Origin of the sequence: [Pantoea] beijingensis (assembly GCF_022647505.1) — a bacterium.
GTDB classification, from domain to species: domain Bacteria; phylum Pseudomonadota; class Gammaproteobacteria; order Enterobacterales; family Enterobacteriaceae; genus Erwinia; species Erwinia beijingensis.
In genome coordinates, this window is sequence record NZ_CP071409.1 from 3,571,529 (window position 1) to 3,686,871 (window position 115,343).

The 115,343-nt window shown below is 49.9% G+C and carries 109 protein-coding genes, 1 tRNA gene and 3 pseudogenes (2 of these 113 running past the window's edge); 67 read left to right on the forward strand and 46 right to left on the reverse strand.

Translation table 11 applies throughout. The annotated features are described in order from the left end of the window. On the forward strand, nucleotides 1–2,836 hold the 3' portion of the coding sequence (mscM, locus tag J1C60_RS16165) for a miniconductance mechanosensitive channel MscM (protein ID WP_182611454.1). 533 nt of this gene lie to the left of the window's left edge; 2,836 of the gene's 3,369 nt are visible here — the last part of the coding sequence; its start codon lies off the left edge, out of view; its stop codon occupies nucleotides 2,834–2,836. A 162-nt stretch (nucleotides 2,837–2,998) separates the two neighbouring features. Here the strand turns inward: mscM and epmA are convergent, their stop codons facing one another. Beyond that, entirely contained in the window at nucleotides 2,999–3,976 is a 978-nt protein-coding gene (gene epmA / locus J1C60_RS16170) for an elongation factor P--(R)-beta-lysine ligase (RefSeq protein ID WP_128176151.1), read from the reverse strand. Between the two features lie 306 nt (nucleotides 3,977–4,282). Here epmA and frdA point away from each other — a divergent pair, with 306 nt between their 5' ends. The 4 genes from frdA to frdD all read left to right on the forward strand — a co-directional run bounded on the left by frdA (nucleotide 4,283) and on the right by frdD (nucleotide 7,648). Next, nucleotides 4,283–6,073 (forward strand): fumarate reductase (quinol) flavoprotein subunit, encoded by a 1,791-nt coding sequence (gene frdA, locus J1C60_RS16175; RefSeq protein WP_128176149.1) that lies wholly within the window; start codon nucleotides 4,283–4,285, stop codon nucleotides 6,071–6,073. Further along, nucleotides 6,066–6,800 carry a succinate dehydrogenase/fumarate reductase iron-sulfur subunit gene (locus J1C60_RS16180; protein WP_128176147.1) on the forward strand — a complete coding sequence of 245 codons (735 nt, stop codon included), beginning with the start codon at nucleotides 6,066–6,068 and terminating at the stop codon, nucleotides 6,798–6,800. The genes frdA and J1C60_RS16180 overlap by 8 nt, the downstream gene beginning before the upstream one ends. 85 nt (nucleotides 6,801–6,885) lie before the next feature. Beyond that, complete coding sequence (gene frdC, locus J1C60_RS16185) at nucleotides 6,886–7,281, forward strand: fumarate reductase subunit FrdC (protein ID WP_128176145.1); 396 nt, start codon at nucleotides 6,886–6,888, stop codon at nucleotides 7,279–7,281. 10 nt (nucleotides 7,282–7,291) lie between these two features. After that, nucleotides 7,292–7,648 carry a fumarate reductase subunit FrdD gene (gene frdD / locus J1C60_RS16190; RefSeq protein WP_128176143.1) on the forward strand — a complete coding sequence of 119 codons (357 nt, stop codon included), beginning with the start codon at nucleotides 7,292–7,294 and terminating at the stop codon, nucleotides 7,646–7,648. Between the two features lie 53 nt (nucleotides 7,649–7,701). Here frdD and J1C60_RS16195 read toward each other — a convergent pair whose 3' ends face one another. From J1C60_RS16195 to efp, 3 genes are all read right to left on the reverse strand, one after another. Beyond that, nucleotides 7,702–7,836: an entericidin A/B family lipoprotein gene (locus tag J1C60_RS16195; protein WP_128176141.1), complete on the reverse strand. Its 135-nt coding sequence runs from the start codon at nucleotides 7,834–7,836 to the stop codon at nucleotides 7,702–7,704. A 109-nt stretch (nucleotides 7,837–7,945) separates the two neighbouring features. Further along, nucleotides 7,946–8,077, reverse strand: a complete 132-nt coding sequence (locus J1C60_RS16200) for an entericidin A/B family lipoprotein (protein WP_128176139.1) — start codon at nucleotides 8,075–8,077, stop codon at nucleotides 7,946–7,948. Nucleotides 8,078–8,158: 81 nt separating this feature from the next. Beyond that, complete coding sequence (efp, locus tag J1C60_RS16205) at nucleotides 8,159–8,725, reverse strand: elongation factor P (RefSeq protein ID WP_128176138.1); 567 nt, start codon at nucleotides 8,723–8,725, stop codon at nucleotides 8,159–8,161. A 40-nt stretch (nucleotides 8,726–8,765) separates the two neighbouring features. Here efp and epmB point away from each other — a divergent pair, with 40 nt between their 5' ends. Continuing rightward, a complete protein-coding gene (gene epmB, locus J1C60_RS16210) occupies nucleotides 8,766–9,794 on the forward strand; it encodes an EF-P beta-lysylation protein EpmB (RefSeq protein ID WP_128176136.1) in 1,029 nt (342 codons plus the stop codon). Between the two features lie 115 nt (nucleotides 9,795–9,909). Here epmB and cptA read toward each other — a convergent pair whose 3' ends face one another. The 6 genes from cptA to J1C60_RS16240 all read right to left on the reverse strand — a co-directional run bounded on the left by cptA (nucleotide 9,910) and on the right by J1C60_RS16240 (nucleotide 15,407). Next, nucleotides 9,910–11,625: a phosphoethanolamine transferase CptA gene (gene cptA, locus J1C60_RS16215; RefSeq protein ID WP_128176134.1), complete on the reverse strand. Its 1,716-nt coding sequence runs from the start codon at nucleotides 11,623–11,625 to the stop codon at nucleotides 9,910–9,912. 341 nt (nucleotides 11,626–11,966) lie between these two features. Then, complete coding sequence (locus J1C60_RS16220; protein ID WP_128176132.1) at nucleotides 11,967–12,314, reverse strand: DUF4156 domain-containing protein; 348 nt, start codon at nucleotides 12,312–12,314, stop codon at nucleotides 11,967–11,969. Nucleotides 12,315–12,644: 330 nt separating this feature from the next. Next, nucleotides 12,645–14,291 (reverse strand): chaperonin GroEL, encoded by a 1,647-nt coding sequence (gene groL, locus J1C60_RS16225; protein WP_128176130.1) that lies wholly within the window; start codon nucleotides 14,289–14,291, stop codon nucleotides 12,645–12,647. A gap of 46 nt (nucleotides 14,292–14,337) precedes the next feature. Continuing rightward, nucleotides 14,338–14,631, reverse strand: a complete 294-nt coding sequence (locus J1C60_RS16230) for a co-chaperone GroES (protein ID WP_128176128.1) — start codon at nucleotides 14,629–14,631, stop codon at nucleotides 14,338–14,340. 27 nt (nucleotides 14,632–14,658) lie between these two features. Next, complete coding sequence (locus J1C60_RS16235) at nucleotides 14,659–14,946, reverse strand: hypothetical protein (protein ID WP_128176126.1); 288 nt, start codon at nucleotides 14,944–14,946, stop codon at nucleotides 14,659–14,661. Next, a complete protein-coding gene (locus tag J1C60_RS16240) occupies nucleotides 14,946–15,407 on the reverse strand; it encodes an FxsA family protein (RefSeq protein ID WP_128176124.1) in 462 nt (153 codons plus the stop codon). Before J1C60_RS16240 ends, J1C60_RS16235 begins: the two co-directional genes overlap by 1 nt. A gap of 481 nt (nucleotides 15,408–15,888) precedes the next feature. Here J1C60_RS16240 and aspA point away from each other — a divergent pair, with 481 nt between their 5' ends. From aspA to J1C60_RS16280, 8 genes are all read left to right on the forward strand, one after another. Further along, on the forward strand, nucleotides 15,889–17,325 hold the full coding sequence (aspA, locus tag J1C60_RS16245; protein WP_128176122.1) for an aspartate ammonia-lyase: 1,437 nt from the start codon (nucleotides 15,889–15,891) through the stop codon (nucleotides 17,323–17,325). Between the two features lie 120 nt (nucleotides 17,326–17,445). Continuing rightward, nucleotides 17,446–18,747 (forward strand): anaerobic C4-dicarboxylate transporter, encoded by a 1,302-nt coding sequence (locus J1C60_RS16250; RefSeq protein WP_128176120.1) that lies wholly within the window; start codon nucleotides 17,446–17,448, stop codon nucleotides 18,745–18,747. A gap of 108 nt (nucleotides 18,748–18,855) precedes the next feature. Then, complete coding sequence (gene cutA / locus J1C60_RS16255; protein WP_128176118.1) at nucleotides 18,856–19,179, forward strand: divalent cation tolerance protein CutA; 324 nt, start codon at nucleotides 18,856–18,858, stop codon at nucleotides 19,177–19,179. Continuing rightward, on the forward strand, nucleotides 19,155–20,858 hold the full coding sequence (locus tag J1C60_RS16260; protein WP_128176116.1) for a protein-disulfide reductase DsbD: 1,704 nt from the start codon (nucleotides 19,155–19,157) through the stop codon (nucleotides 20,856–20,858). The genes cutA and J1C60_RS16260 overlap by 25 nt, the downstream gene beginning before the upstream one ends. A 64-nt stretch (nucleotides 20,859–20,922) precedes the next feature. Then, a complete protein-coding gene (gene dicD / locus J1C60_RS16265; protein WP_128176114.1) occupies nucleotides 20,923–21,501 on the forward strand; it encodes a division control transcriptional repressor DicD in 579 nt (192 codons plus the stop codon). 313 nt (nucleotides 21,502–21,814) lie between these two features. Continuing rightward, entirely contained in the window at nucleotides 21,815–22,876 is a 1,062-nt protein-coding gene (locus tag J1C60_RS16270) for a methyltransferase (RefSeq protein WP_128176112.1), read from the forward strand. Nucleotides 22,877–23,042: 166 nt separating this feature from the next. Next, nucleotides 23,043–23,118, forward strand: a tRNA-Phe gene (locus J1C60_RS16275). A 160-nt stretch (nucleotides 23,119–23,278) separates the two neighbouring features. After that, nucleotides 23,279–24,541 carry a tyrosine-type recombinase/integrase gene (locus J1C60_RS16280; protein WP_128176110.1) on the forward strand — a complete coding sequence of 421 codons (1,263 nt, stop codon included), beginning with the start codon at nucleotides 23,279–23,281 and terminating at the stop codon, nucleotides 24,539–24,541. 508 nt (nucleotides 24,542–25,049) lie between these two features. Here the strand turns inward: J1C60_RS16280 and J1C60_RS16285 are convergent. The 5 genes from J1C60_RS16285 to J1C60_RS16305 form a co-directional block, all read right to left on the reverse strand. Next, nucleotides 25,050–26,201: an ABC transporter ATP-binding protein gene (locus J1C60_RS16285; RefSeq protein ID WP_128176108.1), complete on the reverse strand. Its 1,152-nt coding sequence runs from the start codon at nucleotides 26,199–26,201 to the stop codon at nucleotides 25,050–25,052. A gap of 24 nt (nucleotides 26,202–26,225) precedes the next feature. Further along, nucleotides 26,226–27,053: a carbohydrate ABC transporter permease gene (locus tag J1C60_RS16290; RefSeq protein ID WP_128176106.1), complete on the reverse strand. Its 828-nt coding sequence runs from the start codon at nucleotides 27,051–27,053 to the stop codon at nucleotides 26,226–26,228. Beyond that, complete coding sequence (locus J1C60_RS16295; RefSeq protein ID WP_128176104.1) at nucleotides 27,046–27,906, reverse strand: carbohydrate ABC transporter permease; 861 nt, start codon at nucleotides 27,904–27,906, stop codon at nucleotides 27,046–27,048. The genes J1C60_RS16290 and J1C60_RS16295 overlap by 8 nt, the downstream gene beginning before the upstream one ends. 68 nt (nucleotides 27,907–27,974) lie before the next feature. Then, nucleotides 27,975–29,243 carry an ABC transporter substrate-binding protein gene (locus tag J1C60_RS16300; RefSeq protein WP_128176102.1) on the reverse strand — a complete coding sequence of 423 codons (1,269 nt, stop codon included), beginning with the start codon at nucleotides 29,241–29,243 and terminating at the stop codon, nucleotides 27,975–27,977. Between the two features lie 28 nt (nucleotides 29,244–29,271). Then, complete coding sequence (locus J1C60_RS16305) at nucleotides 29,272–30,285, reverse strand: Gfo/Idh/MocA family protein (protein WP_128176100.1); 1,014 nt, start codon at nucleotides 30,283–30,285, stop codon at nucleotides 29,272–29,274. A gap of 335 nt (nucleotides 30,286–30,620) precedes the next feature. On the opposite strand from J1C60_RS16305, the gene J1C60_RS16310 reads away from it, so the two are divergent. After that, the gene (locus tag J1C60_RS16310; protein WP_128176098.1) at nucleotides 30,621–31,319 is read left to right on the forward strand and encodes an N-acetylmannosamine-6-phosphate 2-epimerase; all 699 of its coding nucleotides are present in this window, start codon (nucleotides 30,621–30,623) and stop codon (nucleotides 31,317–31,319) included. After that, nucleotides 31,316–32,185, forward strand: a complete 870-nt coding sequence (locus J1C60_RS16315; RefSeq protein WP_128176096.1) for an N-acetylmannosamine kinase — start codon at nucleotides 31,316–31,318, stop codon at nucleotides 32,183–32,185. Before J1C60_RS16310 ends, J1C60_RS16315 begins: the two co-directional genes overlap by 4 nt. 6 nt (nucleotides 32,186–32,191) lie before the next feature. Here J1C60_RS16315 and J1C60_RS16320 read toward each other — a convergent pair whose 3' ends face one another. Further along, nucleotides 32,192–32,974, reverse strand: a complete 783-nt coding sequence (locus J1C60_RS16320; protein WP_128176094.1) for a GntR family transcriptional regulator — start codon at nucleotides 32,972–32,974, stop codon at nucleotides 32,192–32,194. Nucleotides 32,975–33,138: 164 nt separating this feature from the next. Continuing rightward, nucleotides 33,139–33,966 (reverse strand): MurR/RpiR family transcriptional regulator, encoded by an 828-nt coding sequence (locus J1C60_RS16325; RefSeq protein ID WP_128176240.1) that lies wholly within the window; start codon nucleotides 33,964–33,966, stop codon nucleotides 33,139–33,141. Nucleotides 33,967–34,137: 171 nt separating this feature from the next. On the opposite strand from J1C60_RS16325, the gene J1C60_RS16330 reads away from it, so the two are divergent. The 23 genes from J1C60_RS16330 (at nucleotide 34,138) to mobC (ending at nucleotide 53,861) form a co-directional block, all read left to right on the forward strand. Continuing rightward, nucleotides 34,138–35,694, forward strand: coding sequence for a maltose/glucose-specific PTS transporter subunit IIC (locus J1C60_RS16330; protein WP_128176092.1), 1,557 nt, complete (start codon nucleotides 34,138–34,140; stop codon nucleotides 35,692–35,694). Continuing rightward, nucleotides 35,691–36,392, forward strand: a complete 702-nt coding sequence (locus J1C60_RS16335) for an N-acetylmannosamine-6-phosphate 2-epimerase (RefSeq protein WP_128176090.1) — start codon at nucleotides 35,691–35,693, stop codon at nucleotides 36,390–36,392. The genes J1C60_RS16330 and J1C60_RS16335 overlap by 4 nt, the downstream gene beginning before the upstream one ends. A 341-nt stretch (nucleotides 36,393–36,733) precedes the next feature. After that, nucleotides 36,734–37,660, forward strand: coding sequence for a hypothetical protein (locus J1C60_RS16340; protein WP_128176088.1), 927 nt, complete (start codon nucleotides 36,734–36,736; stop codon nucleotides 37,658–37,660). Between the two features lie 137 nt (nucleotides 37,661–37,797). Further along, the gene (locus J1C60_RS16345) at nucleotides 37,798–37,983 is read left to right on the forward strand and encodes an AlpA family transcriptional regulator (RefSeq protein WP_128176086.1); all 186 of its coding nucleotides are present in this window, start codon (nucleotides 37,798–37,800) and stop codon (nucleotides 37,981–37,983) included. A 101-nt stretch (nucleotides 37,984–38,084) separates the two neighbouring features. Further along, nucleotides 38,085–38,669 (forward strand): DUF2857 domain-containing protein, encoded by a 585-nt coding sequence (locus J1C60_RS16350; protein ID WP_128176084.1) that lies wholly within the window; start codon nucleotides 38,085–38,087, stop codon nucleotides 38,667–38,669. Continuing rightward, complete coding sequence (locus J1C60_RS16355) at nucleotides 38,659–38,868, forward strand: TraR/DksA family transcriptional regulator (protein ID WP_128176082.1); 210 nt, start codon at nucleotides 38,659–38,661, stop codon at nucleotides 38,866–38,868. The genes J1C60_RS16350 and J1C60_RS16355 overlap by 11 nt, the downstream gene beginning before the upstream one ends. A 420-nt stretch (nucleotides 38,869–39,288) precedes the next feature. Continuing rightward, nucleotides 39,289–39,522: a hypothetical protein gene (locus J1C60_RS16360; RefSeq protein ID WP_128176080.1), complete on the forward strand. Its 234-nt coding sequence runs from the start codon at nucleotides 39,289–39,291 to the stop codon at nucleotides 39,520–39,522. 73 nt (nucleotides 39,523–39,595) lie between these two features. Further along, on the forward strand, nucleotides 39,596–40,306 hold the full coding sequence (locus J1C60_RS16365) for a lytic transglycosylase domain-containing protein (RefSeq protein WP_128176078.1): 711 nt from the start codon (nucleotides 39,596–39,598) through the stop codon (nucleotides 40,304–40,306). Continuing rightward, complete coding sequence (locus J1C60_RS16370; RefSeq protein WP_128176076.1) at nucleotides 40,306–40,599, forward strand: TrbC/VirB2 family protein; 294 nt, start codon at nucleotides 40,306–40,308, stop codon at nucleotides 40,597–40,599. The genes J1C60_RS16365 and J1C60_RS16370 overlap by 1 nt, the downstream gene beginning before the upstream one ends. Before the next feature lie 10 nt (nucleotides 40,600–40,609). Further along, nucleotides 40,610–43,354, forward strand: coding sequence for a VirB4 family type IV secretion/conjugal transfer ATPase (locus tag J1C60_RS16375; RefSeq protein ID WP_128176074.1), 2,745 nt, complete (start codon nucleotides 40,610–40,612; stop codon nucleotides 43,352–43,354). 20 nt (nucleotides 43,355–43,374) lie between these two features. Further along, a complete protein-coding gene (locus J1C60_RS16380; RefSeq protein WP_128176239.1) occupies nucleotides 43,375–44,079 on the forward strand; it encodes a TrbJ/VirB5 family protein in 705 nt (234 codons plus the stop codon). 11 nt (nucleotides 44,080–44,090) lie between these two features. Continuing rightward, a complete protein-coding gene (locus tag J1C60_RS16385) occupies nucleotides 44,091–44,318 on the forward strand; it encodes an EexN family lipoprotein (protein WP_128176073.1) in 228 nt (75 codons plus the stop codon). A gap of 10 nt (nucleotides 44,319–44,328) precedes the next feature. Next, entirely contained in the window at nucleotides 44,329–45,393 is a 1,065-nt protein-coding gene (locus J1C60_RS16390; RefSeq protein ID WP_128176071.1) for a TrbL/VirB6 family protein, read from the forward strand. 89 nt (nucleotides 45,394–45,482) lie between these two features. Next, the gene (locus J1C60_RS16395; protein ID WP_164877271.1) at nucleotides 45,483–45,620 is read left to right on the forward strand and encodes a hypothetical protein; all 138 of its coding nucleotides are present in this window, start codon (nucleotides 45,483–45,485) and stop codon (nucleotides 45,618–45,620) included. Further along, nucleotides 45,613–46,296, forward strand: a complete 684-nt coding sequence (locus J1C60_RS16400) for a VirB8 family type IV secretion system protein (protein ID WP_128176069.1) — start codon at nucleotides 45,613–45,615, stop codon at nucleotides 46,294–46,296. The genes J1C60_RS16395 and J1C60_RS16400 overlap by 8 nt, the downstream gene beginning before the upstream one ends. After that, on the forward strand, nucleotides 46,296–47,201 hold the full coding sequence (gene virB9 / locus J1C60_RS16405) for a P-type conjugative transfer protein VirB9 (RefSeq protein WP_128176067.1): 906 nt from the start codon (nucleotides 46,296–46,298) through the stop codon (nucleotides 47,199–47,201). The genes J1C60_RS16400 and virB9 overlap by 1 nt, the downstream gene beginning before the upstream one ends. A 19-nt stretch (nucleotides 47,202–47,220) precedes the next feature. Beyond that, nucleotides 47,221–48,474 (forward strand): VirB10/TraB/TrbI family type IV secretion system protein, encoded by a 1,254-nt coding sequence (gene virB10, locus J1C60_RS16410; RefSeq protein ID WP_128176065.1) that lies wholly within the window; start codon nucleotides 47,221–47,223, stop codon nucleotides 48,472–48,474. After that, the gene (gene virB11 / locus J1C60_RS16415; protein ID WP_128176063.1) at nucleotides 48,464–49,489 is read left to right on the forward strand and encodes a P-type DNA transfer ATPase VirB11; all 1,026 of its coding nucleotides are present in this window, start codon (nucleotides 48,464–48,466) and stop codon (nucleotides 49,487–49,489) included. The genes virB10 and virB11 overlap by 11 nt, the downstream gene beginning before the upstream one ends. Further along, nucleotides 49,486–49,884, forward strand: coding sequence for a cag pathogenicity island Cag12 family protein (locus J1C60_RS16420; protein WP_128176061.1), 399 nt, complete (start codon nucleotides 49,486–49,488; stop codon nucleotides 49,882–49,884). The genes virB11 and J1C60_RS16420 overlap by 4 nt, the downstream gene beginning before the upstream one ends. 44 nt (nucleotides 49,885–49,928) lie before the next feature. After that, on the forward strand, nucleotides 49,929–50,231 hold the full coding sequence (locus tag J1C60_RS16425) for a TrbM/KikA/MpfK family conjugal transfer protein (RefSeq protein ID WP_128176059.1): 303 nt from the start codon (nucleotides 49,929–49,931) through the stop codon (nucleotides 50,229–50,231). Between the two features lie 49 nt (nucleotides 50,232–50,280). Further along, nucleotides 50,281–50,586, forward strand: a complete 306-nt coding sequence (locus J1C60_RS16430) for a dpoa decarboxylase (RefSeq protein ID WP_128176057.1) — start codon at nucleotides 50,281–50,283, stop codon at nucleotides 50,584–50,586. A 777-nt stretch (nucleotides 50,587–51,363) separates the two neighbouring features. Then, nucleotides 51,364–53,100 carry a type IV secretory system conjugative DNA transfer family protein gene (locus J1C60_RS16435; RefSeq protein ID WP_128176055.1) on the forward strand — a complete coding sequence of 579 codons (1,737 nt, stop codon included), beginning with the start codon at nucleotides 51,364–51,366 and terminating at the stop codon, nucleotides 53,098–53,100. Between the two features lie 8 nt (nucleotides 53,101–53,108). Further along, entirely contained in the window at nucleotides 53,109–53,861 is a 753-nt protein-coding gene (gene mobC, locus J1C60_RS16440; RefSeq protein WP_128176053.1) for a MobC family replication-relaxation protein, read from the forward strand. On the opposite strand, the gene J1C60_RS16445 is transcribed toward mobC, so the two are convergent. From J1C60_RS16445 to J1C60_RS16455, 3 genes are all read right to left on the reverse strand, one after another. Beyond that, complete coding sequence (locus J1C60_RS16445; RefSeq protein WP_128176051.1) at nucleotides 53,858–54,172, reverse strand: CcdB family protein; 315 nt, start codon at nucleotides 54,170–54,172, stop codon at nucleotides 53,858–53,860. The genes mobC and J1C60_RS16445 overlap by 4 nt on opposite strands. Before the next feature lie 2 nt (nucleotides 54,173–54,174). After that, nucleotides 54,175–54,411, reverse strand: a complete 237-nt coding sequence (locus J1C60_RS16450) for a type II toxin-antitoxin system CcdA family antitoxin (protein ID WP_128176049.1) — start codon at nucleotides 54,409–54,411, stop codon at nucleotides 54,175–54,177. A gap of 312 nt (nucleotides 54,412–54,723) precedes the next feature. Next, nucleotides 54,724–55,677, reverse strand: coding sequence for an ArdC family protein (locus J1C60_RS16455; RefSeq protein ID WP_128176047.1), 954 nt, complete (start codon nucleotides 55,675–55,677; stop codon nucleotides 54,724–54,726). A 491-nt stretch (nucleotides 55,678–56,168) separates the two neighbouring features. On the opposite strand from J1C60_RS16455, the gene J1C60_RS16460 reads away from it, so the two are divergent. After that, complete coding sequence (locus tag J1C60_RS16460; protein WP_128176045.1) at nucleotides 56,169–57,047, forward strand: hypothetical protein; 879 nt, start codon at nucleotides 56,169–56,171, stop codon at nucleotides 57,045–57,047. Here J1C60_RS16460 and J1C60_RS16465 read toward each other — a convergent pair. The 5 genes and pseudogenes from J1C60_RS16465 to J1C60_RS16480 form a co-directional block, all read right to left on the reverse strand. After that, on the reverse strand, nucleotides 57,034–59,565 hold the full coding sequence (locus J1C60_RS16465; protein WP_128176044.1) for a DEAD/DEAH box helicase: 2,532 nt from the start codon (nucleotides 59,563–59,565) through the stop codon (nucleotides 57,034–57,036). The two genes, J1C60_RS16460 and J1C60_RS16465, sit on opposite strands and share 14 nt — an antisense overlap. Further along, a complete protein-coding gene (locus J1C60_RS16470) occupies nucleotides 59,562–60,461 on the reverse strand; it encodes a HamA C-terminal domain-containing protein (protein WP_164877270.1) in 900 nt (299 codons plus the stop codon). Before J1C60_RS16470 ends, J1C60_RS16465 begins: the two co-directional genes overlap by 4 nt. A 397-nt stretch (nucleotides 60,462–60,858) precedes the next feature. Next, nucleotides 60,859–60,969, reverse strand: a pseudogene (locus J1C60_RS18745) (GNAT family N-acetyltransferase); the annotation flags it as partial. Nucleotides 60,970–61,178: 209 nt separating this feature from the next. Beyond that, on the reverse strand, nucleotides 61,179–62,978 hold the full coding sequence (locus tag J1C60_RS16475) for a UvrD-helicase domain-containing protein (protein ID WP_128176040.1): 1,800 nt from the start codon (nucleotides 62,976–62,978) through the stop codon (nucleotides 61,179–61,181). 2 nt (nucleotides 62,979–62,980) lie between these two features. Next, nucleotides 62,981–65,119, reverse strand: coding sequence for an ATP-dependent nuclease (locus tag J1C60_RS16480; protein WP_128176038.1), 2,139 nt, complete (start codon nucleotides 65,117–65,119; stop codon nucleotides 62,981–62,983). A 1,433-nt stretch (nucleotides 65,120–66,552) separates the two neighbouring features. Between J1C60_RS16480 and J1C60_RS16485 the strand changes: the two genes are divergently transcribed. Beyond that, nucleotides 66,553–68,223, forward strand: a complete 1,671-nt coding sequence (locus J1C60_RS16485; RefSeq protein WP_242080465.1) for an S-type pyocin domain-containing protein — start codon at nucleotides 66,553–66,555, stop codon at nucleotides 68,221–68,223. Further along, complete coding sequence (locus J1C60_RS16490) at nucleotides 68,223–68,690, forward strand: DUF6392 family protein (protein WP_047358704.1); 468 nt, start codon at nucleotides 68,223–68,225, stop codon at nucleotides 68,688–68,690. The genes J1C60_RS16485 and J1C60_RS16490 overlap by 1 nt, the downstream gene beginning before the upstream one ends. Before the next feature lie 185 nt (nucleotides 68,691–68,875). Here J1C60_RS16490 and J1C60_RS16495 read toward each other — a convergent pair. The 4 genes and pseudogenes from J1C60_RS16495 to J1C60_RS16510 form a co-directional block, all read right to left on the reverse strand. Beyond that, a protein-coding gene (locus J1C60_RS16495) for an IS3-like element IS911 family transposase (protein ID WP_128177241.1) occupies nucleotides 68,876–70,044 on the reverse strand; the annotation gives its coding sequence in 2 pieces (ribosomal slippage) (nucleotides 68,876–69,795 and nucleotides 69,795–70,044; 1,170 coding nt in all). 70 nt (nucleotides 70,045–70,114) lie between these two features. After that, nucleotides 70,115–70,436: pseudogene (locus J1C60_RS16500) on the reverse strand (transposase); the annotation flags it as partial. Between the two features lie 283 nt (nucleotides 70,437–70,719). Continuing rightward, on the reverse strand, nucleotides 70,720–71,046 hold the full coding sequence (locus J1C60_RS16505; protein WP_128175593.1) for an NIPSNAP family protein: 327 nt from the start codon (nucleotides 71,044–71,046) through the stop codon (nucleotides 70,720–70,722). A 72-nt stretch (nucleotides 71,047–71,118) separates the two neighbouring features. Beyond that, on the reverse strand, nucleotides 71,119–72,114 hold the full coding sequence (locus J1C60_RS16510) for an aldo/keto reductase (protein ID WP_128175595.1): 996 nt from the start codon (nucleotides 72,112–72,114) through the stop codon (nucleotides 71,119–71,121). Nucleotides 72,115–72,932: 818 nt separating this feature from the next. Between J1C60_RS16510 and J1C60_RS16515 the strand changes: the two genes are divergently transcribed. Beyond that, nucleotides 72,933–73,400 (forward strand): hypothetical protein, encoded by a 468-nt coding sequence (locus tag J1C60_RS16515; protein ID WP_128175597.1) that lies wholly within the window; start codon nucleotides 72,933–72,935, stop codon nucleotides 73,398–73,400. Between the two features lie 276 nt (nucleotides 73,401–73,676). Here the strand turns inward: J1C60_RS16515 and J1C60_RS16520 are convergent, their stop codons facing one another. The 4 genes from J1C60_RS16520 to J1C60_RS16535 all read right to left on the reverse strand — a co-directional run bounded on the left by J1C60_RS16520 (nucleotide 73,677) and on the right by J1C60_RS16535 (nucleotide 76,477). After that, nucleotides 73,677–74,411 carry an SDR family NAD(P)-dependent oxidoreductase gene (locus tag J1C60_RS16520; protein WP_128175599.1) on the reverse strand — a complete coding sequence of 245 codons (735 nt, stop codon included), beginning with the start codon at nucleotides 74,409–74,411 and terminating at the stop codon, nucleotides 73,677–73,679. Between the two features lie 83 nt (nucleotides 74,412–74,494). Next, nucleotides 74,495–75,550 (reverse strand): aldo/keto reductase, encoded by a 1,056-nt coding sequence (locus J1C60_RS16525; RefSeq protein ID WP_128175601.1) that lies wholly within the window; start codon nucleotides 75,548–75,550, stop codon nucleotides 74,495–74,497. A gap of 62 nt (nucleotides 75,551–75,612) precedes the next feature. Beyond that, a complete protein-coding gene (locus tag J1C60_RS16530; RefSeq protein ID WP_128175603.1) occupies nucleotides 75,613–75,873 on the reverse strand; it encodes a DUF6506 family protein in 261 nt (86 codons plus the stop codon). Nucleotides 75,874–75,898: 25 nt separating this feature from the next. Continuing rightward, the gene (locus J1C60_RS16535) at nucleotides 75,899–76,477 is read right to left on the reverse strand and encodes a flavin reductase family protein (RefSeq protein ID WP_229655762.1); all 579 of its coding nucleotides are present in this window, start codon (nucleotides 76,475–76,477) and stop codon (nucleotides 75,899–75,901) included. A 718-nt stretch (nucleotides 76,478–77,195) separates the two neighbouring features. Here J1C60_RS16535 and J1C60_RS16540 point away from each other — a divergent pair. Further along, nucleotides 77,196–77,495 (forward strand): Gfo/Idh/MocA family oxidoreductase, encoded by a 300-nt coding sequence (locus tag J1C60_RS16540; RefSeq protein ID WP_235859149.1) that lies wholly within the window; start codon nucleotides 77,196–77,198, stop codon nucleotides 77,493–77,495. 231 nt (nucleotides 77,496–77,726) lie between these two features. Here the strand turns inward: J1C60_RS16540 and J1C60_RS16545 are convergent. After that, a pseudogene (locus J1C60_RS16545) lies at nucleotides 77,727–78,647 on the reverse strand (IS5 family transposase). Between the two features lie 372 nt (nucleotides 78,648–79,019). Here J1C60_RS16545 and J1C60_RS16550 point away from each other — a divergent pair. Together J1C60_RS16550 and J1C60_RS16555 are read left to right on the forward strand one after the other, a co-directional pair. Continuing rightward, nucleotides 79,020–80,261, forward strand: coding sequence for an amidohydrolase (locus J1C60_RS16550; protein ID WP_128175604.1), 1,242 nt, complete (start codon nucleotides 79,020–79,022; stop codon nucleotides 80,259–80,261). A gap of 127 nt (nucleotides 80,262–80,388) precedes the next feature. Continuing rightward, nucleotides 80,389–81,006 carry a trimeric intracellular cation channel family protein gene (locus tag J1C60_RS16555; protein ID WP_128175606.1) on the forward strand — a complete coding sequence of 206 codons (618 nt, stop codon included), beginning with the start codon at nucleotides 80,389–80,391 and terminating at the stop codon, nucleotides 81,004–81,006. Between the two features lie 32 nt (nucleotides 81,007–81,038). On the opposite strand, the gene J1C60_RS16560 is transcribed toward J1C60_RS16555, so the two are convergent. The 3 genes from J1C60_RS16560 to J1C60_RS16570 form a co-directional block, all read right to left on the reverse strand. Then, nucleotides 81,039–81,542: a chromate transporter gene (locus J1C60_RS16560; protein ID WP_128175608.1), complete on the reverse strand. Its 504-nt coding sequence runs from the start codon at nucleotides 81,540–81,542 to the stop codon at nucleotides 81,039–81,041. A gap of 6 nt (nucleotides 81,543–81,548) precedes the next feature. Next, complete coding sequence (locus J1C60_RS16565; RefSeq protein WP_164877263.1) at nucleotides 81,549–82,103, reverse strand: chromate transporter; 555 nt, start codon at nucleotides 82,101–82,103, stop codon at nucleotides 81,549–81,551. A gap of 93 nt (nucleotides 82,104–82,196) precedes the next feature. Further along, entirely contained in the window at nucleotides 82,197–82,592 is a 396-nt protein-coding gene (locus J1C60_RS16570; protein WP_128175612.1) for a VOC family protein, read from the reverse strand. A gap of 181 nt (nucleotides 82,593–82,773) precedes the next feature. Between J1C60_RS16570 and J1C60_RS16575 the strand changes: the two genes are divergently transcribed. The 5 genes from J1C60_RS16575 to J1C60_RS16595 all read left to right on the forward strand — a co-directional run bounded on the left by J1C60_RS16575 (nucleotide 82,774) and on the right by J1C60_RS16595 (nucleotide 88,348). Further along, on the forward strand, nucleotides 82,774–83,556 hold the full coding sequence (locus J1C60_RS16575) for an IclR family transcriptional regulator (RefSeq protein WP_128175614.1): 783 nt from the start codon (nucleotides 82,774–82,776) through the stop codon (nucleotides 83,554–83,556). Nucleotides 83,557–83,839: 283 nt separating this feature from the next. Further along, entirely contained in the window at nucleotides 83,840–84,364 is a 525-nt protein-coding gene (locus J1C60_RS16580) for a tripartite tricarboxylate transporter TctB family protein (protein WP_164877264.1), read from the forward strand. A gap of 30 nt (nucleotides 84,365–84,394) precedes the next feature. Continuing rightward, nucleotides 84,395–85,906, forward strand: coding sequence for a tripartite tricarboxylate transporter permease (locus J1C60_RS16585; RefSeq protein ID WP_128175617.1), 1,512 nt, complete (start codon nucleotides 84,395–84,397; stop codon nucleotides 85,904–85,906). 50 nt (nucleotides 85,907–85,956) lie between these two features. Continuing rightward, a complete protein-coding gene (locus J1C60_RS16590; protein ID WP_128175619.1) occupies nucleotides 85,957–86,958 on the forward strand; it encodes a Bug family tripartite tricarboxylate transporter substrate binding protein in 1,002 nt (333 codons plus the stop codon). Between the two features lies 1 nt (nucleotide 86,959). Beyond that, entirely contained in the window at nucleotides 86,960–88,348 is a 1,389-nt protein-coding gene (locus J1C60_RS16595) for an MmgE/PrpD family protein (RefSeq protein ID WP_128175621.1), read from the forward strand. 121 nt (nucleotides 88,349–88,469) lie between these two features. On the opposite strand, the gene J1C60_RS16600 is transcribed toward J1C60_RS16595, so the two are convergent. The 3 genes from J1C60_RS16600 to J1C60_RS16610 form a co-directional block, all read right to left on the reverse strand. Further along, the gene (locus J1C60_RS16600) at nucleotides 88,470–89,168 is read right to left on the reverse strand and encodes a cyclase family protein (RefSeq protein WP_164877265.1); all 699 of its coding nucleotides are present in this window, start codon (nucleotides 89,166–89,168) and stop codon (nucleotides 88,470–88,472) included. Nucleotides 89,169–89,185: 17 nt separating this feature from the next. Then, on the reverse strand, nucleotides 89,186–90,505 hold the full coding sequence (locus J1C60_RS16605; protein WP_206612499.1) for an MFS transporter: 1,320 nt from the start codon (nucleotides 90,503–90,505) through the stop codon (nucleotides 89,186–89,188). Nucleotides 90,506–91,152: 647 nt separating this feature from the next. Then, nucleotides 91,153–91,557, reverse strand: a complete 405-nt coding sequence (locus J1C60_RS16610) for a winged helix-turn-helix transcriptional regulator (RefSeq protein ID WP_128175625.1) — start codon at nucleotides 91,555–91,557, stop codon at nucleotides 91,153–91,155. Between the two features lie 115 nt (nucleotides 91,558–91,672). On the opposite strand from J1C60_RS16610, the gene namA reads away from it, so the two are divergent. Further along, nucleotides 91,673–92,752: an NADPH dehydrogenase NamA gene (namA, locus tag J1C60_RS16615; protein ID WP_128175627.1), complete on the forward strand. Its 1,080-nt coding sequence runs from the start codon at nucleotides 91,673–91,675 to the stop codon at nucleotides 92,750–92,752. 150 nt (nucleotides 92,753–92,902) lie between these two features. Here the strand turns inward: namA and J1C60_RS16620 are convergent, their stop codons facing one another. Then, nucleotides 92,903–93,664 carry a FadR/GntR family transcriptional regulator gene (locus J1C60_RS16620; protein ID WP_128175629.1) on the reverse strand — a complete coding sequence of 254 codons (762 nt, stop codon included), beginning with the start codon at nucleotides 93,662–93,664 and terminating at the stop codon, nucleotides 92,903–92,905. A gap of 229 nt (nucleotides 93,665–93,893) precedes the next feature. Here J1C60_RS16620 and J1C60_RS16625 point away from each other — a divergent pair, with 229 nt between their 5' ends. The 5 genes from J1C60_RS16625 to J1C60_RS16645 all read left to right on the forward strand — a co-directional run bounded on the left by J1C60_RS16625 (nucleotide 93,894) and on the right by J1C60_RS16645 (nucleotide 98,895). Continuing rightward, nucleotides 93,894–94,634, forward strand: a complete 741-nt coding sequence (locus J1C60_RS16625; protein ID WP_128175631.1) for an SDR family oxidoreductase — start codon at nucleotides 93,894–93,896, stop codon at nucleotides 94,632–94,634. 41 nt (nucleotides 94,635–94,675) lie between these two features. Further along, nucleotides 94,676–95,518 carry a fumarylacetoacetate hydrolase family protein gene (locus tag J1C60_RS16630; protein ID WP_128175633.1) on the forward strand — a complete coding sequence of 281 codons (843 nt, stop codon included), beginning with the start codon at nucleotides 94,676–94,678 and terminating at the stop codon, nucleotides 95,516–95,518. Between the two features lie 50 nt (nucleotides 95,519–95,568). After that, nucleotides 95,569–96,858 carry an L-fuconate dehydratase gene (locus J1C60_RS16635; RefSeq protein ID WP_128175635.1) on the forward strand — a complete coding sequence of 430 codons (1,290 nt, stop codon included), beginning with the start codon at nucleotides 95,569–95,571 and terminating at the stop codon, nucleotides 96,856–96,858. Between the two features lie 260 nt (nucleotides 96,859–97,118). Then, nucleotides 97,119–98,108: a fatty acid desaturase gene (locus tag J1C60_RS16640; protein ID WP_128175637.1), complete on the forward strand. Its 990-nt coding sequence runs from the start codon at nucleotides 97,119–97,121 to the stop codon at nucleotides 98,106–98,108. After that, a complete protein-coding gene (locus J1C60_RS16645) occupies nucleotides 98,098–98,895 on the forward strand; it encodes a phosphate/phosphite/phosphonate ABC transporter substrate-binding protein (protein ID WP_128175639.1) in 798 nt (265 codons plus the stop codon). Before J1C60_RS16640 ends, J1C60_RS16645 begins: the two co-directional genes overlap by 11 nt. Nucleotides 98,896–99,033: 138 nt before the next feature. Here J1C60_RS16645 and J1C60_RS16650 read toward each other — a convergent pair whose 3' ends face one another. Both J1C60_RS16650 and J1C60_RS16655 read right to left on the reverse strand, forming a co-directional pair. Beyond that, nucleotides 99,034–99,768 (reverse strand): acid phosphatase, encoded by a 735-nt coding sequence (locus tag J1C60_RS16650; protein WP_164877266.1) that lies wholly within the window; start codon nucleotides 99,766–99,768, stop codon nucleotides 99,034–99,036. A 228-nt stretch (nucleotides 99,769–99,996) separates the two neighbouring features. After that, entirely contained in the window at nucleotides 99,997–100,773 is a 777-nt protein-coding gene (locus J1C60_RS16655) for an ABC transporter substrate-binding protein (RefSeq protein WP_128175640.1), read from the reverse strand. A gap of 398 nt (nucleotides 100,774–101,171) precedes the next feature. Between J1C60_RS16655 and J1C60_RS16660 the strand changes: the two genes are divergently transcribed. The 5 genes from J1C60_RS16660 to J1C60_RS16680 all read left to right on the forward strand — a co-directional run bounded on the left by J1C60_RS16660 (nucleotide 101,172) and on the right by J1C60_RS16680 (nucleotide 108,289). Beyond that, entirely contained in the window at nucleotides 101,172–102,041 is an 870-nt protein-coding gene (locus J1C60_RS16660) for a nucleoside-specific channel-forming protein Tsx (protein ID WP_128175642.1), read from the forward strand. A gap of 459 nt (nucleotides 102,042–102,500) precedes the next feature. Further along, entirely contained in the window at nucleotides 102,501–103,685 is a 1,185-nt protein-coding gene (locus tag J1C60_RS16665) for an ABC transporter substrate-binding protein (RefSeq protein ID WP_128175644.1), read from the forward strand. A gap of 46 nt (nucleotides 103,686–103,731) precedes the next feature. Continuing rightward, nucleotides 103,732–104,595: a branched-chain amino acid ABC transporter permease gene (locus J1C60_RS16670; RefSeq protein WP_128175646.1), complete on the forward strand. Its 864-nt coding sequence runs from the start codon at nucleotides 103,732–103,734 to the stop codon at nucleotides 104,593–104,595. After that, nucleotides 104,592–107,072 (forward strand): branched-chain amino acid ABC transporter ATP-binding protein/permease, encoded by a 2,481-nt coding sequence (locus J1C60_RS16675; protein WP_229655764.1) that lies wholly within the window; start codon nucleotides 104,592–104,594, stop codon nucleotides 107,070–107,072. The genes J1C60_RS16670 and J1C60_RS16675 overlap by 4 nt, the downstream gene beginning before the upstream one ends. Continuing rightward, the gene (locus J1C60_RS16680) at nucleotides 107,069–108,289 is read left to right on the forward strand and encodes an amidohydrolase family protein (RefSeq protein ID WP_128175648.1); all 1,221 of its coding nucleotides are present in this window, start codon (nucleotides 107,069–107,071) and stop codon (nucleotides 108,287–108,289) included. The genes J1C60_RS16675 and J1C60_RS16680 overlap by 4 nt, the downstream gene beginning before the upstream one ends. Here J1C60_RS16680 and J1C60_RS16685 read toward each other — a convergent pair. Then, nucleotides 108,286–108,978: a GntR family transcriptional regulator gene (locus J1C60_RS16685; protein WP_128175650.1), complete on the reverse strand. Its 693-nt coding sequence runs from the start codon at nucleotides 108,976–108,978 to the stop codon at nucleotides 108,286–108,288. The two genes, J1C60_RS16680 and J1C60_RS16685, sit on opposite strands and share 4 nt — an antisense overlap. 432 nt (nucleotides 108,979–109,410) lie before the next feature. On the opposite strand from J1C60_RS16685, the gene J1C60_RS16690 reads away from it, so the two are divergent. Then, nucleotides 109,411–110,823 carry an MFS transporter gene (locus J1C60_RS16690; protein WP_128175652.1) on the forward strand — a complete coding sequence of 471 codons (1,413 nt, stop codon included), beginning with the start codon at nucleotides 109,411–109,413 and terminating at the stop codon, nucleotides 110,821–110,823. A 41-nt stretch (nucleotides 110,824–110,864) separates the two neighbouring features. On the opposite strand, the gene J1C60_RS16695 is transcribed toward J1C60_RS16690, so the two are convergent. Further along, the gene (locus J1C60_RS16695) at nucleotides 110,865–111,503 is read right to left on the reverse strand and encodes an RpiB/LacA/LacB family sugar-phosphate isomerase (RefSeq protein WP_128175781.1); all 639 of its coding nucleotides are present in this window, start codon (nucleotides 111,501–111,503) and stop codon (nucleotides 110,865–110,867) included. A 326-nt stretch (nucleotides 111,504–111,829) separates the two neighbouring features. Here J1C60_RS16695 and J1C60_RS16700 point away from each other — a divergent pair, with 326 nt between their 5' ends. The 4 genes from J1C60_RS16700 (at nucleotide 111,830) to J1C60_RS16715 (ending at nucleotide 114,426) form a co-directional block, all read left to right on the forward strand. Next, nucleotides 111,830–112,159 (forward strand): cupin domain-containing protein, encoded by a 330-nt coding sequence (locus J1C60_RS16700; RefSeq protein ID WP_128175654.1) that lies wholly within the window; start codon nucleotides 111,830–111,832, stop codon nucleotides 112,157–112,159. A gap of 99 nt (nucleotides 112,160–112,258) precedes the next feature. Next, complete coding sequence (gene sbmA / locus J1C60_RS16705; protein WP_128175656.1) at nucleotides 112,259–113,482, forward strand: peptide antibiotic transporter SbmA; 1,224 nt, start codon at nucleotides 112,259–112,261, stop codon at nucleotides 113,480–113,482. 167 nt (nucleotides 113,483–113,649) lie between these two features. Beyond that, complete coding sequence (locus J1C60_RS16710) at nucleotides 113,650–113,880, forward strand: hypothetical protein (protein ID WP_128175658.1); 231 nt, start codon at nucleotides 113,650–113,652, stop codon at nucleotides 113,878–113,880. A gap of 12 nt (nucleotides 113,881–113,892) precedes the next feature. Beyond that, nucleotides 113,893–114,426, forward strand: a complete 534-nt coding sequence (locus tag J1C60_RS16715; RefSeq protein ID WP_128175660.1) for a DNA-binding protein — start codon at nucleotides 113,893–113,895, stop codon at nucleotides 114,424–114,426. 81 nt (nucleotides 114,427–114,507) lie between these two features. Here J1C60_RS16715 and J1C60_RS16720 read toward each other — a convergent pair whose 3' ends face one another. Next, nucleotides 114,508–115,343, reverse strand: partial view of an ABC transporter ATP-binding protein gene (locus J1C60_RS16720; protein WP_128175662.1) — the 3' portion only. 259 nt of this gene lie beyond the right edge of the window; the window shows 836 of its 1,095 coding nt (coding positions 260–1,095); its start codon lies beyond the right edge, outside the window — the gene reads right to left on this strand; its stop codon occupies nucleotides 114,508–114,510.

Consider the following 115,343-nt stretch of genomic DNA (forward strand, 5'->3'; position numbering starts at 1 on the left):
GCAGCCCTCCCCAGCTTCTCCACTGGCACAGGCGCAACTTTATGCCCGCCAGACAGAATCCGCCGCGCACAAGGCTCGGATTGATGAACTGGGGCTGGCGCAGCTATCAGCTAATAACCGTCAGGAACTGGCGCGCATGCGTGCCGAGCTGCATCAGAAAAAAGCAGAACAACTTGACGCATATTTGCAGGCGCTACGTAATCAGCTTAATAGCCAACGCCAGCGTGAAGCCGAGCTGGCGCTGGAACGCACAGAACAGTTAGCTGAAAACAGCAGCGATCTTCCCGAAGAGATAACGGCGCAGTTTCACGTTAATCGCGAGCTGTCAGCCGCACTCAATCAGCAAGCGCAGCATATGGATTTAGTCGCTTCACAGCAGCGCCAGGCGACAAACCAAACCATCCAGGTGCGCCAGGCATTGAGCACTATTCGCGAGCAATCTCAGTGGCTGGGCGCATCTAATCTACTCGGTGAAGCCCTGCGTGCTCAGGTCGCTCGTCTGCCTGAAATGCCAAAATCGCAGCAGCTTGATAATGATATGGGGCAGCTTCGCGTCCAGCGGCTGCATTACGAAGATCTGCTCGAACGGCAACAGCAGCTCCGCCAGTTGCGTCAAGCCAATGGCGAAGAACTCACCAGTAATCAAAAGCGTATTCTTGATGCCCAACTCCGCACACAGCGCGAATTACTGGGATCGCTGGTTGCCGGGAGTGACACCTTAATCCTTGAAGTAACCAAGCTGAAAGTGGCAAATAGTCAGTTGGAAGATGCTTTAAAGGAGATCAAAGAGGCGACGCATCGTTACCTGTTCTGGAGCGCTGATGTTAACCCCATTAATTTGAGCTATCCGCTTGACCTGGCTCGCGACCTGAATCGTCTGCTATCGCTGGACAGTTTAAGCCAGGTTGGTGGTGCCTTTGTCATGATGTTTACCAGCAAAGAAACCCTGCTCCCAATTATTGGTGCACTATTGTTGGTCGGTTTCAGCATCAGCTCCCGACGCCACTACAGTGCCTTTCTTGATCGCGCGTCAAGCCGCGTGGGGAAAGTGACCCAGGATCATTTTAGCCTGACGCTGCGTACCGTATTTTGGTCAATTCTGGTGGCCTTGCCACTGCCGGTATTGTGGGCCGCGCTGGGCTATGGTTTACAGCATGCCTGGCCTTATCCCATCGCGGTGGCCATCGGCGCGGGAGTCACGGCAACGTTGCCCGTACTGTGGGCCTTTATGATCAGTGCTTCCTTTGCCCGTCCACAGGGATTGTTTGTCGTACATTTTCGCTGGCCACAGCAACGGGTTGCCCGCGCGAAGCGTTACTATTCGTTGTCGATTGGCTTTATTGTGCCGCTGATTATGCTGCTTATTGCCTTTGATAACCTGGAAGATCGTCAATTTTCCGCATCGCTGGGACGGCTTTGCTTTATTTTTATCTGTGGTGCGCTGAGTCTGGTGACTGTAAGCCTGAAGCGCGCCGGTTTGCCGCTTTATCTCGATAAAGAGGGGAACGGCGATAACATTATTAATAAGATCCTGTGGAACCTGATGATCTGTATTCCACTGATCGCCGCGCTGGCTTCGGCTACGGGCTATCTGGCAACCGCCCAGGCGCTGCTGGCGCGTTTAGAAACGTCCGTCGCTATCTGGTTCCTGCTACTGATTATTTACCACATCATTCGCCGATGGATGCTTATTCAGCGCCGTCGTATTGCATTCGATCGCGCACGACAACGCCGTGCCGAAATGCTGGCCCATCGCGCGCGCAATGAAGAAGAAGTAACCTATAACGCAGATGGTGTAGAAATTGATGAACCGGTTATCGATCTTGATGCCATCAGTGCGCAATCCCTACGCCTGGTTCGCTCGCTGCTGACGCTCATAGCGCTAGTGTCGGTCATTGTTCTGTGGTCAGAAATCCATTCGGCGTTTAGCTTCCTCGAAAATATTACGCTTTGGGATGCCAGCACCACCGTGCAAGGCGTGGAAAGCATCCAGCCAATTACCCTCGGCTCGCTGCTGATCGCTATTTTGGTGATTATTATTACCACTCAACTGGTGCGCAATATGCCTGCCTTGCTCGAACTGGCATTGCTGCAGCACCTGAGCCTGACGCCTGGCACTGGTTACGCTATCACCACGCTGACCAAATATGTCTTATTACTGGTTGGCGGGCTGGTCGGTTTTTCCATGATTGGTATTGAGTGGTCGAAATTACAATGGCTGGTTGCTGCGCTGGGCGTAGGATTAGGATTCGGCCTGCAGGAGATTTTTGCTAACTTTATTTCAGGCTTGATTATCCTGTTTGAAAAACCGATTCGTATTGGCGATACCGTGACTATTCGCGATCTGACCGGCAGCATTACACGCATTAATACCCGGGCCACCACTATCACTGACTGGGATCGCAAAGAGATTATCGTGCCCAATAAAGCCTTTATTACCGAGCAGTTCGTTAACTGGTCACTTTCGGATTCGGTCACCCGTGTAGTTCTGACCATTCCGGCCCCCGCCTCGGCGAATAGCGAAGAGGTCAGTAATATTTTGTTGCAGGCCGCCGAGCGCTGCACCTACGTGCTGGACACACCGCAGCCAGAGTCCTTCCTTGTCGATTTGCAGCAGGGTATTCAACTGTTCGAGTTACGTATTCACGCCGCAGAGATGGGCCATCGTATGCCGTTGCGTAATGAACTACACCAGCTGATTTTGCATGGTTTTCGTGAGCACGGCATCGAGATGCCTTTCCCACCTTTCCAGGTGCGGATGGATACCCTCGGACGTAAGACGCCTACCAGTAACGATAATCCGGCGTCCAGAATTTTTAAGTCCGGTGGGTTATAACTGGCCCCGTTAGACCACTGGCAACGCCTGCATGAACCAGTGAAGGTTACTGGTCGGTGGGAGGCGTTGCAAATACGCGGATAACATGGCCGTAAAAATCAGGGGGCGACATCGAAAATGTCGCCCCCTGACGATCAATGCACGACCAAACAAACTGATGAATTAACAGCGATCCACAGAAAACGCGATGACCTCACTGAGCCGCTCAGCATTTAACGCCAGCATGATCAGCCGATCAACACCCAGCGCCACGCCGGAGCAGGCTGGCATACCGTGTGTTAACGCATCAAGCAGATAAGTATCGATCGGTTGCTGCGGTAAACCACGCGCCACACGACGGCGATTATCCTGTTCAAAACGCTGACGCTGCTCTCGACTATCGGTGAGTTCACAGAAACCGTTTGCCAGTTCAATACCTTTAAAATAGACCTCAAAGCGTTCCGCCACCCGATGGTCCTCAGTGCTGATCTCAGCAAGTGCAGCCTGTGTCGCCGGGAAATGGTAGACAAAGGTAGGTTTATCGATACCGATATTAGGTTCCACGCCCAGCATAAACAGCAGTTGTAACAGCGTATCGCGATCCTCTTCTGCATTCGCTAAATTACCTGCCCCCAACTTATCAGCCACTTCACGCAGTTGCGTTTTATCGGCCGACAGCGGATCCACTTCCAGATAACGGATAAACGCCTGCTGATAAGAGAGCGATTCAGACGTTTCACACTCCAGCGTCTGCTGAAGAAGATCGTCGACCTCATTCATCAGGCGATACATATCATAATGTGGGCGATACCATTCCAGCATCGTGAACTCGGGATTATGGTGTCTCCCGGCCTCTTCATTACGAAAACTACGGCACAGCTGGTAAATAGGCCCACTTCCAGCGGCCAGCAGCCGCTTCATATGATATTCCGGGCTGGTCATCAAATAGAGATCGCGTCCCTCTGCCGCACCGGGTCCGACAAAGCGCGTCTGAAACGGAAATAAATGAATATCGGTCACCGTTGCCTGACTCATCGCCGGCGTCTCTACTTCAAGTACGCCACGATCGGCAAAGAAACGTCTTATTTCAGCCATAATCGCTGCACGTTTCAACAAGTTAGCGATGGGGGCGCTCGGCTGCCAGCTTGCCGTATCGCTCATAGTTGTTACTCCTCAGTCAGACAAGGAATGAAGTCTACCTGCAACGTGATGAGCAGACAAATTTCTGCTCATGCTCACCCACTTTAATGCTTTTATTACGCGACGTTGTCATTGCTGTGGACAAAAAAATGCGGTCTGACCCGCAATCCTCCCCTGATTTTCCCGCCTAAATACCCGAACACATCAAAATTTCATCCTTTTTCCGGCCTTATACTGAACCACCTCTAAAGAGGTAGATCCTCACACTAAAAAAGAAAATTTTTAGTCTACACCTCCAATTACCATGACCAGTAGAGGGAGAAAGCCGTGCACATTTTTAATGCCGATTTGGTGATTGTCGGGGCTGGTGGCGCGGGGCTGCGCGCAGCCATCGCCGCAGCCGTTGCCAATCCTCAGCTCAACATTGCGCTGGTTTCAAAAGTCTATCCAATGCGCAGTCATACCGTAGCAGCAGAAGGCGGTGCTGCTGCCGTCACGCAACAACAGGACAGCTACGACTCGCATTTCCACGATACCGTTGCCGGCGGCGACTGGTTGTGCGAACAGGATATTGTCGATTACTTTGTTGAGCATTGTCCCCGGGAGATGACGCAATTAGATCTGTGGGGATGCCCATGGAGCCGCAAGGCCGATGGGGCGATTAACGTCCGTCGCTTCGGTGGCATGAAAATTGAACGGACTTGGTTTGCCGCCGATAAAACCGGCTTCCACATGCTACACACCCTATTCCAGACCTCCCTGAAATATCCAAAAATTAAACGGTTTGATGAACATTTTGTTCTTGATCTGCTGGTCGATGAAGGTCAGGCACGCGGCCTAATCGCGATGAACATGATGGAAGGCACGCTGGTACAAATCCGCGCAAATGCGGTAGTACTGGCAACCGGTGGCGCCGGGCGTGTTTATCGCTATAACACTAACGGCGGGATTGTTACCGGTGATGGCATGGGGATGGCGTTCCGCCATGGCGTTCCACTTCGAGATATGGAGTTCGTACAGTATCACCCAACGGGCCTGCCCGGTTCAGGTATCCTGATGACGGAAGGCTGCCGCGGTGAAGGAGGAATCCTGGTCAATAAAGAGGGCTACCGCTACCTGCAAGATTACGGCATGGGCCCGGAAACCCCGCTCGGCGAACCACGCAATAAATATATGGAACTCGGCCCACGTGACAAAGTTTCCCAGGCATTCTGGCATGAGTGGCAAAAAGGGCGCACGATTTCCACGCCCCGCGGTGAAGTGGTTTACCTCGACCTACGCCACTTAGGCGAAAAGAAATTGCGTGAACGCTTGCCGTTTATCTGTGAGCTAAGTAAGGCTTACGTCGGTGTTGATCCTCTCACCGCACCGATCCCGGTACGTCCAACCGCGCATTACACCATGGGCGGTATTGAAACCAACAACCAATGTGAAACGCGTATTGCGGGTCTGTTTGCCGTCGGCGAATGCTCCTCCGTTGGGCTACACGGCGCTAACCGTCTTGGTTCAAATTCGCTGGCAGAGCTAGTGGTATTTGGCAGACTGGCTGGTGAACAGGCCGCTGCACGAGCACAAATGGCTTCGCCGTCAAATGACGCTGCACTGAACGCGCAAAGTAAAGATATTGAGAAACGCTTACAGGCGCTGGTGAACCAGCAGGGAAGTGAAAACCTGGCGATATTGCGCGATGAAATGGGGATGTCGATGGAGGAAGGCTGTGGCATTTATCGCACGACAACGCTGATGCAAAACACCATAGACAAGCTCGCCGAGCTTAAAGAGCGTTTTAAACGGGTCCGTATCAACGACAGCTCCAGCGTATTTAATACAGAACTGCTCTACAACATTGAGCTGGGGCACGGGCTGGATGTCGCGGAGTGCATGGCATACTCTGCCTTTAACCGCAGAGAATCACGCGGTGCACATCAACGGCTGGATACAGGCTGTACCGAGCGTGACGATCAAAACTTCCTCAAGCACACCCTGACTTTTTATCGGGCCGAAGGCGCCCCGCATGTGACCTACGATGAGGTAAAAATCACCCGTTTACCGCCCGCTAAACGCGTTTATGGCGCAGAATCCGAGCACACAGCGGAAAAGGAGCAGCAGCATGACTGAGTTGAGCACGCTGAAAATAGAGGTTCAGCGTTACAATCCGGAAAAAGATGCAGCACCGTACGGTGAAAGGTATGAAGTGCCTTACGACGCGCAAACCTCATTGCTGGATGCGTTGGGCTACATCAAAGACAACCTGGCATTCGATCTCTCCTGGCGCTGGTCATGCCGTATGGCGATCTGCGGTTCCTGCGGGATGATGATCAACGGTGTCCCCAAGCTGGCCTGTAAAACATTTTTACGCGACTACCCAAATGGTATGAGCATTGCGCCGCTGGCTAATTTCCCCGTGGAGCGGGATTTAATCGTTGATATGACGCACTTTATTGAAAATCTCGCCGCGATTAAACCTTATATCATCGGAAATAATCGCCAGCCCGATGACGGTCCCAACCAACAAACCCCCTCTCAAATGGCGAAATATCATCAATTCTCGGGATGTATTAACTGCGGACTTTGCTATGCCGCCTGCCCGCAATTTGGTCTCAATCCTGAGTTTATCGGACCAGCCGCCATTACGCTGGCACACCGCTATAACCTTGATAATCGCGATCGTGGTAAAGCTCAGCGCATGCCGCTACTGAATGGCGAGAATGGCGTTTGGCGCTGTACTTTTGTTGGCTACTGCTCGGAAGTTTGCCCTAAACATGTCGATCCTGCCGCCGCTATCCAGCAGGGAAAAATAGAAAGTAGCAAAGATTTCATTATCGCGATGCTTTCCCCCCGCTAGTCGAATTTGTTCGTATTTCGCTTAGCGGGAGAATTAGCAGAACCCTCTATTTTGCGCAGTACGACATCGCAAGAAGGATGAAAAGATGAGTACCAAACGTAAACCTTATTTGCATAGCATGACCCCCGGTTGGTGGCAAAAACTGGGGTTTTATCGTTTTTATATGCTGCGCGAAGCGACCGCAGTCCCTTCGCTGTGGTTTAGCATTGAGTTGCTGGTCGGCCTGTTTGCGCTTAAGCACGGTGAGCAGAGCTGGTTGGGATTTGTCGGTTTTTTACAGCATCCCATCGTACTTGCAGTGAACTTTATCGCCCTGTTGGCCGCGTTATTACACAGCAAGACCTGGTTTGAACTGGCGCCTAAAGCAGTCAACCTGGTGATAAATGGCGAAAAGACAGGCGATAAAACAGTCGTGGATGCACTGTGGAGCGTCACGATTGTGGTTTCAATCGCGATCCTTTTTATTGCGCTTTTTGTATAGGAGAAGACAGATGAAACAACAACCTCGACGCTCCAACGAGCCAATTTTTTGGGGATTATTTGGCGCGGGTGGGATGTGGTCGGCTATGATTTCGCCGGTAATGATATTGCTGGTTGGAATACTATTGCCGCTTGGCATCTGGCCTGAAACCGCTCTTGATTTCAATCGTATTCTGGCCTTTGCTCACTCATGGGCAGGGCGACTGTTTATCCTGCTGGTCATCGTATTACCCCTATGGTGCAGCCTGCACCGTATACATCACAGTACGCATGATCTGCAGCTTCATATCCCCGCTGGAAAAGGGGTTTTTTATGGTTTGGCTGCCATATTGAGTTTAGTTACGCTGATGGGGATAGTAACAATGTAGCTTTGGCTGAAAGGTATCTCCGGTACGGAGGAAACCCCGTACCGGTTAAACTTTTAGTTCGTGCTGTTCTGAATAGCCTGACCACCAGCCTCAACATCCTCGCCAACACCCCGGGTGGTATTGCAGGCAGACAGGAGTGTAGAGAGGATTAGCACTGAAAAGATCGCAACAATACTTTTCTTTAACATGGCATTTCCTTTTAAGTAGAAGTAAAAGTACAGCGTTTTAAGCATAGCCGCTATTCAGCTAACCGTAGGGTGAACGCTGCTAAAAGGAAACTTTTCGGAGTAAGGGAAATTAATTCGCCGCGCGGGAAATGGCGCCACCAAGATGCTGAACATCTTGACCAAAGCCATGGAAGGTATTGCAGGCGCTAAGCGCGGAGGTCATCAGCAACGCGATGGCGACTCGTTTCGCAAGCTTAATCATCGTCCGGATCTCACATTAAAAGAAAAGCGACCTGACTCAATTATGCTAATCGAGCCAGGTTAAGCCCGCCCTCAGGCAAGCTTATTTGACGCGTGACACATATTCCGCTGAGCGGGTATCAACTTTAATCACTTCACCAATCTGCACGAACAATGGCACTTTAACCACTGCACCAGTGCTCAGTGTTGCTGGCTTACCACCGGTACCTGCAGTATCGCCTTTCAGGCCTGGATCGGTATCAACGATTTCCAACTCTACAAAGTTCGGTGGTAATACCTGAATTGGGCGACCATCCCATAGGGTGACGATACATTCAGCGTTATCCAGCAGCCATTTTGCCGCATCACCTACCGTTTTTGCATCAACCTGATGTTGTTCAAATGTTTCAGGATGCATGAAGTGGAAAAACTCACCGTCGTTATAAAGATAGTTCAGGTTAGTATCTACAACATCCGCACCTTCAGCAGAGTCGGTCGATTTGAAGGTTTTCTCAACACGGCTGCCGGTCAGCAGACGACGCATTTTTACGCGTGCAAATGCCTGGCCTTTGCCTGGTTTAACGAACTCGCTGGATTCGATAGCGTAGGGTTCGTTTTCGAACATGATTTTAAGACCGGGACGGAAATCGTTGCTAGAATAAGTCGCCATAAAGGCCCTCTAATATTAATACTGGTACTTAGCCAAAAAAATGGCACACATTGTAACCCTAAATACATCGTTCAGAGAAGATTGGTTACAGCAACTTGCTGATGTAATCACTGAACCGAATGAATTACTGAAACTTTTAGCACTCGACACGCATCAGGAACTGACTGAAGGCGGCGACGCGCGTCGACTTTTTGCTCTGCGCGTGCCCCGTGCATTCGTCAACAGAATGAAAAAAGGCGATCCGCACGATCCGCTACTGCTGCAGGTGCTCACATCACAGCAAGAATTTATCGACGCCCCGGGTTACAGCACCGACCCACTTGATGAACAAAGTAGCGTCGTTCCGGGGCTGCTACATAAATACACTAATCGGGCCCTATTGCTGGTCAAAGGCGGCTGTGCGGTAAATTGCCGCTACTGTTTCCGGCGCCATTTCCCCTATCAGGATAACCAGGGCAATAAACGCAACTGGCAGGCAGCGCTGGATTATATCCGACTACATCCCGAACTGGACGAAATCATTTTTTCCGGTGGCGATCCATTAATGGCGAAAGATCACGAACTGGACTGGCTTATCGGTCAGTTAGAGACTATTTCCCATTTAAAGCGCCTGCGGATACACAGCAGACTACCGGTGGTGATCCCTGCCCGCATTACCGATGCTTTATGCCAGCGCCTGGCACAATCGCCGCTGCAGGTTCTTATGGTGACGCATATTAACCATGCGCGTGAGATTGACGATGATCTGCGTCACGCGATGCAGCGATTAAAACAATCAGGCGTCACGCTGTTGAACCAAAGCGTGCTGCTGCGTGGTGTAAATGATAACGCCGCGACGCTGGCAGCCTTGAGTAATGCACTGTTTGATGCAGGCATCCTTCCCTACTATCTGCATGTGCTGGATAAAGTACAGGGTGCAGCGCACTTCTACGTCTCTGATGAGCAGGCACGCACCCTCGTGCGCGAGCTGTTGGCACAGGTGTCCGGTTACATGGTCCCCAGGCTGGCACGTGAAATCGGTGGAGAGCCCAGTAAAACGCCGCTGGATTTGCAGCTACGACAAGAATAGTCAGCACGGCACCATCAGACGGTAACCCCGGCCATAAGAACGACGTGGTCGAGGTTACACACTAACGAGCAGCCAACAAATCTGTCGCTTAAAGGATAACGGATATCACGGCAAGTTAGTTGCCCACCTGTGGATAAGGTAACTCATCAAAGCTGTGTAGCCCTCCCCGCTTATGCGGGTCGCCAATCCAGCGCGTCTCCGGCATAAATTGTGCATTGACCAGACTTTGCTGCGGTTTGTAGAGATCATACCGTAATCCCGCTAAATCAGACCAAGTCTGTATAAGATGTGCGCTGCTGTATTTTCTGTCCAGCATGGTTGAATAGTCTCGTGGATGATCTGCCGCCCAGCGCGGTGATGTCCACAGAATAAAAGGGATAGTATACATAGCGCGCGTAGGAGAATTTTCGTTGCGTCCCTGACGATCGTGAGGAGGTGTTTGGAATACCTCTTCACCATGGTCGGAGAGATAGAGCAGAAAGCCATTAGGATCGGTGGCTGAAAAGGTTTTAATCAGACGACTGAGCACATAATCATTAAAGCGGACCGCATTGTCATAATCATTACTTTCAGCAATCTGCTTCGCTGTTAATCCCGCAGGTAACCCCTGTGCATTGGTAAAATATTTATCACTGTTCGGGTAACGATAGCGATATTTAATGTGCGTTCCCAATAAATGCACCACGATAAATTTCCTGGTCGCAGGATCGGCTAGCACCTTTTGGAATGGGGACAGAACATGACTATCATAGCTTGGGGAATCCTGTGAGCGCTCCTGATTCAAATAAAACTGCTGGTCCGTTTGTCTGGAGAAAACCGTCAGCATGGTGTTGCGTTCGGTAATGGTTTGCTGATTAGTAATCCAGAACGTTTTATATCCAGCCTGTTTCATCAGGTTCAACATAGACGGTGCCGTCAAATAGCGATCGGGATCGTGCTCATCGCCAAAGGTCAGCGCCTGCTGCAGAATTTCAATAGTATAAGGGCGCGAGGTGACCACATGCTGGAATACACTGAGGTTCGCATCTGATTTTTTTAGCGCCATCAGATTTGGGTTGGTCTCCCGTCCATAACCATAAAGGCTCATACGGCTGCGTGTCGTTGATTCACCAATTACCAACACTAAGGTTCTGGGCGCATTTCCGCTGTCGTCCGTCAAATTGCTCAAAGGCGGCAATCGGTTGTTCTTCATCAGCAAAGCATCCATTTCCGTCAGTTGCTGTTGATAAAGCACATAGCTAAATATCAATTGCCAGGGCGCGGCAGGCACCATCCGTGAAATAAGATGATTACCTGCATTTGCCCAGCCCGAGCCACGTAAAACAGATTGTCCAACGGGAAAGAGCAACACAATCAGCACGATAACTGAACCCGTTAGCTGATTCAGAGGACTGAACGACAACGGTTTAATCCGGGTCCATAAGAACAACGCAATCAAGGTGTAAATCAGCAGCACTGCCGCCATCGTTGCTGAAAAATACTCGGTGAAGAACTCTCGTGCTTCATTGCTGTTGCTCTCAAAAAGAATAAACAACACGCTTTCAGAAAACTGTTGGTTATAGATCAGGTAATACCCCAACGCCCCCAGCGATCCTGCCCACAAAATTAGGCCTGTAACAGCCGCAATCACCCGACTGTAACGCGGCAACAGAAACACGGGGATTAACCACAGAAAGCTGTACAGAATGGAGTCACGCAGGCCGCTCATATCCGGGCGTCCTTTGATTAACAAATAAAGCTGAAATGATGTAGAAAAAAATTGGAAAAAAAGGACCAGCCAGAACAGGTTAGCGAATTTTCCCTGTTTCGCGGAATGCAGATTAATGGTCATTGTTATTCACAGTTCCCTCAGAAAATAGCCGCAGCAGATGCGCCACGGATTAACAGCGATGAGATCTACCGTTTTTTTCTTAAGAAAACCTTATTTCAGCCTGACATTACTGCGGGGATACCGCTTATCAATCCGAAAAAACGTTATGACGGGAAGGAAAATGTTGGGGAAACGTACGCGTGAGATTCGGCAGATGGGGGAAATCAGAGGAGGAAAGCGATAATCCCTTCCCTTACTAATGAAATGACCTTCTAACATCAGGTGAACCGGTAGTACGGCCACCTGATGTTAAAGCGGCTATCGAATAATCTCAAATACGAGGTTATCCGTATAACGTGAGCTTATGAGCATTTATAAACCTGGCCGCTCATTTTACTGTCCAGAGGAGCAAAGCTGGACCAGATGTTCTGCGTTGGACTGGTGGCACCATAAATCACGTTACCCCCCATTTCTGCCGCACGGTTGCGTAAATCATTTGCTGCACCACGCAATGAGCTCCCTTCGCCACCAGAGCCACTCAGCCAGTTACTCTGTGAACCTGTGATATTCCCCAATAGCTGGCAATTATTACCTGGCTGCTGGTCGGTGAAGGTGACGCTTTGACCTGCCGTACTCAGTTGCTTAGTACTGCTACATCCTGCCAGTAGCATCGCCGCGACTGAGAGACCCAGAAAGACGTTAATCCGCATTGTGTTCCCCATTTATTATCATCAGATTCCGGCAAAAGCGTACCAGAAAATCTTCGTTTTTCTTAGCTATCCCTTGCCACTATACCCTAAATAATTCGTATCGCCTGGAAGCGCCTGATTTTGGTGCAGGGCACCGGCAAACTTTCAAGCCCCCGGTAACTTAACTGCGGTAAGTGACCGGAATAACGGAGTGTAACCAATACACCTGCAACTTTAAGTATGGCGGAAATATACCCAAAATATCCGCGCCACTACTTATACTATTTTCGCTACAAAAAGAAAAACCCCCTGTCATCACTGACAGGGGGTTTGCATGAAGAGGGGGGAGGATTACATCATTCCGCCCATGCCGCCCATTCCACCCATGCCGCCGCCAGCACCTAAATCAGGCGCATCAGCTTTTGGCATATCGGTCACCATGCATTCGGTCGTGATCATCAGTCCTGCAACAGAAGCAGCGTACTGCAGCGCAGAACGGGTCACTTTAGTTGGGTCCAGGATACCGAAGTTGATCATGTCGCCATACTCTTCAGTCTGCGCGTTGTAACCGTAGTTACCTTCGCCAGCCTTAACGTTGTTAGCAACAACAGATGGTTCTTCACCCGCGTTAGAGACGATTTGACGCAGCGGCGCTTCCATAGCACGCAGGGCAACTTTGATACCCACATTCTGATCTTCGTTCTGGCCACGCAGTTCACCCAGTTTAGACGCTACGCGCACCAGCGCCACGCCACCACCAGCAACCACACCTTCTTCTACCGCAGCACGAGTTGCGTGCAGAGCATCTTCAACGCGGGCTTTTTTCTCTTTCATTTCAACTTCAGTTGCGGCACCCACTTTCAGTACGGCTACGCCGCCTGCCAGTTTTGCTACGCGCTCCTGCAGTTTCTCTTTATCGTAATCAGAGGTCGCTTCTTCGATCTGCTGACGGATCTGAGTGACACGGCCAGAAATGCTGGTTTCTTCACCCACGCCATCGATGATGGTGGTGGTGTCTTTGTTGATCACAACGCGTTTAGCCTGGCCCATATCTTCCAGGGTCGCTTTTTCCAGCTCCATACCAATCTCTTCAGAGATTACGGTACCGCCAGTCAGAGTAGCGATATCCTGCAGCATGGCTTTACGACGGTCACCAAAGCCTGGGGCTTTGACCGCAGCAACTTTAACGATGCCACGCATGGTGTTCACCACCAGCGTTGCCAGCGCTTCACCTTCAACATCTTCAGCGATGATCAGCAGAGGCTTACCGGCTTTCGCTACGGCTTCAAGCACTGGCAGCATTTCACGGATGTTGGAGATCTTTTTGTCAGCCAGCAGAATGAATGGGCTTTCCAGTTCTACAGCGCCAGTTTCTGGTTTATTGATGAAGTAAGGGGACAGATAACCGCGGTCAAACTGCATACCTTCAACAACGTCCAGCTCGTCCTGCAGGCCGGTGCCTTCTTCAACAGTGATAACGCCTTCTTTACCCACTTTTTCCATCGCCTGGGCGATCAGGGTACCAACGGTTTCGTCAGAGTTAGCAGAAATAGTCCCAACCTGAGCAATAGCCTTAGAATCTGAACAAGGGACAGACAGTTTTTTCAGCTCTTCAACCGCGGCGATAACCGCTTTGTCGATGCCGCGCTTCAGGTCCATTGGGTTCATACCAGCGGCAACGGCTTTCAGTCCTTCGTTAACGATAGACTGAGCCAGAACCGTAGCGGTGGTGGTACCGTCACCTGCTGCGTCGTTCGCTTTAGAGGCAACTTCTTTCACCATCTGTGCGCCCATGTTTTCGAACTTGTCTTCCAGTTCGATTTCACGCGCAACAGAAACGCCATCTTTAGTGATGGTCGGTGCACCAAAAGATTTATCCAGAACCACATTACGGCCTTTCGGGCCCAGGGTAACTTTTACTGCATCTGCCAGTACGTTTACGCCACGCAGCATTTTTACGCGTGCGTCATTACCGAATTTTACGTCTTTAGCTGCCATTTGAAATTTCCCTTAAATTCGTTTCGTTCAGTGAATAGCGCGTAAATTACGCTTCAACAATTGCCAGAATGTCGCTTTCAGAGATGATCAGCACTTCTTCATTGTCGATTTTTTCAGTTTTCGCGCCGTAGCCTTCGTTGAAAATAACAACATCGCCTACTTTCACGTCCAGCGGCTTCACATCACCACTTTCCAGGATGCGGCCATTGCCGACAGCCAGTACTTCCGCGCGGGTGGATTTGGCCGCAGCAGAGCCGGTCAGAACGATGCCGCCAGCAGATTTGGATTCAACTTCTTTACGTTTGACGATAACACGATCGTGCAACGGACGAATTTTCATGTGATAGCTCTCCTTTGAGAAGTCCAATCAGTCTTTGGGGTTGAATGCCAGACGCTGTTGGCGACTGGCCTCGTGACCAGAGAGATAGGGCCGCTTCCTCTCCCTTTCAAGGGTAAAAAAATATTTTTTTTCGATCGCGTAACATTTAGCCAGCGCGGGTACGGTAATCCTGATATCACCTGCGGGTTGCAGATGAATTATCACGTTATGACGTTTCGTCAGTGGCTGAAGCGCGCAAAGGTAGGCGGTAAGCGAAAAATGACGGGAAAAAAACGGGCGGAAGCTCTTCCACCCATTTTTATATGCTGGCGACATTAACGATCCTGACGATCGTCGTGGTGTTCAATACGATCGCGATCTTTACGCTCAAACTCACCGTCAAACGTCTGTCCGCTGTCGGGGCCAGCACCAGGGCCACGCCAGACACGCAGGTGTGGCATTAATTTAAGCGTTAAATGCTTCTGTACCGGCGGCAGTAATAACAGCAAACCAATAAAGTCGGTGAAAAAACCCGGCAGTAAAAGCAGGAATCCCGCCAGGATCAACGACACGCTTTTAATCATTTCAGCTGCAGGGCTCTCCCCCTTCGCCAGCTTCTGCTGCATCAGCATGAAATTTTTCACGCCCTGATTTTTTACTAGCGATACGCCAATGCAGGAGGTAAAGATCACCAGCAGCATAGTCAGCAAAACACCCAGTACATGTGCAACCTGGATAAATAGTGAAATTTCGATCCAGGCTAATAAAAAGAACACTAAAAACGGTAACCAGCGCACCGTATTCTCCTATCTGTAAGGCTACCCCGCATCATGCAGGGTGGCAGAAAATGACGATCGTCTATCCTGTTTGCCACTTATGGAAGTATAGAGATCGTAATAGAAGAGATGGGCATCCACCGCACCTTTTTCAACCGACCATTCTTAAATTCCCTTATGGCAACATATTTGCGATTATGATCACATATTGTTAACACCGCTCCGTTAAGAAATTCCGGTAAAGTGATCTATGTTCAGGCTTTTGCGGTGTAACAACATATGATCGTGCTCGTCTTACTGAACACGGATAAAATGTCGGTTCTGAAAGGCGATGACAAAATAATCACAAGATGAGTGATGGTATAGATTACAGCCGTAGTAAAAGTGAGGGAGCACCTCCGGTAAACCAGTTAACGTCTGCTGTCAGAGCAGAACCGTGCGGTTAATGTCGCTGCGGCTGTAAAAAAGTTAGATAACCGGTAGTAACAACAAGAAGGTTCCCATGGCAAATAACATTCGTATCGAAGAAGACCTGCTAGGTATGCGCGAAGTCCCGGCTGATGCCTATTATGGTGTTCATACTCTACGTGCGATTGAGAATTTCTATATCAGTAACAGCAAAATCAGCGATATTCCTGAGTTTGTACGCGGCATGGTAATGGTGAAAAAAGCCGCAGCGCTCGCGAACAAAGAGCTGCAAACCATTCCACGCAATGTTGCTAACGCCATTATTCAAGCCTGTGATGAAGTGCTGAATAACGGCAAATGCATGGATCAATTTCCAGTTGATGTCTACCAGGGCGGTGCGGGTACCTCGGTTAATATGAATACCAACGAAGTACTGGCAAATATTGGTCTGGAACTGATGGGGCACCAGAAAGGTGAGTATCAGTATCTTAATCCTAACGATCATGTGAACAAGTGTCAGTCGACCAATGACGCCTACCCCACTGGCTTTCGTATCGCGGTCTATAGCTCCATCCTGAAACTGCTGGACGCGATCAGCCAGTTGAGCGAAGGTTTTCAACGCAAATCAGTGGAGTTCGAAAATATCCTGAAAATGGGTCGGACTCAGCTGCAGGATGCGGTACCAATGTCGTTGGGACAAGAGTTCCACGCTTTTAACGTGCTGCTGAATGAAGAGATAAAAAGTATTCTGCGTACTGCTGAGCTGCTGTTGGAAGTTAACCTTGGTGCAACCGCTATCGGTACGCGCCTTAATACGCCTGACGGTTATCAGCAATTAGCAGTGCAACGGCTGGCAGAAGTCAGTAACCTGCCCTGCGTGCCAGCTGAAGATTTGATCGAAGCCACCTCAGACTGCGGTGCCTATGTTATGGTGCACTCTTCTTTGAAACGGTTGGCGGTTAAGCTGTCGAAAATCTGCAACGACCTGCGTTTACTGTCTTCTGGCCCGCGTGCCGGGCTGAATGAAATTAACCTGCCCGAGCTGCAGGCAGGCTCGTCGATTATGCCCGCCAAGGTCAATCCAGTCATACCCGAGGTCGTCAATCAAGTTTGTTTCAAAGTCATCGGCAACGACAGTACGGTGACAATGGCATCTGAAGCGGGTCAGCTACAGCTTAACGTGATGGAGCCGGTCATTGGCCAGGCACTGTTTGAGTCTATCCACATTTTGACCAACGCCTGCTACAATCTGCTGGAAAAATGCATTAACGGCATCACGGCGAATAAAGCCGTATGTGAAGCGTATGTCTTTAATTCAATCGGCATTGTGACTTACCTGAATCCCTACATTGGCCACCATAACGGTGACATTGTCGGTAAAATTTGTGCCGAAACAGGAAAAAGCGTGCGTGAGGTCGTACTGGAGCGCGGCTTACTGACTGAAGCCGAGCTGGATGACATTTTCTCAATACAAAACCTGATGCATCCAACGTATAAAGCTAAACGTTATACTGATGAAAATGAACAATAAATCACAAATAACCTAGCCCATTGAAAGGCACGTCAGCTCTCAAAGCGACGTGCCTTTTTCGTTGTTGCTGCATACAACTTATTAACGGTTGCTTATCAAAAAAATACTAAGGAGCACACTATGATCACAGTTGAGTTGATCATTGTCCTGCTGGCCATTTATCTGGGTGCACGGCTGGGTGGGATCGGTATTGGTTTTGCTGGTGGTTTTGGCGTGCTCGTGCTAACGCTGGGAGCACAAATTAGTCCGGGCGCCATTCCGTTCGACGTGATCGAAATCATTATGGGCGTGATTGCTGCCATCGCTGCAATGCAGGTTGCCGGAGGTATGGATTATCTGGTTAACCTCGCAGAACGTCTGCTGCGTAAGCATCCACGCTACATTACGTTTCTCGCCCCGCTGGTCACCTATTTTATGACGCTATTGGCCGGCACCGGACACACCGCTTTTTCCACTCTCCCGGTAATAGCCGAAGTGGCGAAAGAGCAAGGCGTGCGTCCTTCACGGCCGCTCTCTATCGCCGTTGTTGCCTCACAGATTGCCATTACCGCTTCGCCCATTTCGGCTGCGGTGGTATTCCTTGCTGGTATTCTGGAACCAAAGGGCGTCAGCTATCTGGCACTACTGGCCGTTTCTATTCCTTCCACCATGGCCGCTATTTTTGTTGCCGCACTCATCACCAATTTTCTGGGCAAAGAGCTGAAAGACGATGCTATCTACCAGGCGCGTTTAAGCAAAGGTGAAGTGCTGCTGCGTGGAACGACCGTCTTCGAGGAAAAACCGGGTGCAAAACGTTCAGTGCTACTTTTTCTGATCGGCATTATCGCCGTAGTACTGTATGCCACCGCCATTAGCGATACCGTTGGTCTGATTACACATCCCCTGCTGCCCCGCAATGAAGCGATTGTGGTATTTATGCTGACCATCGCCATGTTGATTTGCTTTAGTTGTAACGTTGATACTGGCGAGATTCTCTCAGCCAGTACCTTTAAATCCGGAATGAGTGCCTGCGTATGCGTAATGGGCGTTGCATGGCTGGGCGACACCTTTGTGAAAGCACATATCAGCGATATTCAAACCGTTGCAGGACAGCTTTTACAGGATTTCCCGTGGATGCTGGCGGTGATCCTGTTCTTTGCCTCCACGCTACTGTACTCGCAAGCCGCCACAACTAAGGCTTTGATGCCTGCCGCGTTGCTGTTAGGCGTATCCCCGGTAACCGCTGTTGCCTCCTTTGCTGCGGTTTCCGCTCTGTTTGTATTGCCAACTTATCCTACGCTATTGGCCGCAGTCGAAATGGATGACACGGGTTCAACGCGTATCGGTAAATTCGTTTTCAACCATTCATTTCTGATACCGGGCACCATTTCCATCGTGCTATCAGTCGCATTTGGCTTTCTCCTGGGCAATATTATTTTGTAGTTTTACGCCCCCCTTTACGGCGGTGAGATCACCGCCCATTTATGCCCGGTAAAAGCCTGCGGCTTAACAGCATGCTATAGTCTGCACTTATCGGATAAGGAGAGCATAATGCACCAATCTACCGCCGTGGTGGTACTTTGTACCGCGCCAGATGAAAACTGCGCGCAGCGGCTTGCTCATGAAGCGCTGGCCACTAAACTCGCCGCCTGTGTGACATTACTGCCAGGCGCTACCTCGTTATACTATTGGGAAGGGAAACTCGAACAGGCATCTGAAATTCAGATGCTGCTAAAAAGCGACCAGTCACACCAGCACGCGCTCATCGACCTGCTTAAAGCAGCGCATCCTTATGAAACACCTGAACTTTTGGTCCTACCGATCCAACATGGAGAGAGTGATTACCTGTCATGGCTCAACGCATCGCTACGCTAATTTTCCTTCTGCTGGGCGTTCTGTTCAGCCCCCTGGCAAGTGCTTCACCGTTTGACCAACATGCAAGCGGCCAGTTTGTGCCCGTGAATCAGGCTTTTGCCTTCGATTTCAATCAACAGGATAACAAATTGACGCTGAACTGGCAGGTTAAACCTGGCTACTACTTATATCGCCAACAGATTAAGATTGAGCCACACAGCGCGAAACTGGCCGCCTTTACGCTACCGGACGGCCAACCACATGAGGATGAATTTTATGGCAAAACCGTCATCTTTCCTACGGATCTGGCTCTGCCCTTAACCCTCCTGCAGGCCGATGCCGACGCCAGTATTCGGGTAACGTATCAGGGTTGTGCATCCGCGGGGTTCTGCTACCCGCCGGAAACTCGCGATATCCCGCTCAGCGCAGTTACCGCTACGCCCTCTCCCGAGCCTGCGTCCGCAGAGATCATCGCATCCCCCGTCAGCCATCTGCCCTTCTCACCATTTTGGGCCTTACTGATTGGGATTGGAGTGGCTTTCACTCCCTGCGTTCTGCCAATGTATCCCCTGATTTCCGGCATTATTCTTGGCGGTAATCGTCGCTTATCAATGGCTCGTTTATTCACGCTGGCGATGATTTACGTGCAGGGTATGGCGCTGACCTATACGCTGATGGGGATCGTCGTGGCTGCAGCAGGCTTGCGCTTTCAGGCGGCGTTGCAACACCCTTATGTTCTTATCGGCCTGTCGATCCTGTTTATTTTGCTGGCGCTCTCGATGTTCGGCTTGTTCACGCTGCAGCTTCCTGCATCGCTACAAACACGTCTGACGCTGTGGAGCAACCGCCAACAGAGCGGCTCGCTGACCGGCGTATTCCTTATGGGTGCGCTGGCAGGTTTAATCTGCTCCCCCTGTACCACTGCACCGCTCAGTGCGATTCTGCTCTATATTGCACAAAGCGGTAATATGCTGGCCGGAGGCGGTACGCTATATCTCTATGCCCTCGGCATGGGGCTCCCATTGATCGCCGTTACAATGTTCGGCAATAAACTTCTGCCGAAAAGCGGCCCGTGGATGCAGACAGTTAAAGAAGGATTCGGTTTTGTTATCCTGGCCCTGCCGGTGTTTCTGCTGGAGCGGGTGATTGGCGATCTATGGGGATTACGCCTCTGGAGTTTGTTAGGCGTCGTGTTTTTCGGCTGGGCCTTTATTATCAGCCTTCGCGCACCAAAAGGATTGCGGATAGTCCAGATTGTTCTGTTCCTGGCAGCCTTGATCAGCGTACGCCCTCTCCAGGACTGGGCCTTTGCACCTCATAATAACGTTACCAGCGTAGCGCATCTTAATTTTACGCCAGTTGCTGATGCGCAACAGCTTGACCAGGCATTGCATAACAGCAACGGTAAAGTGAGTATGCTCGATCTCTACGCAGACTGGTGCGTAGCCTGTAAAGAGTTTGAGAAGTATACCTTTAGCGACGGACAGGTTCAGGATGCACTGACAAATGTTCAACTGCTGCAAGCAAACGTCACCGCAAACAGTAAAACGGATAGTGCCTTACTCACCCATTTGCGGGTATTGGGTTTACCGACCATTCTGTTTTTTGATGCGCAGGGCAATGAGATCCCGAACTCACGCATCACCGGATTGATGAACGCCGAAGCCTTTCTGACACATTTGCAGAAATTGCCGCGGTAACCGACACTAGGTTGCATCCTTCTGCCATCTCGTCGGAAAGAGACGTATTCAAGAGGAGAGTCACTTGCAACGTGAACAAGTACTTGAGCATGCACTAAACGTGCTTGAGAAAAATGGAATAGCAGCGACGACGTCGCTGGAAATGCTGGCAGGCACCGCTAATATGTCGCTTGAGAAGATTCAGCGCTTCTGGCCCGATCGTGATGCGTTGCTGTATGACGCGTTACGGTTTCACGGGCAGCAAATCGATACCTGGCGACGCCAGTTGCTGCTGGATGAAACACTCAGTGTGGAACAAAAGTTACTCGCACGCTATCAGGCTCTGGCCGAATCCGTCGGCAATGGCCGCTTCCCGGGCTGTTTGTTTATCGCGGCCTGCAGCTTTTATCCGCAGACGGATAATCCAATTCATCAACTCGCCGAACAGCAGAAACTCGCGTCCTGGCAATATACTCGCGATCTGCTGGACGAGCTGGAAACCGACAACCCGACGATGGTTGCCGATCAGATGGAACTTATCCTCGAAGGATGCCTGAGTAAGCTGCTGGTCAAACGCAACGTGCAGGATGTAGCCACGGCGCAACGTTTAGCGGAAGACGTGCTGCGGTTTGCTCTTTGCCGTAGAAATGGCGCACTCAGTTGAGTCAGCGTGATATGCAAAACCCCGCGATAACGCGGGGTTAACAAACTATAAGTAAACGCTATTATCTGCTGGTGAATGTCTAATATAGCTTGTTGTCAGAATTAGCTGGCACGATAATTAACTGTCTATTTTATAATCCATTTTTCATCAATTATCGCCGTCATTTTTCTACCAGGATCTTTAATCCTGCAAGGATAAGCAGATAACACGGCGTTGTTGATTGGAGCGTCAACCAAAACGAGATGACTTCGTTTAGACCCTGCAACGCGCTTTATTCCCCCATTACTTCTGCATTATTTCAGGCTTATTGTGTATGAACGATACCTTAATTAAACACGCTGCTACGAATAGCAAGCAGCCGTTCACTGACCCGATGAATTCAACACCGCGTAACCAATTGTTGTCAATGCTGGGAATGCAATCTCTACTGGTACATTCCATTACCGCTGCTGCACGCTTAAAGCTGGCGGATATCATTGGGGAACAAACGTTAGATCTAAACACGCTGGCACAGCAGAGTGAGTGCCGCCCGGAAGCACTTCGCCGCCTGTTACGAGCCCTTTCAAGTTGTGGACTGTTTTTCGAAACCGTCGAGGGTTATAGCAATACGCCGTTAAGTGCAATGCTAAAAACTGACCTGCCAGACTCGCTAAACGGTTGGGCAAGCTTCATGGGGGCGGAGCAGATGAATCGCTGCTTTGAGCAGCTTGATGTTGCTTTGAAGCATGATGGGCCGGTATTCGACAAAATTTATGGCCAGCCATTTTTTAGCTATCTGGCACAGGATGAAAAAACGAGAAAAACATTTGCCAGCGCCATGACATCATATTCTGCTTCCGGCATTGAGGATGCACTGGCAGCATTCGACTTCAGTCATGCAGGAAAACTGTTTGATATTGGTAGCGGGCTGGGAACATTTTTATCAGGCATACTGGACGCTAACCCGCAGCTTGAGGGCACTATTTTTGATCTGCCTGAGGTGATTGCCGAAGTTGAACAACAGGCTACCCCGCGCAATCCGCGTTTATCTTGCCAGAGTGGAAATTTCTTCACGCATATTCCAGGGGGCAGCGATACCTATATTCTGCGTCATATTCTGCACGATTGGTCTGATGAACAAGCATTACAGATCCTGCGTCACTGCCGCAAGGCGATGCACAATGACGGACAACTCTTGATTTTTGAACATCTGCTCACCAGTACTAACCAACCTGATTACGCTAAATTTCTCGATTTGGTGATGTTAACCTTTTTGAATGGGCGTGAACGCAGCGAGCTGGAGTATCGGCAACTACTTGCACAAGCCGATCTGCACATCGAACGCGTAGTAAAAACCCCAGGCTTCCATACTTTATTGGTGGTAAAGCCGTTGTAATTGAGCAATGAATAGGCGGCAGGCCAATTTGATTATTGGCCTGCCTGCACAACTATCCCAAAATCGGGCGTCTGACTTAAAATCTGCCGTAAAGTTGAGCAAACGCGCCTTTTTTCCTTAAATTTCGTTGACGCCGTAACGCCTTTACGGTTTAATGCGCCTCGTTGCCCGGATAGCTCAGTCGGTAGAGCAGGGGATTGAAAATCCCCGTGTCCTTGGTTCGATTCCGAGTCCGGGCACCACTATTCTTTTTTTATGCCTTCCTATGAATTCCTGTAATGTTGTAATTCAACAGGTTGGGGTGAAAACTCTTTCTGATACGTTTTGATTTATCCCTTCGTATCTGGAAAATTTGGGGTCAGATTGCGGGTCATTCAGTTCGACAACTGGAGTGACCCTCACATGTTAACTGACAGCAAAATCCGCTCAGCAAAATCTCTCGAAAAATCATACAAGCTAACTGATGCTCTTGGCCTTTATCTGCTGATATCGCCCGGTGGTTCGCGCCTGTGGTATTACCGTTACCGCTTCAATGGGAAAGAATCTCGTCTTGCCTTTGGTGCTTATCCAGAAGTCTCTCTGGCTGAAGCCCGTGAAAAACGTGATGCAGGACGTAAGTTGCTTGCCTCAGGTATCTGCCCTTCCTCTCCTCGTGAATCTGCGAAAAAAACCACAGCTCAGAACAGAACATTCAACCATATCGCCAGGGCATGGCACTCCGGTAGCCGGAGTCTCTGGTCGCAGGGCCATGCGGATAAAATCATGACTTGCCTGCAACGCTATGCGTTCTCTGATGAGATTGGTGTAATGGACATTGCTACAATTGAAACCCGTCATCTGGCACAATTGGTTAAATCCATTGACGACAAGGGTGTCCATGACGTTGCCGGGAGAATGAAACAGTATCTGACCAAAATTTTGCGTTACGCAGTACAGCAGGGATTGATCAAATACAATCCAGCGATTGATCTGAACGGCATTGTGAACCCAAGGATTACACGACATCTCCCTGCATTGCCACTGCGACACCTACCTGAACTGCTGGAAAATATCGGTCACTACAAAGGGCATCTTTTGACACGCCTCGCGCTGGAGATAAATCTGCACGTCTTCCTGAGATCCAGCGAGCTACGCCTTGCCCGATGGGATGAATTCAATCTTAAAGCCCGCATCTGGGCTGTCCCCGCGAAACGTATGGCCGTTGAAGGCGTAAGATTCTCAGAACGAGGTGCAAAAATGAAAGATGAGCATCTGGTACCACTATCACGACAGGCTATCGCCCTGCTGAAACAAATTAAAGCACTGACCGGAGATTCGGTATTTGTTTTCCCGAGCGTGCGCTCTCCAGCTAAACCTATGAGCGAAAATACCATCAACAAAGCACTGCGAACTATTGGCTACGATACCCGGACAGAGGTATGCGGTCACGGATTCAGGACGATGGCCTGTAGCGCCCTTAACGAAAGTGGTCTGTGGTCAGAAGATGCGATTGAGCGGCAGATGAGCCACAAAGAACGCAATGGAGTTCGGGCTGCCTATATCCATAAAGCTCAACATCTGGAAGCCCGGATGGAAATGATGCAATGGTGGTCTGATTACCTTGAAATAAATCGTGAGGGCTTCACCCCGCCGTATTTGTATGCAAGGCAATATAGAATTGCCTGACCGTCAGGCTCATAGTACAGGCCCGGGGACTTACAATCCCCAGGCCTGTACAGCAATTCGCCTTACCTGACGCCGTAAATACGATTACCTGCCAACATTAAGGCGCATGCCGCTATCGGTATCAAACAAATGAACGTTATCCACCTCAGGAGTGACATAAATTATCTCTCCCGGCAGGGCTGAAATTCTTTCCCGGAAAACACAAACCAAATCCTGATTTAATTCAGCAATAGCTTCAGTCCTTACACCCGGACCACGAACGACCACCTGCGTCTCAGACCCCATAGGCTCTATCACACTAGGCAAGCTTAGCCGGTGCACCGCCGTAACCATGGTGGAAACAGCCCCAATAGAACGCTAGTTGGGCCTGTTTCCCTTATAGCTGCATATGAGTGAAAATATTTCCAATCCTGTGCCTTATGAAAACATGGAATTATTCAAATTTAATAACCAATATAAATGCCGGGTACAGGCCCGGCATTTATTTCGAGAAAATTTTATTTAACTCTTATACAGTCGCAAACTGCTTCTGTACTGCCGATGCAGTACGCCGGAAGGCGACACCTTTATTATCAAACAAATGCGCATGCTGAGCAGGTATCATAAGTCCCACATCATCCCCCAACGCCAGTTCCAGCTCCTCGGAGTGTCGCACCAGCATCGGTTCAAAACCCTCTACGGCGACATAGAAGTAAGCAGCCTCACCCAGATGTTCAATATGCTGAATTTTACCGATTAAATGAGCCTCAGCCTTGTTGCAAAGCCGCAGATGTTCAGGGCGGATGCCCACCTTAACCCTTTCACCTGAATGAGCCACAGAAGTATTCACTTGCACCTCGATTTTGGCTCCAGTATGCCCCTGCCCCAACCGGACCTGTGAATCTTGCGTACCGTTCTTCACCAGTTCGCCCGGCAGGAAATTCATCTTCGGTGAACCGATAAATCCGGCCACAAATTCATTCACCGGATGGTGATATAACTCCAGCGGATGACCGACCTGCGCTATCGAACCTTCATTCAGCATGGCCGCACCGCTGTTCAACAGCACAATCTTATCCGCCAGCGTCATGGCTTCGACCTGATCGTGAGTCACATAGATCATAGTGTTGCCAAGCTGATGATGCAGTTTGGCAATTTCCACACGCGTTGCGACGCGCAGTGAAGCATCAAGGTTAGACAACGGTTCATCGAACAGGAAAACATCGGGCGCGCGAACGATAGCCCGCCCGATGGCCACACGCTGGCGCTGACCACCGGAAAGCGCCTTCGGCAGACGCTGTAACAGCGGCTCAAGTTGCAGAATTTTCGCCGCATTCATAACGCGGCGTTCAATTTCAGCCGGTTCGGTTTTCGCCAGCTTCAGATTAAATGCCATGTTGTCATAAATAGTCATGTGCGGATAAAGCGCATAGCTCTGAAACACCATCGCCACGCCGCGATCGGCTGGAGCCAGATGATTCACCACCCTATTACCAATCGAGATCTCTCCTGAAGTGATGGTTTCCAGCCCGGCGATCATACGCAACAGCGTCGATTTCCCACATCCCGATGGCCCGATAAACACACAAAACTCACCATTTTTGATTTCCAGATCGACCTTGTTAATGACCTGCGTGTCATGGAAGCGCTTAAATACATTGCTCAGACGTATACCAGACATAATTTACAATTCCTCTCTTCTGAGCTACTTAACGCCGCCCATAGTTAAACCGCGTACCAAATGTTTTTGTACCAGCAGACCGAGTACCAGCATCGGCAACATCACCAGCGTTCCTGCTGCCGTCAGCGGCCCCCACTCCGTCCCCTGAAAGGTCAGGAATGAAGTGATCGCGACCGGTAACGTCTGTGTGGAGTCACCGGAGAGCGTCAGGACAATCTGGAATTCATTCCAGATAAAGAACAGCGTCAGGACACCCGACGCCGCCAGCCCGGTCCGCGCCAGCGGCAGCATAACGCTCAGGAATACACGCCACTCGCTGGCGCCGTCGACGCGGGCAGCCTCACGGATCTCAGGTGGAATATCGTCAAAAAAGGTAGCGATCATCAGTATGGTGAAAGGCACATTCGCCACGGTGTACACCAGAATCAGCACCAGATAGCTGTCGGTCATTCCCAGTTTGGTTATCAGGTAATAGACCGGTATTACCAGCATGATCACTGGCGCATAGCGCAAACTCATAATGAACTGCTTAGCCTGCCCCTTTCGTTCGATGAAGAACACCAGGCCGTAGGCAAACAGCGATCCCAACACCAGACACAGAAACGTCGAGACCAGCGAGATCAGCAGGCTGTTGCCAAACGCGCGAATAAAGTCGCCGTTGCTCAATACCTGCCTGTAGTTATCAAGAATCGGCGTAAACCACAGTTTTGGCGGCATGGCAAAGGCGTCGATATAGGTTTTAAACGACATCGTCACCAGCCAGTAAATCGGCAACAGGAAGAACGCCAGAATCACGGCCAGCACGAGGTAAAATCCGGTTCTCCGGCAGATAAACTTCAAGGAATCACTCATCTTTCATCACCTTTTTACTGGCAAATGACAGGACCGCGATCACCAGCAGCGTATTGATAATGGCAATCACCACCGCCGCGCTAATACGGAAATCCTGGAATCCGGTGAGATAGGCATACATGTTGGTCGTTTCCGTTGCGAGCGCCGGGCCCCCGCGGGTCATCACGTAGATAAGGTCGAAAGATTTGAAGGCGTCGATCATGCGCAGAAACAACGCCATCAGGATGATCGGTTTCATCATCGGCAACTTAATAAACGCCAGCAGACGCCAGCCGCGAGCACCATCCAGCTCTGCCGCCTCCAGAGGCTCATTTGGCAGCGCATCCAGACCTGCGGAGACCAGCAGAATAATGAACGGCGTCCACTGCCAGATATCTGCGAGGATGAGCGATGCCATTGCTGTGCTTGTATTGCCTAGCCAGTCAATCGGTGCGATGCCGAAAAAACCGGCCAGCCAGTTGAACAAACCGGCGTTAGGATCGTAGAAGATACGCCAGATAAGCCCCGCCACGATGGGGGTGACAATCATCGGCAACAGTAACAGCGCGCGTACCAGCTTTCGGCCGACAAAGTCGCGGCTGATGAACAGCGCGATGGCGCTGCCAAGCACCAGCTCAGCTACCGTGGAGCCCGCGACATACACCAGCGTGTGCCACAGAGAGAGCCACATGCGTGGTTCTTTCAGCACCTCGATAAAGTTCGCCAGGCCGATAAAATCAAACGGCGGTGGCGACATCAGATCGATATCATAGACGGATAAATAGATGGCGTAACCCAGCGTGTAGAACGAAACCAGCAGCAATACAACCAGTAACGGCAGAGTAAACGCCTGCTGCGTGAGTTTTGCTTTCATAGTTTTACCTGGACCTGCGTAAGGAATTCACTTCAGCCGGTGCGCACGAACGCACCGGCTGAAAATGGTTAACGGGACAACGCTTTATCGTTACGGGTGTTGGCTGCCTTCAGCGCGCTTTCAACTGACTGCGTACCGGCCAGCGCTTCGGACAGGGCGATGCCTGTAATGTTGATGATCTGCGTGGACTGCGGAACGGTCGGCAGGTACTTCGCATTACCATTCTTCAGAGCCGCCAGCATGCCATCTTTGAAAGCACCGTAGCGCCGGGTGAAAGCATCGCTGTTAATGGCGCTTAGCGAGCTCACACCTGCGTTCGGGTTCAGTTCCACCGACTTCACCTGTGTCTGCTTGTTGGTCGCCCAGCTGATAAACTTCCAGGCGGCATCCTGGTTCTTGCTGTCACTGGAGATATACAGGCCATGTACCTGAAGTGCACCGCTGTTACCCGGATGATCGCCAGGCTGGGCAGGTACCGGCGCGTAGCCCACCTTGCCGACAACAGAGGACTGTTTCGGATCTTCGTTAAAACCGCCGTTGACGGTTGAGTCGATAGTCATGGCCGCTTTGCCCTGCTGGAATACCAGACGGTTTTCCTGCCAGCCAAAGTTAGCCGCGCCAATCGGGCCGTAATTTTTCAGGACATTGACAAAAGCTTTGGTCGCCTCAATCGCCTGAGGTGATGAGATGGCAGATTTGCCGTTACTGTCGATCCATTGACCGCCGTAGCCCCAGAGGAATGCAGCCCACGCAAAGGTATTCTGAATTCCCTGAGCTCCGCGCAGGGTGATACCGGCTACCTGACCGTTGGTTTTTTCTTTGATGGTCTTCGCCGCAGCCGTCAGATCATCAAAGGTTTTCGGTACTGCAATACCGTACTGCGCAAAGAGATCTTTGCGGTACATCAGGAAGGTACTTTCGCCGTAAACCGGCAGCCCGTAGTAACCCTCTTTATACCGCAGCGTCCCGGCATAGCTCGGAACGAAATCCGCACTGTCATAAAATGCGGTATCACTCTTCATCCACTTATCGACGGGAACAATGTAGCCTGCCGAGGCATAACCGACAGCATGAACCCAGTCGTCCATGACGACGTCATAACGTCCGCTGTGCGAGGAGAAGGCCAGCAGGGCTTTGGAGGTCAGATCGCTGTAGGGCACAATCTCAGCCTGGACCTTAATACCGGTCTCTTTTTCAAACTCCGGTAATAATGCTTTTATGGAATCGCTGGTACTGTGGCCTTCCAGCAGGACACGAATGGTTTCCTGCGCGCTGGCGTGACCCGCCAGCAGCAAGGTGCTGATAATACCTGCGATAGCGATTTTCTTTATGCTCATCTCATCACCTGGTTATTCAGTCAGAATGTCAGACCCGGACGATTTCTCCGGTACGGGCAGAGTCCATAATGGCAAGGGTAATGCGCAGGGCTTCGTTAGCCTCTTCGCCGGTTGCCACACTGGTCGATCCGCTGCGAACATCGGCCAGGAATGCCATCAGTTCCTCGCGCAGATCGCCTTTGATCTCCCCCTGACTCAGCGGCCAGTGCTGGGTGTCGATATAGCGGTTCATGTTTTCAGAGGCGTGATACAGACCGGACTCCCCACATTCAATTTCAATCAGCCCCTTGGTCGAAAGAATCGTCATTTTGGCGTCAAGCAGCGTGCGTGAACCCGCTGGCAGCGCCCACGAGCTTTCCAGATTCACCACGGTGCCATCGTCGAAGCGGATGATGGCGAAGACTGAATCCTCTGTACCCAGATGACCCAGCAGTTTGTTAGTGGTCTGCGCATAAACACTTACCGGGCTGGTGTGCTTCAGCAGCCAGAGGATCATATCGACGTCGTGAACGGTGACGTGCAGCGGCAACGGCAGGCTGCCGCCGTAACGGGCCGGGCCTTCAATCGCAGGACTGTTGCGCCGGGCGGTGATATGGCTCACTTCTCCTGCACTGCCGGTCGCCAGGATTTCCTGGGCACGGGAGTAGCGCGGATCGAAGCGCAGCAAGAAGCCAATCCCCAGCTTCACACCGGCGTCACGCGCTGCCCGGATGATGGCTTCGCCATCTTCCATTGTGGCTGCGATCGGTTTTTCGAGAAAAATATGGGCCCCCACTTTAGCCGCCGCCAGCGCGGGGGCAAGATGGAAGTCATCTTTGGTGCAGATACTTACGATGGCCGGTTTTTCCTGCTCCAGCATCTGGTTGAAATCTTCATAGCAGTTCAACTGTGGGATCCACTCCTTCAGCGCTTCGCTGCGGGATAAGTCCGGATCGGCCACGCCAACCACCTCTACGCCGTACATCTGCTGCCAGATTCTGGCATGCATTGCCCCCATGAAACCTGCGCCGATGACGCACACTTTAATCACGCTGTCTGTCATTTCACTTTCCTCAGTACCGGGTTTGAAAAATTGTGTAACGCTTCCTGCAACCTGTTCGGTAATTCAATTAACATGCCAGAACAATGCCAGATTAATACCAAGCATTTAAAATCCTTTAAAATCAATGCAATTAACATTTTCAGGTGCATTATTGCAACATATTTAACCTGTTATACTGCCTCCTTTTTAGTCTTGTCCAGCACATTTATGGTGCTTCCGATCAAACTTAGAGCACCATCACGGTGCGTGAAGTATTATATTAAAATACCAATTTACACATCTGGTATTATTATGATTATCTATTTGGCAATGACAAAACCAACAGGAGTGAAAAAATGGCGATTGACATAAATCGACTCAAAGATCGGCTGGTTGTATCTTGCCAGCCGGTAACCGATGGGCCGATGGACCGCACAGATATCGTGGTCGCGATGGCGCGCAGTGCGGAACGGGCCGGAGCCGGCGCGGTGCGCATTGAAGGAGTGGATAATGTCCGTCAGGTTTCCAGACACCTGGATATTCCCGTTATCGGGATTGTTAAGCGCGATCTGGACGATTCGCCAGTGCGCATCACCCCCTTCCTGAACGATGTATCAGCCCTGATTGCTGCCGGAGCCAGTATCATTGCGATTGACGCTACGGCGCGTCCCCGTCCGGTAGCCGTTGCAGAACTTTACCGGCTTGCCCGTCAGTCCGGCGTGCTGGTAATGGCCGATTGCTCAACGTTAGCGGAGGGTATCGCAGCCGCAGAGCTGGGATTCGATTTGATTGGCACGACGCTCTCCGGTTACACCGCCGGGACCTCGGATCAGCCAATGGAACATCCGGATCTCGAACTTATTGCGCAACTGGCCGGGCGTGGTTATCGTGTTATGGCCGAAGGCCGTACCCGGACTCCCGCTCATGCGGCGGCGGCGCTTCAGGCCGGAGCCTTTGCGGTAACAGTGGGTTCGGCTATCACGCGTGTTGAACATATTACTGAGTGGTACAACAGCGCCCTCGCCGCGGTTGTTAACGGGAGAACGTCAGCATGATCCTGGCTCTGGATATTGGTGGCACCAAGCTTTCCGCAGCCTGGATCGAGGGTCAACGCTGCATTGACCGTCGGCAGGTCGCCATGCGCCACGATGAAACGGGGTTTCTTACCGCACTTCGTGAAGTCACGCAGTCGGATTATCCGATCGAACGCGTCGCGGTAGCGGCTACGGGTTACCTGCGGGAGGGATGTGTCTGGTCGGTGAATCAGAACACGATCCCGTTCTGGAAAGGCTTTCCCCTCGGACTGGTGTTAGAGCAGCAGTTTAACTGTCCGGTTATCATGCTGAATGATGCGCAGGCCGCAGCGTGGGGAGAGTTTCTGCCACGCCGCGAGCAACGCGCTAACCTGCTATTTATCACGCTTTCTACCGGTGTCGGCGGAGGGCTGATTTGTGACGGGAAACTGCGTATTGGTCCGCACGGACTCTCCGGGCATATCGGCCATGCGACGGTGAACATCGCACCAATGGACCCGAAATCAGGCACCTGCGGTTGCGGCCGTACCGGTTGTCTGGAACACGTTGCGTCCGGTACCGCGCTGGCGCGACAGGCCTCGGCACTCTTCGGACGCCCTTTAAACAGCCGCCAGCTTTTTGCGCTGGCCGGTACAAACCCGCAGGCCGACGCCATTCTTAATAACGCCGCCAGAGCGGTCGCCCAGGCGATAGCCGATACGCTGATGGTTGTCGATATTGAAGAGGTGGTGATTGGGGGAAGCGTGGGTCTGGCAGATGGTATGCTTGCCCGAGTGCAAAAGGCGCTGCAGGAGCTTCCTGAGCTGTTTAAGCTGCCGGTAACTCCCGCACTGGGAGGCGGCGATGCTGGGTTACTGGGTGTTGCTGACTGGGCACAACACCAGTAACAATCGTTACATACCCGTCGAGATGTCGCGCTGGAGCTCAACAAGAAAATCGTAACTGTCGCCTCGATACCAGGTATGGGTATATTCAATCGGGCGACCATCCTCAAGGTAGCAGTGACGCTCAACGTGCAGCGCCGGACTATGTACTGGCATATCCAGCAACTGGCTGTGATCGCGATTTAGCGGCTCAGCCCGAATGCGCTGTAACGCACGTGCCGGCATGAAACCGTGTAGCTGGAGCACGGCATACAATGAATCGCTCAGTTCATCCATATCAGGAATAAACATCTGCGGCACCACCGCGATTTCCACTGCCATCGGCCGGTCGTCGACGGTACGCAGGCGCTTAAGCCGCCATACCAGAGCTCCGGGAGACAGATTCAGGGCAATAATCTCGGAGGGAGAAGCGTACGTAAGCTCCTTCTCCAGCCAGCGGCCACCGGGCTGATAACCGCGTGAAATCATATCTTCACTAAAGCTGGTCAGCGATGAGAGTGGTTTTTCTACCCTTCCGGCAACGGTGCTGCGTGCCCCACGTCGCTGCACGATGACCTGTGCGTTTGCCAGCTCACTTAATGCGCGCCGTACCGTGACTCTGGATAAGTTCAGTTGCTCTGAAAGTTCACGTTCACTGGGGATGGCATAACCCGCTTTGAGCTCACCACGGCTGATCATGTCACGAAACCCTCTCTCCAGGCGCAGATAAAGTGGTCCGGCCCCACGATTCGCATCGTCACAATACGTTTTCAGTGTCTCAATGAATTTTCGTTCCACGCCTTTACCATCCATTCCCCATACATACCAGAAGATTACCTGATGTTACCAGTCCGGCATAGCGCTGATGATACTCTTTTATCCAACTGGTATCATCTGGTATGGCTGTAGGCCACAATGACAGGCAATCATACAATGAATGATTTACTCTATCAGGTCAGGCATTGCACTAATGAGCTTCAAATAAGCATTGGCAGGGTTGCACTGGCCGTCTGCTGACTTGCTGTAATGTACCGGTTGTCGTGCGTAATGAGTTCCCCGACCAAAACCTCGACCAGCAGCATCGCACCAACCTTGGCGCTCAGCGATCCCGCACTCAGTGGCCCTTCTGGTCTGGCAGCAACCAGCAGCATATCAGCCAGATCACCCAGTGGACTACGCAGTGTATTACTCAGCATCAGCACGCGTGCTTTGCGTTTTTTGGCAAGCCTGACCACATGCAACAGGTCTTTAGTCGAGCCGGAGCTGGAAATAGCAATAACCAGATCCCCCTCTCTGAGCGTGGATGCGTTCATCGCGGCACGGTGCATATCGTTAAACATCAGGGCGGCTTTGCCCAACCGGAGTAATCTGTAGTGCAGATAGTCCCCGGTGATGGCACTGGCCGCCACGCCATAAATTTGTACTGATGTCGCTTCATGCAAGGTAGTTCCTGCCTGTCGTAGTACCTCACGATTGATAAATTTACCGGTATCTCTCAGTGCCTGCACGGACTCTTCAACCAGCTCGCCAATACTGTCCCCCCCGACCGGGGCATCTGGCTGATTCTGTTGAATGTCCAGGGCCATCGCCATTTTAAACTCGGTATACCCTTTACAACCTAAGTGACGGCACAGTCGGGTCACGCTCGCTTCACTGGTTTCACTCTCTCTCGCCAGTTCAGTGATGGTCAGATACAGCACTTTCTGGGGCCCGGAGAGAATAAAATCCCCGAGTCTTTGCAGTGTCGGACTATAGCCCGGCAGGCCTTGCCGCAAATGCAGCAAGATATTCTCATTTTCCATCATCAGACCCATATCTATTCTCTCGACTCACGGCATAGTGTGGCGGAAAGCCCCCCGACAACGCCAGCAGATTCGCTAAGATGTGAGATCTGTCAAAAAGTTGATGTTAATTTTCACCACTTAAAATATATTGTGGTAATAATTTTCACCAATACTATTTACTGAGGAAAAAAAATGTCACTTTTCAGCGGTACCTCTTCGGGGGGCTGGTTCGAGAAAGCACAGCGTTTCGGGAAATCCTTTATGCTCCCCATTGCCGTCCTGCCTGCGGCCGGGTTGTTACTTGGTATTGGTGGTGCACTTTCAAACCCAAATACTATTAAGGCATACCCTTTCCTTGACGTTGCCTGGCTACAGGGCGTCTTTACTATTATGGCGAGCGCGGGATCGGTGGTCTTTGCCAATCTCGCCGTGCTGTTCGCAGTCGGGGTGGCAGTCGGGCTGGCAAAAAGTGATAAAGGTACCGCCGGTCTCGCTTCTCTGCTGGCCTATCTGGTGATGAATGCCACTATTAATGCATTACTTAAACTGACCGGAGTGCTGGCAGCGGCTAACCTGAGTTCAGTGGGTCAGGGTATGGCGCTGGGCATTCAGACGCTGGAGACAGGGGTGTTTGGTGGCGTGGTGATTGGACTTGTCACCTCGCTGCTGCATAACAGATATAACAAAATCGCGTTGCCACAGTTTCTGGGTTTCTTCGGAGGGTCACGCTTCGTACCGATTATCAGTTCACTGATCGCCATTCTGGTTGGTGCTGCGATGACTATCATCTGGCCTCATTTCCAGAAACTGATTTTCGGTCTGGGTAGTCTTGTTGATGCAACCGGCTACTTTGGCACCTTCATCTATGGTTTTGTACTGCGTATGATAGGTCCGTTCGGCCTGCATCATATTTTCTATCTGCCATTCTGGACGACGGCTCTGGGCGGTAGCGAAATAGTCAACGGACAGTTGGTTGAAGGCACACAACGCATCTTCTTCGCTCAACTTGCCGATCCCAATACGCACCAGTTCTATGTCGGTACCTCGCGTTTTATGTCCGGGCGTTTCATTACCATGATGTTCGGCCTAGTTGGTGCATGCCTTGCGATGTACCACACCGCCAAACCTGAGAACCGTAAACTCGTGGCCGGTCTGTTGTTGTCTGCGGCACTCACCTCGTTCCTGACGGGTATCACTGAGCCTATTGAGTTCTCTTTCCTGTTCGTTGCGCCGGTGCTGTACGTCATCCATGCGGTGTTTGACGGTCTGGCGTTCATGATTGCACATATTCTGCATATCACTATCGGCCAAACATTCTCAGGCGGGCTTATCGATTTCATCCTGTTTGGCGTGTTGCAGGGAGAGGATAAAACTAACTGGTTATACGTTCCTCTGGTTGGTATTCCATGGTTCTTCCTGTACTACATCACTTTCCGCGTTGTCATAACCCGCTTCAATTTTAAAACCCCTGGTCGTGAAGAAGCCGGTGTTGAAAGCGCACAGATTCAGTCAGGCGAACGTCCACAGCAGGTTATTACCGCACTCGGGGGTAAAGAGAACATCGCTGAGCTGGACTGCTGCGCTACCCGCTTGCGTATTACGCTTGTTGACGGGAGCAAAGTAGATGAAGTGTTACTGAAAGGTACGGGGGCACGGGCAGTCATCGTACGTGGCAACGGCGTACAGGTCATTTATGGACCTCACGTTACTATTATAAAAAATGAAGTTGAGGAGTTACTCGCACTATGAAGTCATCCATGCTGTCGCTGATTCAGGGAAAACTCATCGTCTCCTGTCAGGCGTTGGAAAATGAACCGTTGCATAGCCCATTTATCATGTCAAGAATGGCCGTTGCTGCCGTTAAGGGCGGGGCTGCCGCTATCAGGGCAAACAGCCTGCTTGACGTACAGAAAATTATGGACACGGTTGACTTACCCGTTATCGCGATCCTCAAGCGGGACTATCCTGGAAGTGATGTTTTTATTACCGCTACACTTAAAGAAGTCGATGAATTAATGATCGCAAACCCTCAGATGATTGCCATGGATGCAACCAGCCATACGCGACCTGGTGAATTGCAATTACCGGAGCTGGTAGCCACGATTCGCGAACGCTATCCGGACCTTTTACTGATGGCTGACATTGCCACGGTCGAAGAGGCATTTCACGCATCGGAACTCGGATTTGACTGTATTGGTACAACACTGCACGGATATACATCTGAAAGTAAGGGACTGAGTCTGGCAGACAATGATTACCAGTTTCTTCGCGATGTGCTGTCCAATGTTGACGTACCCGTAATCGCTGAAGGAAACGTTGAGACACCAGAGATGGCCGCACACTGTCTGAGGCTAGGCGCTCATGCGGTTGTGGTTGGCGGAGCGATCACACGTCCGCAACAAATCACACGCCGCTTCGTAAACGCCATGGCTACGCCGCCAGCGTAACCATGGCGGTGATTGGCTCAATCGTCCCCCTCGGTTGAGTCAATCACACCCCTCTATAAACCGAGTTTCATATAATAATTTTGATGGCAATAAATAACATTTTAGAATGCCTTTCACAAATAAGGAACCTTATCTCTTTCTAATAATTATTATTTCAGAAATGACTATTACTATGTTGATGGTTTGTTTTCAATAACGCCCCCCAATAAATAAAAAATGTAATCACATAATAAAAACCCTTCAAATCACTTAAAGATTGAAGAATCAAGACCTCACCAGCTTAAATCTGCACATTTATTTCTTTTACAGAAAACATCCATTATGCAGAAGGTGATAATATCATGAAGGAAAATAACATACCCTTAGACTCAAAGAACATAATGCCGGAATGGATTACCATAAAGGAGGCCATAAAAATAACCAATAAACTGATAAAGACCAGCCTTACCGAAAGCGATATTTATCGTCATGCCATGTGTGGGCACATTCGTCTCTCTATATATTTCCAGTCTCAAGTTATATTGCAAAAAATAAAGACAAGAAATCATAAAATAAAGTTCAGGCCGATAGAAACCTCAGTTACCCAACGACTTTGTCTGCTTGAAAGAAATTGTTTCATGAGTGGACGAAATCTAATTATCAGTACAGAAGGCAACTATATTTACCCAGTGCAAAAAATAATTGACACTTCTCTGGCTGGGTACGAATATATTCTGATACAGAATATGTTAGCGAAATCGCTGAGAATCCCATTACCCGTGGCAGGAATGAATAACATCAATTACGGTATCACCGTCACCATATCAGGGGAGTTATTCAAAGTATTTGAACGAATTTCATGGAATGAAAGAATAAAACAACAAACTTCGTTACTTCCTGAAAATATCATTCCAGATATTAATGAACATAATGTAGAACAGAAAATGAATAAATGCAGGCGAAAAGGATACTTCCCTATCCATGCTTTACCACCGGATGCCTGCTTTGTCATTCGGTATAGTGAGCTTGAAAAGCTAATCAATATGTCATTTGATATCCCGACACCTGAAGCCTCTTCAACACGTATATCAACCCCCCTGTCCCGCCTGTTCTGGCTTGCCTGTAAACATAATGACGCTATTAGCCCGTTAATCGAAAAGCCTTATAAGCTCTTGTCTATTTTCGAGCAATGGGCATCAGCTGACGGTATTACCGACCGTCTGAGCGGAGACACACTGAAAACAGCACTGAATCGGGGCTCCCCCTCCCCCACTTCGTCATCAAATTAGAAAATAGCCGTCACACCTGAAAACCCGTATTACGAGTAATAAAATCCGTAATACGGGATCATCAACTTTATCTTTTCCTTCCACCGTGTTTTTTATCTTCTCCGGGTATTCCCCTTTTTCTGCCACCGGAGAACACGATGACATCACATCAGTTATTACGCCTGAAACAGGTTGAAGAAAAAACCGGTCTGAAACGCTCCCAAATCTACCTGTATATGAAAACTGGCACCTTTCCCCACTCCATAAAAATTGGCCCCGCCAGCGTAGCCTGGCTCGAATCTGAAATTGATGAATGGATCAACCTTAAATTAGAAAACCGCTAAAAACATTTAAGGAAAATGATGATGAAACATAATCATGGTATCTCTTTTTCAATTCGCGCATTTTGCTTCCCATATGGAAGTCAATATGGAGGGATGACAGCATGATCCCGTCATTGAATTACGCCGTATTGACTGACGTCCTCCACGCGCTGAAAGAAGGCAATTTTCATTACTGTGAAACCCTGGGGTTCACGTTCGACGAAATGCATGCCCTCAATCAGTTATCCCTTGATGAACTGTTTGCAGTCAGCCGGGCATCGGTGCAGGTTATGGCCGTTACCGTGCACCATGACGCTCTGCACCAGTTCCTGACATTGTCCCGTCAGGAGCTGGCTCGCCAGCAGCAAATCAACCGGGCCATCACGCTGGGCGGGTCAATTGCTTTACTGAACCATTACTTTGGTCTCACCTCCAATGAGGTCTGCATCCGCCGCCGGTTACTGGGGATATGTGTTCCTCATGGTCGAACCCCCGTTCCGGGAGAAACCGCCGATGCAGAGATCTGGCGGCAGTGGCAACAACATCGCCCGATCAATATCGACTCACCTGACGCACTGAACGCAATGATGCAGGTAACCGAAACCCTGTCCTGTGGTGAAGAGCGCCCCTCGCTTACCGCCGTCTGGAAAAGCATCACCCAGTGTGAAAAGGAAGCTTCAGACAGGAGGTCATCACATGCCGGATGAGATAGACCGCGACCAGGAATTTAATGTGCAGCGCCTGGAAGAGATGATTGAACAGAGCCGGTTCAGATCTGCACCCACACCTTCCTTGTTCTACTGTCGATTCTGCGGTAAGCCTATTCCCGAGAAACGGCGTCAGACACTGCCGGGTGTGACAACCTGCACAACGTGCCAGACCACGCTTGAACACCGACAGCGCTGAAAATATGGCGTTGCACGTGCGGAGAGATTATTTTCTCCGCACGTCTTTTATTATCCGCATGAATCACTATACCTGTTTTTTTAACAGGTTAAATACAGAATGAAACTGACACAACGTTATTCAATCTTCCAGAGTAAATGAATATTCACCGTGTTTTCTCTCTTATTTCCCGTTTGATTTCCCCGTTCCCTTCCTCATTCATAAAGCGCAATCTGACCACGTTATCGTTCACTGGCAAACATTATGGATGTTTATTCGTCCGGGCCAGGTATCGCTCTTTAAAAACAGGGTTCGGGCTGTCACATAACCATAATTCAGGGTGCCGCTGAATATTCTCGCTGACCCGTTAAAACCGGAATGCAGGATCGGGATGTGATCGAAAACTAGTATTATCAACAATTTTAACTAAAGGGGTAAATTATGAGAAAACCCGATTATTACGCGTATATTACCCAGGAAAGTCAGCCGGACGCCCAGGGCGGGAAAAACACATTCTGGACAAAAGTCGGTGTGGCCTTTGCCCACCACGGAAAACCCGGCCTGAATATTGTCCTGACGCCCGGTATTGCCGTCTCCGGCAAACTGGTCCTGCTTGAACCCCGCGATGAAAACAGTCTGCCACAGAGTACAGACACCACCGAAGCCGCGCAGTAACTCCCTTAATTCTGACTTCGCAGCATGCAGGGTCTGCTGACTTTGCATACTGCCTGTTCTTCCTGAGGCCATCATGCTTTCCACCACTGCCTTTCTGGCGGCGGCCATGCAGTGCGCCGCCAGCATTCATCCGTCCACGGCATTTGATGTGGCACGGGTGGAATCCGGTTTTAACCCTTATGCCATCGCCGAGATTGTCCCGAAGACCGGAAAGTCCTCCGGCGGTAAGCCCGTTATTTCTCATCTACCCGCCAGTCGGGGAGAAGCTGAGCGCATTATCCGCCGCCTTGCGGTACAGGATCGCCGGTACTCTGTCGGGCTGATGCAAATCACCAGCACCAATTTCCGTCACTACGATGTGACGGCCTTTGACCTGCTTGATCCCTGCTTAAATCTGTCCGTTTTTGAACGCATTCTCAGAGACTGTTACCAACGTGGTGGCACCCTCAAGCGGGCGCTTAGCTGCTATTACTCCGGCAATTTCCGTACAGGACAACAACCGGAAACGGCTTTTTCCGGGACCAACTATGTACAGCGGATAGGTTACGCTTCGGCGTCCTCCCGTTATGCAGTACCCGGCACTCGCGAGGATAGCGCCACGACCCCGCCGCCGCTGAAAGCCATTCCCGCTGATGCCCCATCCCGCCCTCGCGTGATCTGGCCGGGGACCGTCGTCCGTGGCATCCCCGCGAAACTCCGTCAGGAAAAAAACGCTACCGCACAGATCTCCGCGCCGTCAGTGCGCCGGAGTCTCTCCCTGTTAACCCGTGAGGAGGAAAAATAATGACACTTTTCCGCAAGCTAAAGGCGGCGGCCAGCCCCGTTTCTGCCTGTGTGTTGACGGCTTTTTCTGCCATCCCGGCACTGGCCGACGGTTTTGAACGGGCAAATACCGTAATGGAAAAAGTCTCCACCGGCCTTCATGGTCTGGCGGCCATCACCATCACTGTGGCCGTGATCTGGGTGGGTTACAAGACACTCTGGAAAGGCGAAAGCCTGTCCCAGTGCGCCTACATCATCATCGGCGGGATCCTGATTGGCGGGGGCAGTGAAATCGGCGCACTGCTGATGAGCTGAGAGGTTATCGATGGCAATGCTGCTTAAGGCAATGAAACGTCCGGCGGCACTGTGGGGGGTGCCAATGGTGCCCCTGCTGGGTGTCACGGGGTTCACCATCATCGTCGCTGTCTGGACTACCGTCGCTTTTCTTGCACTGCTCCCGGTTGAATTTCTGGTGATGAAGTCGCTCACCCGGAATGAACCCATGCGGTTCAGCCTGATTGCCGTCTGGCTCAGGGCAAGAGGAAAACCGGCAGCAAACCGTCTGTTTGGCGCAACAGCCTTTATGCCCGTTGAGCATGAGGCCGTTGATATCACGGAGTTTCTCAACGCCATGAAACTGAATCAGTGTGCCTCGCTCAGAAAGTACATTCCGTATTCATCGCATATTCATCAGCATGTTGTCCGCTCACCACACAGTGATCTCTACTGCACCTGGGAACTGACGGGAACCCCTTTCGATTGCGAGTCAGAAGAAACGCTCAGTATTGACTGCAATCAGTTGCATGGGCTTATCCGCTCATTCGAGGGGATGCCGGTCACCTTTTATATCCATAACGTGCGGGAGCCGTTTACGGACTCACTGCATAAGGCATCCGGCAACCCTTATGCCGATGAAATCAGCCGTCTGTATTATGCCTCGCTGGCGGCTGACCCGTTCCGCCGTAACCGCCTGTTTCTGACTGTCTGTTACCGTCCGTTTGTCAGCCTGGAAAAGGCCGGACGCAAACGCATGAAAGACGGTCAGAAACTGAAAGAACTTGACGGTGCACTGCGGGAAATGCTGGAAATTAAAGGCTCGCTCGATACCGCACTGTCCCGCTACGCCGCATGTCCTCTTGGCACTTTTACTGAAGGTCACGCGTTATTCTCCTCCCAGTTATCCTTTTATGAGTACCTGCTGACGCACCACTGGCGCAAGATACGCGTCACCCGAACCCCTGCGTATTCGGCGATGGGGTCGGCGGCACTGTTCTTTTCCGGGGAGTCCGGGCAGATAAACCACACCAGCGGTACACGGTATTTCCGGGGGCTGGAGGTGAAGGAGTTCCCGGAGGAAACAGCGACAGGAATGATGGACTCGCTGCTGTACGCCCCCTGCGACTATGTGATCACCCAGTCTTACACCTGTATGTCGCGCGAAGAAGCCCGCAAGGCCATAAAACGTACCCGACGTCTGTTAATGAGTTCGGATGATGATGCAGTGTCACAGCGACTGGATCTGGATGTGGCGCTTGACCTGCTGACATCAGGGAAAATCGCTTATGGTAAACACCATTTCTCCATCATGGTGTTTTCCCGCTCGCTGGACAGTCTGGTGGCCGATACCAGTGAAATCAGCAATGCCCTGAACAACCTCGGCATTACACCGGTTCCCGCTGAGCTTTCTCTTTCAGCCGCGTATATGGCACAACTGCCCGGCAACTATCACCTGCGGCCCCGCAAGGGAGAACTGAGCAGCCTGAATTTTGTGGAGCTGGCCGCGCTTCATAATTTCTACCCTGGCAAGCGCACTAATGCCCCCTGGGGGGATGCAATGGCGTTACTGCGCACGCCCTCAGGCGATGGTTACTACCTGAACCTGCACAACACGCTGGCCGACAAGGACGAATTCAATGAGAAGAACCCGGCCAGCACCTGCATTCTCGGCACCAACGGTTCGGGAAAAACCATGCTGATGACATTCCTTGAAAACATGCAGCAGAAATATGGTCGCGCGGACAGTTTTTCACCCGATGCTAAAACCAAACGGCTGACAACCGTTTATCTGGACAAGGACCGGGGCGCGGAAATGAATATCCGGGCGCTGGGCGGTCGTTACTACCGTATCACGCATGGTGACCCTACGGGGTGGAACCCGTTTTCGCTACCGCCAACGAAACGCAATATCAGTTTCATCAGGCAACTGATGAAACTGCTGTGTACACGTAACGGCGCGACCATCACGCCCCGCGATGAACACCGACTGAACGATGCCGTGCAGGCTGTGATGAGTGATGAACCACAGTACCGCATTCATGGAATCACCCGCCTGCTTGAGAATCTGCCGGAGCCTGCGACCCGGGAGGCGCAGGAGAACGGTCTCAGCATTCGCCTGTCGCAATGGGCGCAGAGCGGTGAGTTCGGCTGGGTGTTTGATAACGCATCAGACACCTTCGATATCAGCCACTGCGATAACTTTGGCATTGATGGCACAGAGTTTCTGGACGATGCGAATGTGTGTGCACCGATCTCGTTTTACCTGCTGTACCGTATTACCAGCCTGCTCGACGGGCGGCGACTGGTCATTTTTCTGGACGAGTTCTGGAAGTGGCTACGAGACCCCGTCTTTAAGGATTTTGCCTATAACAGACTGAAAACCATCCGTAAACTCAACGGGATGCTGGTTGTGGGTACGCAATCCCCTGCTGAAATCATCAGGGATGAGATTGCACCCGCCGTGATTGAGCAGTGCGGCACGCAGATCCTGGCCGCCAACCCCAGTGCCGACCGGTCACACTATGTTGACGGGATGAAGTTTGAGCCGGAGGTGTTCGATGTGGTGAAAGGTCTGGACCCTCAGGCCCGCCAGTATGTGGTGGTCAAAAATCAGTTCAGACGCGGCGACACAAAACGCTTTGCCGCACGCGTAACACTCGACCTCTCCGGTATCGGCAGATACAGCCGTGTTATGAGCGGTAGCGCGGACAACCTCGAAATCTTCGATTCCCTGTACCGGGAAGGGATGCAGCCGCATGAATGGCTGGATTCCTACCTGGCTCAGGCACTCTGATAACCCAAAGGAGACCCATGATGAAAAGGTGTTTTCATGCCCTGATTTTCACATGCGTGATTGCCAGCCCGCTGGCGCACGCCGGTATCCCCGTACTGGTAGATGCCGACCCGCTGCGGGAAATCGAATGGCTGAAAGAAGCGCAGCGCTGGATGCAAACAGCACAACATTACCAGAGCCAGATTCAGGCATATAAAGACCAGCTGGCGACGGCCACTGGCGTCAGGGATATTGCTGATTTCGTTGATCAGGCGAAAAGTCTGAAATCGGATCTGGAAAAACTTCGCAAGCCGGGCCAGACACTCAATGACCTGCTTCTCTCCGGCGGCACCGCCGGGCAGTTCGATACGCTGTATACAAAGTACCGGGTTTTCGATACCTGCAACGCGGAACAGTCGGGAAGTTATGCCGATACCTGCAAACAACTGGTCATCAATAAGGCGATTCAGTTTGAGCAGACCAACGATATTCAGGAGCAGGTCAGTCAGACGCTGGGCGAGATCAATACCCTCTCGAACCGCATCGCACTTGCTAAAGATTCAAAAGAATCTCAGGACCTTGCCAACAGTATTCAGCTAAAATCAGTGATGTTGAACACGCTCACTGATCAGTGGGAAATGAGCGTGAAGGCAGCGGAAAAGCGCGAAAAAGTACTTGAGGATGAGCGTGTTAAACAGTGGAATCAGCAACAGTTAAATGCGCCAACCCCTGATTTAAACAGCTAAAGGAGTCTCACATGCGTTTATTAACTCTTTCTTTCCTGTCCTTATTATTCATCATAATTAGCGGCTGCAAAGAAGAAGCCAAAACAACCCAGTGGTACAGGGATCATCCCGATGAGCTAAAAGTCGTTTATGAAAAATGCCAGAAAACCGGTGATGCGTCCGAAAACTGTAAGAACGCCAATGAAGCCCATTATCAGATTCAGCAGTTAAATGCCCCCACTCCCGACCTGAATTCATAGTGAGGTTAATATGCCCGGTGGTGTATTTCTGGGTGTTGAAAAACACCTGATAGGAGGAGTCACCGACGCCACAAAGGGACTGATGATGTCATATTCCTCCATGATGGTGGGGCTGGCGGCAACGTCAGCCACGCTCTACATCATGTGGCGCGGATACCAGACACTGGCTGGCAAGTTATCCACGCCAGCGGAAGATGTGATGTGGGACATCATGAGGATGGCGATCATCCTGTCCTTTGTGGCGAACGTCAGCGGCTATCTTGATGGCGCTATCGATGCCATTAATGGTTTAAAGGAGGGGTTTTCTGGCAGCGATAATATCTGGCAGCTACTCGATACCTTATGGGATAAAGCGAAGGTATTAGGAAAAACATTACACGACATGGATAACTCAACATATATAAAAGATGAGGGGATGACCGCTCAGTTTTACGTCTGGCTCGGAATATTCGTTTTAATGATCGTCACTGCCTTTGTTTCAATGATCGCGGAGATAATGATCTTATTACTGAGTATTACTGCGCCTATATTTATTTTTTGTCTGATGTATGGTTTTTTACGGCCCATGTTTAATAACTGGCTGCAAAATATATTTGCAACAATATTAACTGTTCTTTTTTCAGCATTATCACTGAGAATCGTCATAAATTACTTAAACTCTCGATTAGATATTGCAACGAAGGTCGCCGCTACTGCAAATATTGTGGAGTTAGGCGCACAGGTCTGCCTTGCTGGTATCTGTGCCGCGATACTGGTCTACCTCTCCGCAAAACTGGCCGGAGCGCTGGCAGGTGCCGGAGCGACAGTATCCATGCAGGGGCTGGCAGCGGTGGGTATCGGCGCGGCAGTGTTTGGTGCCGGGAAACTGGCAGCAGGAGCCGGGCAGCAGACAACCCGCACCATTCAGGACAATATTCAGGGCTGGAGGGGTGCGAACGCGGGTAAGCCCGGCAGCGGTCCCGGATACAGTGCGGCTAAAGCACGTCAATACGCGATTGAGCAGATGATCGCCAGAAACGAAGCCCGGAAACTGGCACAATCAGGAGAAGCAGCCGTTCAGAAATTCTATCATTAAGCCCGTAATTCCCTCTCGAAATATCCCGTTCCACCCGGTGAAAACATAACCCTGTTTTCATTCCACTGATCTCACAGAGGACACACCCCATGAAACGCTTGATTGCGCTGGCTGTGCTGTGCGCGCTTTCCGGCTGCGCCCGGTCCACTTATCCCCCGGCATTTAGCGGACAGGGAGAGCCTGTGAATACCCCTCAGGTTATGGCGGAGTTAAACAATCATGAGTGAACAGACCATCATTACGGATTCCTGCACTTTTGAGCAACAGATGATTGAGCGGGACAAACGCGCCACGAAAGCCGGGTTTATGGTTGGCGGCGCGGGCCTGCTCATCGCCGTACTGGCGCTTACCGTCGTGGTGCTGATGTTGCCGCTGAAACAAACGGTCATTGAACTGTACACCGTGGATAATCATACCGGGCGGGTGGAGCACGTCACCCGCGCATCAAAGACCAGCCTGACGGCGGAGGACGCTTATCAGAAGGCGATGACCGCCAGCTACGTCAGACTGCGTGAGCGGTATGTTTACCCCTCCCTGCAAGACGATTACGCCACGGTCCAGATTTACAACAGCCCGCAGGTCAACGATGACTATCTGGCGCTGTACACCGGTAAAGACGCCCCGGACAAGGTGTATCAGAACGGGGCTCATAACGTGCAAATCGACATCCTGTCAAACCAGCTCACCGGGGGCACAGACCCCGACAAAGTCGCCACCCTCCGTTACAAAAAGACTGTCCGCCGCCTCGCTGACAACAGCACCCGCACCGAATACTGGGATGCCCGCCTGACATTCCACTCCGACCCCGGCAGGGAGATGAGCGATACGGAGCGAGAGATTAACCCGTTCGGTTTTATCGTGACCAGCTGGCAGGCAGACCGTGAAATCCGGGGAGGTGAATAATGAAAAGCATCACCCTTATCGTGCTGGCGCTGATGATGTGTGCCACGGCATGGAGCGCGGTCATCCCGCAGGCGAGCCGCTATGATGCCCGCGTTCAGCAGGTTGTCTATAACCCGCTGAACGTCACCGTCGTCAGTACCCGGCCCGGTTTCATGACCACGCTGGTGTTTGACAACGACGAAGCGGTTATCAGCGCCAGACCCGGTTTTGAGGAGGCGTGGGAAGCTACACCGGACGCCAACCGGGTGAATATCCGCCCGGTGGCGCTCGTTCAGGGCGCGCCCGGCGCGGACGGTAATACAACGCAGGTGGTCATCCCGCCCAACAGCCGGGACTGGCATACCAACCTGCTGGTCGTCACCACCCGGCGACTGTACAACGTCGAACTGAACGTCATCGATGATAAATCACCGCAGCAGCCCGCTTTCCAGGTGAGTTACCGTTATCCGGATGAGGCGCAGGAGAAGGCCAGCCGCGAGACAGCGGCCAAAGTGCTGGAGCGGGAGCAAAAACAGCAGCAGGCCGACATTCAGCAGACCCTGAATACTGCGCAGACACCGCGCAACTGGGACTACCTCAAATATCCGGGGCGCGACAGCGCCCGGATTGTTCCGGATTTTGCGTATGACGATGGTCGCTTTACGTTCGTAGGTTTCTCCCCGGCCAAATCCATCCCCTCTGTAACGAAAGCGCTGAACGGCCAGGAGCATGTGGTTAACAGCAGTATCCGCAGAAAAGGCGACTTCACCGTACTGGTCATTCAGGAGGTCACGCCCCGTCTGGTCCTGCGTTCCGGTAACGCCGTAGTCGGCCTGGAAAATCGTGGATTTGGCAGGGTCCAGGCCGCTGATGGCGCCACGGTTTCTCCACAGGTTGAACGGGTGGAAAAAACCGCAACCCACTGACAACTGAGGAGTCATGCAGATGAACGACGAACACCCGCATCCTGAACCTGATGAATCCCGGTCCTCCCCGGCGCAGCCGGATGACGATATTGCCGCGCTGGAGCGCGAAGCCCGTGCAAGGCGGGAAGCAGATCTTCTCACCGCGCAGGAGGATGAAGCGAACGATCCGGTACAACCCGCCGTCAACAAACTGAAAAAGCGCAGGCGCGGGAAAGCCACCGCGTTTCTGGCGCTCGCCGCCGTTGCGCTGATTGCGCTGGCATGGGTGGGCAACTGGGTATACCGCAATCTTCTCTGGCAGCCCGGTGAAGAAAAGCGGCAGGATGTCGCGCCACAGCCGAACCGGACCGATTATCGGCAGCGTACCGATCTGGGGACGCACGATACCGGAGCCGAAGCGCCGGAACAGGTGGACAACAGCCCGCGCAGTAAGATAGTCACCGGGCCGGAGATGCCGCAGGAACTGGATAAAGCCCGTTTTCTGGTACGACGGGATGGCTCAGCCGCAGCCGCCCGAAACCCGGTCCGGACCCGGCAGCAGGAAATGACGCAGGTATCCTCTGCCGGGCAGTCGTCAGGGACGCCATCCACTGGCTCCGGGCAGCAGCCAGATACCCCGTCTCTACCGCCGGAACTGTCCCCGGCAGTGGTCCGGCGTATTCCTTATAACCCGGATCTGTACGTGCCGGAAAACACTGCCATTCCCTGTTCACTAGATTACCGGTTTGTCTCGGATCGGGCGGGGAAAATCCGCTGCACGATCGCCGAAGATATCTGGAGCGCCAGCGGTAATACGAAGCTGATTGAAAAAGGGACCACCGCCACCGGTATTTACCAGACTGGCGCAGACACAGGGATGGCACACGGACAGGGACGCGCCTTCCTCATCATCACGAAGCTGCGTACCCGCCAGCCCCCTTATCTTGATATTCCGCTGGTCGATACCCACGCTGCCGGAGAACTGGGCGAGGCAGGAGTTGATGGCTGGATCGACACACACTTCCGGGAGCGATTCGGGGGCGCGTTACTGGTCGGCATGATCCCCGATATTGGCGCATGGGCATCCAACAGCGCCGGTCAGAAAGATCGTAACACGGACTATACCGAGAACAGCCGTCAGGCGATGGCGGATATGGCGCGGACCACACTGGAAAACAGCATCAATATCCCGCCTACCCTCGACAAAAATCAGGGGGAGATCATCAACCTGATCACCGGACAGGATATTGATTTCTCCGGCATCTATACGCTGAGGATGAAAAATGACCACTAAAAATATCTCCCTGGACCGCTATAAACAGCGGTTTTTTGGTGATTTTCTGGTTCTTCCCGGCCTGACAGAGATCGCCGTTAATCGCCCGGGTGAGCTTTTCACCAAAATTAACGGTGTCTGGGAACAGCACGCCGTTCCGCTGGATTATGAGGGCTGTTACAACTTCGCCAGATGCCTGGCAAAGCATCACGGCGACAATATCGAAGATATCAAGCCAGGGCTGTCGGCCACACTGGAATCCGGCGAACGCTGTCAGGTCATCGTGCCCCCGGCCTGCGAGCGTGACACGGTGTCTGTCACGCTACGTAAACCTTCACAGGTACAAATCCCGCATCAGGACTATATTGACGCCGGGTTTTATAACCGGGTGACAGGTACAGAAAAAACGCAGACGCACGATGAAGAATTACTGGGCTTATATCACGCAAAAGATATTCCGCACTTTATGGAGAAGTGCGTGGAGTACGGTAAAACCCTCGCGGTGGCCGGGGAAACCAGTACCGGGAAAACCACTTATATGAAGATGTTGATAGGTTATATTCCCCGCAACCTGCGTATCACGACCATTGAAGATAACCCGGAAATCACCTTCTTTGTTCATAAAAACTACGTTCACCTTTTTTATCCGTCGGAATCGGCAGATGAAAAAGGGTCAATTGTGACGCCCGCCAGCCTGTTGCGCTGGAATTACCGCATGAACCCCGACCGCATACTTTTAACCGAAGTGCGCGGTGGTGAAGCCTGGGATTTTCTTAAAATCACCGGCTCCGGTCATGAAGGCAGCATGACCTCCATTCATGCCGGTTCGGCAATGGAAGCGGTGGACGGGTTTATTACCCGCTGTTATGAAAATCCGCAATGCGCCCGACTCCCTTACACCTTTATGTTACGCAAGGTACTGGACAGTCTGGACGTTATCGTGAGTATCGGCCTGGACGGTAATATACGCCGGATGAATGATATTTATTTCCGGCCACTGCACCGCAGCACCTTTTTTGAGGAGATGAAAGCATGATGAAGGTTATCAATATACTGTTATTTTCACTGGTGCTTTCCGGCTGTTCTTCACCCCCGCCACCGGTTCCTGTTGAATGGGATAAACCGGGCCAGTCAGTCAATACCGGTTTGCCGCAATGGCGTGACAACACGGTTATTGTTCCTTCGCCAGTCGTTAACAACAAATGGTTATTATCCATTCACGCCCGGAATTTTAACGACACGTTCTGGACGCCTACCGTATTTTATGCCATCACCCACTCAACACGTATTATTGTTGCCACACCATCAGGCACAGATTACTTTAATGCCAGAAACTGGCTGCGCCAGCATGGCGCAAAAGGCGTTATTGCATATCAGCCTGACTCTGGTTGCCTGACATGTAGCGACACCCGCATTTATTTCTCACATTAAATACTCTGCCCCTCTGAAATTCACCTTACTGTAAGGATTTCATCATGAAATATTTCGCTTTTGTGGTGGCAGTGCTGTGCATTGTCGCCGGGACGCCTGTTTATTCTTTCGCTGCCGACCCGTGCGAAGTGGTGCTTTGTATGTACGGTAAAGCAACCGGAAACAGTGGAGGGCGCGAATGCCATTCTGCTGAACGAGCCTTCTTTAATATCGTCAAAAAGAATAAACACGGATTTTTACCCAATCATACGCTCAATGCCAGAAAAGCTTTCCTGGGGGAATGTACCAGCGCTGATCCGGAAGCAGTGAGTAAAATTCTGTCCAGATTTGGCAGGGTCAGGGAGTAGCACTATATTGGCCGTTATCTTAATACACTTCCCGTATGGAGAAATAAAAGTGGATAAAGAAGACCTGTTTATTTCCAACATCCATTCAATGCATCAGGACAGAATATCGGGCACGTGTATCTATGATTCTCTGTCGAAAGAAGCCTGTCGGGGATGCGGGCTTTATTATGAGATATATGAAAGCCGGTTTATCGGTTTATTGCGGCATCATCTCTCACAGTTTAATGAACAGGACGCAAGCAAGCTCAGGCGATATGCCGAAAGTCAGGGAACGAAGGTCGATGATAAAACATACCATGAGGCATTAAACGCTGAACGTGCATGCCGGACGGAAATAACCCGCGAACAAATGTGAATCACAGACATTAATAATGTATCGAACGACGCCACAGACTGACAGACGGCGGGTTTAAGGCTCGCTTATTTCTGGCTTCAATTTCGGAGAAATTGTTAAGCCGTGAAATAAGCGAGTGGAGCACGGACAGAAAATTCAATTCCGGAGGAATTGTTAATTTTCAGGCACCGCGCCCACCTGCGAACATTCGCCCAAAGCGAATTGAGCAGGCCAGGGGGAGCCGCAAAAATTTTGTCGCCCCGGCGAGCAAAAAGGCACGCCCACGTGCCGGTTTTTGTGGGGGGCCTGCCCCGCACACCGTCAAGCCAGGTAATATTTCCCGCCCCAGCGGGGAATATTGCCGATCAGGCGCGACCAACCCCTTTAAAGCAGCGTTCCCGTTTTTTCGAGCCTGCGAGAAAAAACAGGCGAAACGCGCGTCTTAAAGGGGTTGGTCGCGCGTAGCGTGCGACGGTGTGCCGCCGTTGACTCTGGGGGTTTTGGCACGGCGTCCAGCCGCGACATTACCCCCATGTGACAGGCAGTAAGGGCGTCCAGCCCGAACGAAATGACACACGTCGTTGCCCGTCATTCGGGCGTTTCAGGGGACGGACGACCACCGGTCGGCTGTTTTCTGAAAGCGCGGATAACGGGCATGAGCGCCGGAGGCGTTCAGTGCTTTTTGTCCTTTTATGGGCGTCACCGGTGGGCGTCGCCTAGGGGCGTGGGGAGTCACGTCCATCGGTGACGCCCATGTAGTGCGCCCGTCACACCGAAATCAGACCGGAGATCACTGCAATGGGAACTCATCTGATGCAAAGGCTGAATGCCTTTTCGGATGCCTTTTCTGTTTTTTTGCTCTGGCTGCAACACAACCCGGTACTATTATCCATATTCGCCGGGCTGACGCTGCCCTTTATTTTTCATCTGCCACGTGAGGAAAGAAAAAACGCCCCCTTCTGGTTAAAATCGGTGGCGTGCGTGTCCATCTTCTTTTTTCTGTCCGGCACGCTGTCACCGCTGACCATTCAGGGGCTGAGTTTTTTCTTTACGGTACTCGATACTCACATTCTGCTCAGATTATCACTCTGGATACTGACCGCCGTATTTACGCTGGCTGGTCTGGCATTTCACATTACCGCCCGACGGTTACTGGCCGGAGAAATTGACAGTTTAAAACACCGGATGATTAAAAAAAGCAAACTGGAAAGGAATGTCAGAACGGATGTTCGTGACGTCAGGGATATGTTACCTGACAGTATTGCGTATAATCCGCTGGATTATATTGACCTGAATAAAGGTATTTTCATCGGGCTGGATAAAGACGATCAGCCGCAATATATTACCCGCGAAGAATTTCAGACGCAGCACGCCGACCTTATCGGCACTACCGGCTCCGGTAAAGGCGTAAGCGCCTGTGTCCTGCTTTATCAGGCAATACTGTCAGGCGAAGGGATCTTTGTCGAAGATCCGAAAAATGACGAGTGGGCCCCGCATGTATTACGTGAAGCCTGCCAGAAAGCGGGAAAACAATTTTTTCTTATTAACCTGAATGACCTTAATTTTCAGATTGATTTACTGGCTGATATTTCTCATGAACAACTGGAAGAGTTGTTTAATGCCGGTTTCAGCCTGGGTAAAAAAGGCGAAGGCGCTGACTTTTATCGTATTGCCGACCGACGGGCAGCCAGGAATACAGCAGCCATTTATGAAAAGGGCATGACGTTACGAGATTTATTCAACACCGATTTTGTGAAATCCCTCAGTGAAGATGTACCTGCTTTTTATGGCGAGCTGGAGGAGATAGCTTTAGTTAATTCCATCAACGCCCGCAACGGGTTTTCATTAAAGACCATTTTTGATGAGGGCGGCTGCTGTTACATCGTCGGCTCGATGCGTAACCAGAAAATCATCTCGGCGCAACGCATGATTTTAACCCGCCTGATTCAGATAGCCGAAACGCGCGATCGGATAAAAGGGAAGCCCCGGCCTGTCGCTATTTTCCTGGATGAACTTAAATATCACCTTTCCCGCCCGGCGCTTGAAGGACTTGGCGCGGCAAGGGATAAAGGTGTGCATATCATCATGGCGCATCAGTCGGTGAAAGATTTATATGACTGTCCGGCGGATCTGGAGGGTGATGCCGTTGCCGGTTCGGTGATTGAGAACTGCAAGTTTATGCTGGTTTATCGTCTTCGTGATCCGGACACCGCCGACTGGGTGGCAAGGATGACCGGCTCTATTCTGGTAGACGATGAAATGAGGAAAGTGAAAACGGATATCTCTCTGACAGAGAAAATGGAAACCGACAGAATGATACGGCAGGCTGAACGCTATTATATCGACAGCAATATGCTGCTTAATCTGCCGAAGTTTGTTGGTTTTGTTTTTACCCAGAATGATCTGGCTAAGGTAACCAAGTTATTTCATATACCGGCGAAAAAGAAATATATCGGCCTGCTTTCATTCGGGCATAAAAACCCGGTGCATACCGAAAAAGAAAATCAGGTTCACAAACCGTCCATTAACCTGTGAGGCTGCCAGTGCTTATTCATAATGTTGCCGAAAGAAACGAAGCCGCAAACCGGAGAATGGAGGCACTGCTGAATTTTCTTAAGGAAGAAACCTTCTCTGATTTCCGGACATTAAAAAAAGTCGTCGGCTATAAAGGAAAACATAACCATGCGATGTATAACCTGCTGAATAAAGCGGTTGCGCTGGGCTTGTTGAGTAAACATGAATATCCGGTACTGACCGGGAAAAAATCATTGTGGGGAATAACCATGCCGGGACTGGCAAGGGTGGTTAATGCGGATGATCCTGTTTTTCCCGCTTATTTTGAGCCGGGAAAACTCAGGCACTGGACGCTGGAGCATCGCCTGTTAAACCAGCGGGTCAGGCTTGCCCTGGAGGAGAAAGGCGGTACAGGCTGGCTGAACGGCGACCGTGGGACGTTTATGGCGCGGTATCCAGGTGTCCGGCACCGACCAGACGGCATCATTACCTTAAGCAACGGAGCCATCGTTGCGGTGGAAACAGAGCGCTCGCTGAAAACCCGTGCCCGCTACATCAGCATTATTAACAGTCATCTGGCAGCCAGCGAGGTCGGACGCTGGCACTATGCAATGTATGTTATGCCGGATGATAAAACGAAAGAATCGCTGGTCAGGCTGTTTGGCAGCATCAGGACGGTGATGAGGAACAGTATTCCCGTTCCGTTTGATGCGAAGAACCGGGAAATGTTTCTGTTTCGCACGATAGCCGAACTGGAACAGGCTCCCGGCAGTCACGACTAAATGCCGTCAATGAGGAAATCTATGGCGGCCTTTACCTGAGTGCGGTACTGCGAAGCATCACAGAACACCGCCCCCAGCCCCCGGACAGGGACACTCGCCAGCTCGTGGGTCATGACCGCGTATTCCTGTCCGTCCGTCAGTCTGACGACAGGGACAAGGCGATCCGGGCGGCGACCTGCCGGATACCTGTCAACAGGCAACAACGGGATCACGATCCGGCGGTTCAGTTGTCCAATAATATCGCTCGTGATATCGAGCAGCAGAGGGTAAACGGCGCTTTTTCCGGTATTAGTGTATACGGTGAACTGCATGGTTAAAATGTCCGGTATTCATCGCTGAAACAGCCATGCTCATCATGGAAACGATTTAATGCGTCGATTGCCTCCCGGTTCTCTTCCTGCCATTTTTTCGCTTCATGGTGGCGTAGCTCTGCATCCAGGGCGGCGCTCAGGGTCGCACTCAGGTTAATACCTGCCTCACGCGCCCGGACCAGTAAGGCACGCTCTACCGTCATTGTCACACTCTGCGTGTTGCGTTGTTTCGCGGTCATGGTTTCTTTCCTGTAATGAGATACGTGCAATATGCACGGCCTGATGCACTTATCATAGCACCAAAAACAGGTCTCGTTACCGTTGAGATCTATCACATTTTACGGCCTGTCGTCATACTGGTTCCATCGTCCACAGCAATCACCGGTGTAACAATTACGTTTGCGGGATGAGCGGGCTCTTTGCCGCCCGCACCCGCAGTCTGCGAATGTTGCGGACATCATATGCCCGCAACATTCGCAGGAAAATTGAAATCCCTGTCATTCTGCCTGCCCCGGTATAAGGTGAAAGCCGCATTCCCTTGCGGCATCCTGTTACTCAGTCCAGACCTTATCCATCAGATAACGATGAGCTTTTGAGGCCGCGCTGGCGGCTTTGAAAATGTAGCGCTTGTCGTTTTTCAATGCTTTCAGCCAGGAAGCAATGTAGCTTTCGTGCTGAACCTCTCCGTCAATCCCCAGATCCGCCATCAGAAATGCACTCCCAAGCTCTGCACACAACTCCTCAAATGCATAATCGGCACTGCCAAATTTCCCTTTCATTTCACGGTTCAGGCGGCTTTTGGCTCCGCTCCAGTGCACCAACTCATGCAGGCCGGTGGCGTAAAAATTGGCCGCGTCAGCAAAAAGATGACGTGCCGGTAACCAGATTTCATCGGTTGAGGGGCTGAAAAAAGCGTTCTGGCCTTTCTCTATGATCTTAGCGCCACTGCTACGAAACAGGTTTTCGGCCTGCGGCAACGGGTCAAATGTCACTACCGGGGCAACGGTTTCTGCCGTCAGTGAGAGACCATCAATTTGTTCAACGTTAAACACGGTGAAGGTTTTCAGCATCGGGATGTGCTCAGTGTCTCCGGTGTCGTTTTCCTTCTCCAGTGTGGTATAGAAAATGGCGGTCGTGCCGTGTTCACCCTTGCGAACCCGTCCACCTTCTGCCTGGGCCTGTTTGTAAGTCATCCAGCGGGAATCACTGAACCCCTGTTTTGATGCACTGCACCACAGCAACATGATATTCATCCCGCTGTAAGCCGCGCCGGTGGCGTAGTTGGAAGGTAAGCAGGACATCCCCGCTACACGCTGCCACGGACACGCCCAGGGCTTAACGCCTGCTTCCAGAGCTGTAATGATGCTGTCGGTGACGGTCTGATAAATGTCGGTTTTGATTTTAGAAAATTTCGTTTTTGAGGAGCCTGACGGGTCCAGCGGGGATACGCTGGTCGCCGCTGAGGTGTTAGGGGCTCTGGTCTGGGTATGCAGGGAAATCGTCATGGTTTTTTCTCCGTCAGTTTGTAATTTTCGTCTTCGTATCGCCTGACGGTTCGCTTTCCCGGCATCGTTCCGGCCTGCAAGGGCGCAGTATGCGTGCCATTTACCCTTGTGGGATGGGTTGTGTTGGGAAACGATTAATCGGAAGTGAATACGAGGAACGGAAAGCACACGGAAGAAAAAACTGCCCCTGCATAGCTGGACATAGCGCCCCTTGCTCCGCAGCGGTGAAATGGGTTTGGGATGTCACGCCTCATTGATAAACAGCACAGGATTCAGATGAAGAGCAAAATGCTAATAATAAAGTTCAATAAAAAAGTAAATTTCTGATTGAATTAAGTCAGTTTAGCCTGTGAGCAAAAATGTATGTGAGGCCTCGGCAGAAATTCATTTAAAATTAGACACTATGAAGCGGTCATGCTAAAATACTGTTTATTTATACATGAAGAGTGAGGGTACCGCAAACATCACTGCTTCATATAGGGGATGTGATAATGAATGCTAATAAATTAAAAAAAAGCGTCACCGTCTTTTTTTATAATATCGATGGAGACGATTCATTTTATGAAAACCTACCTCTAAACTATTTTACTTTGTGTGAGTCAGAAGAAAAAACAAGGATAATAACCTCACGTGATAAAAAGCACTTAATAAAATTAACGCCCCCTGATGCTATAAACAAAAATGACATCTTTGGTGTAACTGTTGTTCGTGAAAGGAATACTTGGCAAACTAAGGCTACAAAAGATGGTTCGATTACAGGAATTCATCTTAACCAAGGGATAATTGGTGACTTATATTATATTTACATATTGCCAGAGTATGAGACTATATTTGGTTTTACTTCTGGTCCTAGCGGCACATTGAAGAGTGTTTGTAAGTTCATTCTTGAGCAACTAAATACGAATAGAAAGAAAAAAATAAAAATAGAACTCATTCCAAAAGAGAAAGAGTATTTTTCGTTGAATGATTACGAGGGATTTAATAATCTACATTTCAGAATGAATTCATCTTACCTAAATGATATAACGGATGATGCACCTCATTTTTTCAAACAATTGAGTGCAAGCCCTTATATTGCTCCAGGCATGCAACTTTCATTTGATTTGGCTTTTAATGATGAAAATGATGATTTATTTACTAAAGATAACGTAATTGAAATTATAAACTTCCTATCTGATCATGATGGATGTTCCGTATTGAAAGTTAAAGCGAATAATAGTGATGGAAAAGCCAGTACAATAGATTTCTCGGAAACTTTTCTTCACTTTAAGACCGAAGTTAATACCCGGAACAAGTTCATTGATGAAGAAACTGCATCCCGAGTATTAGATCTGGCTTTAACAGAACTGTTAAAATTTAAGAATGGCTAAGCAAATGCTCTATTTCTTTTTTGATAACTTTGTGAACATTATCAATTTCCGATGAATTAAGCAACTGAATCAAATCGCTTATGCTATTATACATTAGCGATTTAGATGTATTATCAGCAATTTCCTTAGATGCTTCTCTGGATAATCCTAGATTTATCAAAGACATCATTCTTTCGTCGCTGGCACCAATTTCCAGATAGTAATGAAGTTTAACACTTTGAGCTTCTGATTTTGTCGTTCTTGATGCCAAAGTAAATAAAGTGAAATAACACTTCAAGGCATTTGAGAGTCTGAATCTAATATCATTATTTATTACATTTATTATATTCTTAACAGATTTATTAATCCTGACCTCTTTCCCATCATCATCCTTATTCTTTCCCTCATCTTTATTTTTCTTATCCCAATCTATCTGAGAGTTAATCATATCTTTTAAGCTATGGTCCTGCACCCATTTTTTAGAGATAAAACAAATATAGTCGGCAGTATAATTACCGCTTGGAATGAATACACCCAACTCAATTAACTTTAATGATATCTTTAGTATCCTATCATAAAACTCTTCAGACTTAGGATACGGCAAAGACCAGTCATTAAGATCAATACCGCTAATTAAAAATTCAAAAACTGCATTTTGCTGTATATATCCAGTAGTAGGATTTGATTCTAAAATAAGAGGAGGAACTTTAAGATTTAAATACGCTGTTTCAATACTTTCCCTTAACCTATTGAGTGCGAAATCATTTAATTTAATATCTGATGAAGAGAATGTTGAATCCAAATCACCATTACCATAAGACTTTATTAACTTGTTCGCCACAGAATAGAACTTAGAACGATCTTCATCAATAGGCTGAAGACCTGATAGCGTCCTTAATACTTCATTTGTATTTTCATTAAGTAATTTATAATAGGTTGGTATCTTCTCTTCTTTTCCTTTATCTTCTTCATCAAAATAATCTTTAAAGGTCCATGCATCCGGATCAACTAAGAATATATTCCCAGAGAAATGATGCAACATTCTGCCCGCACGCCCGGTAATGTTATTTATTTTCACATCCTCGATTCTTTCTGTTTTATCATAAGGTCCTTTTTTGAACGTAGGATTCAACATGAAAAGATTTTTTGCCGGAAGATTCACACCTTCTGCTAACGTACTCGTGCAAGCAATAAACTTAATATGTCCCTCTTTTACAAGGTTTTCTACAAGAATTCTGACAGATGTGGGTAACGGACTATAATGAAATGCAACCCCTTTTTTTATATTCTCTACTAAAGTAAACTCGTCGTGGATAAAATACTGTATATATTCTGAAGCCTCGTTGAGAGGTTCACTTTCCTCATACTTGGTAATTCTTTTTGCTATTTCATCAGCAATGTATTCACAATGATTGGTTTGATTCCTATAAATTATATTACTTTGGTTTTTCCCGAGTCTTAAAACAATGTCTGCTAGTTTTTTATCAGTAAATTTTTTGGGTAAAATAACTTTATCATCAGCACCCCGCCTAGTGATTTCCAGATTTTTCCCTTTGGCCCTAACCTCAAAAATCAGTTTGGAGACTGGAGAATGCGTAGTTATTGCTTTAGTAAATTCCACTTCTTTGAAAATACTTGAAAAGCTATTCTGATATTGAGGGGATGGCATGCCAATTATAATTTGTGGGCTACTATCTTCAAATACTCTTTCAAGAGTAAGATGAAGTAATACGCCGCGCCCTTCATCTGATATATTATGAGCCTCATCAATGAATAGAAAATCAAAGTATATATCACCACGAAGAAGGATTTCATGTAAACGTTCCTGAGTCATGACAAAAAAGGTGCGCTCAGAAAAAACATCATCTTTGGGGATTGTACATATCTCGATATTTTTCTCATATCCTCTTTCTTTAGCCATCTCAAATAGTTTTGAGGATACTTCAGTAATGAGAGCTCTTGTAGGTACAACAATTGCGGCAAAGGCACCATCACTATTAATTACTTCGGATAATAAATAATGGAGAATGATATGAGTTTTTCCTGCTGATGTGGGGGCAACTGTAATGACATCCTCTCCAGCTTGAAGGTCATCCCACAAATTACGCTGAAAATCGGTAAGTACTAAACCTAATTCCTCAACATTATTTAGAGCCCTCTTGTAAGTTTGACTCGACTCAGTAAATATATTGTGCTTGAATGAAACTTGAGGAAATCTATTTTCTAGCAACTTAACATTTGGAAAATCCCCAACAGATGAGAAGAGATAATTTGAAATTGGGATAAGTTCCGGATAATCCTCACCGCATGTATCGATTAACATGGAAAGAATTGTTGCACCTTGTTTTATGTATTTTTCTTCTTGTGTTTTATAAAATATTTGTGAAGCAGTCGCCATTTGCTTTACTAAAAGCCGTTCTAATTTAGATGCCTCACCGACTAAGTGACTTGCGTAACATTTAAATAACGCCAATGAGCATTTTTTATACTCATCGCTGGCTAACATTCTCTCTGATAATTTGATGTAAAAATCACTCATTTTGCGATCTCTAAATGGGAAACAAAGCTCTCAACAAGTTTTTTTATATCGCTAAAGGGTAATATAAACAATGTTGTTGAATTTATATCCAACCCTTGGGTTTCAATTTTTTTAAAATAATCATCGATATGTCCGAAAGCCACCTGGATATAGCGCTGGATAAAATCCTCATCATTCTCTGCATCTTTAATTAAATCACTATCCGCAAAACCGATGAAACATGGTGAATGTATGAAATTTAATTTATTTTTATTATCAAAAGGATTCAAAATTCTTATTAACTCTTCCTGAGATTCATCATCAAGCTCTGGAAGATCAAGGTGACTGTCAATAAGATTAAATTCCTGTATATATTTATCCTTGGCTGATTTGATAGAGTCAACAGCCGTTGACGCTGCCCCAGAAAATGAAGTATAAAGCTTGGATTCGCCCAAATATAATCTCAGTTCGCCATTAATAAATTGTGCATGTATACTATCAGCACCATAAACTGGCATTCTCGCACTGGTTTTAAGTGATATTTTGCTAAGTAACCTAGGAGCTTGTAAGTAAACATCCAATATTGTGAATAAAATTAATTCACCTAATTCACCATGGGCAGTTTGTTGGCTAAGTTTACTCAAGGCTTTTTTAAAAAGTTGTTCTATGGCGATTTTACTTGGTCTTTTTAATTTCCTATCAATTTCCTTGCATGTAAGAGCAAAGTTATGCAGTAACTCATCCTTAATAAGTTCGAGAAAACCGGAATGATTACTTTCACCATTTTTTATTGGCAGATAAATTAGTAACGTCTCTACTTTTCTTTTATCCGAAAGAAATAAAGAGACTTCAACTTTTCTCAACACACCTTTAATAACATCATGGTTTTTTAGTTGTGGCTTTAGTTTATTGTTCATTCTCATTTTTGCTGTTATGTAATGAATAAAAAAGCACAAATGCTGTATAGAACTACATAATTATATTAATTTTCACATGAATTGATTAAAAATTAACTTAGCACACTACATGATAAAACGCATCAATAAATCTTTCTTTTCATTTACAAGAAGTCATTTAATTCAAATCAGACCAACTTTTTGGTGCTATATATCAAATAAAATTTAAAAATAAAAATTTAACTCCACAAAAGAGTTGATTTGTGATTTCAAGATAGCAATTTTGCTTAACAACACCATCTAAGCGGCCCCGTTTCAGTCCACTTATTTATTGATATCTCAGGTAGCACTAATGATTTGATATTTAAAGACTATCTAATAAGTCACCCAACGTTACCATCAACATCATCGGATCCATTCACGAAGGTTCAAATCCCACTCGCAAGTAAAATTCCCTAGCTTCATCAGACAATGCATGAACCAACATCACACGAATACCGATCGTCCCGGCTACCTGAATCACCCTCATCCACGTTGCCGAGTATCTAACCAGTTTGCCGCCGCGTGCGGTGTTATGGGAAAGGTTACAGCAGGCCGCCGCGCGTGCGCACTTCCAGATTGAGCCGAACGAGGAGAACCAAACAAAAAATTGACCTCGACATTTTAGGCTGCTGTCGTCGAACTGGAAACGTCCCTCACGGAGCACTCACTCGAGCTTCGACGGTGCCCGCACAACTTCTATGGAATTTGGTCATAGCCAAAGGTGCATGCAGCGAGCTTGCGGGTGACTTGATACTCCTCACCAGAATATTGGCGAATGCGCCCGCGTTCGGAAATCAAGTGCAAATTCTTTCTCGCACGCGATCCGATGACATAGAGCAACTTCATCGCGCTTTCTTGTCCGTTTGGATCATTAAAGTGCGGCACCATATCTTCCAATAAGGCGTAGGCAATTACTGCATCAAACTCGGTCCCTTTCACGCCATGGATCGTCGAAATAGTTATTCCGGTCCGGCTCTGAAATACCTTTCTGAATGTCTCGATGTCTCCGATAAACTCGCTACCCTCACTCTTCAACCGTTCAATTCTCGCTTGTGAGCTGTCAAAAAATGCTGTGTGATGTTCTTGAAGGAGCGAGAAAAGACGAAAGTCGATCTCCAAGTTGACAAACAAGGCGTCAAAGAATGTGCGGAGATAAGTCAGTCCATCCGCTTCATCTATCTTGATCGCATTGCATTCCCTTAAAAGGGACTTCCGCGTGAACTTAGAAACGCTCGCCCCAGACGCCTCCAGGTCATTCAGGATATCGCCCGCCCAACGGAGTCTGCGCACATACATTCCAGGCGATGCCTGGGTCAGTGCAATCTTCGAGAGCCTATACCAAAAATTCTCTGGGTCACGCGCAAAGGGGACCATGCCGGGGCCATCAAATGAATACTCGGGCATGCTCGCTACCAAGCGGCGTGTCATGCTTGCAAGATGCGTCCACTGTGGTGCCAGCACACACACTTCTCGGGGAGCAATGCCCATTGACTCGATGTTGAACCGGATTAGCCGGATCAGCTCGGCTTCCAAGTCGGTCTTTCTTACTGTGTCGTTGAAAGAAATAATACTCTGGTAAGCCCTTGCATCGGAGGCCGCTTCAATAAGGGTTGCATGGACATTGAAATTTCCGAAGTAATCAATGATGCGCTCCGAAGAGCGGTAATTTTTTGACAGTTCGCGTTCCTTAATGTCGATGCCTGCCATTGCCTTGAAATCTTCATACGCAATCGGAAAGCCACCGAGCGACTGATAAATCGCCTGATTGGGATCACCGACAATGAAGGTCTTTGTCGCTCCTTGCCCGGCTTTCAAGATCGCAGTAATGATCGAATATTGAATTCGCTTAGTGTCCTGATACTCATCGACCAGTACGAAAGAAAACAACTGCGCCAGGAGGGTGCTGATCGCTGGATGACGAGCGATCAGTTGGTAGGCGTAAAATAAGATGAGTTCGAAGTCTATTTGTCGACTTTCCCGGAGGATATCGAAGTATCTACCCAATATTTCATGCAAGCCGTCGTGCTTCCATACCTGGGGGCAGGAAAGTACATAGCCGGTTTCTGTGAAATAGAACTCGCAATCCCAGAATGTTATTTTTGGCTTCTGGTAAGGCTTACATAAGGTTTCAAGAATCTTTTCACGCTCATGCTGATCGATTACCCGGAAACCTCGATCCAATACTTCGTGATAAATCCCGTATGGCTTCAATATCCATTCCAGACAAAACGAATGGATCGTTCCTATCCAAAGGCGGGATGTGTCCACCCCAAGGCTCTCAATGCGCTCGTGAATTTCGTCGGCAGCACGATGCGTATAAGTGATCGCAACAACGAACTGCTTGTTGGACTCTAGCCTGGACAGCTCGTATGCAATCTTATAGGTCAGCGTTCGTGTCTTCCCGCTACCGGGACAAGCAATGAGAAATACGCTCCCAGTTTCCAAGATGGCAGCTTCCTGTTCCGTATTTAGATCGCTTTTGTCCCACATAAACATGGCTAGAAGACCTTAAGGACGTCGTTGATACGATCATCGGGGAAGGTGGCCAGCATCTCGTTCCGGATGCCGACGAAATCGATTTCTCCGCTTCTAAAAGCCAGAAGTTTTTCCCTGAACTCGATGAAAACCGCCGATGCAGTAACCAGATCATTTTTATCGATGTAATTCACACGGTAGCTTAGTACGTTGAACCAGACCTCCTTTGCTACAATCGGATGTGCAAAAGCAATGGCGTCCAAAATGTACTGTGGGATGGCTGTCTCCTGATCGACCTTTTTTCCTAACAAGATGGCGAACCACCCCTTGCCGTAGTTGTCTGCCATGGTCAGCACTCTTTGACCATATCGCGCAATGTCGGCAGATTCAAGATCTGCCTTGGCTGTCGCAATAGTTGGGGCATCCGTGTAAATATCAGGCAGAATACCCACGACCTTGCGAGCATTCCCAGCCGTGACAAAATCCACCTCGAAGGTGTGGGGAGCAAAAAAAGGCGAGACCCATGGATTATCTTGAAACGACGCTTCTAGAAGTGCCTTTCTGGCGACCCCTTTCTCTTGGGATGCCTGGTATTTTCTCTTGCGCCGTAGCACCTGTTCAGCGTCCCCGGCGACGGGCGCTGTGTCGATGATGGACTTGTCGAGATCGGTGACGATGCTGCACCGCTTTCGGATTCGATCGTCGTGGAACAGAACCGCGACGTTCTGGAAGCCGGTGCTTCGGATGTTGATCAAGCTAATGCCAAGTTCGTCAAGGCTGACACCTAGCACCTTCTTGATCAAAATCGGGATCAGAATTTCTTCGGCATCACCCTCTACAAGAACAACGCTTTTGGCGAACAGCAGGTTGCTGCGTACCGCATCCAGATAACGTTGGACGTTACCGACTTCCTCAGGGGCCAACCCGGTGGCGGGTTGGTAGGCCTCGCATCGATAATTTTCTCTGCCAAGAATATTTACGTTCTGAATATTGCTGACTTCTGAGATATGCGTCGAATGGGTCGAGTAAATGATTTGGGTGTCTTCGTATTGAAGCTTATCGAAGAGCGTCTTCTGGATATGTGTATGAATATGGGCCTCTGGCTCCTCAATTAGCAAGAAATTGGCGATCGATTGCCTGGCCTTCTGATACTTGAATTCCAGCAGCTTCAATGTGAGGAAGATCAGGTTTGCACCGCCTAGGCTCAATTCGTGGATAGGCCCTTCGTGTCCCTCTCCCGACTCACCGACGAACAACTTGAGCGACTGGAAGAGCTTGTCGGCTTCATCGGGCAAATCGGACTTAATCGAAAGCGATGAAGGCGAGTAAGCCTCGCCCGCTGCGTCCTTGATGGTGTCTCGTATGTCAGTTCGAACTACTTGGACATCGGGTAATGCCTCAATAGAGTCATTGAGTGCTTTCACTCCATCAGTAATCGCTTGGAATGCCACAGGGTCGATATCACCGCTCTTACCTTTCAAAAGAGACAGTAGCGGATTGGTTCTATTGTTGTGGAACTCAGATACAACGTCTCGCAACGCCTGGACGAAGGTAAAGGAAATTTCCTTGGAAACCGACAACACGCTTGGAATCTTGGCACCGATTGCGGGAAACTCTATTTCTTCGCTGAACTTGGCGTTTTCGAAGTCACCGACCACTTCTTTATAAAAGGCTTCATCATTGAAGTCAGATTCGCTACGGCCGGTGAAAATAGTTTCGTAGTCGTTCAGGGTGACCTGATCAAGAATTGCAGCTAGGCCAGCATGATCTCCATCGTGTAACTGAGAAAGGCGAATCCTGATTTCTTTCTTGGGGCGGAAGATGAGGTTATAGGTGGCCTTGCCGATCTCCTCATCTTCGATGCCTCCCGTTCCATGCCGGAACAAAGCTTGGACTGCCTCATCCGCAGAGATATCTTCGAACTCTAGGCTGATGATGATCCAGTGCCCTTGCCACCTTCCCAATCCTCGATGAAAGTCAGTCGAATCTAACCGATAGGCTGAGCGGATCATGTTGTCATCAAGCAACAGTCGAATCGCTCGAAACAGGTTGGTTTTACCCGATCCGTTTTCGCCAATGATGGTGTTGATGCCTTTTTTAAAAAGCAATCTAGTATTTGCAAAATTCCTGTAGTTGACCAGGCTGAGCTTAGAAATGTGCATGGAGGGCCTCGCTCTTTTTTTATTAGGGAAGCCACATCACGTGCCGGCCACCTCGTGGAGTATCTGCCATTTTACAAGGTGTCACTACTTTTCGACACCTTAACGACGTGTCTAAAACTGGTCGCTGGTCGATATTTGTCTATCAGCGATCGTTCTCAATGAGGAATGTCAGCATGTTACGCCTGCCCCAAGATATGAGGTTCCACTGGCTTGAAGAATGAGCTTCCCCCGGCCGGGAAGGCATCGCCGGTCGTGCTGTCGTGCTTCGCATCGAGCCTCGCTGCGCGATTCTCGCCCCTGACGGGCTTACATCGTTCCCTCGATCCGCTCGGCTGACGCCTACGGCCCGGCTTCCAGCCTCGGGCCTGCGCGCTTCGCTTGCATGCAGTTCAGCACACAAAGGCGGCCGTTGCCATGTCTAGCCGTCTTCCCTGACCTCATCACCTTGTCCGCGACTGTACACGCCATCGGAAACATCGCCGAAGTTCTAAGTGAGAAAAACCTTTCCATTCTTAGTCAACACGCCGCACCGCGCCCGCGCTTGCGGCGTTTTTATTGCGTTCTTTGTAGCCTGAAACGATGTTTTTTTCATCATCTTGCTTCCGATATCCGCTGGCGGCCATCCCTCAAACGCGCAGCCCGAAGCTGCACGTCCTTCGTTCTGGAGGACGGTGGCTGATTGGGATATGATGAAAACACAAGCCCGTCGCTTCTCGTCAATCCAGCACGACCAAGTGCGATCCGGCTTTCTCTCTCAACACTACTATGTGGCTCCTAGCCCACCAAGCCGCAGTCCTGCAAAGCGGCCCGAAGTAGAGCTAAGCCCGCACCCCATATAGACTTTCAGCCATCAAGCCACTTTCACAAATGACTTGACGCCGCCAATTTTTTATCACGTGTGTTGCATCATTCTGATCTACATATGAAAGTACGGGTCAAGCTAGGGGTCTTGACAACAAGCGGAAATAAAATTTATGATAGAATTGAACTTAATAGATAACTGAATGTTCCCGAGTCCGGGCACCACTATTTAAAGAAACCAGCTTAACGGCTGGTTTTTTGCTTTCTGGGGTTCCGGTAGATTTCTGGTCGCGATGACCGCTGATGTCGCTGCTTTACCTCTTCCATCCAGCCTGAGCATTTCTTCTAAGTGGCAACCCCCCTCTGGTCGCGGTAGCCTTGTCTGTCAGACTTCAAATCCCCAATAGACACTATATTTCACATGAGTACCCGGCTGACGGATTCATTACTGCAAGGCCACATCCGGTCTTTGTCCGGTCGGAAGTCAAACGCGAACCACCAGCACTAACTCTACCTCCCAGCCCTCAACAACAATCCCTGTATCAAACCGAACATTTTTCACCCTGATTGATTTAGCTTTAGTCATGTGTTGGGTATTATGCCTACGATATCAGTATGATTCATGAGGGATTATGACCAGAGCACTGGTAAGGTTTGGAGACAAAACCACGAGCGGCGGTGAAGTGATTTCAGCTTCCTCGACGATTATTGAAGAACGGAATATTGCCCTGAATGGCGATATGGCATGGTGCCCGAAAGAAACCTGCAACGGGCCATTTCAGATCAATGGCACTGCGTATTACTTCTCTGAAAACAAACCCTGTGTAGCCACAGGCGATCGGGTACTTTGTAACTGCAAAAACAACCAAGTGCTGGGCAGTACGACAATTTGGGTGGAAGATAGTCCGAGCGATCCTTTTGAGGAGCATCGCAAGCGGGCAGCGGAATGGCCAATTAACAAAATAGCTGCCGCCGCCGTTATAGCCGCTATTCCGGTGTTCGCAAAGTCTGTCCTGCGTGGTACTGGTAATACCGATGCCGGGGAGTCAGAAGAACCACAAAGCAACATCGGCGAAATGAGTTTCTATCAGTCACAACCCACTCGGCCAGCCCCTGGGCCAGAACAACACGCACAGGCCGCAAAGAAAAAGAAAACTGCACCGCCACCAGAGCCACCGAAGAAATCACTCTTCGATAAAGTCACAGGCTTTTTCTTTGGTGAAGCTGAAGCGATGTCTCTTCCCCCGCCGCCAGTCATGGCTGGGACCACCGAAGCCGGGATGGCTGCCTCTGCCGGAGGAGCAACTGCTAAAGCCAGTCAGGACGCCGCTACAGCATTAACTCACTCCATGAAACGCCTCTCCGGCCCCGAAGTCTGGAACGGGCAGTTGGCGATGAATCTGCCGTTCGTTGTCATGGGTGCAATCATTCAGTCGAATCTCAAAGGCGAACAGAGCGACCTGCTGACGCCTCAGAACCTGCTGGAAGTGGCTCACAGCAAGGGTACCGTCCCTACCCGCGTCCGTTATAACTGGATCACCGATGACAACAGCGGGAAGCTGAAAGCAGTTGGCTATCACACTACTGCCGCCAGTGGCCGTGATCAGGTGCGAGTCAGAATGCTGGAGAAACAGACCGATGGCAGCTATGAATTCTGGGGCGACGAACGAAGCGATAAACCATTAATCACATGGACACCAGCAAACACGCCGGGGTCACAGAACGGCTGGAACACAGGGAATAACAACCCACAGGCAGGAACCGTCACGATACCGGGGCTTGAACACCCGGATATTCAGAATGTGACCATCACCACCACGCCACTGCCAGAGGAAAAGGACTTCCGGGATTACATTCTGGTGTTTCCGGGCAACGTCCATCCACCTATCTATATCTACCTTAGCAAGCCTCCAGTGGAACTGCTGGAGGTCGATTTATATAGCAACTTTACAGGTAGACCACGGAATGGTACTCATGCTGATCACATGCCATCAGCCGCAGCAGTACGAGCCTTCTTACGACGTGAGTACCCAGACGCAAAACCTGCCGAAATTGACCGTATGGCGAAAGACGTTGCTTCTATTATCATTCCTGCTGATATTCACCAAAAACTTAGTGCCACTTATGGCGGCAGAAATAGCCCTACGCAAATACAGCAAGACTCCAGAGATTTGCGAGCGGCTGTAGAACGCGACATTGAGACCATACGCCCTGAGCTTAAACAGCGTGGTGTAACAGATAGCCAAATCGATGAAGCAAAAGCTGAGATGCATCAATTAAATCAGGAACAGGGATTATACTAATGACCGTTAATGTCGAAGCATTGATTCGCTACTTAGGTAAGCCATATCAGGAAATTTTTGATGCCGGATTGATTCCCTACAAGACCAAGCCGACAGGCTACCCGGGAGATCCTGACCTCACATTAAGCATGATGAATGAAGGAATTTACTTAGCCTTTAAGCGAGAAGGTACAACGCTTTTTTCAATTGAGCTTTTTTTACAGAATGAGAAGAAAACGAACTATAAATTTCCTAATGAGCTGCCATCCCCACTACAACCTGAGATGGTGCGATCTTGGGTGCATTCACAATTCGGACCTCCTGACAGATTCTTGCCTCCCCGGAAACGGTTACGCCAAGAGATTGGCTACACAGATTTGTTCACCGTAACGGATTTTCATATTCCGATCAGTATGCAAGTCGATTACGACTTGCAGGAGCGAGTCAAAGAGGTGGCATTCATAGCAACATCTGAGCTCCGCTGGTAATTGTCATAGCGGCACCTTTTGGGTGCCGTTTCCAGCGCCCCTGGCCTCACCCAGAACAAGAAACGTTAAGTTCATCTCAGAAAGCTGAATCATGCATGACAGAATCATTAATCATGCCCTGACACCTCAACTGTCATCAACGGTATCGAGATGACACGGATTGCGCAAAATTAATTGTGAAGTGGTCAACAAAAACTGGCCACCGAGTTAGAGTTTTTCCAGTATCGATTTTCCGATTCGTTTGGGGGTAACCCTCCGTTATATTCGTGCGGTCTTAGTGCGCTGTAATATCCAACGATATAATCCGTTATGGCGTGAGCTGCCTCGCTGAAGCTTACGTAACCCACCACCGGCATCCATTCGTTCTTCAGACTCCTGAAGAAGCGTTCCATTGGGCTGTTATCCCAGCAGTTTCCGCGCCGGCTCATACTCTGCCTGCTCTGGTATCGCCACAATAACTGCCGGAACTGCCTGCTCGTATAATGACTGCCCTGATCGCTGTGGAACATCACCCCGCCGGGCTTACCACGGGTTTCCCATGCCATTTCCAGCGCTTTCATGGTGAGCCTGCTGTCCGGCGAGAACGACATGGCCCAGCCCACTGGTTTTCTTGCGAACAGGTCGAGAACAACGGCGAGGTACGCCCAGCGCTTACCCGTCCAGATATAGGTCACATCACCGCACCACACCTGATTTGGCTCGGTCACGGCGAACTGCCGTTCAAGGTAGTTAGGGATAGCAACATGTTCATGACCACCACGTTTATACCGGTGAGTCGGCTGCTGACAGCTGACCAGCCCCAGCTCTTTCATGAGCCTGCCAGCAAGCCAGCGTCCCATCTGGTAGCCTCTCCGGGTTGTCATTGTGGCGATGCTTCTTGCTCCGGCCGAACCGTGGCTGATGCCATGTAGCTCAAGTACCTGACTGCGTAATACAGCCCGTCTGCCGTCTGGTTTTTCAGGACGGTTTTTCCAGTATCTGTAGCTGCTGCGATGAACCCCGAACACATGGCAGAGTGTGACCACAGGATAATGCGCTCTGAGTTTCCCGATTATCGAGAACTGTTCAGGGAGTCTGACATCAAGAGCGCGGTAGCCTTTTTTAATATTTCATTCTCCATTTCAATGCGTTGTAGCTTTTTCCTCAGCTCACGTATTTCGATTTGTTCTGGTGTTATCGGAGAGGCTTTTGGTGTTTTGCCCTGACGCTCATCACGCAGTTGTTTGACCCATCTTGTCATTGTGGAAAGGCCAACATCCATAGCTTTGGCGGCATCTGCCACCGTGTAGTTCTGGTCAACAACCAGTTGAGCGGATTCGCGTTTAAACTCTGCGCTGAAATTTCTTTTTTTCATTGGAGCACCTGTGTTGTTCTGAGGTGAGCATATCACCTCTGTTCAGGTGGCCAAATTCAGTGTGCCACTTCACACCCCATACAGAGCGGTGCTCATTGATAAAGCGGTACCTAAGTAAGGCCCCCTTGCAAAGTACCGCGCGGCCTTTTTCAGAATATCCCGTTCCTCTTCAGTGCGCTTCAGCTGTGCCCTGAGCTTCAGGATCTCACTTTTCGCTTCCAGTAAATCACGGGCATCCTGCTGATTATCGGATTTGATAGCCCATAACCACTTATAGAGACAGTGTGCTGGAACGCCCAGCTGGTCAGAAATCTCAGCGACGGAATAACCGCCTTCCGTTATCTGACGGACGGCTTCTTCTTTAAATTAGGTGTAAATCGGGGTGTATACATACGCTCCTCCTGTGGTCAAACTATAGGACAGGATCGTCGGGTAGGAAATGATAGAGCAGGTCGTCTACCGAACGGGGTCAGTCCACTGGGCTAAGCTGGAACAAAAAGTCAACCCTGGTTTGAAGCGAAGACTTAAAGAAGCGGGCCAGACATCAATCCTATCGGGCAAAAGCAGAATAGCCGCGCGTTATATTACCGGGCGGCTATTCCGTAAATTCAAGCGTCAATCGCGATAATGTTCACGATACGCGCGTAATGTGAACGTGCGGGAGTGTCAGTCAAACTATGAAATGTTGAAAGCGTCCGGGCTCAGCACGCGTCGACCTACCGATACAACCAGGGGACCATCTACTTCTGATTCGTCACGCACAGTGTGCCATTCTGGATCCGCATAAAAAGCCTGCCACTTTGTGGCCAGATCCTGCTCTGAATCGAATTTCAGCACATAAACCAGCTCATTAACCGTATCCCGGCCGAATGTCGTGAGGGATAAGAAAACAACTTCCATACCGTGCTTCTTGAAAAGACGCAGGGATTCCTCGTTAAAACGCTTTACCATCGCCGCCATTCGACCGGGCACTGCAGTATATTCTCTTAATTCATAGATCATTATATTTCTCCTTCTGAGCCGATCTTCATCGACAAGGGGTGGCGCTACGACAAACCGCAGCGCCGCTCACAACTATAAATTGACCATCGACAACTCATTATCCTGGTAACGCTGGCCTTCTATTTGGTTTTCAGCGATCACCTTCTCGATCGCGGCCAGCTCGGCGTCACTCAATTCGAGAGAAACCGCACCGATGTTCTCCTCAAGACGCGACAGCTTCCTTGTTCCAGGAATTGGTACGATCCAGGGTTTGCGGGCGAGCAACCAGGCGAGCGCAAGCTGACCAGGCGTCGCACCTTTTGGCGTAGCGATCGCTTTCAGTTGCTCTATCAGTGCAGCGTTTTTTTGTAACGCTTCAGCCGTAAACCGCGGATTTCCTGCCCTGTAATCGTCGGCTGCAAATTTCGCATCAGAGCTGAATGCTCCGGTGAGAAAACCTCGACCGAGCGGACTATAAGGTACAAATCCGATGCCAAGTTCCTCAAGTGTGGGTAATACCTCCACTTCTGGCTCACGTGACCATAAAGAGTATTCACTCTGAACGACCGCGACTGGCTGCACAGCATGTGCGCGGCGGATGGTTGCTGCACTGGCTTCCGACAGACCGAAATGACCAACTTTACCCGCCTTGATAAGGTCCGCAACGGCACCGGCAACGTCCTCGATCGGTACAGAAGGATCAACCCGGTGCTGATAGAAGAGATCGATGTGATCGGTACGCAGACGCTTCAGCGATGCGTCCGCGACTTGCTTAATGTGCTCAGGACGGCTATTCAGGCCGATTGGCCATGCACCGCCATTAGGATCCAGCTCCCAGCCGAATTTCGTCGCGATAACAACCTTGTTCCGTACGGGTTCCAAGGCTTCACCAAGCAGTTCCTCATTGATCAGCGGGCCGTAAACTTCCGCAGTGTCAAAGAACGTTACGCCAAGATCAACAGCATCGCGGAGCAGTTTTATCATTTCGCCACGGTCACCAGGCGCACCATAGGCCCAGCTCATGCCCATACAACCTAGCCCCAAGGCGGAAACCTCAAGACCTGAATTACCAAGAATACGCTTCTTCATAGGGAAACTCCGATCGGTTAATAGTTAAAAACAGCTTGAAACGAACAGCTCCAGAACGGTGGCTGCCAAAAGAACGGTTGGCCTCATCGCCGTAGAACGGGTCGCTAGCGGTGTTGGCGACCATGACATCGTCGCCGGATTTTCCAGGCAAGGGTAAACTTTCATCACCGCAAGTTGCGCAGGGGTACTCAAAACAAGGATAGCATGTACATCTTACCCTGCCCCCTACATATAGTACGGCTTGCTAAAGTCACTCATGACATAGCCCATCCTGTTAAGTTCTTCCCTGAAGAACCCCGCATGTAACTGGAATACGTTAATAACTAAGGTGTGCTTCATCAGCATTATCGATAGGGATACTCGTCAAACCAAAGCGTGTACCAGAGGCGTATCACCCTGAGTCATTAGGTACGCGAACACAAAGATGTCCAACTCCAGCACATACATCTATTATCATGCAAAGCAATCCACTTTAACTGTCTATTCTTCCAAAATTAGTGCATAAAAATCCGAATTTTCCCACGCGATTGCTCACGGAAAGCGGTGCGGGCTATAGCGTTAAAAGGGGTAGTCCGCAGAGATATAATCTGAAAACTCAATGAGCACGAAAAAACAAGATAGTTGTTTTTTCAAATAGCATGATGTTTCCGCACCTTAATTATTATTTAATATTGATATAGTTGCAACTTTGGCTGTAGGAAAATAAATCATATCACCTGGAGAAACGGAGATTATTATACTCCACCAGGGAAATACCCTGTCGAATTTAAAATGATTTTTATGGATACAAATAGATTTACTAACAGGAGGTTAAAAAAATGGAGCATAGCACAATATCGATTCCGAATGTTGTTGAAGAAAGTTTTAATGCTGATGTCACTGAGCTATTTAATTTAGTAACAACGATTTCAAACTGGGTGGAATTGCATCCATTAACCAGCGCTATGTATGGTCCCGATATAAAAAAGAGTCTTACTCATGGTGATGTAGCAATAGAGCAGATCAGCTACCCAGGCAGTTCACATGCGATAAATGTCGTCTGGTTGGTTACTGGGTATGAAAAAAACAAACTATGGGAATGTAAATCACTATATTTCGGCGGCAGAGATGAGAATATGACGATCCGTTATGATTTTTTAGCACAGGGCGATCATACAATATTTACCAGAACCTCAATGGCATTGTTTGAAAAAGACAAGGTATCGCAAAAAACACTAGACTCCGCGAAAGACAAGAGTTTCCATATGATTTACTTTGATAATGTAAGAAAGAAACTGCTGGCGTAAACTATTTATAGAGTCACCGAAAATTAGTAGAATCATATTCGATAGCAGTCCTCATTGACGCCTTGTATAAAATTATCCCGGAGTCAACGTCGACTCCGGAATTATATGAACCTACAGACCCCACAGATTACGTTATCTTCTTTCTCCCGAATATTATCCGGTTACAGATAGAAATATAAACTGAAGATTCAGTCCATTACCCGCTGATTTATTCCTCGGCATTACCGAAAATTAGTTAGCAGAATATATGAAGGCTCTGGCCGGACATGATGTCGCTTATAATGTATAGCCGCCATCTGCCAGTAAATCAGCACCGGTAACAAAAGCACTGTCATCGGAGATCAGATAGAGCACTAATGATGCGATATCTTCTGGTCGACCTAAACGGTTAAGGACCGAGTCTTTCGCTGCCTGCTGATTCATCTCATCCGAATTGGCTGACAAGATATTGGTATCAACGAATCCTGGCAGAACTGCATTGACACGGATACCATATTTACCGAGTTCTGCAGCTGCAGTTTTCGTCAAGCCACGTATCGCCCACTTGGTACCATTATAAGCAATACAACCACGGAAGCCGCGGATACCACAAATTGATGAAGTGTTAACGATCGAGCCGCCACCACTCTTTTTCATTTCAGCGGCGGCATACTGCATTCCAAAGAAAGTGCCTTTCTGGTTGATAGCAACCTGGGTGTCAAAGTTTTCTTCGGTCGTGTCTTCCAGCGCACCGGGTCTGTAGATACCAGCATTGTTGACCAGTCCGTCCAGACGGCCAAAGCGCTCAATCGTCGTGGCGATCACTCGCTGCCAATCTGCTGCAGAGGAAACGTCGTGGCGGATAAAAACCGCTTGCTCGCCGAATGCTTCCGCTGCTGCGGTGCCATTTGCTTCATCGAGATCGGTGAAGACGACGTTTGCACCTGACCGAGCAAGTAACTCAGCCTCAGCACGACCGATTCCGTTAGCTGCTCCGGTGACAATAATGGTCTTTCCGTTTAAAGATGCCATGTTTCAGATTTCCTCGTTGTGGCGGGATCCGAACCGTTAATGGCCCGGACCCTGTTAAAAGCGTAATGAGAGAATAAAAAGTATCAGGATGCGCTTGCAGATGACCACAAATCGACTGGTCCCAGGCGATCTGCACCTTGTGTATCCAACATCCAACCTGGATATTCCGGCGGCAGCGCGCTCACTGCATCAAGCTGACGCAGCTCATCTTCTGTCAACGTCAAATCGATGGCTGCGAGGTTATCCTCTAGCTGATCAACGCGTTTCGCGCCCATGATCACCGAGGTAACAACAGGTCTGGACAGCAGCCACGCCAGCGCAACGCGTGCAGGGCTGCAACCATGCGCCTGTGCAATCGGTACCAGAACATCAATAATATTCCAGGCTCTTTCCCGGTTTACGATTGGGAAGTCAAACTCAGAACGACGCGAATCTTCTGGTTTCTGGTTATTGCGGTTAAATTTGCCGGAGAGCAGACCACCCGCAAGAGGACTCCAGACCAGCAGCCCCATTTTCTCCGCCTCGAGCAACGGCCCAAGTTCACGTTCCAAATCGCGACCGGCGACCGAATAGTAAGCCTGCAAGGTTTCAAAGCGTGCCAGGTTCTTGTGTTCCGAGATACCCAGGGAACGTGCAATTTTCCAGGCTTGCCAATTCGATACCCCAATGTAGCGAACTTTACCTTGAGTCACTAAATCGTCGAGTGCACGCAGTGTCTCGTCAATCGGTGTAATAATATCATTCGCGTGGATCTGATACAGGTCGATATGATCGGTCTGAAGGCGTTTCAGGCTGGCTTCGACGGCATCCATAATATGGCCACGAGATGCGCCAACATCATTGCGCCCTTGCCCCATACGGCTATAGGCTTTAGTTGCAAGCACAACTTCGCTACGCGCAAGGCCCAGATTTTTGAAGGATTGCCCCAGTGCCTGCTCGCTTGCACCATCAGAATAGACATCCGCGGTATCGAAGAAATTAACGCCAGCATCAAACGCCGCTTTAACCAGATCGTCAGCCTCTTTCTGTCCGGCTGCACCAATATGTTTGTAGACACCACTACCATCGCCAAAGGTCATCGTGCCCAGGCACAAACGGGAAACGAGCAAACCGGTGTTACCCAGAGTCTTGTATTTCATGTTGTATCTCCAATCGAATCGTGTTGATGGAAAGACTACTTACTAGTTACAGGGCAAGGACATTAAGGATAAGCCACTCGCCCAATATCGATATCAGGGAAATGCTGGCGCAATTTTGTAGCTTCCTGCGGCGTAAAACCGCCACAAAGTTCGATGACCTGGATGCCTGCATCAGCGAGTGCTTCGGCGGCGGTCAGCGCCTCGGCGAAGTCATTTACGCCAATGAATTTGGCATCAAATTCAGGCGATTCCATATGTGCCGCATGCGTGGCGCTTTGGTAACCAGGCGCTTTGATGATAAATGCGTATTTGATCTGGGCCATGTCTTGAACTCCAAAAATGATGTCGTCAAAGATCGACCTGGAACTGCTTCCACTGGGTCATTCGATGTCGCAAGTCGAGGCGTTCGCCATCCGCTGTGAAAGTCCCATCACCGTGGTGATGCAGGTAGCGGCGCTCTTTTCGGGCGTCGTTAGACCATACTGCGACAGCTTCGAGAATAAAAAGATGATACCGGTCAACCAGCGAATCATCATGTACAACGCACTCAATATTGTAGAGACAATCGCTTAAGAGTGGAGCGCGAACCTTTGCCGGCGATGCCGTGCTCAGCCCAAAATGCTCGAACTTATCAACTTCAGCACCGCTACAATTACCTATATCGACAACGGTTTGCGCGAGGTCAGTTCCCGGCACAGCGAGAACACATTGGCCGGTCTCGTGCAACGCGGTAAAACTATGGTCCCAGGGACCAATAACGCAACCAATAAGCGGAGGTGCGTGCTGTATCATCATATGAAATCCCATGGTCATGATGTTTGGACGCACACCATCGTGCGTGCTGACCATGAGGATCGGACCGGATTCAAGTATTCGGTAAGCTTTGGACGCATCAATCCGACGCATCGCGGTTTTTGGCTCAGACATGTTTTCAACTCCATCTTCAGCGAAGCAACCCTGCTCGATATTCGCTGTTCTGAATTCGCGGCGTTGGTGCTTCATTCTTCCTGAGTCACACTGCCTATCGTTTCATGACGTTCTCAACAAGGAAAGGGTCATAAAACTGAAATGCACGAGTAATGACGGCGTTTTCCATAGTAAATCTGAATTTATTACGATTACTGTGACCGGGTGCATGCCTGCATGCCCGGAAGCGTCTGGCTAAGAATTATCGTTGTCGATTGGATAAAAAGCCGCGCCATCTTTAACAGCCACTGACAGTATCAACTAAAACGGCTGAGTCAGGCTGTTCATTCCTACGATATTAGTGCATAAAAATACGAGTTTGCTCTGGAAGCGATTTAATTCCTGCATAAACAAGTTATTACATTTTGGACAGACATCAATAAAATATGATCGGGCGAGGCTCTATCATTTTTATGACAGCAGGCATTTTTTGCACTCATCCTTCTACAGAAAAATTAATTCATTGATAATAAACAATATAATCTCTTATCTCTCGATTATGAAATTACGATGAACAATCGCTAACTCTGATTATCATCACACATGATGAATTTATCACTTCGGTGCTATGGGTATGACAAAAGTTGACATGACTAATTGTTACCGATAACAAAGAGGCTACTTAGTTCAAAACCTGTTGTTTTTTAAACAGAATATAATCGATAACTAAAAATGTATTATGATGCTGAAAACAGCGAATATGGGTTGTGGAAAAGTTGGCCACTTCCACGCAAAAGCCTACCAGAAACTGGATAACGCCTTATTTTGCGCCGTATCAGACAGGAATCTTTCACCTGCGCAAGAGTTTGCTAAACAATATGGAGTGAAGGCATACGATAATATTTCCGAAATAATAAAAAATGAGGGGATTAATGTCGCCGGTTTTGTCCCCCTCACCCTGTACATGAAAAAGTCACCGTTGAAGCCGCCAACGCAGGTTGCCACATTCTGGACGGGAAACCTTTCGCAAGCACGTTGAAAGACGGCTATGCGATTCTTACAGCGGCTTCAAAAATAATATAAACGTGGGCACCGTATGCTGAAGGCGTTTCTGTAATCCATGCTTAAGCATCAACCAGGCGATTGATGATGATAAACTCGGATGTCCGGCTGGCGGGATAAGGTTCATTACGAAAGCGATCCATGGCGTGGCACGGCTTTGTTGAATAAATCAGATTTTTTTCAAGCGCCCCTACAAAAGGACTGGCGCTCAGGTAATACGCACACTTTCTGGCATGCCTGCCTTCGTCATTTTATTCAGCGCACACACCATGGCCAGAGCTTCTGCAACCTGACCATCGTAGTCCCGCAGCGTCACTGAACCACCGAACAGCAGCTTCATTCTGTACATCGTCGTTTCCGCTGTTGAGCGTCGGTTATACTCTGTTGTCCATTTCCACCTGGCATTGCTCCCGCTCAGTCGCTGATCCGCAACAGCCCGGTGCAGTCTGCATACTCACCCGACCGGTAACCCGCGCCTTTTCGGGGAGGGAGGAGTGCGCTGATTTTCCTGCGGCGCAGTTCATCGTGACATTACCGGGTATCGTAAACGCCGTCGGCTACGACTGACCTGATTTTTCGATGGGTCTGACGGATGAGCCCGGGAAAGGCTTCTGAGTCCGTAACATTGTTCAGCGACAGATCAGCACAGATGATTTCATGCGTTTTCGCATCAACAGCAAGGTGCAGCTTTCGCCAGATACGGCGTTTCTCTGCCCCGCGCTTTTTTACCTTCCATTCCCCCTCACCGAAGACGTTCAGTCCGGTTGAATCGAGAACCAGATGGGCGACTTCCCCCGGGTGGGTGTTTTAAAACAGACGTTAACTGACTTCGCCCGCTTACTGATGCAGGTGTAGTCCGGACAGCGAAGCGGGCTCTTCATCAGGGCGAAAATGGAATCAATAAATCCCTGAGCAGCCCCAGGGTGAGCCGGAATATCCGTTTAATCATCAGCACGGTGGGGGTGGCAAGGTCAGAATAGTGTTGATGTCATCCCCGTGATGACGGTGTTGCGGCTTCGTACCATGCCTTAATCGCTTCATCGTCCAGCCAGAAGGTGATGGAGCTCCGGTTGATAAGGGCTTTATTGTAAGTGCTCCGGTTGGCGATTCTGAACGTCTGCTTTGCCACGGGATTGCCCGTATTGTCAGGATAATGCGTGATCTGATCCTGCCATTCCGCAAAAGTTTGATTTATTCAACAACGCCCATTTCATCATCAAAACCTTGCGAAAATATTTATTAAGCGTGGCCGAAAAAGCACAAAAAAACCAGATAAGACAAATTGTTTTACCTATTAATATAAGCGTAATCGGCATGTTATTTATCCATAGGGAAATAGATTAATAAATTTTATTAACAGGTAAAACTATAAAACAGTGCCCACCAATAACTATTATTAGTTATTGTTTTGCGGTTCTGACTTAAAAATAAATCCAGCGGACGTCTCTTTGAATAAAGACAACGATTTCTTTATTCATATCATGAGTACCAGGAGAAATTTATGAGACAGCGTTTACAACCTTTACAAAATACGATTCAGTCGCTTCTTCCTGCCTTAACCGATATTTATAAAGACCTGCATCAAAATCCAGAGCTCTCAATGCAGGAGTACCGTACTGCAGGCATTGTGGCAGAAAAACTTGCGGCATTAGGCTATGAGGTACATAAGGAGTTGGGTGTTACCGGCGTCGTCGGTATTCTGAAAAATGGTCCGGGCAAAACAGTCATGCTTAGAGCAGATATGGATGCCCTTCCCATAGAAGAAAAGACTAATTTACCCTATGCCAGCAAAGTTACAGGAAAGACGTTAGACGGTGAAATGACCCCAGTTGCACACATGTGCGGGCACGATTTGCATGTTACCTGGTTACTGGGTGCTGCCGAGGTAATGGCGAAACATCGGAATAGCTGGACAGGTACACTGATGCTGGTATTTCAACCGGGCGAAGAGTGCGGTATCGGCGCACTGTCAATGCTTAAGGACATGCAAGATACCTTTCCCAAACCGGATATTATTCTCGGCCAGCATGTTATGCCTGGCGCACCGGGCACTGTAGGTTACCGTACCGGCGTAATACTTTCTGCGGGTGATAGCCTGAGTATAACGTTTAAGGGAAAAGGGGCGCACGGCGCGATGCCGCATTTGGCTAAAGACCCGGTAATGATGGCAGCTTACACGGCAGTGCGTTTGCAGAGTATCGTATCGAGGGAAATCGCACCGCTCGACAGTGCAGTATTAACGATTGGCTGCATTAATGCCGGAACGAAAGAAAATATTATACCTGATGAAGCGGTCATAAAATTGAATATGCGCAGTTACAGCGACAATGTCAGAGAAAAGATGCTCTCATCGGTAAAAAAAATATGCACATGTGAAAGCCATGCATCTGGAGCAGCCGATCCCAATATCAGCGTGATTAGCAGTTATCCGGTAACGGATAATGACGCCGCCGCAATGGACGTTATTCGCGAAGGATTCATCGACTATTTTGGTGACAAAGCTTATGAAACACCTCCGGCAGTAGCCAGCGAGGATTTCAGTCAATTTGGCAGGAAATGGCAAGTGCCCTACGTTTTCTGGCTCGTCGGCGGCACCGATGGGGCGATCTGGGATAATGCGGTCAAAACCGATAGCGTCAACAGCATTCCTGCCAACCACTCCTCACTTTTTACCGTCTCTCTCGACCCGGCCCTTAGAACCGGAATGGAAGCCATGTTAGTGGGCGCTCTTTGCTGGCTGTAAAACCAAATAATTCAGGCTACAGGAAATCTCCCAATCACCATAAACCGGGATAAAAGACGTCGCCAGCAGACCTGTAGCCTGACAAATGCCGGGCATATTGCCACGGACATGACGAGAGACTTTCACGATGTTTCAACCGCTCCATTATTTAGATTTAACGGGTACCTTTATATTTGCCTTAAGTGGTGCAACGGTCGGTGTGCGTCAGGATTTTGATATATTCGGGGTATTTGTTCTGGCATTCACGACCGCTACGGGAGGAGGAATCATCCGCGATATTTGCATCGCCTCAGCCCCACCTGCTGGACTGGTCAGTAGCACTTATCTTATCGCCGTTTTTCTGGCAATATTTTGTGTGACGTTTCTACAAAAGATTATTTTATCTTTTACAAAATCAGCACTGTTTTTTGATGCTCTTGGGCTGGGATTTTTTGCAGCATTTGGCGCAAATAAAAGCTATCAATATACCGGAAATATTCAGATTTCCGTCATTCTTGGCTGCATCAGTGCCATCGGAGGAGGATGTCTCCGGGATATTTTGACCGGTCAGGTTCCCACTATTTTTAAACAGGAAATATACGCCAGTGCAGCTATCGTAGGTGCAGGTATTGAATTATTAGGCTCCACGAAATGTATCCCCCAATCTTATAGCATTTGGTTAGCTATTCTGACGTGTACCGCTATCCGCATGCTGGCGCTCAAATATCATATTCGGCTCCCCTCCATTCGTCACGATGGGCTGTAATGGTGATAGTTTATATCCACTTGTTCTTTTGATTAATAGCTGAAGAAGCCAACCCCAATAGCCAGTGCAATTCCGACCAGAGAAGGAAGTCGGAGCAGCAGCAGAAGTGCTCCGGCGGCAACCATCAGCATCCCCGTAAGATCCGTGGCAGCGTGGCTAACGAGTGAGGCACTGGAGGGGATCAGCACGGCGATTACCGCCAGACTGAGTGAAAACATCACCGCGCGAAAACGACGTAAATGGACTAAGCGGTTACGGATACGTTCGAGAATAATCACCAGGAAAGGAGGGACTATCAGCGCGATAACAGCAACACATGCCCCGTTAAACCCACCGATAAAATATCCTACCACCACCAGATATAAACCATTTGGACCCGGAGCGATATTGCCAATCGCCAGTGAGTGCAACAGTAAGGTATCCGCGGGTAAGCCGGCATTTTGCATCTGACCACGCAAAATAGGTAATGAACTTAATCCACCGAAACTGAGTATGCTCGCCAGAAAAATCACCCCGAAAAGATGCGATAGCGTCATGTTTCCTCACTTATCAGAATCTGTTTTATCAGATGAAGAAGAGGGCGAGTCAAACACAGCAGGAAAAAGTAGTGCCAGAAAGATAGCACTGGCCATCACGATCAGCGGATTATTCACCCAAAACGCCAGAGCGGTATAAACCAGGAGCACCAGCATAATCATGACAATACGCTGGCCGCGAAAAACATCGCGCATTAATTGCAACGTCAGTGCCACGGTAAAACCTGCCGCTGTCGCTACCACGGTATGTAAAGGACCGGCAACCGCCGGCAGATCGTGGATAACTTCATAAAGCCACGTTAGGCCGCAAGTAATCACCAGTGCGGGAGCCAGCAGTCCGGTTAAGGCCGCAAACATTCCGGGGATACCTGCAGCAATACGGCCAATAAGTAAGGCCTGCGCCAGGATACTAATCCCTGGCGTCAGGCGTGAAAGGACAAGAGTCGAAACAAATTGTCTTTCATCCATCCATTGATGGCGTAAGCACGCCTGCCGCATTGAAGCAATAGTGGCACTCCCGCCACCAAAAGCTGTACTACCAATGCGGGCAAACACTGCCATGACCAGCAACCAGTCGGATAAGGGGTGACGAGGCTGACGCTGGAGCTTTCGATCACCCCTTCCGCTTTTTACTTTAATGGTCATCCGGCAAACTTAATATTTCCAGCTACGCTCAACGGTAGCCACATCGATTTCAGCGCCATCCAGATCGAGAAATTTGAAGAATCGTGGAGGAACTTCTTGCTTATCTTCCCCGTAGATCTCAATGTTGAACTCTTTCAGGGCTTCAATAACGCCAGTGATATTATCAGTAGCGATACCGACGTGGTTGGTTCCCAATGTTCCTTGTTGCCATGGAACCGTCTCAACACGCTCATCCGGACACAGCAAAGAATAGTTCACTTCGCCGTCGCTCATATCAATCGCTTTCCCCGGATAATGCCCGGGGGTACGTACCGGTCCCAGGCGTTTAAAACCGAAGACTTTTTCATAAAATGTGGCTGTACGTTCGAGATCTTTGGTTACTACACCAATATGACGAATACGCATCCCGTTTCTCCTCTCTTTGCGCAATGTCTGATATAAGGAAACTTAGTCCTCAGTGAGGACACTTCCGATACTCGTATGCACTTTTAATCAAGTCAAGAGAAATGTTGCTTCTATGTGGACAACATCAATAAAAATTGACATTATTGTCTGCTATAAGGAATTTTAAACGCAGAGGTGTCCCGTGAGTGAAGAAAAAAATGCCAGTGAAGGCAGTTCCCCGAGTTATCCTATCTCATCCGTCGATAATGCTCTGCGACTGCTGCTGCTTTTTCGGGAACAGCAGAGTATGCGGCTAACCGATGCCTGTAATTATCTCAATGTCGCGCATTCCACCGCGCACCGGCTGTTGGCAATGCTTATCCATCGAGGCTTTGTTCGGCAGGATGCCAGCCGTGCCTACCGCCCGGGCCCAATGCTGATTGATATTGGGCTGGCAGTAGTACAGAAAATGGATGTCAGAACCCAGGCCCGACCTTTTTTGGAAAATCTGGGCACGCGATTTGGCGAAACTGTCCATCTGGTCACACTCGAAGGCAATCAGGTTCGCTATCTTGATTCCATTGAGAGCGACCGCGCTCTGCGAGTCATTGCGCGTACCGGTCAGATACTGCCGGCACACTGTACTTCAGCGGGTAAAGCATTGCTGGCTGAGCGGACCCCGGAACAGGTGCGAGCCCTGTATGTCGATGACGTATTGGTGGGACCGGCCACACGTTCAATCAAATCGTTTTCCGCACTTGAAAGTGCACTGGAAGACGTACGACAGCAGGGATATGCCACCAATTATGAAGAGAGCGAAGAAGGCGTTGGCTCTGTGGCAATTGCCCTGGTAAATGCCGCAGATCGGCCTGTGGCATCTATTGCCATCGCGGTACCTGTCACACGACTGGTGCCAGAAACTCAGACCAACCTGGTCAAAGCGCTGAAAGAAGTCCGCCAGCAATTTCGCGATCTGTCTGTCTGACGGAAAAGTGTGTCACTGATATCCCCTCTCTCAATCGTCGTCTGATGGGCGCTATATAGCGCCCTGATGCTGCCAAACAACTAAAAAAATTCCTTGCGTTCGAGATGCTATTTCAGCATCACCCGTTATCAGCTTCTCTTCTTTTTTTATGCAGAAAAGAAACGCTGGTCACATAGCGAGCAATTTTACGGCGTCATTTCTTGACACTCCACCGCTTATTTCTTATACCTCAGCAAATCATGTCTGCATTGGAGAAATTATGTCTGCTATACGGGGTGAACAAATGAATCGACAAGACGTGGTTCTGGGGATCGTGGTCGCGATTGTGGGTGCTATCGCCTTCGTACTCGCTTGCCAAATGCCTTTTTATGCGAACCAAATCCCTGGTCCCGGTTTTTTACCCCGGATTGTCTCTGGGGGGCTATTTCTGCTGGGTGGAATACTTGCTTTCCAGGGATATCGTCCGGGCGGACCAGAAGTAAGGGCAATTGGCTCAGTCCCCCCCGTGGAGCACGTTACGCACGGGAAACCGGGGCCAAAAGAGCCAAACGCCCCTTATATTCCCAGACGGACCATTGCGGTTTTTGCCGGCTATATTGTTGCGGTGCCATTACTCCCTGTTGTCGGTTTCGTCGTTACCGGCATGTTGCTGATGGCGTGGCTGCTTATTGTTGTTGAAAAACGCCGCGGCATTACCTCTTTTATCGCACTGCTGATCATTCCTGTGGCTATCTATTTCCTCTTCGTCCGGCTACTCGGTATCGCGCTACCTGTGGGGATGCTGCATCTGGGGATCCTCGGTATCTGACGTCAAAACTAATAAAGAGAGAAACTCACCATGTCTGTACTTTACAACCTGATGGAAGGTTTTGAGGGGGCCTTAACCCTGACAAACCTGATGTGGATAGTCGCGGGGGCGATGCTCGGTACGCTGATTGGTATTTTGCCCGGTCTGGGGAACCCAGCTGCAACCCTGGCTATCCTGCTTCCACTCACTCTACGACTGCCTCCCGCTACCGGATTGATCATGATGGCCGGGATTTATCATGGCGCAAAATTCGCCGGGGCAACGACTGCGATTTTGCTCAATATTCCCACGGAAACATCGTCGGTGGTGCTGTGTTATGACGGCCATGAGCTGGCTAAGCAAGGACGCGCCGGTGCCGCTATGGGAATGTCGGCAATTTCCGGCTTTATTGCCAGTACCATCGGCGTTATCGGTCTGACTTTTGCCGCGCCGCTGGCCGCCAAAATCGCCATTGATTTTGGCCCTCCAGAATTTGCCATGTTAATGGTGTTTGGTCTGTTACTGGTCGTATCAATGGCCGGGAAATCTCCCGTTAAGGGGCTGATCTCCATGCTGACCGGCCTGCTGGTTGCCAGCGTCGGTGTCGATATCTTCACCGGTGGCGAGCGCTTTACCTTCGGCAGCATCAACTTATATGACGGGATCGAATTCCTGATCCTGACACTTGGCCTGTTCGCCATTAGTGAAGTGTTGATCAACACCGGCAAAAATATGAAGCAAAGCAAACCGTTGGATACACCGAAGCGGTTTCGCGATTACCTGCCAACACGAGATGATTTCAAACGTTCACGGTTAGCCATTCTGCTCGGTTCGATCGTCGGTTTCTTTATCGGGGCGTTGCCCGGTGGCGGTTCGACCATCGCCTCGTTCGTTTCTTACGCACTGGTAAAAAATACCTCTAAAGAGCCTGAGCGCTTTGGACACGGGGCCATCGAAGGCGTTGCTGGTCCTGAAGCAGCCAATAACTCCGAATCTGGCGGCACAATGATCCCGCTGCTCAGTCTGGGCTTACCGGGTAGTGCCAGTACGACCGTGATGTTGGCCGCTCTGTTGCTGTATGGCATCCAGCCAGGCCCACTGCTGTTCACCAGCCACCCGGAAATCGTCTGGCCGGTCATTGCCAGTCTTTATCTGGGAACCATTGTTCTATTGGTTCTGAATCTGCCAATGATCCCAGTATGGGTACAAATCCTTCGTATTCCTTATTGGCTGCTGTATCCGGTCATCATGATTCTGGCCGTTGTCGGCGCCTATAGCGTACGCAGTTCCATCTTCGATGTATGGCTGCTAATGGGATTCAGTGCATTTGGTTATATGTTTCGTCGACTGGGCATACCCGCGGCACCGATGCTAATGGCATTTGTGCTTGGCCCGGAAGCCGAAAGCTCTATCCGTCAGTCGTTAATGCTGTCCAACAACCGAATTTCTATTTTTATTGAACGCCCGATCTCTGGCGGCATTCTGGTGGCCATCATTCTGTTGATTGCCTTTGCGGTTTATAGCCGTACCAAACACCGCCGCAAGGCGATGGCAGCCAGTTAAACGATAAATACTTAGCCGGCCCCATAGAGGAGAACCGGCATACGGGAGCAATGATGAAAACCAAAAAGTTGTCACGTCTGGCATGGCTTGCCGCCATGACCCTATTTTCCCTGTCGCTGACGGCCTGCGATAAAAAGGAAAATGCTAACGTTCCTGATAATGTTCAGGTCGTGGTTGATACCGGGCCTGGAGGCGGTAGTGATATCTTCGCACGTCAGGTACTGAAAATCGCTCAGCAGACCCATATCCTTACCGGAAACTGGCCAGTACTCTCCAAACCACAAGGTGGCGGTTTGGCAGCCATGAATTTCCTGGCGGAGCGCCCTGGCGATCCTAATTATATTTCCGCGTTCACCTCCAAATGGGTGTCCACTGGCCTGACGGCTGATAATAAGGAAGCGGCTACGGTCGATAAACTCACCGTTATCGCCATGATCGCCGATGAGCAGCAGGTGGTCGCCGTCTCAGCGAAATCGCCTTACAAGAATTTTGCAGATTTTATCGCCGATGCAAAACAACATCCGGGACAGCTGGTACAGGTTGGGGGGGCTTTTCAGTCCGTCGATAACCTGGCCTCACTGCAAATCCAGAAAAATACCGGAACCAGCTGGAAATACCTCTCTTTTGCTGATGCCGGGCCGCGCGTTACCGCGCTGCTACGCGGTGATGCGCAGGTCATGATCGGTGCGCAAAACGACTTTTCCGAGCAGGTTGCAGCGGGCCAGTTGAGGATCATCGGCGTGCTCAGTAACGCCCGTAATAAACAATTCTCAGATGTTCCCACACTGCTGGAACAAGGGATCCCGATGGAGGGTATTCCTGAAGAATTGCAGTTCCGCGGCATCGCCGCACCTCCAGGCATCAGCCCTGAAGCCGTTGCCTGGTATCAGAATATTTTCAGCAAGCTGGTAAAAACCCCGGAATGGCAGAAATACATGGAAGAAGAAGGCAGTAAAACGCAATACGTTACCGGCGATGAGCTGAAGCAAAAGATGTCTGAATACACAAGTGATATTACAAAACTGGTCACATTGCTGAAGGAAAAACACTAACATGACTGAGCTCACGTCCGAGATTACACAAACGAGTCAACTGGGTCATTTTGCATCATCACTCTCTTGGGAAAATTTACCCCCGGAGGTGATCCATTATGCTAAACGGGCCTTAGTAGACTGGAGCGCAGCTGCGCTGGCAGGTGCCAGCCAGCCGGGGGCACTAAAAGTTCAGCAAGTGCTTGCGGGCCTGGGGCAAGACGGTGTCGCCTCTATTGTCGGCACGCCACTGACGACCTCCGCGCCTTATGCCGCACTGGGCAACGCGTACGCTTCGCATTTGCTGGATTACGATGATGTTTTTAACCCCATCGAAACAACCATTCATCTCAGTTCCTGCTTGTGGCCAGCGATCCTGGCCATCGGCCAGCTACGCCATTTGAGTGGACAAGATGTACTCACCGCATATGTCGCCGGTTTTGAAACCGGAGCACGCGTGGCGAGGGCCGCCGGCCCAAGCCATTACCAAAGTGCCTGGCACGTAACCGGAACCATGGGACACGTAGCGGCGGCAGCGGCGGCGGCAAATGCGTTAAAACTATCCACAGAAGCGGCAACTCATGCCCTGGGTTGCAGCGCGACCCAGGCCGCAGGTATTCGTGAAGTTTATGGAAGTGATACCAAAGCACTGCATCCGGCTAAAGCAGCAATGGATGGGGTACTTTCCGCGCTGCTGGCCGAGGCGGGCTTTACGTCTACCGATACCGCAATTGAAGGTCAGCGAGGTTTGCTCCGTGCCGTTAGCCTTGATCCCAATATGGCGCTGCTCACCGAAGGATTAAATACGCTGTGGCACCTGCCTGAAAACGGTAACAAACTTTATCCTACCGCCTCACTCACGCATGCAGCCATTGAAGCGGCTACCGCCGCAGCCGAAGATATGGGTAAAGGACGCGATGTCATACGCATCGACATTCGTCTGCATCCTTTCTCGGCTGCCGTTACTGCGTTAGCCCATCCCCTAACCGGATCGGAAGCCAGATTTAGCACGCCATACTGTATTGCGGTTGCATTAACGCGTCATGGATTAGGATTAGGGGATTTTGGTGACGAGACCATCAACGATCCTGAAGTAACACGCCTCTGCTCGTTGGTGAATATCATCTCGGACGCGAACATGGACAAACGTGGCTGTCAGTTAACGCTGCATTGGGCGGATGGCACGCTCTCTAACTATCATGTGGAACGCAACCAGGGAACCGCGGCAATGCCGCTTACCGACAATAAATTAACCCATAAATTGCTGGACGCTATTGGACCAGTAATGGATCAGCAGCAGGCAATGGCCTTGATTGAACAGTGCTGGACGCTGGAACAAGTGAACGATATTAATTCCCTGGTACAGAAACTGTCTGGCGTCCGTAACGCGGCTACAGCCACTGCAGTTTAATCAACAGGATAACCCCAGTAATCATCAACACCCGGCCCCACGCCGGGGAATGACCACATCACAGGGGAATAAACGGGCAGGCAACCTGACCCGTTTTTTACTTTCCATCAAGCGAATATAATTAGTGCTCTATTAATGCGACGGCCCGTATCGGCGAAGCCGAACCGCCTTTTATCTTCAATGGCATGGCAAGAAAGATAAACTGATTAGGCAAGTCACGCAGTTGCGTCAGATTTTCAATGATTAAAATATTACGATTCAGGAAAACATCATGTGCTGGATAGCCTTCGTGTACGAAGGCATCGATCGTCATCACATCGGTGCCCACCGCGCGTATCCCTTTGTCTGCAAGGTACATTGCGGCTTCGCGGGATAGCCCCGGCCAGTCTTTTAAGAAAGCAAGGTGATTAGGCCGTAGCGCCCAGCGATCTTCATAACCGGTATAGAAAATCACGATATCATCAGCCTGAATCGCTCGATTCTCTTTTTCCCATTGCTCAATATGCTGACGCGGCAGTGAACTGCTGGCGGGCGCACCGGACATATCAATTTTCACCGCCTGACTGAACAGATTTAATGGCGCAATGTGATCAATCGTCTCGCCATCTGGAACAAAGTGAGCGGGTGCATCAACATGAGTGCCACAATGCTCTCCCAACGTAATCTGGTTAAGAAATGCCTCATCTCCTTTATGTAATGATTCAATGCCATTCATAAAGAAGCGAGGATGCGTTGGCCATACGGGCATATCTTCTTCCAGCGCATGTGTAAGATCCACAATGCGATAAGTGTTTAACAGGTCAAGAATACTGCTGTTCATCCCAGAAACCTCGTCAATTAATGAACCGATTTTATTACCGTCTCTTTCACCAAATAGAGTGGAATGCATCCCACCACTAACACGGCGGCGATCACCAAATAATGGGCAGTGAAACCAAAGTCGGTAATGATCCACCCCGCCACAGGTGCCACCAGGAAACCCGCGCTACCCACGGCCAGACCAATCATCAATCCCATGCTGGATGCCGCTGTTTTCGGTGCCGAATCAATCAAAAGGGCATAAACAACGGGAAAAGGAGAATTACGAAACAGCCCCCATGCGATCAGGATTATCCAGCCACTTGTTGCCGAAGTGATAAAGTTGCACGCTAGCGTTGCGATAATCCAGCCTGCCGTGATAATCCACAGGCACATCTTCCTGCCCTGCATATCAGAAAAACTCCCCCAGCCAATTTGCCCAATCCAGCCGGTAATACCTGACGCACCTGAAATCACCGCTGCGGTCGCCAAACTGAGCCCCACTTCCTGGGTAAGCTGTAACGTCAGGAATGTTGATATCCCCATCTCTGCCCAGATAAAACAGAAGATAATGGCAATAGCCGCCAGGCAGTTACGATTTTTCAAGCACGACAGTCCGTTAAGCAGCGATTGCCTGAAGGATGGACGCGCATATTGGCTGACATCATCGGGGGGAGTCATCCCCTTTTCTTCTATCCAGCTGTATACCTTGTCCTGACGCTTTTTTGTTGCAATACAGAGCTGAATAATAATGATGGGTATCCCCAACAGTGGGATAAACAGAAACGCATTTCGCCATGATGAAGTAAGCGCAATGACCAGCCCAATGAGCACCGGTCCGATAAATTGCCCCAGGGGAAAACCGGTATGGTGCACGCCAAGCGCAAAACCACGGTTCTCTTTTTGCCACCATTCACCGATTAAAGCGACATTGATCGGTTCCGATCCACCGCTGCCGAGTCCCATAAAAACACGAAGCGCCTGGAACAGGCCATAAGAACGGCTAAAAGCGCTGGCAACACCGGCAACAATTTCAATTAATACAGCGATAATCCAGCTATAAGCACGCTTATAGCCAGTCCCGATATAATCGGAAGCGAAGCCAAGGATCAGCGCACCGAGGAACGTTCCGACAAAACTCAATGAATTAAGCCAACCAGCCTGCACGGTGGTTAAATGAAATTCCTGGATGATGGCGGGCATAAGCGTTGGCAAAATCAAACGATCGACGGAGTTCATCAGGATTGCCAGCGTCGTCACCAACAGCATCAGCCATGATATTGGATGCGCGCGTGGCAGGAATTTGAACAGACCTTTTTTGACTGAAACCGTCGCGTCTTTTTCTATTACGTTACTCATAAAATCCCTCGCGTTGATTCAAGGCGCCGTACCGCGCTAAACAAGCAGGCAAGTTGAATATCATTAGCGACATCCGCTGGCATATCCCCATATACAATGAATATGCGCTGCTACTTACGTTTGCCGGTATTTTTAATTTTTCTGCACTTAGCGTGAGTCATGATTCGCTGGTCTTTATGACACCTCCCCGCACGGCCGACGTCATATGCCTATTGCGGTGAAACGGTCCGGATAATCATTGCCTCGTTTTATTAAACAAAGGCTTTTTTTAATTAACACGTCCAGGAGATTATGATTATCCAATGCCCTTAAAGGACTAATGGTCAGGCCATTTAGGTGGCAAATTGTCCCGCATTAGCGGGCGTTATCATATTCTTCAGCGATACCGCGTACAGAGTTACACTAATGTTAACAACGTAAAGCTAACGACACTTTTTGTTAACCAGTTGATTACATCAAACCGATGGCATTGCCAAACAGCGAAATGAAAAAATGTATGCTGAACCGATTAAACCGCCAAAAAAAGTAACGAATAGGCTTGAGGCAGGAACCTGGATGCTTCAGGGCAGATGTTTATCCTCTGAATAATCCAGGCCGCAGTAAGAAAGGGGAAACCAGCAATAAATGAGGCAGGTTTCATTGCCTCATTACACTTGTTCCTGTTCTTCAAGGGTAGTTTTCAGCGCGTCCAGATCCTCTTCCATCGCCGTTTTCATACCTCTTCTTTCGAGCCATTTTCTACCCCAGAAACTTAGCTCCAGCATTAGCCCGTTGAGTTCTTTGCCTTCGTCACTCAGCGAGTATTCAACCTTGGGTGGAACCACAGGATAGACCTGACGAATGACAAGGCCATCTTCCTCAAGCTCACGGAGCTGTTTGGTCAGCAGCCGATGATTAATGCTAACTAAATGACGTTGAAGCTCACTGAAGCGCAGCGTACCATCCTTGAACAGATGATAAAGGATAACGCCCTTCCATTTGCCCCCCATGATGTGCAGAGCTGCTTCCATCGAGCAGCCAGGAGCCGATCCATAATTCCTCAGTTTTTTCATAATGACTCCTTAGTTACCTTTAGGTACGTATGGGACTTTTTTTATCGTATACACAATTATTGTTCATATGTTACTTTGGCTGGGTCAAATATCAACCACTTTTCGGAGTAAAAAAATGTCAGCGTTATTGTTTGAACCCATCACTATCAATGGCACCACATTCCGTAATCGTATCGCTATGTCGCCAATGTGCATGCATTCTGCTTCTGCCGATGGCCATGTGAATGATTTTCACGTCATCCACTACGGTGCTCGCGCGTTAGGTGGTGCAGGCCTTGTTATACTGGAAACCGCATCCGTTTTGCCTAATGGCCCTATCGGCCCCGGCGATATCGGGATCTGGAGTGACAGCCATATCGAGGGTCTGAAACGTGTAACGGATGCTATCCATCGTTTTGGCGCGAAAGCCGGCGCACAAATTGGTCATGCGGGACGCCAACTGGGTCTTGATAACGTGCAATCAATTGCACCTTCAGCTGTGCCTTTTACACCAGAATCTCGCGTACCACAGGAAATGAGCATTGCTCAAATCAAAGAAGTTATTGAAGCATTCCGTCAGGGTGCACGACGTGCACGTGAAGCGGGCTTTGACGTGATTGAGATACACGGCGCTCATGGCTATCTGCTCAATCAGTTCCTTTCTCCGTTGGCAAACAAACGCAGTGATGAGTACGGCGGCAGCGTAGAAAACCGTTATCGTATTGTACGCGAAGTGATCGACGTCGTGCGCAGCGAATGGCAGGGCCCACTGTTCCTGCGAATTTCATCAACTGACTACGCAGAAGGTGGCAACCGCCCAGAAGATTTCCTGGTTTACGGGAAATGGATGAAAGAACAAGGCATCGACCTGCTCGATTGTTCATCAGGCGGCATTGCGATGGTCCAGGTTAACACCTACCCTAACTACCAGGTGCCGGCAGCAGAGTTACTGCGACGTGAACTGGGTATTAAAACAGGTGCAGTCGGCCTGATTGAAACAGGACGCCAGGCAGAAGAAATTTTACAAAACCAGCGTGCCGATATCGTACTTGTAGGACGCGAGATGCTGAAAGACCCCTTCTGGGCACGCACCGCCGCGGACGATCTGCACGTTGAAATGCCTGTCCCGCCGCAATACACCCGTTATGGCTCGGCATGGCAGCGTTCTCAGCCCAAACTGCCTGCCGTTGCGCTTGAAGCGACCGTAGAGCAATAATCACCAAATTCGCGTTCGCTGAGTTAAAACGAGGGACGTCAGCGAACGTGGAGCCATGGATGGCACCAAAAACACAGAGCGTGCTTTTGAACCGTACTCTGATGCGGGCCCCGCAGGCAACGCAGCCTGGCTAAGTGCATATCCCCTGAACTAACTCCGTCCGAAAATAGCAATAACTGCATCCATATGCTCTTTCATCGCCTTTTTAGCCGCCCGAGGATCGCGCGCCTCCAGCGCATTGAGGATCGCCAGGTGCTCAATTTCAGAACGATGAGGCATATCCTGTGGCGCATAATGCAACTGCAGTGCACGAAACATGGTGCCGTAACGATGTCCCAGCAGATGCGCAATAATAAAGGCATACGCCGGATTACCGCTAGCCTGAGCAATTCGGATATGGAACAGCCGGTCTCCGGGATGTGTTGCCGATCCCTGACGGTTATCGCGGCAGTTCTGTTCATATGCCTGCCGGATAGCGGCTAGTTCTTCTGGTGATGCATGTCGCGCCGCCAGTGCGGCAGTTTCAGGCTCAAGTAAACGCCGGGTTTGTAACAGTGAAAAAGGAGGCAGTTCGGCCGTGAAATCCAGCTCAATATTCAGCTCGTCATCCACATCCACCCACTGATTGCGCCCAGCTCTCGCCATCACCGGCTCCTGCGACACAGCGGTAGGCTGCGGTGATGACTCACGCACAATTACCCCGTTACCGACGCGAACATCAACCAGTCCGATCACCTCCAGCGCGATCAAAGCTTCGCGAACCGATGCCCGACTTACCTGCAGTTGGCTGGCCAGTTCACGTTCAGCCGGTAAGCGGCTGCCTGGTGGAAATTCCTTATTATCGATTAACGTTTTAAGCTGATCGGCTATTTGCCTGTAAATCCTTGGATTTTCTAATTTCTTTATCGGCATATTTCACCTGCGGCATTTTATTAATTAAGCGATTCAGCTGGCATTTATGCGACAAAAATCTTGCTGATTTGCATGAGTCATGTAATGAATTAGTTAAATACAAAAAAGCATTCAATAGGGTATTCATCAAGCATCTTAGCAAAAAGAATCTGGCGTAAAGCGCTTTTTTTTCGCCACTAATGGACTGACCATTAGACCGTAATACTCTCAAATCACTCCAGGAGCAAGCATGAACCTGACAGGTAAAAAAGTATTGATCACCGCCGCCGGACAAGGGATCGGTTTTAATACCGCAACCCTTTTTGCCAGCCATGGTGCTGAGGTCATCGCTACCGATATCAATATTGACGCGCTCAGCGGTATTCAGGGTATTGAGGCTCGCGTGCTGGATGTTACCAATGCACAAGCTATCGAGGCGACCGCGAAAACCATCGGCCCAATCGATGTCCTCTTCAACTGTGCAGGCGTGGTACACAGCGGCGATATCCTTACCTGTAGCGAACGTGAATGGCAGTTTGCGCTCGATCTCAACGTTACCGCGATGTTCCATACTATTCGTGCTTTTTTACCCGCGATGCTGGAACGTAATCGTGGCTCAATCATCAATATGTCTTCGGTAGCGTCAAGCATTAAAGGTGTACCAAACCGCTTTGCTTACAGCGCCTCAAAAGCAGCCGTTATTGGCCTGACCCGCTCGGTCGCCGCCGATTACGTTACCCAAGGTATCCGCTGTAACGCGATTTGTCCCGGTACGGTGGAATCCCCTTCCCTACGCCAGCGTATTGCCGTCCAGGCGGCGACTGAGGGCCGTAGTGAAGAGGAGGTTTACAACGCTTTTGTCTCACGTCAGCCCATTGGCCGCATCGGAAAAACGGAAGAAATCGCGCAACTGGCGCTTTACCTCGCCTCAGATGCAAGCTCCTTTACTACCGGCACAATCAATATTATTGATGGCGGCTGGAGCAACTAACGCCCACCTTATCCGCTTTATATCAACACAAGGATTTTCAGATGAAATTGTTACGTTACGGACCCGCAGGTAAAGAACGCCCGGCCTTACTGGACGAGAATGGCACGCTGCGCGATCTCTCCGCACACATCAACGATATCAGCGGTGAGTTTTTAAATCCTGCAGCGCTGGATAGCCTGCGCCAGTTGGATCCAAACAGTTTACCGATCGTTGAGGGGCAACCGCGTATCGGTGCCTGCGTTGGGCAGATCGGAAAATTTATCTGCATTGGTCTGAACTACGCCGATCATGCTGCGGAAACTGGCGCTGAGATCCCCAAAGAACCGATTATTTTCAATAAATGGACCAGCGCCATCGTTGGACCCAATGACGATGTAGAAATCCCCCGCGATTCGGTAAAAACCGACTGGGAAGTAGAACTTGGCATCGTCATCGGCACGGGCGGGCGTTATATCAGCGAAGCTGATGCCATGTCACACGTGGCGGGTTATTGCGTAATTAACGATGTGTCAGAACGCGAATTTCAGACAGAACGCGGAGGCACCTGGGATAAGGGAAAAGGCTGTGACACCTTTGGACCTACCGGGCCATGGCTGGTGACCGCGGATGAAATTCCTAATCCACATCAGTTGAATATGTGGCTCGAGGTCGATGGTAAACGCTACCAGAACGGCAGTACCAGCACCATGATATTCAAAGTTCCGGAACTCGTCAGCTACCTGAGCCGCTTTATGAGTCTGCAAGCGGGTGACGTTATTTCTACCGGTACGCCCCCTGGCGTGGGGATGGGCCAAAAGCCCCCGGTATATCTACGTGCCGGACAGGTAATGCGTCTGGGTATCGAGGGGTTAGGCGAGCAGTGCCAAAAAACCATACAGGCTTAGCCACCATTTTATCCTAAAGACAATGACCTTAAGATACTGGAGCGTGGCACATGACCACTATCACAGCATTACGTGTTGAAGACATACGCTTCCCAACGTCGTTGGCGCTTGATGGCTCAGATGCCATGAATCCCGATCCCGACTACTCAGCCGCGTATGTGATTTTAGAAACGGATAACAGTGCCCTGCGGGGTCACGGCCTGACGTTTACCATTGGTCGTGGTAACGAGGTCTGCTGTGCTGCTATCAGCGCCCTGGAACATTTAATTGTCGGGCGTCGCCTTGCTGATATTACCGCTGATATGGGCAAGTTCTGGCGTGAGTTTACTAACGATAGCCAACTACGCTGGATTGGTCCCGATAAAGGCGCTATCCACCTGGCTACCGGTGCAGTCGTTAATGCAGTATGGGATCTGTGGAGTAAAGCCGCAGGTAAACCCCTGTGGCGACTGGTTGCCGATATGTCGCCCGAGGAACTGGTGCGCTGTATTGATTTTCGCTATATCACTGACTGCATTACGCCAGAAGAAGCGCTCACGTTGCTACAACAACGGGCAGACAATAAAGCACAGCGCATTGAAAAACTGCTGGCCGAAGGCTTTCCCTGCTATACCACTTCAGCAGGCTGGCTTGGCTATCCGGATGAAAAACTACGCCGTCTCTGCCAAGAGGCCGTGGATGCTGGCTTCAATTATCTGAAACTAAAAGTAGGACGTGACCTGGAAGATGATATTCGCCGGGTACGTATTGCTCGTGAAGTTATTGGTCCCGATCGTAAGTTAATGATCGATGCCAATCAGGTGTGGGAAACCAACGATGCTATTCCCTGGGTTAAGGCACTGGCCTTTGCTAATCCGTGGTTTATCGAAGAGCCCACCAGCCCGGATGATATTGAAGGACATCGCCGCATTCGTCAGGCCGTTGCACCTGTAAAGGTCGCAACCGGTGAAATGTGCCAGAACCGCATTATGTTCAAGCAGTTCATCATGCGGGAAGCCATTGATGTGGTACAAATTGATGCCTGCCGGATGGGGGGGGTTAATGAGGTTCTGGCCGTCATGTTGATGGCGGCGAAATATCAACTGCCGGTCTGTCCGCATGCGGGCGGAGTGGGATTGTGCGAATACGTTCAGCATCTGTCGATGATCGATTATCTGTGTATCGCTGGCACTCACGAAGGCCGGGTTATCGAATATGTTGACCACCTGCACGAACACTTTGTCGAACCTTGCGTGATTAACGGAGCGGCATACATGCCACCACAGGCGCCGGGATTCTCGATCGAGATGTATGCTTCTTCCATTGAGAAATATCGCCATCACGCCAGCCCGGTATCCTGAAGAACCGCGAGCGGCTACAGAGTGGGATGCGCTTGCTCCCACTCATTGAGAGCCACACAATCGTGTTTTCTCTGATATGAACGTGCTCCCTATCTGACAGAGGCGTAATGGCCTCTGTTTTTTATTGTCAGGGGGCCTGACGCATAATAAGCATAGCTATTTTTCTGCAAAGCAATGCTTATTAAATACGTTGTGATTTGTTGCTATCCCCTTCATTTTTGTCACTTATTAAGAATAATAGTGATAGAGAATGGTGGATCGTGACAGCCAAAAAAGGTGCATCTTATTTACATCAGTCACAGCGTGAAGATATTCATCAATTATCACAGTCCTGGCTCTGGCGCAGTGAACTCCCCACATGGCTATTACTGCCGATCATTTACGGCGGCTGGTTCGTTACCCTGGCATACTGGAAAGCACTAGGCCTTCTCCCCGCGACGCTATTACTTCTGTGGTTTACCACTTGGTATATGTCGTTGCAGCATGAATTAATCCACGGGCACCCCACGCGTTCACCGCGATTTAATCAGTTGCTGGGACTGATGCCGCTGGCTATCTGGTATCCCTTTGGTTTGTATCGTGACGCCCACCTGCAACATCATCGCGAACAATATCTGACACATCCCGATGAAGACCCGGAAACCTACTACTTTTCTGACGAGCGCTGGCAACGTTTTCCGCGCTGGCAGCAACGGATTATCACCATCAGGAATACCCTGCCCGGCCGGGTGATACTTGGCCCGACATTTGATATTGTTCAGACGCTGGGCACTATGGTTGTCGCGTTTCGTCAGCGCGACCGACGTGCCATTATCATGTGGCTCATTCATGGCGCATTGTTGCTGTTGGTCCTACAGTGGATACATCACTGCGATTTTTCAGTATGCTATTTTTTACTGGCCGTCAGTTATCCGGCTCTGAGCCTGACCAAAATTCGTTCTTTTCTTGAGCATCGCGCAGCGGATGATCCACAGGCGCGATCGGTTATCACCGAAGCCTCATGGCCGTGGCGCCTGCTGTTTCTTAATTTGAATTATCACGCAGTGCACCATAATCTACCGGGCGTTCCCTGGTTTGCGTTGCGTAAAGTTTATCTCAGGTATCGCGAGGAATACTTGCAATTAAATCAGCGGTTTGTAGCCCATGGATATCGTGAATGGCTACGCCGATTTCTGTTTACGCCAGTGGATGTCAAGATTCACCCGATGACTTTACGCGCGCAAAAGGCTGTCGATGCTGATGAGAACTAATGTTGCATTACCCATGTATGCCGTTATCCCTGCGGATGTCGAGGCATTGTGGCTGGCACTGAGGGAGAGGCTGGCAGAGTCCAGGATTGTTGAAAACAATCTGCCATTACGGTGGCCCGATGATTTGCTTGTACACTGGCAGGATCCAACGTTACTCCTGAGCCAAACCTGCGGCTATCCTTTAGTGACTCGCCTGCCTGACGTACAACTTATCGGTTGCTTTCATTATGCTGCGCCTGGCTGTGAAGGGATACATTACCGTAGCGTCCTGGTAGCCAGAGAGGCGGATCCGGGGACCACACTGGCGGATTTCAGACATCGTCGGGTCATATGTAACAGCGCAGATTCACAATCAGGTTATAACGCATTGCGTATGGTGGTTGCGCCATTAAGCCAACAGGGACACTTTTTTGAGACGGTACTTTTTAGCGGGAGTCACCGGCAATCCTTGCTTGCAGTTCAGCAAGGTACAGCGGATATTGCGGCAATTGATTGTGTCACCTTTGCTCTGCTGCAACGCCATTCTCCACAGACTATTCGGCAGCTAAAAATTATTGGCCAAACACCAGCGACGCCGGGGTTACCCTTGATTACTGGCCCCGAAACATCCGCCACCGCGCTTGCTACGTTACGCGACGCCCTTCGCCAGATAGCCAATAGCCCCGAGTATTATCACCTTCGCGCCCCGCTTCTGATCAACGGGTTCAGCGAGGTCGATCGTCAGCAATATGATGTCATCCTGCAATGGCAACAATGTGCTGCCGACATTGGGGTGCGGGAATTATAAGCAGATTACTGTCTGTATCCGCTATTATCTGAGGTCATAAAACACCCGCCCCCATTAACTTATGCAAGGCAAAGCCGCGCTTGTTTACAACATATTTGATAAAACAAACACGCCCCGCCTTATCTTTGCACCAATGCCTTATTTGCTGTCCTGCGCGCTTAAGGTTGCAAACTCATTTTTGGCCTGGCTCAGCAATTCCGCAAATTTTGCGTTCGCATGCAGTGATGCCACAACAGTCGCTCCCATGATACGTCCGTTTTCCACATCACTCTGCCAGTGAGCGCCACAAACAACCCGACTTTCACCAAAGTCATAACCACGACGAATGATTTCCGTCTCACGTGAGGGATTAATTTCTGCCAGAATCAGGGCGGCTGCCCAACCGAAAGAGGCATGACCTGAAGGGTAAGATCCCGTGGTAGACATCGATTTGTCTTTATCTGGCGTACAGGTACTGTCCTTATAGATGACAAAAGGGCGCACCCTTTTGTAGTGATCCTTAGCACCACGCATAGCAAAATCGTGGCTATCCTGTAGCACCTCACTCAGCAGATGATATAGCACTGGAGTATGGCTCTCAGATATTTCCATGCCAAAAGCCGCCGAAAATGCCTGCCCAAAATTCTTATAATCCGCATCTTTGCTAGCCAATTCCGTCCGTGCGGCGTTCCTTAAAACATGGCCAGCTTCATATTGTGCTTTGTCGGACTGGAAGGTGACTGAGTTTTCAGCAGGTGGCGGCGGCAAAATCGCCAGGCTATCTGGTGCCGTTTCTGCGGTGAGAAACCCCGAACTCTGCAATGCATTCACCGCAGTAGGGACATACAATAAACCGCAGGCCACCATCACTGTAACGATCGCTTTTATTTTCATTTCGATATCCTTTTCCTGTTACTTATTGATCTTTAAGAAGTGTTCCTTTACGCATTACGCTAAAGCACCTCCATACATTTATATACCCACAAAAATAAAGAGGTCAAGTAAAGGCAAGTGCTGGCGGTAAGAAGCGGGCTCACGCTGGCGTGCATGCAGTCAGAGATGTCATTATCACAAACTCGCCCGGACGTCGTTTGGCGGGCCCGGGATAATTCTTCTGCTCAACTATTCAATGTGGTAAACATCAAAGGTAAAATATTTCTTCGTTAACGCCTCATAAACGCCTTTTTCGTGCAGAATGGCCAACGCGCGATTAATCAGCACCACATTTTTTTCATCATCTTTGCGCAGCCCCACCCCGACACCTTCGCCAAAATATGCTTTGTCAAACAGCGTATTGCCACTTATAGCAAAAGCCTGGCCTTGATCGGTTTTCAGAAATCCGGTTGCAGCCGATGCCGCGCTGGTTAAGGTGGCATCGATACGTCCCGAAGCCAGATCGGGGTAAATCTCGTCCTGATTCTGGTAAGAAACGACGTCCACACCTTTATTCTCCCAGCGCGCTTTAGCATACGTTTCCTGTGTTGTTCCCTGCGCTACCCCCACCACTTTCCCCTTTAGCGAATTTACATCCGGTGATAATCCGCTATTCTTTTTGGTCACCAGTGCGCTGGGGGTGTTGTATAACATATGACTGAACGCCACTTGCTCTCGCCGCTTATCCGTCATGGCCATCGATGACAGGATTGCATCGAACTTACGCGCCTTTAAAGCCGGGATCATGCCGTCAAAACTTGTCCGAACCCATACGCATTTCACCTTCATCTGCTGGCAAATCGCATTCCCGATATCAATATCAAAACCCTGTAACGTACCGTCCGCAGCTTTAGATTCGAACGGGGGAAATGTTGGATCCACACCAAAACGCAATTGCTGTTCGGCAAAGACAGACGTACTTATACCGGCCAGTGCAATCAGGACAGGGAAAAGCATTTTTTTCATGCGAAACGCTCCAGAATAAGTGGCATTAACATTAATGGGTGGCTACCCAATTTAATAACATAGACATGCAATCAACAGGAGAAATTAGCGTATCGACGCAAACGATTACCCATAGGGAAAAATGATGGATATATCCGCGCCCAGCCTCGTTCTACGGCCCAGGGCCATGTTTTGTGATTTACGTCACATATCAGCGAAATTGAAATGAAACAAACTTTGACAAATGTGACAAATATCTATTTTCTGTCTGCTGGATTTAGGCACGATGCGCGGGCACGCTTCAGCAGCGTTTATCCCGTTTCGTGAAGACAACATTCACACTCCCGTCCTTTAGGGAATACACAACAAGACCATCGTTCATGCGAACAAAGAATGGTCACATTGCATGTGGTAATAAAATGAAAACTAAAATGTTGATGGCAGCAGGCACACTGATGGCAATGTCATACAGTGCGTCTGCACTTGCAGAAACAAACGACACACAGTATGTCTCAGACTGGTGGCACCAAAGCGTCAACGTGGTGGGTAGCTACCACACACGATTCGGACCCCAACTGAACAACGATGTGTATCTGGAATACGAAGCGTTTGCCCATAAGGATTGGTTCGACTTTTACGGCTACATTGATGTGCCCAAATTCTTTGGTGCGGGTAATACCCCCGATCGCGGCATTTGGGATAAAGGCTCACCGCTGTTTATGGAAATCGAGCCACGTTTCTCGATTGATAAACTCACCGGTACCGATCTGAGCTTCGGCCCGTTCAAAGAGTGGTATTTTGCCAACAACTATATCTACGATATGGGCCGCAATAACGATAACCGCCAGAATACCTGGTTTATGGGGTTGGGTACGGATATCGATACCGGCACAAAGCTGGCGCTTTCCGCAAATATTTATGCGAAATATCAGTGGGAAAACTATGGCGCGCCTAACGAAAATAGCTGGGATGGCTATCGTTTCAAAATCAAATACTTCCTGCCTCTCACTACGCTGTGGGGCGGTAGTCTGAATTATATCAGCTTCACTAACTTCGATTTTGGCTCGGATTTGCGGGATAAAGCCGGCGATGCGCGCACCAATAACTCTATCGCTTCTAGCCATATCCTCTCGCTGGGCTATGATCGCTGGCACTATTCCGTGGTCGCTCGTTATTTCCATAACGGCGGACAATGGTCGGATGGTACTGAGCTGAACTTCGGTAATGGGCCATTTGAGGTGAAATCGACCGGCTGGGGTTACTACCTGGTCGTCGGTTATAATTTCTGATGCTATGATGGGCGACAGCCATGTCGCCCATATTTCACCATTTTTCTCGCTATACGCAGGCTGATATTTCTGGTCCGATTGAAACGTAAAACGCCCACGTTAAGACGCTTTCTGGCCGGTTTGTAATTATCGATATTTTACGCTGTTAGCCTGCGCAAAATTTGTTTTGCAACTTCACTCTCTTTTCACCTGCAAACAAGCTCCCATAACAAACAACTCCCCCCCACGCTTCTCATTTTACGCACAGTATCCCCTGTTTTTACACAACCGGGGTGGCCAGTACCGCGCAAGCGTTGCCTCGCCCTTTGCTGGCGCAAGCAGCACCAATATAGCGCATAGCCCTCCCATTATTCTGTGGATAAACGACGCGATACCGCGGCGGCGCAACGCGAATAATAAACTGGCATCGAAATTGCTAGAAATAAAAACAAAATAGCTAGCAATATGCGAGGCGTCAAAATGAAACAAAAACGCACTTCCGGTAAATGGTTGCAGCGGGTAGCTACTGTCACGCTGTGTACGGCTCTTTCATTCAATGCACTGGCTGCCAGTGAACCAATAAAAGTCGGTTTGGTGGCCGCGCTGTCAGGCCAATCGGCAAAATCTGGCGAAGCCTTAACCCGTGGTTTGACCATTGCGATTAATGAGATCAATGCAGCCGGGGGCGTGAAAGGACGTCCCCTCGAATTAGTACGCCGGGATGATGAAAGCAATCCCGGTAAGGGGATGCTGGCCGCACGCGAATTGATTCAACGCGAAAAAGTGACGGTGCTGTTTGGTGGACTTGATACGCCGGTCTCCCTGGCGATCGTCCCTTTAACCAATCAGTTAAAAACCCCTTTTATGGGTATTTGGGCGGCCGGTACGGGCATTACCCATAACGGCGCCAAAGATAACTACGCCTTCCGCGTCTCGGCGGTCGATGAAATGGTCGATGAAGCGCTGGTGAACTATGGCGTTACCCACGCTGGCATGAAAAAACCCGGCATGATTCTGGTTAATAACCCCTGGGGTGAATCTAATGAAAAAGGCTTTCGTGCAGCACTGACCCGACGGCAAATCCCTGTCGCTGGCGTAGAGCGCATTGAGGAAAGTGATGTGGATATTGTGCCGCAATTGACGCGGCTAAAAAGTGCTGGCACAGATACGCTGCTGATGGTGGGCAACGTGGGGCCATCCGCACAGGTGGTGAAATCCCTGCACAAAATGGGCTGGCAAGTACCGGTGGTATCACACTGGGGCCCCGCAGGAGGCCGTTTTAGCGAACTGGCCGGGCCGGGCGCCGATCGCGTGACCTTCATTCAGACCTTTCTATTCACCGATCACAATACGCCTAAAGGCGAGACTGTACTCAGCGCACTGAAAAAACAGTATCCACAAATCAAAACGCTGGCGGATGTTACGCCCGCCGTCGGCATCGCTAATGCCTACGACGCCATGCATCTGGCCGCACTTGCCATGGCAAAAGCAGATGACCTGAACGGTAAATCAGTACGCGATGGGTTTTACAAAATCGACGATTATGATGGTCTGATCAAGCATTATCAGCACCCCTTCACACCACAACAGCATGACGCCCTGGGGGCAAAAGATTACGTTTTTGCCCATTTCATTGGCGAGCAAATTGTTCCCGCTAATCCTTAACTCGCTTGCGGCGAGATAAACACTCGCCGCGCTCAGGAGCACTGCTATGTGGAGTACCGCCCTTTCAACCGGCCTGAATCTTGGCAGTATGTACGCGCTACTGGCGCTGGGTTTCCATATCACCTGGATCGTGTCGCGCACGCTTAATTTTGCTCAGGGAAGTGCCATGATGGTCGGTGCCACCGTCTGCTATACGCTGAGTATCACGTTTGGCTGGCCGCTACTTTTGGCGATACCGATGACCTTACTGGTTTGCGCCCTGTTCGGCTTGATCATTGAGCGTTTATTAATCCACCCCTTCCACAGCAAAGATTCGGACGCCTGGTTAATGGCCACCGTTGCAGGCGGTATTCTGGTGGATAACATTGCCATGTTTACCTTCGGTAAAGAACCGCGTCAGTTTCCTGGTACGGATTTCAGCATTGATATTTTTGGTCATTCTGTCGCGCTATTTAGCCTGCTGATTCCCGCTATCGGTTTAATCATCGTGCTTTTACTGGCTCTGGTTCGCCGATACAGCACTCTGGGTAAAGTGCTGGAAGCCTGCGTACAAAATCCACGGGCCGCACGGCTCATGGGCATCCGCGTGAGTTTAGTGATCGCTACCGCATACGCCGTTTCCACGCTTTTTGCCGGCACGGCAGGCATGCTGATCGCCCCACTGTTTAATATCAACAGCGATATGGGGACGCTGTTCGGCCTGAAAGCCTTTGCCGTCGCCATACTTGGCGGTTTGACCAGTGCCGGCGGCATTTATATATCTGGCCTGTTATTCGGACTGGCTGAAGCGCTGGTCACCCTCTATTTCGGCTCTGCATTCACGCAAATATTTACGTTTTCGCTGGTTATCGTGGCACTTGCGCTGCGGCCCGACGGGCTATTTGGTCACAAACTGAGGGTGAAGGTGTGAAGAAAAACGTTTCGCTTAATCCACTTTTTTTAATGCTTCTGGCAATACTTGGTCTGGCGTTACCTTTCTGGCTTGATAGTTATGCGCTGCTGGTCATGTCACTGTGCGCGCTGGCCGTGGTAGTGGCCGTTGGACTGAATATTTTAGTCGGTCTGAGCGGTCAAATTTCATTTGGTCATATCGCCTTTTATGCGATTGGCGCCTATCTCTCAGCGGGTTTAACGATATCAGGTATGCCACTGGGCTTCGCCCTCTGTATTGCGGCGCTCGTGGCGGGCGGGCTCGGCGCACTGCTGGCGATTCCAGCGCTGCGCGTGACGGGCCCCTGGCTCGCGATGATCACTATCGCCTTTGCACTCGTCGTGCGCCATATTCTCATCGAGTGGCGTGATGTTACGGGCGGATCAAATGGCCTGATGGGGATCCCGATGCCCGATTTCGACGGGCTGGATCCCGCCATTGGGCTGGCCGTGAGCTGCGCGCTGCTCATGGTTCTCGCCCTTCTTTTCTATGCCCGCCTGCACCAGAGTCAGTGGGGACTGGCGATGCGCGCGGTCAAAGCAAGTGAAATTGCCGCTCGTTCACTCGGCTTTAACCCCACAGTCAGTAAGACCCTTGCCTTTGCCCTGTCAGCGATGCTGACCAGTGCAGCGGGCGCGTTGGTCGCACCGTTGATGATGTTTATTAATCCCGACTCATTTCCTTTTTCACAATCCATTCTGTTTGTTCTGGCGGTAGTCATCGGCGGTAGCGGCACTTTATTAGGACCCGTCCTGGGCGCGTTGCTGATTGTGGTGTTGCCGGAATTATTGGCGACCTTTGCAGAGTACCGTTTGCTGATTTTTTCACTACTCCTGCTTTGCGTTCTCTGGCTGGCGCCTAAAGGCATACTTGGCACCCTGGCCCGCTGGTTTTCCCGACCTGAATCCCGGTTAGCACCCGCAATGCCGGATCGCGATTGTCTTGAGGCACACTTTGGCGCACGTCAGAGAACCGGTTTACAGGTCAGCGATATCGGCATCCGTTTTGGTGGCGTCCAGGCGGCCAAAGGCGTGAGCTTTCACGTCGATCCCGGCACGATTTTAGGCTTGATTGGCCCCAATGGTGCCGGGAAAACCACCGTTCTGAATATGATTAGTGGCTTCTATCAAGCTGACGGCGGTGCCATTCGCCTGCAGCAGGATCTTCGCGGGCAACCGGCATGGAAAATTGCGCGGGCAGGCATTGCCCGCACCTATCAAACCACACAGCTGTTTGGTGAACTGAGCGTGCTGGAAAATCTACTGGTGGCATTACAGCAGGGGAAAATGGGACGCCCCTGGCAACGGGCCAGTACGGAGCAACAGCAACTGGCACTGTCGCTGCTGTCGCTGGTGGGCTTTCGTGGCTCGGTCAATACCCCCGCAGATGATCTGCCGCACGTCGATCGGCGCCTGGTTGAAATTGCTCGAGCCCTGGCACTAAATCCGGCCGTCCTGCTATTGGATGAACCCGCGGCCGGATTAAGCCGCGAAGAGACTGATATATTGACCGGTTTGTTACGCCAGTTGGCCAATTTCGGTCTGGCGATCGTACTGGTCGAGCACGATATGCCGCTGGTGATGTCGGTATGTCACCGCTTACAGGTTCTGGATGCCGGTAAACCATTGGCCTATGGTGAGCCGGGCGCCATCCAGCGCAATCCGCAGGTTATCGCCGCTTATCTCGGCGGAACAGATTACCGTGCTCAACCGCGGCGGACGGCGCGCGTGAATACCCACGATCCGGTACTGGTTTTACATGAGCTGACGCTGGATTATGGTGCAGCCCCCGTTGTTCAGCAGGTAAGTTTAACCGTCTATCCCGGTGAAACCGTTGCGATCCTTGGCGCGAACGGTGCGGGGAAATCCAGCATTATGAACTGCCTGGCCGGCCTCCATCCTGCCCGCTCGGGCAGTATCTATCTTAATGATCGGTCCATTCGCGAGGCCGACGCCAGCCAAATCGCTAAAATGGGCCTGGCACTGGTCCCTGAAGGCCGTCAGGTTTTCGGGCAGTTATCTGTGCTCGATAACCTGCTGCTCGGCAGCTATTCCTGCCAGAACGTCATGGATAAACAGGCCAGCATTGAGGAGATTCTGGTACGTTTTCCTCGTCTGCGTGAGCGTCTCCATCAGCCAGCAGGTTTACTGTCAGGCGGCGAACAACAAATGGTCGCCATTGGCCGGGGGTTAATGTCACAACCGAAAATCCTGCTGCTCGATGAGCCCAGTCTCGGATTATCGCCAGTGATGATCGGCGAACTGTATGATGCATTAGCCGGACTGCGCGACGATGGTGTCACGCTGCTTTTGGTCGATCAGATGGCTAACCTTGCGCTGGAGATCGCTGACCGTGCCTTTGTACTGGAATCCGGCAAGATTGTCAGCCAGGGCGATGCCAAAACATTACGGGCCAAAGGTGGATTAGCTGAAGCATATTTAGGAGCACACGGATGAGCATGCTTAAACTGACTAATGCCCGCCTGCCAGATGCTATGACGCTGCAAACGCTGTATATCGAACGGGGGTATTTTGTTAACGCCCTGGCTGAAGAAGCGACCGTGATTGAAACCCTCGATCTGGCGGGAAAGCTGGTGGTCCCCGGCCTGATTGAAACGCATATCCATCTCGATAAGGCCTGCATTATGCAACGCTGCCTGTTGCATGAGGGGACGCTCGCCGAAGCGATCAGTGAAACCAGAAAGGCGAAAGCCACTTTCGATGAAGAAGATGTTTATCAGCGTGGCGCACGCGTGATTGAAAAAGCGATCCTGCAAGGAACCAGTTGGATGCGTACCCACGTTGAGATCGATCCACAGATTGGACTCACCGGCTTTAACGCCATCAAAAGACTTAAACAAGATTACGCCTGGGCTATCGATCTCAGTATTTGTGTCTTTCCTCAGGAAGGCATGCTCAACAATCCCGGCACTGAAGCTCTACTGATTGAGGCACTGAAGCAGGGGGCCGATCTGCTCGGTGGATGTCCTTATACCGACAGCGATGCTCAAGGGCAAATTGAACGCCTGTTTACACTGGCGAATAGATGGCAAGTGGATCTCGATTTCCATCTGGATTTCGATCTCAATCCTCATGCAAGTCTGATCGGCAGTGTCATCGCGCAGACCCGCCGTTGGGATATGGCCGGGCGGGTGACGGTTGGACATGTCACGTCGCTGTCGACGCTGGATAAACCAGAATTGGTTTCATTGGCCAGGGAGCTGGCGCTGGCGGGCGTGCAGGTTACAGCGTTACCCGCAACGGATCTGTTCCTCACCGGACGCGAACATTTTCATCTTAAACCCCGCGGCGTGGCCCCTCTGGACACGCTGGCGGCAAACGGCGTGACCTGTTCGTTATCCAGCAATAATATCGGCAATCCGTTCACACCATTTGGCGACGCATCACTGGTGCGCCAGGCAAATTTATTCGCCAATATCGGCCAGTTGGGTACACAGGCCGATATGCTGCAATGCCTGGCGTGGATCTCAACGGCCTCAGCCAAAATATTGCGCCTGCCCGATTACGGCCTGTCACCGGGCTGCCGTGCAGATTTCGTCGTGTTTGATGTTGCCGCGGCCAGCGATATCATCGCGGAAATTGCACCACCCGTTATGGGATTTAAGGCCGGGCGTCAAACCTTTGAACGCCCATCCGCACGCCTGCTGCGTTAATCGGCAAGCAGCGCCTGGTGTAAGTTGAGGTCATCGAATGCGGAATCATTGAGATCTAACTGCTGTTCCAGCTCGTTCAGGTGATCAATCATGATCGCCTGAGCGCGTGCTGGATCGCCCGCGTCTAATGCTTCTATGATCGCACCATGTTCAGCACACTGGCAGGAAGGAATGTCATTTCGCTGATAAAGCGCAACGATAAGTGAACTGCGTACCATCAGATTAGATAAAATCTCGCTCAGGACCTTATTTCCGCTTACGGTTCCCAGTAAAAGATGAAAGTGACTCAACTCCCGCACGATATCGCGACGATCTTCGCGCGTTGCCGCCCTTTTCTCCGCGTCTTGCTGGGCATCAATATCATCCCGGTAACGTGCAATATCGGCGGGCGTGATACTCCCCACAATCGCGCTTTCAATGGCGCGACGCGCAGTGAAAATCTCACGCGCTTCACGTGCTTCAGGCTGTGCAACCATTGCGCCTCGATTCGGCTCAATAGTGACAATATGCAGCAACGCCATGCGCTGTAGAGCTGCCTGCACATGATTACGATTGGCTTTTAGTACCTCAACAATTTGCGCCTCCACCAGCCGCATGCCAGGCTTCAGGCGATGTTGAGCGATAGCAATGGATAACGCGTCCACGATGCGTTGAACTTCCTTTTGCTTCGCGGTGGCAACTTTACTCATCCTTTACCTCAATTAAACACGATTGCAGATGAATCCTTCCGTGAATAATACCACTGAATCTGCCATAAATGGGACGTGGAATTGCCCCCCTTTATCCTCCGAATACCCCGGTCAGGTCGTTGAGCATCGTCCATGGCACGGTGCGCCTACTGGCTACTGGCCTCGCCGCCCATGCTGAAAATCAGCCTTTCCTCAGCGCTACGGATGTCTCTGGAAGATCAAAACAGGGCATGCAAAAACATGAGTGACAGGCACCGATGTAAAACCCATTCCCTTGCGGCTCACCGGCTGAAAGCACAATTATCCTTTTCAGTATCTCCTGCAGTTTTTTATCCTTATTTTTCTTCGCAGGCTAATCATTTAAATATTTAAATCCAAACCGCAACTATTAGGATTAAAAAGACGTCTTGGCCTTTATCAGGAAAAAATAAAATGCACGCGACCTGCTCTACAGGGAAAACAGAAAATTCCTCATCGCTCAAAAATAACAATAATTTAGCCGACAGAATTAACGCACTGCCCTCCTCACCTGGGCTGTGGCGCTTTATTACCTTATTAGCGCTTGGTGGCTTTTTCGAACTCTACGATCTCTTTCAAACAGGGTATATCAGTTCAGGACTTCTGGCTGAACATATCTTTCATGTTGGAAGCGAAGGTGTATTGGGTATCTCCGATCAAGCCGCCTTTGCCTCATCGACTTTTTTAGGATTATTTATTGGTGCCAGCGTATTAGCACCCAATGCCGATCGTTTTGGTCGCCGTTTGACCTTTATGTTTGCGCTCGCCTGGTATGGCTGTTTTTCGCTAATAATGGCTTTCCAGAACCAGGCGGAGTGGATCATCTTCTGTCGCTTCTTAGTGGGCGTCGGATTGGGTATTGAGTTGGTGACTATCGACACCTATCTCACAGAATGGGTGCCAACCCACCTGCGGAGTCGGGCCTTTGCTTTTGCCTTTTTTGTGCAATTCCTCTCGGTACCTGCAGTAGCGTTGATGTCATGGTGGTTGGTGCCACAGACTATTTTCGGTCTGACCGGCTGGCGCTATGTCGTTATCGCTGGCGCTGTTTGTTCACTCATTATCTGGTTTATCCGCAAGAATTTGCCTGAATCGGCACGATGGTTGGCGCAGAAAGGACGACATCAGGATGCCCACAGGGAAATCAGCGCCATGGAAAAACGCTGTGGGGTGCCGGTTGGCGAAAACTTTCCACCAGATGATGCCGCAGCACAACTCCCTCACAAAGGAACGTTTCGCGAAATTTGGTCGCCACAATATCGGCAACGCACGCTGATGTTGGTAGTAATGAATTTTTTTCAGGCAATTGGCTTTTTTGGCTTTGGCAACTGGTTGCCAGCGCTATTGTCCGGAAAAGGAACCAGCATAACTCACAGCCTGCTGTATGCCTTTTTTATCACGCTCGCCTATCCGCTGGGATCGCTGATTTGCAGCCGCTACGCCGATAAGCTGGAAAATAAATGGCAAATCGTCCTTTCATCACTGATGACGGTGGTATTCGGCACACTGTTTGCCTTTCAGACCAGCGCCATACTGCTCATCGCCTGCGGTTTTTTAATTACCTGGTCTAATGCCTGGTTAACCTATAGCTACCATGCTTATCAAACGGAGATATTTCCCACCCATATCCGCGCCCGAGCAGTAGGTTTTTGCTACTCTTTTAGCCGTCTCTCTACGGTATTCAGCAGCATCATGATCGGCTTGATCCTGCAATATGCCGGTACTCAGGGCGTAATTGCCTTTATCGTGATCAGTATGCTCATTGTGATGCTGTCGGTAGGCTTATTTGGCCCCAAAACACGCGGGATTAACCTGGAAAATATTTAACAGCCATTCGCGGGCAGCCTGTTCACCGCCCGCTTTTACTATCAAGCCAGGCGCTCGCGTACGAAGGCCTCGATCTCTTTATCCTGGCAATTATCAAAGAAACACTGCTGGAAGCGTTGTCCGCTGATGGCCGTTTTCACCAGATCGGCATCAATGGCGCGCAACGTATCAAGATAGTTTTCTTTGACCACCGCTGCTTTTACCTGATTCAGTATCCCGGCATTGCGCACCTGTGGCTCTTTGCGATCGGCAGGGTAGCCTTCGCCTTTTCTGCCGGTGAACGCTTTTTCGAAAATAAAGCGCAGATTCAGCTCAGCTCCCCAGCCAAACCCTTTCGCAAACGGCAGCGCCAGCGCATTGCCATTGTTAATTTGAGCAAACAGATAGGCATCCGCCGGATCGATACAGTAGCCGCACATGACGCCCGGATGGATATTCAGCGACATCAATGCACCTTGCCCGGTACCGCAGCCCGCTATCACAAAGTCGACGGCTTTAGCATTCAACAGAATGCTGGCCATGATCCCAAGATGGATATAGGTCAGATGGTGGTCCTGCTCGTCGCTCATACCCACGTTATACACCGGATAATCTTTTTCTCCCGCGACGTGTTGCAGTTCTTTCAGCACAATGGCGTTTTTCGCAGCCTGGCTGTTCTCCATCATCAATGCAATTTTCATCATACTCCCCTTACTTCGGTGACTAAGCAGAAGTGAGCAGGTAACCTGCCCCACTTATTATGAAACATAATTTCAATTTTAAAGGTAACCTGTTTCTTATAATGAGGTAACCCCTAAATAATTTGAACGGCAATCTGACAAAAACACAGCGCATTTTGTGAGATTGTACGCAAATTCTGATGATACTGTTCGGCTCAGGCCGCGAAATCGATATGCTTAATTGTGTTTAATTAAATCCCCCTATACCCAGCATTGACTCACGTAAACCGCAGTACGTCAGTCTGAAACCGTCAATACGGTTTCCAGCGTGGGCGTCCAGGAGCATTATGTTTATCTTCAAAAAAGAGACGCAGTTAGACGATTTAGGCAATGGCGTAACACGTCGGATCCTCGCACACAGCGGCACTATGATGGCCGTTGAGGTCAATTTCGAAAAAAATGCCGTCGGGCCGCTGCATCACCATCCGCACGAACAATTAACTTATGTGCTGTCCGGGCGATTCGCTTTTACTATTGATGGCGAAACGAAAGAAGTTGCCGCCGGTGATACGCTGTATAAACGACCCAACGTGATTCACGGTTGTGTCTGCCTCGAGGCGGGGACGTTATTAGATACCTTCACACCGCAACGCGAAGATTTTTTGACTGCTTCCTGATAAAGCCGGAGCGACTCAGGATTCGTTTTGTAACCGTCAGATACAGACCGTAAACAGATAAAGGCGCTATAAACACAGGACTATAATAGTGGAGCACCTATGTTTACGTCCTTTTTTCCGCGTCCCTCGCTGTTTTTTAGCTCAGCACTTATCTGGAGCCTTATTGCCGTCCTTTTTTGGTTTGAAGGGGGGAGTGACCTGGTTTTTAAATTGCATATATTTGCATCTTATGCAGGAAAACCTTTGCCCGATAACGCCTGGCGTTTTATTCAGCCCTCGCAAGTATGGTTTTATCTTTATTATGCTGTTGTGACGGGGTTATTTGCATTCGCCTGGTCAACGTTAAGCCCACACCGCTGGCAACGCTGGTCTATTCTGGGCTCTGCTTTAATTATTTTTGTTACCTGGTTTAGCGTACAAGTCGGCGTAGCGGTTAATGCCTGGTACGGCCCCTTCTACGATCTCATTCAGCACGCGCTGAGCCATCCCAATAGTATTAAACTTGACGTTTTTTATCATCAGCTTGCCGCATTTTTAGGGATTGCCCTGATTGCTGTTGTGATCGGCGTACTTAACACGTTTTTTATTAGCCACTGGATATTTCGCTGGCGTACGGCAATGAATCATTACTATATGTCACACTGGCAGCAGCTACGGGGCATTGAAGGTGCGGCACAGCGCGTACAGGAAGATACCATGCGCTTTTCCAGCACGCTGGAGAGCTGGGGCATTAACCTTATCCAGGCCATCATGACGCTTATTGCTTTCCTGCCGGTGTTGATCACACTATCAAAACACGTAGAAAGCGTGCCCATTCTTGGAAATATCCCGTATGCACTGGTTATTGCCGCGTTACTTTGGTCACTGTTCGGCACCGGTTTACTTAGCATTGTAGGGATTAAATTACCCGGGCTGGAATTTCGTAACCAACGCGTCGAAGCAGCCTACCGTAAAGAATTAGTTTATGGGGAAGACAACGCGCATCGCGCCTCTCCGGCCACGGTGAGCGAGTTATTCCATCGCGTACGCACCAATTATTTCCGTCTCTACTTTCATTACCTTTACTTCAATATCACACGCATTCTTTATTTGCAGGTGGATAATGTATTCGGCCTTTTTGTGCTGTTCCCTTCGATCATCGCCGGGACGATTACGCTGGGCATGATGCAGCAAATTACTAATGTTTTTGACCAGGTTCGCGGGGCATTTCAATATTTAATTACTTCATGGTCGACGCTGGTTGAACTGATGTCGATTTATAAACGTTTACGTAGCTTCGAACAGGTTCTGGAAGCGGCTCCACAAACAGAAGTTCACGAATGAGAAAAGCAGATCTTTATTGCGTAGCCCTCCGCAAAAATGATTACAACTCACTGTTTATAAACCTAAAACACTCCTGTACTTTTTCTTAATCGATTATTATTTTGGACAACAACGCAGTGTTAACAACCGTCAACACTGCGTCTATTATCACAACACCAGGGATGGTGATGAAAAAACATCCAAACAAAGCCATACAATCGGCTATCGAGTATGCCATTGCACATGGCTGGCACTTCCATCCCAGTAGCGGCCATGCATTTGGTCGGCAGGTATGTGGCTATCCTGAGCATCCGCTACATCAGATGAGCATCTGGTCAACGCTACGCGTACCGGAGAACCATGCTAAGCAAATCCGATGCAAAATAGATAGCTGCCTGGTCAATCGCGGTAAAAGATAAACAGGAGGGAACATGAATCTTTATCATTTTATCCTGACCTTAGACGGGGTCACGTCGCAAACGCCGGGTCTGGAAGACACCCTGTTTGAAAGCGGCTGTGACGACGCGCTGGTCTGTTTTTACGGTCAATCGGTCTATCTTGAATTCGATCGTGAAAGCGCTAACTTTCGCCAGGCGGTATTAAGCGCGATTGCCGATATTGAATCAGCAACCATTAACGCAAAAGTATTATCGGTGGATTCGATTCTGGTGGGGCTGAGCGATATTGCTGCGGCAGCAAATCTGTCCCGTCAGGCTATCACTATGTTGAAAGATGGCACCCGTGGAACAGGCGATTTTCCTTCTCCCCTTCAGCGGCTAAAAGGCACATCGCCTCTATGGAGCTGGGCCAGCGTCGCGGACTGGCTTTATCGCAAAGGTAAAATCACCCGCGAACTGGCGATCAATGCCCAGGAGATGGAAGAGATCAATTTAGCGCTACAATTGCGCACACTCAAAGCGCACAGCAACGTGGAAGCACTGATACAGCAACTGGCCCGCGATTGAATCTCACATCAGGCAGAAATAGGCATCAGCCTGAGAGGAAAGCTCTCAGGCTGATGACGCGATCCCCGGTGAAGAACCCGCTCAGGAAGGTACGCTCTCCTGGTCAAACAGCCGTTGCCCACTCTCTGCATCAAACAGATGCAGTTTCTCGACCTTAACGCTTAATGCAACAGATTCGCCTGGCTGTGTCGCAACCCGTCCGGTGGACTGCACATGCAACGCAAAACCCTGCCAGTCAACATGCAGCAAACTGGATTCTCCGGTCACTTCCAGCAGGTTGACCGTTGCCAGCACGGCGTTTTCTGCTATGTCTGCCAGTATCAGATCGTGCGGACGAATACCCACAATCACTGGTTTCCCCCCCTGTTTTTCTGCTGCCTCACGCCATTTTTGCGGCAGTGGGAAGCACAAATCCCCGCAGAGGATCTGGCGATCGACAATTTTGCCGTCCAGCAGATTCATCGGTGGCGATCCGATAAACCGCGCCACAAATGTATTAACCGGCCGATCGTAGATCTCCAGCGGTTTCCCCTGTTGAACGATGATCCCCTCACGCATCACCACGATCTGATCCGCCAGCGTCATCGCTTCTACCTGATCGTGCGTGACGTACACCATAGTGGTTTTAAAACGCTGATGCAGTGATTTGATCTCAGCACGTAATTCCATCCGCAGCTGTGCGTCCAGATTCGATAGCGGTTCGTCGAATAAAAAGACCTGAGGGTTACGCACCATCGCGCGCCCCATCGCCACACGCTGACGTTGACCGCCGGAAAGCGCCCGTGGATAGCGCGTCAGCAATTTATCAATGCCGAGGATCCCAGCGATACGGGCGATCTTACTCTGCTGTTCCTCGCGTTTGATCTTCCTGACCTGCATATGAAATGCGAGGTTTTCCGCCACGGTCAGATGGGGAT

Bases quoted from the DNA above. Each gene is read 5' to 3' on its own strand.
- J1C60_RS16480 (WP_128176038.1), bottom strand. From the start codon at position 65,119: ATGCACATTTCTAAGCTCAGCCTGGTCAACTACAGGAATTTTGCAAAT.
- J1C60_RS16655 (WP_128175640.1), bottom strand. From the start codon at position 100,773: ATGAAAAAAATGCTTTTCCCTGTCCTGATTGCACTGGCCGGTATAAGT.
- cutA (WP_128176118.1), top strand. From the start codon at position 18,856: ATGCACCAATCTACCGCCGTGGTGGTACTTTGTACCGCGCCAGATGAA.
- J1C60_RS16590 (WP_128175619.1), top strand. From the start codon at position 85,957: ATGATGAAAACCAAAAAGTTGTCACGTCTGGCATGGCTTGCCGCCATG.
- J1C60_RS16535 (WP_229655762.1), bottom strand. From the start codon at position 76,477: ATGTCTGAGCCAAAAACCGCGATGCGTCGGATTGATGCGTCCAAAGCT.
- J1C60_RS16365 (WP_128176078.1), top strand. From the start codon at position 39,596: ATGCTTTCCACCACTGCCTTTCTGGCGGCGGCCATGCAGTGCGCCGCC.
- J1C60_RS16485 (WP_242080465.1), top strand. From the start codon at position 66,553: ATGACCAGAGCACTGGTAAGGTTTGGAGACAAAACCACGAGCGGCGGT.
- J1C60_RS16270 (WP_128176112.1), top strand. From the start codon at position 21,815: ATGAACGATACCTTAATTAAACACGCTGCTACGAATAGCAAGCAGCCG.
- J1C60_RS16300 (WP_128176102.1), bottom strand. From the start codon at position 29,243: ATGAGCATAAAGAAAATCGCTATCGCAGGTATTATCAGCACCTTGCTG.
- J1C60_RS16470 (WP_164877270.1), bottom strand. From the start codon at position 60,461: ATGAACAATAAACTAAAGCCACAACTAAAAAACCATGATGTTATTAAA.
- J1C60_RS16625 (WP_128175631.1), top strand. From the start codon at position 93,894: ATGAACCTGACAGGTAAAAAAGTATTGATCACCGCCGCCGGACAAGGG.
- namA (WP_128175627.1), top strand. From the start codon at position 91,673: ATGTCAGCGTTATTGTTTGAACCCATCACTATCAATGGCACCACATTC.
- J1C60_RS16280 (WP_128176110.1), top strand. From the start codon at position 23,279: ATGTTAACTGACAGCAAAATCCGCTCAGCAAAATCTCTCGAAAAATCA.
- J1C60_RS16355 (WP_128176082.1), top strand. From the start codon at position 38,659: ATGCCGGATGAGATAGACCGCGACCAGGAATTTAATGTGCAGCGCCTG.
- J1C60_RS16425 (WP_128176059.1), top strand. From the start codon at position 49,929: ATGAAATATTTCGCTTTTGTGGTGGCAGTGCTGTGCATTGTCGCCGGG.
- J1C60_RS16570 (WP_128175612.1), bottom strand. From the start codon at position 82,592: ATGCGTATTCGTCATATTGGTGTAGTAACCAAAGATCTCGAACGTACA.
- J1C60_RS16295 (WP_128176104.1), bottom strand. From the start codon at position 27,906: ATGAAAGCAAAACTCACGCAGCAGGCGTTTACTCTGCCGTTACTGGTT.
- efp (WP_128176138.1), bottom strand. From the start codon at position 8,725: ATGGCGACTTATTCTAGCAACGATTTCCGTCCCGGTCTTAAAATCATG.
- frdD (WP_128176143.1), top strand. From the start codon at position 7,292: ATGAAACAACAACCTCGACGCTCCAACGAGCCAATTTTTTGGGGATTA.
- J1C60_RS16180 (WP_128176147.1), top strand. From the start codon at position 6,066: ATGACTGAGTTGAGCACGCTGAAAATAGAGGTTCAGCGTTACAATCCG.
- J1C60_RS16525 (WP_128175601.1), bottom strand. From the start codon at position 75,550: ATGAAATACAAGACTCTGGGTAACACCGGTTTGCTCGTTTCCCGTTTG.
- J1C60_RS16635 (WP_128175635.1), top strand. From the start codon at position 95,569: ATGACCACTATCACAGCATTACGTGTTGAAGACATACGCTTCCCAACG.
- J1C60_RS16600 (WP_164877265.1), bottom strand. From the start codon at position 89,168: ATGAACAGCAGTATTCTTGACCTGTTAAACACTTATCGCATTGTGGAT.
- J1C60_RS16375 (WP_128176074.1), top strand. From the start codon at position 40,610: ATGGCAATGCTGCTTAAGGCAATGAAACGTCCGGCGGCACTGTGGGGG.
- J1C60_RS16460 (WP_128176045.1), top strand. From the start codon at position 56,169: ATGAATGCTAATAAATTAAAAAAAAGCGTCACCGTCTTTTTTTATAAT.
- J1C60_RS16680 (WP_128175648.1), top strand. From the start codon at position 107,069: ATGAGCATGCTTAAACTGACTAATGCCCGCCTGCCAGATGCTATGACG.
- J1C60_RS16690 (WP_128175652.1), top strand. From the start codon at position 109,411: ATGCACGCGACCTGCTCTACAGGGAAAACAGAAAATTCCTCATCGCTC.
- J1C60_RS16715 (WP_128175660.1), top strand. From the start codon at position 113,893: ATGAATCTTTATCATTTTATCCTGACCTTAGACGGGGTCACGTCGCAA.
- J1C60_RS16650 (WP_164877266.1), bottom strand. From the start codon at position 99,768: ATGAAAATAAAAGCGATCGTTACAGTGATGGTGGCCTGCGGTTTATTG.
- J1C60_RS16360 (WP_128176080.1), top strand. From the start codon at position 39,289: ATGAGAAAACCCGATTATTACGCGTATATTACCCAGGAAAGTCAGCCG.
- J1C60_RS16335 (WP_128176090.1), top strand. From the start codon at position 35,691: ATGAAGTCATCCATGCTGTCGCTGATTCAGGGAAAACTCATCGTCTCC.
- frdC (WP_128176145.1), top strand. From the start codon at position 6,886: ATGAGTACCAAACGTAAACCTTATTTGCATAGCATGACCCCCGGTTGG.
- J1C60_RS16670 (WP_128175646.1), top strand. From the start codon at position 103,732: ATGTGGAGTACCGCCCTTTCAACCGGCCTGAATCTTGGCAGTATGTAC.
- virB9 (WP_128176067.1), top strand. From the start codon at position 46,296: ATGAAAAGCATCACCCTTATCGTGCTGGCGCTGATGATGTGTGCCACG.
- groL (WP_128176130.1), bottom strand. From the start codon at position 14,291: ATGGCAGCTAAAGACGTAAAATTCGGTAATGACGCACGCGTAAAAATG.
- J1C60_RS16505 (WP_128175593.1), bottom strand. From the start codon at position 71,046: ATGATCTATGAATTAAGAGAATATACTGCAGTGCCCGGTCGAATGGCG.
- virB11 (WP_128176063.1), top strand. From the start codon at position 48,464: ATGACCACTAAAAATATCTCCCTGGACCGCTATAAACAGCGGTTTTTT.
- aspA (WP_128176122.1), top strand. From the start codon at position 15,889: ATGGCAAATAACATTCGTATCGAAGAAGACCTGCTAGGTATGCGCGAA.
- J1C60_RS16285 (WP_128176108.1), bottom strand. From the start codon at position 26,201: ATGTCTGGTATACGTCTGAGCAATGTATTTAAGCGCTTCCATGACACG.
- J1C60_RS16200 (WP_128176139.1), bottom strand. From the start codon at position 8,077: ATGATTAAGCTTGCGAAACGAGTCGCCATCGCGTTGCTGATGACCTCC.
- J1C60_RS16540 (WP_235859149.1), top strand. From the start codon at position 77,196: ATGATGCTGAAAACAGCGAATATGGGTTGTGGAAAAGTTGGCCACTTC.
- J1C60_RS16630 (WP_128175633.1), top strand. From the start codon at position 94,676: ATGAAATTGTTACGTTACGGACCCGCAGGTAAAGAACGCCCGGCCTTA.
- J1C60_RS16475 (WP_128176040.1), bottom strand. From the start codon at position 62,978: ATGTTTATGTGGGACAAAAGCGATCTAAATACGGAACAGGAAGCTGCC.
- J1C60_RS16605 (WP_206612499.1), bottom strand. From the start codon at position 90,505: ATGAGTAACGTAATAGAAAAAGACGCGACGGTTTCAGTCAAAAAAGGT.
- J1C60_RS16550 (WP_128175604.1), top strand. From the start codon at position 79,020: ATGAGACAGCGTTTACAACCTTTACAAAATACGATTCAGTCGCTTCTT.
- J1C60_RS16665 (WP_128175644.1), top strand. From the start codon at position 102,501: ATGAAACAAAAACGCACTTCCGGTAAATGGTTGCAGCGGGTAGCTACT.
- J1C60_RS16685 (WP_128175650.1), bottom strand. From the start codon at position 108,978: ATGAGTAAAGTTGCCACCGCGAAGCAAAAGGAAGTTCAACGCATCGTG.
- J1C60_RS16445 (WP_128176051.1), bottom strand. From the start codon at position 54,172: ATGCAGTTCACCGTATACACTAATACCGGAAAAAGCGCCGTTTACCCT.
- J1C60_RS16700 (WP_128175654.1), top strand. From the start codon at position 111,830: ATGTTTATCTTCAAAAAAGAGACGCAGTTAGACGATTTAGGCAATGGC.
- J1C60_RS16455 (WP_128176047.1), bottom strand. From the start codon at position 55,677: ATGACGATTTCCCTGCATACCCAGACCAGAGCCCCTAACACCTCAGCG.
- J1C60_RS16560 (WP_128175608.1), bottom strand. From the start codon at position 81,542: ATGACGCTATCGCATCTTTTCGGGGTGATTTTTCTGGCGAGCATACTC.
- J1C60_RS16395 (WP_164877271.1), top strand. From the start codon at position 45,483: ATGAAACGCTTGATTGCGCTGGCTGTGCTGTGCGCGCTTTCCGGCTGC.
- J1C60_RS16290 (WP_128176106.1), bottom strand. From the start codon at position 27,053: ATGAGTGATTCCTTGAAGTTTATCTGCCGGAGAACCGGATTTTACCTC.
- J1C60_RS16530 (WP_128175603.1), bottom strand. From the start codon at position 75,873: ATGGCCCAGATCAAATACGCATTTATCATCAAAGCGCCTGGTTACCAA.
- epmA (WP_128176151.1), bottom strand. From the start codon at position 3,976: ATGAGCGATACGGCAAGCTGGCAGCCGAGCGCCCCCATCGCTAACTTG.
- J1C60_RS16220 (WP_128176132.1), bottom strand. From the start codon at position 12,314: ATGCGGATTAACGTCTTTCTGGGTCTCTCAGTCGCGGCGATGCTACTG.
- J1C60_RS16595 (WP_128175621.1), top strand. From the start codon at position 86,960: ATGACTGAGCTCACGTCCGAGATTACACAAACGAGTCAACTGGGTCAT.
- virB10 (WP_128176065.1), top strand. From the start codon at position 47,221: ATGAACGACGAACACCCGCATCCTGAACCTGATGAATCCCGGTCCTCC.
- J1C60_RS16565 (WP_164877263.1), bottom strand. From the start codon at position 82,103: ATGGCAGTGTTTGCCCGCATTGGTAGTACAGCTTTTGGTGGCGGGAGT.
- J1C60_RS16490 (WP_047358704.1), top strand. From the start codon at position 68,223: ATGACCGTTAATGTCGAAGCATTGATTCGCTACTTAGGTAAGCCATAT.
- J1C60_RS16345 (WP_128176086.1), top strand. From the start codon at position 37,798: ATGACATCACATCAGTTATTACGCCTGAAACAGGTTGAAGAAAAAACC.
- J1C60_RS16310 (WP_128176098.1), top strand. From the start codon at position 30,621: ATGGCGATTGACATAAATCGACTCAAAGATCGGCTGGTTGTATCTTGC.
- J1C60_RS16380 (WP_128176239.1), top strand. From the start codon at position 43,375: ATGAAAAGGTGTTTTCATGCCCTGATTTTCACATGCGTGATTGCCAGC.
- J1C60_RS16580 (WP_164877264.1), top strand. From the start codon at position 83,840: ATGAATCGACAAGACGTGGTTCTGGGGATCGTGGTCGCGATTGTGGGT.
- J1C60_RS16320 (WP_128176094.1), bottom strand. From the start codon at position 32,974: ATGGATGGTAAAGGCGTGGAACGAAAATTCATTGAGACACTGAAAACG.
- J1C60_RS16520 (WP_128175599.1), bottom strand. From the start codon at position 74,411: ATGGCATCTTTAAACGGAAAGACCATTATTGTCACCGGAGCAGCTAAC.
- J1C60_RS16325 (WP_128176240.1), bottom strand. From the start codon at position 33,966: ATGATGGAAAATGAGAATATCTTGCTGCATTTGCGGCAAGGCCTGCCG.
- J1C60_RS16620 (WP_128175629.1), bottom strand. From the start codon at position 93,664: ATGCCGATAAAGAAATTAGAAAATCCAAGGATTTACAGGCAAATAGCC.
- J1C60_RS16305 (WP_128176100.1), bottom strand. From the start codon at position 30,285: ATGACAGACAGCGTGATTAAAGTGTGCGTCATCGGCGCAGGTTTCATG.
- J1C60_RS16510 (WP_128175595.1), bottom strand. From the start codon at position 72,114: ATGAAGAAGCGTATTCTTGGTAATTCAGGTCTTGAGGTTTCCGCCTTG.
- cptA (WP_128176134.1), bottom strand. From the start codon at position 11,625: ATGACCATTAATCTGCATTCCGCGAAACAGGGAAAATTCGCTAACCTG.
- J1C60_RS16260 (WP_128176116.1), top strand. From the start codon at position 19,155: ATGGCTCAACGCATCGCTACGCTAATTTTCCTTCTGCTGGGCGTTCTG.
- J1C60_RS16390 (WP_128176071.1), top strand. From the start codon at position 44,329: ATGCCCGGTGGTGTATTTCTGGGTGTTGAAAAACACCTGATAGGAGGA.
- J1C60_RS16400 (WP_128176069.1), top strand. From the start codon at position 45,613: ATGAGTGAACAGACCATCATTACGGATTCCTGCACTTTTGAGCAACAG.
- J1C60_RS16330 (WP_128176092.1), top strand. From the start codon at position 34,138: ATGTCACTTTTCAGCGGTACCTCTTCGGGGGGCTGGTTCGAGAAAGCA.
- J1C60_RS16450 (WP_128176049.1), bottom strand. From the start codon at position 54,411: ATGACCGCGAAACAACGCAACACGCAGAGTGTGACAATGACGGTAGAG.
- J1C60_RS16420 (WP_128176061.1), top strand. From the start codon at position 49,486: ATGATGAAGGTTATCAATATACTGTTATTTTCACTGGTGCTTTCCGGC.
- J1C60_RS16385 (WP_128176073.1), top strand. From the start codon at position 44,091: ATGCGTTTATTAACTCTTTCTTTCCTGTCCTTATTATTCATCATAATT.
- J1C60_RS16340 (WP_128176088.1), top strand. From the start codon at position 36,734: ATGAAGGAAAATAACATACCCTTAGACTCAAAGAACATAATGCCGGAA.
- J1C60_RS16235 (WP_128176126.1), bottom strand. From the start codon at position 14,946: ATGTCGCCAGCATATAAAAATGGGTGGAAGAGCTTCCGCCCGTTTTTT.
- J1C60_RS16515 (WP_128175597.1), top strand. From the start codon at position 72,933: ATGGAGCATAGCACAATATCGATTCCGAATGTTGTTGAAGAAAGTTTT.
- J1C60_RS16370 (WP_128176076.1), top strand. From the start codon at position 40,306: ATGACACTTTTCCGCAAGCTAAAGGCGGCGGCCAGCCCCGTTTCTGCC.
- J1C60_RS16465 (WP_128176044.1), bottom strand. From the start codon at position 59,565: ATGAGTGATTTTTACATCAAATTATCAGAGAGAATGTTAGCCAGCGAT.
- epmB (WP_128176136.1), top strand. From the start codon at position 8,766: ATGGCACACATTGTAACCCTAAATACATCGTTCAGAGAAGATTGGTTA.
- J1C60_RS16695 (WP_128175781.1), bottom strand. From the start codon at position 111,503: ATGAAAATTGCATTGATGATGGAGAACAGCCAGGCTGCGAAAAACGCC.
- sbmA (WP_128175656.1), top strand. From the start codon at position 112,259: ATGTTTACGTCCTTTTTTCCGCGTCCCTCGCTGTTTTTTAGCTCAGCA.
- J1C60_RS16230 (WP_128176128.1), bottom strand. From the start codon at position 14,631: ATGAAAATTCGTCCGTTGCACGATCGTGTTATCGTCAAACGTAAAGAA.
- J1C60_RS16645 (WP_128175639.1), top strand. From the start codon at position 98,098: ATGAGAACTAATGTTGCATTACCCATGTATGCCGTTATCCCTGCGGAT.
- J1C60_RS16585 (WP_128175617.1), top strand. From the start codon at position 84,395: ATGTCTGTACTTTACAACCTGATGGAAGGTTTTGAGGGGGCCTTAACC.
- J1C60_RS16710 (WP_128175658.1), top strand. From the start codon at position 113,650: ATGAAAAAACATCCAAACAAAGCCATACAATCGGCTATCGAGTATGCC.
- J1C60_RS16350 (WP_128176084.1), top strand. From the start codon at position 38,085: ATGATCCCGTCATTGAATTACGCCGTATTGACTGACGTCCTCCACGCG.
- J1C60_RS16315 (WP_128176096.1), top strand. From the start codon at position 31,316: ATGATCCTGGCTCTGGATATTGGTGGCACCAAGCTTTCCGCAGCCTGG.
- J1C60_RS16435 (WP_128176055.1), top strand. From the start codon at position 51,364: ATGGGAACTCATCTGATGCAAAGGCTGAATGCCTTTTCGGATGCCTTT.
- J1C60_RS16250 (WP_128176120.1), top strand. From the start codon at position 17,446: ATGATCACAGTTGAGTTGATCATTGTCCTGCTGGCCATTTATCTGGGT.
- J1C60_RS16610 (WP_128175625.1), bottom strand. From the start codon at position 91,557: ATGAAAAAACTGAGGAATTATGGATCGGCTCCTGGCTGCTCGATGGAA.
- J1C60_RS16660 (WP_128175642.1), top strand. From the start codon at position 101,172: ATGAAAACTAAAATGTTGATGGCAGCAGGCACACTGATGGCAATGTCA.
- J1C60_RS16195 (WP_128176141.1), bottom strand. From the start codon at position 7,836: ATGTTAAAGAAAAGTATTGTTGCGATCTTTTCAGTGCTAATCCTCTCT.
- J1C60_RS16555 (WP_128175606.1), top strand. From the start codon at position 80,389: ATGTTTCAACCGCTCCATTATTTAGATTTAACGGGTACCTTTATATTT.